The sequence below is a fragment of the Pseudomonas sp. MPB23 genome (assembly GCF_046605395.1).
Taxonomy (GTDB): Bacteria; Pseudomonadota; Gammaproteobacteria; order Pseudomonadales; family Pseudomonadaceae; genus Aquipseudomonas.
This window is the reverse complement of record NZ_CP176771.1, coordinates 5,506,702-5,616,461: the sequence shown is the minus strand read 5'-3', so window position 1 is coordinate 5,616,461 and position 109,760 is coordinate 5,506,702. Positions and strand designations below refer to the sequence as shown.

Annotated in this window: 115 protein-coding genes and 1 pseudogene (2 of these 116 only partly in view); 64 read left to right on the top strand and 52 right to left on the bottom strand. The window is 60.2% G+C overall.

Annotated elements, in window-relative coordinates:
• From ACLH0J_RS25425 to ACLH0J_RS25415, 3 genes are all read right to left on the bottom strand, one after another.
• On the bottom strand, positions 1-3,718 hold the 5' portion of the coding sequence (locus tag ACLH0J_RS25425) for an RHS repeat-associated core domain-containing protein (RefSeq protein ID WP_411389573.1). It extends 1,136 nt beyond the left edge of the window; 3,718 of the gene's 4,854 nt are visible here — the first part of the coding sequence; its start codon is at positions 3,716-3,718; the stop codon falls past the left edge of the window.
• A gap of 198 nt (positions 3,719-3,916) precedes the next feature.
• On the bottom strand, positions 3,917-5,398 hold the full coding sequence (locus ACLH0J_RS25420) for a methyl-accepting chemotaxis protein (RefSeq protein WP_277783878.1): 1,482 nt from the start codon (positions 5,396-5,398) through the stop codon (positions 3,917-3,919).
• Positions 5,399-5,495: 97 nt separating this feature from the next.
• On the bottom strand, positions 5,496-6,302 hold the full coding sequence (locus tag ACLH0J_RS25415; RefSeq protein WP_277783877.1) for a TatD family hydrolase: 807 nt from the start codon (positions 6,300-6,302) through the stop codon (positions 5,496-5,498).
• Between the two features lie 236 nt (positions 6,303-6,538).
• On the opposite strand from ACLH0J_RS25415, the gene ACLH0J_RS25410 reads away from it, so the two are divergent.
• From ACLH0J_RS25410 to ACLH0J_RS25400, 3 genes are all read left to right on the top strand, one after another.
• The gene (locus tag ACLH0J_RS25410) at positions 6,539-7,960 is read left to right on the top strand and encodes a transglycosylase SLT domain-containing protein (protein ID WP_277783876.1); all 1,422 of its coding nucleotides are present in this window, start codon (positions 6,539-6,541) and stop codon (positions 7,958-7,960) included.
• Between the two features lie 102 nt (positions 7,961-8,062).
• Positions 8,063-8,497 carry a DoxX family protein gene (locus ACLH0J_RS25405; protein ID WP_411389572.1) on the top strand — a complete coding sequence of 145 codons (435 nt, stop codon included), beginning with the start codon at positions 8,063-8,065 and terminating at the stop codon, positions 8,495-8,497.
• A 261-nt stretch (positions 8,498-8,758) separates the two neighbouring features.
• Positions 8,759-9,067: a class I SAM-dependent methyltransferase gene (locus ACLH0J_RS25400; protein WP_411389571.1), complete on the top strand. Its 309-nt coding sequence runs from the start codon at positions 8,759-8,761 to the stop codon at positions 9,065-9,067.
• A 4-nt stretch (positions 9,068-9,071) separates the two neighbouring features.
• On the opposite strand, the gene ACLH0J_RS25395 is transcribed toward ACLH0J_RS25400, so the two are convergent.
• From ACLH0J_RS25395 to ACLH0J_RS25385, 3 genes are read right to left on the bottom strand one after another with little or no spacing between them, the layout of a single operon-like run.
• Complete coding sequence (locus tag ACLH0J_RS25395; RefSeq protein WP_411389570.1) at positions 9,072-10,805, bottom strand: Gldg family protein; 1,734 nt, start codon at positions 10,803-10,805, stop codon at positions 9,072-9,074.
• 15 nt (positions 10,806-10,820) lie between these two features.
• Positions 10,821-11,546: an ABC transporter permease gene (locus tag ACLH0J_RS25390; protein WP_411389569.1), complete on the bottom strand. Its 726-nt coding sequence runs from the start codon at positions 11,544-11,546 to the stop codon at positions 10,821-10,823.
• On the bottom strand, positions 11,543-12,469 hold the full coding sequence (locus ACLH0J_RS25385; RefSeq protein ID WP_411389568.1) for an ABC transporter ATP-binding protein: 927 nt from the start codon (positions 12,467-12,469) through the stop codon (positions 11,543-11,545). Before ACLH0J_RS25385 ends, ACLH0J_RS25390 begins: the two co-directional genes overlap by 4 nt.
• A 223-nt stretch (positions 12,470-12,692) precedes the next feature.
• Here ACLH0J_RS25385 and ACLH0J_RS25380 point away from each other — a divergent pair, with 223 nt between their 5' ends.
• Together ACLH0J_RS25380 and greB are read left to right on the top strand one after the other, a co-directional pair.
• Complete coding sequence (locus ACLH0J_RS25380; protein ID WP_411389567.1) at positions 12,693-13,679, top strand: hypothetical protein; 987 nt, start codon at positions 12,693-12,695, stop codon at positions 13,677-13,679.
• 113 nt (positions 13,680-13,792) lie between these two features.
• Complete coding sequence (gene greB, locus ACLH0J_RS25375) at positions 13,793-14,266, top strand: transcription elongation factor GreB (protein ID WP_010565082.1); 474 nt, start codon at positions 13,793-13,795, stop codon at positions 14,264-14,266.
• Between the two features lie 45 nt (positions 14,267-14,311).
• Here greB and ACLH0J_RS25370 read toward each other — a convergent pair whose 3' ends face one another.
• Positions 14,312-16,822, bottom strand: coding sequence for an ABC transporter permease (locus ACLH0J_RS25370; protein WP_411389566.1), 2,511 nt, complete (start codon positions 16,820-16,822; stop codon positions 14,312-14,314).
• Positions 16,822-17,505, bottom strand: a complete 684-nt coding sequence (locus tag ACLH0J_RS25365; protein WP_411389565.1) for an ABC transporter ATP-binding protein — start codon at positions 17,503-17,505, stop codon at positions 16,822-16,824. Before ACLH0J_RS25365 ends, ACLH0J_RS25370 begins: the two co-directional genes overlap by 1 nt.
• 10 nt (positions 17,506-17,515) lie before the next feature.
• Between ACLH0J_RS25365 and ACLH0J_RS25360 the strand changes: the two genes are divergently transcribed.
• The 3 genes from ACLH0J_RS25360 to ACLH0J_RS25350 all read left to right on the top strand — a co-directional run bounded on the left by ACLH0J_RS25360 (position 17,516) and on the right by ACLH0J_RS25350 (position 19,528).
• Complete coding sequence (locus ACLH0J_RS25360; RefSeq protein ID WP_411389564.1) at positions 17,516-18,121, top strand: arylesterase; 606 nt, start codon at positions 17,516-17,518, stop codon at positions 18,119-18,121.
• 58 nt (positions 18,122-18,179) lie between these two features.
• Positions 18,180-18,473 (top strand): hypothetical protein, encoded by a 294-nt coding sequence (locus ACLH0J_RS25355; RefSeq protein WP_003172705.1) that lies wholly within the window; start codon positions 18,180-18,182, stop codon positions 18,471-18,473.
• 89 nt (positions 18,474-18,562) lie between these two features.
• Positions 18,563-19,528: a L,D-transpeptidase family protein gene (locus ACLH0J_RS25350; RefSeq protein WP_411389563.1), complete on the top strand. Its 966-nt coding sequence runs from the start codon at positions 18,563-18,565 to the stop codon at positions 19,526-19,528.
• 171 nt (positions 19,529-19,699) lie between these two features.
• Here the strand turns inward: ACLH0J_RS25350 and oprI are convergent, their stop codons facing one another.
• The gene (oprI, locus tag ACLH0J_RS25345) at positions 19,700-19,951 is read right to left on the bottom strand and encodes an outer membrane lipoprotei OprI (protein WP_003172710.1); all 252 of its coding nucleotides are present in this window, start codon (positions 19,949-19,951) and stop codon (positions 19,700-19,702) included.
• A 610-nt stretch (positions 19,952-20,561) separates the two neighbouring features.
• Here oprI and ACLH0J_RS25340 point away from each other — a divergent pair.
• A complete protein-coding gene (locus tag ACLH0J_RS25340; protein ID WP_003189869.1) occupies positions 20,562-20,843 on the top strand; it encodes a GNAT family N-acetyltransferase in 282 nt (93 codons plus the stop codon).
• Positions 20,844-20,907: 64 nt separating this feature from the next.
• Here the strand turns inward: ACLH0J_RS25340 and ACLH0J_RS25335 are convergent, their stop codons facing one another.
• Both ACLH0J_RS25335 and ACLH0J_RS25330 read right to left on the bottom strand, forming a co-directional pair.
• Positions 20,908-21,984, bottom strand: a complete 1,077-nt coding sequence (locus ACLH0J_RS25335) for a 3-deoxy-7-phosphoheptulonate synthase (protein ID WP_411389562.1) — start codon at positions 21,982-21,984, stop codon at positions 20,908-20,910.
• Between the two features lie 130 nt (positions 21,985-22,114).
• Positions 22,115-22,549 (bottom strand): PilZ domain-containing protein, encoded by a 435-nt coding sequence (locus tag ACLH0J_RS25330; protein ID WP_411389561.1) that lies wholly within the window; start codon positions 22,547-22,549, stop codon positions 22,115-22,117.
• On the opposite strand from ACLH0J_RS25330, the gene ACLH0J_RS25325 reads away from it, so the two are divergent.
• The 5 genes from ACLH0J_RS25325 (at position 22,548) to cysB (ending at position 26,468) form a co-directional block, all read left to right on the top strand.
• The gene (locus ACLH0J_RS25325) at positions 22,548-22,934 is read left to right on the top strand and encodes a thioredoxin family protein (RefSeq protein ID WP_411389560.1); all 387 of its coding nucleotides are present in this window, start codon (positions 22,548-22,550) and stop codon (positions 22,932-22,934) included. The two genes, ACLH0J_RS25330 and ACLH0J_RS25325, sit on opposite strands and share 2 nt — an antisense overlap.
• Positions 22,931-23,884 (top strand): putative 2-dehydropantoate 2-reductase, encoded by a 954-nt coding sequence (locus ACLH0J_RS25320; RefSeq protein WP_411389559.1) that lies wholly within the window; start codon positions 22,931-22,933, stop codon positions 23,882-23,884. Before ACLH0J_RS25325 ends, ACLH0J_RS25320 begins: the two co-directional genes overlap by 4 nt.
• Before the next feature lie 16 nt (positions 23,885-23,900).
• The gene (locus tag ACLH0J_RS25315; protein ID WP_411389558.1) at positions 23,901-24,818 is read left to right on the top strand and encodes a 5'-nucleotidase; all 918 of its coding nucleotides are present in this window, start codon (positions 23,901-23,903) and stop codon (positions 24,816-24,818) included.
• Positions 24,819-24,888: 70 nt separating this feature from the next.
• Positions 24,889-25,389: a universal stress protein gene (locus ACLH0J_RS25310; protein WP_411389557.1), complete on the top strand. Its 501-nt coding sequence runs from the start codon at positions 24,889-24,891 to the stop codon at positions 25,387-25,389.
• A gap of 104 nt (positions 25,390-25,493) precedes the next feature.
• Positions 25,494-26,468: an HTH-type transcriptional regulator CysB gene (gene cysB / locus ACLH0J_RS25305; RefSeq protein WP_411389556.1), complete on the top strand. Its 975-nt coding sequence runs from the start codon at positions 25,494-25,496 to the stop codon at positions 26,466-26,468.
• A gap of 123 nt (positions 26,469-26,591) precedes the next feature.
• Here the strand turns inward: cysB and ACLH0J_RS25300 are convergent, their stop codons facing one another.
• Positions 26,592-27,074 (bottom strand): transcription elongation factor GreAB, encoded by a 483-nt coding sequence (locus tag ACLH0J_RS25300; protein ID WP_411389555.1) that lies wholly within the window; start codon positions 27,072-27,074, stop codon positions 26,592-26,594.
• A 5-nt stretch (positions 27,075-27,079) separates the two neighbouring features.
• Positions 27,080-27,457, bottom strand: a complete 378-nt coding sequence (locus ACLH0J_RS25295) for a hypothetical protein (protein WP_411389554.1) — start codon at positions 27,455-27,457, stop codon at positions 27,080-27,082.
• 133 nt (positions 27,458-27,590) lie between these two features.
• On the opposite strand from ACLH0J_RS25295, the gene earP reads away from it, so the two are divergent.
• The gene (gene earP / locus ACLH0J_RS25290) at positions 27,591-28,724 is read left to right on the top strand and encodes an elongation factor P maturation arginine rhamnosyltransferase EarP (RefSeq protein ID WP_411389553.1); all 1,134 of its coding nucleotides are present in this window, start codon (positions 27,591-27,593) and stop codon (positions 28,722-28,724) included.
• A 49-nt stretch (positions 28,725-28,773) separates the two neighbouring features.
• Entirely contained in the window at positions 28,774-29,346 is a 573-nt protein-coding gene (locus ACLH0J_RS25285) for an elongation factor P (RefSeq protein WP_010565066.1), read from the top strand.
• A 52-nt stretch (positions 29,347-29,398) separates the two neighbouring features.
• Here the strand turns inward: ACLH0J_RS25285 and ACLH0J_RS25280 are convergent.
• A protein-coding gene (locus ACLH0J_RS25280) for an IS3 family transposase (protein WP_411389552.1) occupies positions 29,399-30,621 on the bottom strand; the annotation gives its coding sequence in 2 pieces (ribosomal slippage) (positions 29,399-30,270 and positions 30,270-30,621; 1,224 coding nt in all).
• Positions 30,622-30,728: 107 nt separating this feature from the next.
• Positions 30,729-31,259, bottom strand: a complete 531-nt coding sequence (locus tag ACLH0J_RS25275) for an alpha/beta hydrolase fold domain-containing protein (RefSeq protein WP_411389551.1) — start codon at positions 31,257-31,259, stop codon at positions 30,729-30,731.
• Here ACLH0J_RS25275 and ACLH0J_RS25270 point away from each other — a divergent pair.
• The 8 genes from ACLH0J_RS25270 (at position 31,247) to ACLH0J_RS25235 (ending at position 37,228) form a co-directional block, all read left to right on the top strand.
• The gene (locus tag ACLH0J_RS25270) at positions 31,247-32,590 is read left to right on the top strand and encodes a tyrosine-type recombinase/integrase (RefSeq protein WP_411389550.1); all 1,344 of its coding nucleotides are present in this window, start codon (positions 31,247-31,249) and stop codon (positions 32,588-32,590) included. The genes ACLH0J_RS25275 and ACLH0J_RS25270 overlap by 13 nt on opposite strands.
• Positions 32,591-32,819: 229 nt before the next feature.
• Entirely contained in the window at positions 32,820-33,362 is a 543-nt protein-coding gene (locus ACLH0J_RS25265; RefSeq protein ID WP_411389549.1) for a hypothetical protein, read from the top strand.
• Between the two features lie 524 nt (positions 33,363-33,886).
• A complete protein-coding gene (locus tag ACLH0J_RS25260; RefSeq protein WP_411389548.1) occupies positions 33,887-34,639 on the top strand; it encodes a hypothetical protein in 753 nt (250 codons plus the stop codon).
• Positions 34,636-34,902 (top strand): hypothetical protein, encoded by a 267-nt coding sequence (locus tag ACLH0J_RS25255; protein ID WP_411389547.1) that lies wholly within the window; start codon positions 34,636-34,638, stop codon positions 34,900-34,902. The genes ACLH0J_RS25260 and ACLH0J_RS25255 overlap by 4 nt, the downstream gene beginning before the upstream one ends.
• Positions 34,889-35,179, top strand: a complete 291-nt coding sequence (locus tag ACLH0J_RS25250; RefSeq protein WP_411389546.1) for a hypothetical protein — start codon at positions 34,889-34,891, stop codon at positions 35,177-35,179. Before ACLH0J_RS25255 ends, ACLH0J_RS25250 begins: the two co-directional genes overlap by 14 nt.
• Before the next feature lie 162 nt (positions 35,180-35,341).
• On the top strand, positions 35,342-35,761 hold the full coding sequence (locus tag ACLH0J_RS25245) for a hypothetical protein (protein WP_411389545.1): 420 nt from the start codon (positions 35,342-35,344) through the stop codon (positions 35,759-35,761).
• An 84-nt stretch (positions 35,762-35,845) separates the two neighbouring features.
• Positions 35,846-36,901 carry a hypothetical protein gene (locus tag ACLH0J_RS25240; RefSeq protein WP_411389544.1) on the top strand — a complete coding sequence of 352 codons (1,056 nt, stop codon included), beginning with the start codon at positions 35,846-35,848 and terminating at the stop codon, positions 36,899-36,901.
• Between the two features lie 162 nt (positions 36,902-37,063).
• Positions 37,064-37,228 carry a hypothetical protein gene (locus ACLH0J_RS25235; protein ID WP_163002004.1) on the top strand — a complete coding sequence of 55 codons (165 nt, stop codon included), beginning with the start codon at positions 37,064-37,066 and terminating at the stop codon, positions 37,226-37,228.
• Positions 37,229-37,518: 290 nt separating this feature from the next.
• Here ACLH0J_RS25235 and ACLH0J_RS25230 read toward each other — a convergent pair.
• From ACLH0J_RS25230 to ACLH0J_RS25215, 4 genes and pseudogenes are all read right to left on the bottom strand, one after another.
• Positions 37,519-38,241, bottom strand: a pseudogene (locus ACLH0J_RS25230) (alpha/beta hydrolase fold domain-containing protein); the annotation flags it as partial.
• Between the two features lie 30 nt (positions 38,242-38,271).
• Complete coding sequence (locus ACLH0J_RS25225) at positions 38,272-38,691, bottom strand: organic hydroperoxide resistance protein (protein ID WP_010176159.1); 420 nt, start codon at positions 38,689-38,691, stop codon at positions 38,272-38,274.
• A 176-nt stretch (positions 38,692-38,867) separates the two neighbouring features.
• Complete coding sequence (locus tag ACLH0J_RS25220; protein ID WP_411389543.1) at positions 38,868-39,320, bottom strand: MarR family winged helix-turn-helix transcriptional regulator; 453 nt, start codon at positions 39,318-39,320, stop codon at positions 38,868-38,870.
• Positions 39,321-39,399: 79 nt separating this feature from the next.
• Positions 39,400-40,350 (bottom strand): LysR family transcriptional regulator, encoded by a 951-nt coding sequence (locus tag ACLH0J_RS25215; RefSeq protein ID WP_411389542.1) that lies wholly within the window; start codon positions 40,348-40,350, stop codon positions 39,400-39,402.
• Positions 40,351-40,457: 107 nt separating this feature from the next.
• On the opposite strand from ACLH0J_RS25215, the gene ACLH0J_RS25210 reads away from it, so the two are divergent.
• On the top strand, positions 40,458-41,207 hold the full coding sequence (locus ACLH0J_RS25210; RefSeq protein WP_411389541.1) for a sulfite exporter TauE/SafE family protein: 750 nt from the start codon (positions 40,458-40,460) through the stop codon (positions 41,205-41,207).
• Here the strand turns inward: ACLH0J_RS25210 and ACLH0J_RS25205 are convergent.
• A complete protein-coding gene (locus tag ACLH0J_RS25205; RefSeq protein ID WP_411389540.1) occupies positions 41,197-42,078 on the bottom strand; it encodes a LysR family transcriptional regulator in 882 nt (293 codons plus the stop codon). The genes ACLH0J_RS25210 and ACLH0J_RS25205 overlap by 11 nt on opposite strands.
• A gap of 70 nt (positions 42,079-42,148) precedes the next feature.
• Between ACLH0J_RS25205 and ACLH0J_RS25200 the strand changes: the two genes are divergently transcribed.
• Positions 42,149-42,355, top strand: a complete 207-nt coding sequence (locus ACLH0J_RS25200; protein WP_411389539.1) for a DUF1127 domain-containing protein — start codon at positions 42,149-42,151, stop codon at positions 42,353-42,355.
• Positions 42,356-42,400: 45 nt separating this feature from the next.
• A complete protein-coding gene (locus ACLH0J_RS25195; RefSeq protein WP_411389538.1) occupies positions 42,401-43,618 on the top strand; it encodes a winged helix-turn-helix domain-containing protein in 1,218 nt (405 codons plus the stop codon).
• A 34-nt stretch (positions 43,619-43,652) separates the two neighbouring features.
• On the opposite strand, the gene ACLH0J_RS25190 is transcribed toward ACLH0J_RS25195, so the two are convergent.
• Positions 43,653-44,999: a class II 3-deoxy-7-phosphoheptulonate synthase gene (locus tag ACLH0J_RS25190; protein WP_411389537.1), complete on the bottom strand. Its 1,347-nt coding sequence runs from the start codon at positions 44,997-44,999 to the stop codon at positions 43,653-43,655.
• A 124-nt stretch (positions 45,000-45,123) separates the two neighbouring features.
• Between ACLH0J_RS25190 and ACLH0J_RS25185 the strand changes: the two genes are divergently transcribed.
• Positions 45,124-45,879, top strand: coding sequence for a spermidine synthase (locus ACLH0J_RS25185; protein WP_411389536.1), 756 nt, complete (start codon positions 45,124-45,126; stop codon positions 45,877-45,879).
• A gap of 10 nt (positions 45,880-45,889) precedes the next feature.
• Here the strand turns inward: ACLH0J_RS25185 and ACLH0J_RS25180 are convergent, their stop codons facing one another.
• Positions 45,890-46,681, bottom strand: coding sequence for a crotonase/enoyl-CoA hydratase family protein (locus tag ACLH0J_RS25180; protein WP_411389535.1), 792 nt, complete (start codon positions 46,679-46,681; stop codon positions 45,890-45,892).
• Between the two features lie 422 nt (positions 46,682-47,103).
• Here ACLH0J_RS25180 and ACLH0J_RS25175 point away from each other — a divergent pair, with 422 nt between their 5' ends.
• Positions 47,104-48,777 (top strand): DEAD/DEAH box helicase, encoded by a 1,674-nt coding sequence (locus ACLH0J_RS25175; RefSeq protein WP_411389534.1) that lies wholly within the window; start codon positions 47,104-47,106, stop codon positions 48,775-48,777.
• An 87-nt stretch (positions 48,778-48,864) separates the two neighbouring features.
• On the opposite strand, the gene ACLH0J_RS25170 is transcribed toward ACLH0J_RS25175, so the two are convergent.
• Positions 48,865-49,632 carry a DODA-type extradiol aromatic ring-opening family dioxygenase gene (locus tag ACLH0J_RS25170; RefSeq protein WP_411389533.1) on the bottom strand — a complete coding sequence of 256 codons (768 nt, stop codon included), beginning with the start codon at positions 49,630-49,632 and terminating at the stop codon, positions 48,865-48,867.
• A gap of 103 nt (positions 49,633-49,735) precedes the next feature.
• Here ACLH0J_RS25170 and ACLH0J_RS25165 point away from each other — a divergent pair, with 103 nt between their 5' ends.
• Positions 49,736-50,392, top strand: a complete 657-nt coding sequence (locus ACLH0J_RS25165; RefSeq protein ID WP_411389532.1) for a thiopurine S-methyltransferase — start codon at positions 49,736-49,738, stop codon at positions 50,390-50,392.
• 55 nt (positions 50,393-50,447) lie between these two features.
• Here ACLH0J_RS25165 and htpX read toward each other — a convergent pair whose 3' ends face one another.
• Both htpX and ACLH0J_RS25155 read right to left on the bottom strand, forming a co-directional pair.
• Complete coding sequence (htpX, locus tag ACLH0J_RS25160) at positions 50,448-51,335, bottom strand: protease HtpX (protein WP_024074236.1); 888 nt, start codon at positions 51,333-51,335, stop codon at positions 50,448-50,450.
• A gap of 302 nt (positions 51,336-51,637) precedes the next feature.
• Positions 51,638-52,852 carry a pyridoxal phosphate-dependent aminotransferase gene (locus ACLH0J_RS25155; RefSeq protein WP_411389531.1) on the bottom strand — a complete coding sequence of 405 codons (1,215 nt, stop codon included), beginning with the start codon at positions 52,850-52,852 and terminating at the stop codon, positions 51,638-51,640.
• A 202-nt stretch (positions 52,853-53,054) separates the two neighbouring features.
• On the opposite strand from ACLH0J_RS25155, the gene msrB reads away from it, so the two are divergent.
• From msrB to ACLH0J_RS25140, 3 genes are all read left to right on the top strand, one after another.
• On the top strand, positions 53,055-53,447 hold the full coding sequence (gene msrB, locus ACLH0J_RS25150) for a peptide-methionine (R)-S-oxide reductase MsrB (RefSeq protein ID WP_411389530.1): 393 nt from the start codon (positions 53,055-53,057) through the stop codon (positions 53,445-53,447).
• 194 nt (positions 53,448-53,641) lie between these two features.
• Complete coding sequence (locus ACLH0J_RS25145; protein ID WP_411389529.1) at positions 53,642-54,127, top strand: glutathione peroxidase; 486 nt, start codon at positions 53,642-53,644, stop codon at positions 54,125-54,127.
• The gene (locus ACLH0J_RS25140) at positions 54,124-54,615 is read left to right on the top strand and encodes a MarR family winged helix-turn-helix transcriptional regulator (RefSeq protein WP_411389528.1); all 492 of its coding nucleotides are present in this window, start codon (positions 54,124-54,126) and stop codon (positions 54,613-54,615) included. The genes ACLH0J_RS25145 and ACLH0J_RS25140 overlap by 4 nt, the downstream gene beginning before the upstream one ends.
• Here ACLH0J_RS25140 and ACLH0J_RS25135 read toward each other — a convergent pair.
• Entirely contained in the window at positions 54,569-56,878 is a 2,310-nt protein-coding gene (locus ACLH0J_RS25135; protein ID WP_411389527.1) for a response regulator, read from the bottom strand. The two genes, ACLH0J_RS25140 and ACLH0J_RS25135, sit on opposite strands and share 47 nt — an antisense overlap.
• A 163-nt stretch (positions 56,879-57,041) precedes the next feature.
• Here ACLH0J_RS25135 and ACLH0J_RS25130 point away from each other — a divergent pair, with 163 nt between their 5' ends.
• On the top strand, positions 57,042-57,932 hold the full coding sequence (locus ACLH0J_RS25130; RefSeq protein ID WP_411389526.1) for an ATP-binding protein: 891 nt from the start codon (positions 57,042-57,044) through the stop codon (positions 57,930-57,932).
• Positions 57,929-58,411 carry a GAF domain-containing protein gene (locus tag ACLH0J_RS25125; RefSeq protein ID WP_411389525.1) on the top strand — a complete coding sequence of 161 codons (483 nt, stop codon included), beginning with the start codon at positions 57,929-57,931 and terminating at the stop codon, positions 58,409-58,411. Before ACLH0J_RS25130 ends, ACLH0J_RS25125 begins: the two co-directional genes overlap by 4 nt.
• 25 nt (positions 58,412-58,436) lie before the next feature.
• Here the strand turns inward: ACLH0J_RS25125 and ACLH0J_RS25120 are convergent, their stop codons facing one another.
• The 8 genes from ACLH0J_RS25120 to ACLH0J_RS25085 all read right to left on the bottom strand — a co-directional run bounded on the left by ACLH0J_RS25120 (position 58,437) and on the right by ACLH0J_RS25085 (position 67,235).
• Positions 58,437-62,072: a transporter substrate-binding domain-containing protein gene (locus ACLH0J_RS25120; protein WP_411389524.1), complete on the bottom strand. Its 3,636-nt coding sequence runs from the start codon at positions 62,070-62,072 to the stop codon at positions 58,437-58,439.
• 8 nt (positions 62,073-62,080) lie between these two features.
• Positions 62,081-62,707, bottom strand: a complete 627-nt coding sequence (locus ACLH0J_RS25115) for a response regulator (RefSeq protein ID WP_411389523.1) — start codon at positions 62,705-62,707, stop codon at positions 62,081-62,083.
• Between the two features lie 256 nt (positions 62,708-62,963).
• Complete coding sequence (locus tag ACLH0J_RS25110; protein WP_411389522.1) at positions 62,964-63,359, bottom strand: response regulator; 396 nt, start codon at positions 63,357-63,359, stop codon at positions 62,964-62,966.
• Between the two features lie 171 nt (positions 63,360-63,530).
• Complete coding sequence (locus ACLH0J_RS25105) at positions 63,531-64,862, bottom strand: deoxyguanosinetriphosphate triphosphohydrolase (protein WP_411389521.1); 1,332 nt, start codon at positions 64,860-64,862, stop codon at positions 63,531-63,533.
• A gap of 71 nt (positions 64,863-64,933) precedes the next feature.
• Complete coding sequence (locus ACLH0J_RS25100) at positions 64,934-66,097, bottom strand: EAL domain-containing protein (protein WP_411389520.1); 1,164 nt, start codon at positions 66,095-66,097, stop codon at positions 64,934-64,936.
• Positions 66,098-66,189: 92 nt separating this feature from the next.
• Complete coding sequence (locus ACLH0J_RS25095) at positions 66,190-66,531, bottom strand: hypothetical protein (RefSeq protein ID WP_411389519.1); 342 nt, start codon at positions 66,529-66,531, stop codon at positions 66,190-66,192.
• Positions 66,528-66,917, bottom strand: coding sequence for a phage holin family protein (locus ACLH0J_RS25090; protein WP_411389518.1), 390 nt, complete (start codon positions 66,915-66,917; stop codon positions 66,528-66,530). The genes ACLH0J_RS25095 and ACLH0J_RS25090 overlap by 4 nt, the downstream gene beginning before the upstream one ends.
• 3 nt (positions 66,918-66,920) lie before the next feature.
• Positions 66,921-67,235 carry a YqjD family protein gene (locus tag ACLH0J_RS25085; RefSeq protein ID WP_411389517.1) on the bottom strand — a complete coding sequence of 105 codons (315 nt, stop codon included), beginning with the start codon at positions 67,233-67,235 and terminating at the stop codon, positions 66,921-66,923.
• 347 nt (positions 67,236-67,582) lie between these two features.
• Here ACLH0J_RS25085 and ACLH0J_RS25080 point away from each other — a divergent pair, with 347 nt between their 5' ends.
• Positions 67,583-68,791 carry an ammonium transporter gene (locus ACLH0J_RS25080; protein ID WP_411389516.1) on the top strand — a complete coding sequence of 403 codons (1,209 nt, stop codon included), beginning with the start codon at positions 67,583-67,585 and terminating at the stop codon, positions 68,789-68,791.
• Here ACLH0J_RS25080 and ACLH0J_RS25075 read toward each other — a convergent pair.
• Entirely contained in the window at positions 68,778-70,514 is a 1,737-nt protein-coding gene (locus ACLH0J_RS25075; RefSeq protein ID WP_411389515.1) for a cation:proton antiporter, read from the bottom strand. The genes ACLH0J_RS25080 and ACLH0J_RS25075 overlap by 14 nt on opposite strands.
• Before the next feature lie 199 nt (positions 70,515-70,713).
• Here ACLH0J_RS25075 and ACLH0J_RS25070 point away from each other — a divergent pair, with 199 nt between their 5' ends.
• From ACLH0J_RS25070 to ACLH0J_RS25060, 3 genes are all read left to right on the top strand, one after another.
• Complete coding sequence (locus ACLH0J_RS25070; protein ID WP_411389514.1) at positions 70,714-70,950, top strand: glutaredoxin family protein; 237 nt, start codon at positions 70,714-70,716, stop codon at positions 70,948-70,950.
• 74 nt (positions 70,951-71,024) lie between these two features.
• A complete protein-coding gene (locus ACLH0J_RS25065) occupies positions 71,025-71,360 on the top strand; it encodes a transcriptional regulator (RefSeq protein ID WP_411389513.1) in 336 nt (111 codons plus the stop codon).
• Positions 71,361-71,432: 72 nt separating this feature from the next.
• Positions 71,433-72,323, top strand: a complete 891-nt coding sequence (locus ACLH0J_RS25060) for a pseudouridine synthase (RefSeq protein ID WP_411389512.1) — start codon at positions 71,433-71,435, stop codon at positions 72,321-72,323.
• A 56-nt stretch (positions 72,324-72,379) separates the two neighbouring features.
• On the opposite strand, the gene ACLH0J_RS25055 is transcribed toward ACLH0J_RS25060, so the two are convergent.
• Together ACLH0J_RS25055 and mobA are read right to left on the bottom strand one after the other, a co-directional pair.
• Positions 72,380-72,601, bottom strand: a complete 222-nt coding sequence (locus ACLH0J_RS25055; RefSeq protein WP_010565032.1) for a YgdI/YgdR family lipoprotein — start codon at positions 72,599-72,601, stop codon at positions 72,380-72,382.
• Positions 72,602-72,681: 80 nt separating this feature from the next.
• Complete coding sequence (gene mobA / locus ACLH0J_RS25050) at positions 72,682-73,284, bottom strand: molybdenum cofactor guanylyltransferase MobA (protein ID WP_411389511.1); 603 nt, start codon at positions 73,282-73,284, stop codon at positions 72,682-72,684.
• A gap of 76 nt (positions 73,285-73,360) precedes the next feature.
• On the opposite strand from mobA, the gene moaB reads away from it, so the two are divergent.
• Entirely contained in the window at positions 73,361-73,900 is a 540-nt protein-coding gene (gene moaB / locus ACLH0J_RS25045) for a molybdenum cofactor biosynthesis protein B (RefSeq protein ID WP_010211803.1), read from the top strand.
• Entirely contained in the window at positions 73,884-75,110 is a 1,227-nt protein-coding gene (glp, locus tag ACLH0J_RS25040; RefSeq protein WP_411389510.1) for a gephyrin-like molybdotransferase Glp, read from the top strand. Before moaB ends, glp begins: the two co-directional genes overlap by 17 nt.
• A gap of 75 nt (positions 75,111-75,185) precedes the next feature.
• On the opposite strand, the gene ACLH0J_RS25035 is transcribed toward glp, so the two are convergent.
• Both ACLH0J_RS25035 and ACLH0J_RS25030 read right to left on the bottom strand, forming a co-directional pair.
• Positions 75,186-75,515, bottom strand: a complete 330-nt coding sequence (locus ACLH0J_RS25035) for an EscU/YscU/HrcU family type III secretion system export apparatus switch protein (protein WP_010565029.1) — start codon at positions 75,513-75,515, stop codon at positions 75,186-75,188.
• Positions 75,512-77,089 carry a flagellar hook-length control protein FliK gene (locus ACLH0J_RS25030; RefSeq protein ID WP_411389509.1) on the bottom strand — a complete coding sequence of 526 codons (1,578 nt, stop codon included), beginning with the start codon at positions 77,087-77,089 and terminating at the stop codon, positions 75,512-75,514. The genes ACLH0J_RS25035 and ACLH0J_RS25030 overlap by 4 nt, the downstream gene beginning before the upstream one ends.
• Before the next feature lie 200 nt (positions 77,090-77,289).
• Here ACLH0J_RS25030 and ccmA point away from each other — a divergent pair, with 200 nt between their 5' ends.
• The 11 genes from ccmA to phnN all read left to right on the top strand — a co-directional run bounded on the left by ccmA (position 77,290) and on the right by phnN (position 85,474).
• A complete protein-coding gene (ccmA, locus tag ACLH0J_RS25025; protein WP_411389508.1) occupies positions 77,290-77,925 on the top strand; it encodes a cytochrome c biogenesis heme-transporting ATPase CcmA in 636 nt (211 codons plus the stop codon).
• On the top strand, positions 77,922-78,590 hold the full coding sequence (gene ccmB / locus ACLH0J_RS25020; protein WP_411389507.1) for a heme exporter protein CcmB: 669 nt from the start codon (positions 77,922-77,924) through the stop codon (positions 78,588-78,590). The genes ccmA and ccmB overlap by 4 nt, the downstream gene beginning before the upstream one ends.
• An 85-nt stretch (positions 78,591-78,675) precedes the next feature.
• Entirely contained in the window at positions 78,676-79,431 is a 756-nt protein-coding gene (locus tag ACLH0J_RS25015) for a heme ABC transporter permease (RefSeq protein ID WP_411389506.1), read from the top strand.
• Positions 79,428-79,604 carry a heme exporter protein CcmD gene (gene ccmD, locus ACLH0J_RS25010; RefSeq protein WP_411389505.1) on the top strand — a complete coding sequence of 59 codons (177 nt, stop codon included), beginning with the start codon at positions 79,428-79,430 and terminating at the stop codon, positions 79,602-79,604. Before ACLH0J_RS25015 ends, ccmD begins: the two co-directional genes overlap by 4 nt.
• Positions 79,601-80,056, top strand: a complete 456-nt coding sequence (gene ccmE, locus ACLH0J_RS25005; RefSeq protein WP_262051166.1) for a cytochrome c maturation protein CcmE — start codon at positions 79,601-79,603, stop codon at positions 80,054-80,056. Before ccmD ends, ccmE begins: the two co-directional genes overlap by 4 nt.
• Positions 80,057-80,059: 3 nt before the next feature.
• On the top strand, positions 80,060-82,048 hold the full coding sequence (locus tag ACLH0J_RS25000) for a heme lyase CcmF/NrfE family subunit (protein WP_411392889.1): 1,989 nt from the start codon (positions 80,060-80,062) through the stop codon (positions 82,046-82,048).
• Positions 82,045-82,581: a DsbE family thiol:disulfide interchange protein gene (locus ACLH0J_RS24995; protein ID WP_411389504.1), complete on the top strand. Its 537-nt coding sequence runs from the start codon at positions 82,045-82,047 to the stop codon at positions 82,579-82,581. The genes ACLH0J_RS25000 and ACLH0J_RS24995 overlap by 4 nt, the downstream gene beginning before the upstream one ends.
• A complete protein-coding gene (locus ACLH0J_RS24990) occupies positions 82,578-83,051 on the top strand; it encodes a cytochrome c-type biogenesis protein (protein ID WP_411389503.1) in 474 nt (157 codons plus the stop codon). Before ACLH0J_RS24995 ends, ACLH0J_RS24990 begins: the two co-directional genes overlap by 4 nt.
• Positions 83,044-84,228, top strand: coding sequence for a c-type cytochrome biogenesis protein CcmI (gene ccmI, locus ACLH0J_RS24985; protein WP_411389502.1), 1,185 nt, complete (start codon positions 83,044-83,046; stop codon positions 84,226-84,228). The genes ACLH0J_RS24990 and ccmI overlap by 8 nt, the downstream gene beginning before the upstream one ends.
• Positions 84,229-84,244: 16 nt before the next feature.
• Entirely contained in the window at positions 84,245-84,640 is a 396-nt protein-coding gene (locus tag ACLH0J_RS24980; protein WP_411389501.1) for a hypothetical protein, read from the top strand.
• A 270-nt stretch (positions 84,641-84,910) separates the two neighbouring features.
• Positions 84,911-85,474 (top strand): phosphonate metabolism protein/1,5-bisphosphokinase (PRPP-forming) PhnN, encoded by a 564-nt coding sequence (gene phnN, locus ACLH0J_RS24975; protein WP_411389500.1) that lies wholly within the window; start codon positions 84,911-84,913, stop codon positions 85,472-85,474.
• Here phnN and ACLH0J_RS24970 read toward each other — a convergent pair.
• On the bottom strand, positions 85,463-86,344 hold the full coding sequence (locus tag ACLH0J_RS24970) for a LysR family transcriptional regulator (RefSeq protein WP_411389499.1): 882 nt from the start codon (positions 86,342-86,344) through the stop codon (positions 85,463-85,465). The two genes, phnN and ACLH0J_RS24970, sit on opposite strands and share 12 nt — an antisense overlap.
• 197 nt (positions 86,345-86,541) lie before the next feature.
• Between ACLH0J_RS24970 and ACLH0J_RS24965 the strand changes: the two genes are divergently transcribed.
• Together ACLH0J_RS24965 and ACLH0J_RS24960 are read left to right on the top strand one after the other, a co-directional pair.
• Positions 86,542-86,730 (top strand): type II toxin-antitoxin system HicA family toxin, encoded by a 189-nt coding sequence (locus tag ACLH0J_RS24965; RefSeq protein WP_411389498.1) that lies wholly within the window; start codon positions 86,542-86,544, stop codon positions 86,728-86,730.
• A gap of 11 nt (positions 86,731-86,741) precedes the next feature.
• A complete protein-coding gene (locus ACLH0J_RS24960; protein ID WP_010565015.1) occupies positions 86,742-87,146 on the top strand; it encodes a type II toxin-antitoxin system HicB family antitoxin in 405 nt (134 codons plus the stop codon).
• Here ACLH0J_RS24960 and ACLH0J_RS24955 read toward each other — a convergent pair.
• Positions 87,143-88,339, bottom strand: a complete 1,197-nt coding sequence (locus ACLH0J_RS24955; RefSeq protein ID WP_411389497.1) for an MFS transporter — start codon at positions 88,337-88,339, stop codon at positions 87,143-87,145. The two genes, ACLH0J_RS24960 and ACLH0J_RS24955, sit on opposite strands and share 4 nt — an antisense overlap.
• A gap of 178 nt (positions 88,340-88,517) precedes the next feature.
• On the opposite strand from ACLH0J_RS24955, the gene ACLH0J_RS24950 reads away from it, so the two are divergent.
• Positions 88,518-89,132: a DUF5666 domain-containing protein gene (locus tag ACLH0J_RS24950; RefSeq protein ID WP_411389496.1), complete on the top strand. Its 615-nt coding sequence runs from the start codon at positions 88,518-88,520 to the stop codon at positions 89,130-89,132.
• A 96-nt stretch (positions 89,133-89,228) separates the two neighbouring features.
• Here the strand turns inward: ACLH0J_RS24950 and ACLH0J_RS24945 are convergent, their stop codons facing one another.
• From ACLH0J_RS24945 to gcl, 5 genes are all read right to left on the bottom strand, one after another.
• Complete coding sequence (locus tag ACLH0J_RS24945; RefSeq protein WP_411389495.1) at positions 89,229-90,233, bottom strand: sulfate ABC transporter substrate-binding protein; 1,005 nt, start codon at positions 90,231-90,233, stop codon at positions 89,229-89,231.
• A 98-nt stretch (positions 90,234-90,331) separates the two neighbouring features.
• A complete protein-coding gene (locus tag ACLH0J_RS24940; RefSeq protein ID WP_411389494.1) occupies positions 90,332-91,156 on the bottom strand; it encodes an ion transporter in 825 nt (274 codons plus the stop codon).
• Positions 91,157-91,322: 166 nt separating this feature from the next.
• Positions 91,323-92,213, bottom strand: coding sequence for a 2-hydroxy-3-oxopropionate reductase (locus ACLH0J_RS24935; protein ID WP_411389493.1), 891 nt, complete (start codon positions 92,211-92,213; stop codon positions 91,323-91,325).
• A gap of 60 nt (positions 92,214-92,273) precedes the next feature.
• Positions 92,274-93,056, bottom strand: a complete 783-nt coding sequence (hyi, locus tag ACLH0J_RS24930) for a hydroxypyruvate isomerase (RefSeq protein ID WP_411389492.1) — start codon at positions 93,054-93,056, stop codon at positions 92,274-92,276.
• 10 nt (positions 93,057-93,066) lie between these two features.
• The gene (gcl, locus tag ACLH0J_RS24925; RefSeq protein WP_411389491.1) at positions 93,067-94,842 is read right to left on the bottom strand and encodes a glyoxylate carboligase; all 1,776 of its coding nucleotides are present in this window, start codon (positions 94,840-94,842) and stop codon (positions 93,067-93,069) included.
• Positions 94,843-95,098: 256 nt separating this feature from the next.
• On the opposite strand from gcl, the gene ACLH0J_RS24920 reads away from it, so the two are divergent.
• Positions 95,099-95,539 carry a GlcG/HbpS family heme-binding protein gene (locus tag ACLH0J_RS24920; protein WP_411389490.1) on the top strand — a complete coding sequence of 147 codons (441 nt, stop codon included), beginning with the start codon at positions 95,099-95,101 and terminating at the stop codon, positions 95,537-95,539.
• Positions 95,540-95,669: 130 nt separating this feature from the next.
• Here the strand turns inward: ACLH0J_RS24920 and ACLH0J_RS24915 are convergent, their stop codons facing one another.
• From ACLH0J_RS24915 to ACLH0J_RS24900, 4 genes are all read right to left on the bottom strand, one after another.
• Entirely contained in the window at positions 95,670-96,275 is a 606-nt protein-coding gene (locus ACLH0J_RS24915) for a TetR/AcrR family transcriptional regulator (RefSeq protein WP_411389489.1), read from the bottom strand.
• Positions 96,276-96,515: 240 nt separating this feature from the next.
• Positions 96,516-96,980, bottom strand: a complete 465-nt coding sequence (locus ACLH0J_RS24910; RefSeq protein WP_411389488.1) for a hypothetical protein — start codon at positions 96,978-96,980, stop codon at positions 96,516-96,518.
• A gap of 186 nt (positions 96,981-97,166) precedes the next feature.
• The gene (locus tag ACLH0J_RS24905; RefSeq protein WP_411389487.1) at positions 97,167-97,955 is read right to left on the bottom strand and encodes a VacJ family lipoprotein; all 789 of its coding nucleotides are present in this window, start codon (positions 97,953-97,955) and stop codon (positions 97,167-97,169) included.
• Positions 97,948-99,246: a serine/threonine protein kinase gene (locus tag ACLH0J_RS24900; RefSeq protein ID WP_411389486.1), complete on the bottom strand. Its 1,299-nt coding sequence runs from the start codon at positions 99,244-99,246 to the stop codon at positions 97,948-97,950. Before ACLH0J_RS24900 ends, ACLH0J_RS24905 begins: the two co-directional genes overlap by 8 nt.
• A gap of 236 nt (positions 99,247-99,482) precedes the next feature.
• Between ACLH0J_RS24900 and ACLH0J_RS24895 the strand changes: the two genes are divergently transcribed.
• A complete protein-coding gene (locus ACLH0J_RS24895; RefSeq protein WP_411389485.1) occupies positions 99,483-99,851 on the top strand; it encodes a hypothetical protein in 369 nt (122 codons plus the stop codon).
• A 67-nt stretch (positions 99,852-99,918) separates the two neighbouring features.
• Here ACLH0J_RS24895 and ACLH0J_RS24890 read toward each other — a convergent pair whose 3' ends face one another.
• Complete coding sequence (locus ACLH0J_RS24890) at positions 99,919-101,472, bottom strand: glycosyl hydrolase family 17 protein (protein WP_411389484.1); 1,554 nt, start codon at positions 101,470-101,472, stop codon at positions 99,919-99,921.
• Between the two features lie 331 nt (positions 101,473-101,803).
• Between ACLH0J_RS24890 and ACLH0J_RS24885 the strand changes: the two genes are divergently transcribed.
• From ACLH0J_RS24885 to ACLH0J_RS24875, 3 genes are all read left to right on the top strand, one after another.
• The gene (locus tag ACLH0J_RS24885) at positions 101,804-102,655 is read left to right on the top strand and encodes a glycine betaine ABC transporter substrate-binding protein (protein ID WP_411389483.1); all 852 of its coding nucleotides are present in this window, start codon (positions 101,804-101,806) and stop codon (positions 102,653-102,655) included.
• A gap of 244 nt (positions 102,656-102,899) precedes the next feature.
• Positions 102,900-103,211, top strand: coding sequence for a DUF485 domain-containing protein (locus ACLH0J_RS24880; RefSeq protein WP_010565001.1), 312 nt, complete (start codon positions 102,900-102,902; stop codon positions 103,209-103,211).
• Positions 103,208-104,866 carry a cation acetate symporter gene (locus ACLH0J_RS24875; protein WP_411389482.1) on the top strand — a complete coding sequence of 553 codons (1,659 nt, stop codon included), beginning with the start codon at positions 103,208-103,210 and terminating at the stop codon, positions 104,864-104,866. The genes ACLH0J_RS24880 and ACLH0J_RS24875 overlap by 4 nt, the downstream gene beginning before the upstream one ends.
• Before the next feature lie 292 nt (positions 104,867-105,158).
• Here ACLH0J_RS24875 and gltA read toward each other — a convergent pair whose 3' ends face one another.
• A complete protein-coding gene (gene gltA, locus ACLH0J_RS24870) occupies positions 105,159-106,448 on the bottom strand; it encodes a citrate synthase (protein WP_411389481.1) in 1,290 nt (429 codons plus the stop codon).
• Positions 106,449-106,812: 364 nt separating this feature from the next.
• On the opposite strand from gltA, the gene sdhC reads away from it, so the two are divergent.
• The 4 genes in view from sdhC to ACLH0J_RS24850 are tightly spaced (at most 11 nt apart) and all read left to right on the top strand, a layout consistent with a single transcriptional unit that may run on beyond the window.
• The gene (gene sdhC / locus ACLH0J_RS24865; protein ID WP_411389480.1) at positions 106,813-107,187 is read left to right on the top strand and encodes a succinate dehydrogenase, cytochrome b556 subunit; all 375 of its coding nucleotides are present in this window, start codon (positions 106,813-106,815) and stop codon (positions 107,185-107,187) included.
• Positions 107,181-107,549 carry a succinate dehydrogenase, hydrophobic membrane anchor protein gene (gene sdhD, locus ACLH0J_RS24860; RefSeq protein WP_010564996.1) on the top strand — a complete coding sequence of 123 codons (369 nt, stop codon included), beginning with the start codon at positions 107,181-107,183 and terminating at the stop codon, positions 107,547-107,549. The genes sdhC and sdhD overlap by 7 nt, the downstream gene beginning before the upstream one ends.
• A 3-nt stretch (positions 107,550-107,552) precedes the next feature.
• Positions 107,553-109,325: a succinate dehydrogenase flavoprotein subunit gene (gene sdhA / locus ACLH0J_RS24855; protein ID WP_411389479.1), complete on the top strand. Its 1,773-nt coding sequence runs from the start codon at positions 107,553-107,555 to the stop codon at positions 109,323-109,325.
• A gap of 11 nt (positions 109,326-109,336) precedes the next feature.
• On the top strand, positions 109,337-109,760 hold the 5' portion of the coding sequence (locus ACLH0J_RS24850; RefSeq protein WP_010564994.1) for a succinate dehydrogenase iron-sulfur subunit. It continues 281 nt past the right edge of the window; the window shows 424 of its 705 coding nt (coding positions 1-424); its start codon is at positions 109,337-109,339; its stop codon lies off the right edge, out of view.

Sequence of the window (109,760 nt, the reverse complement as noted above, 5' to 3'; positions counted from 1 at the left end):
GGTACTCGGTGACTAACGCGTGCCCACGTCCTCGCCGTTCGCGAATCAGATTGCCGAAGGCGTCGTAGTCGTAGGAGCGATCGCCCTGGATCGTCAGGCGGTTGCCGGCCACGATGTCGGGACCTGGGCGGTTTTGCATCAGCAGGTTGCCGGCCGGGTCGTGGGCGAAGCGTTCCTGGACGTCTTGGGAGTGGTCGGCGCGGGTCAGGCGGTTGAGTGGGTCGTAGTGGTAGCGGTGTTCGCCCTTGCGGGTGTCGAGCAGGCGGGTGAGGTTGCCGGATGGGTCGTAGTCGTACTGGCGTTGGTAGCGGTGCTGCGCCTGTTGGGTGACGGTGTGGGCATGCAGGCGTTGCTGGTCGTCGTAGTGGTAGTGGCTGAGCAGTTGGCCTTGCTGGCGTTGATGCTCCTGGCCGGCTTTGAATAGATGAGAGGTCAGCAGAGCGCCGTTCAACTCGACGGTGGCGAGGTGGCCGCCTTTGCCGTGGTTGAACACCACGCGGTTGTTGTCCGGCAGGCGCAGGTGTTGAAGTTGGCCGCAGGCGTCGTAGCCATAGCGCAAGGTGCCCCAGCCTTGGTGTTCGGCGGTGAGGCGGTCTTGGTGGTCGTATTCGTAGGCCAGCGCCCAGTGGCCGTCGTTGACGCTGAGGAGGTTGCCCTGGCGGTCGTAGGCATAGTCGACGGTGCTGCCATCGGGCAGGGTTTTTCTTACGAGGCGGCCGGCGTGATCGCGCTTGTAGCAGGTAATTAGCTGACTGCCGTCGTCGCCGTGTTCGGTCTTTTCCTGCAGGTTGCCGTTGAGGTCATAGGCGTAAGCGGTGCGCTGGCCGTCAAAGCCGGTTTCCTGCCGGATCAGGCCATTGGGGTGGTAGTCGAGCGTGTAGGACTCGCCGACCTCGTTTTCGACCTCGGTCAGCAATAACCTAACGTTGTCATAGCGGTATTTGACCTGGGTGCCATCGGCATTGATGCGGCGGCTGATCAGGTGCAGGCCGTCGGCGTATTCGTAGCGGGTGACGTGGCCGCGTTCATCGCGCTCGGCGGTGATTTTTCCGTAGGGGTTGTAGCTGTATTCCCTGATCGCGCCGCCAGGCTGAGTGAGTTTCAGCAGGCGCCCGGCAGCGTCCCATTGGTATTGGGTCAGCGCACCATGCTCGTCCTCCCGCGCAATCTGCCGGCCCAGATCGTCATAGCGATAACGCTTGATCCCGCCATTGGGCAGTTGCTCCTCAAGCAACTGCCCACGCTCATTCCACACCAGCCGATGACAGCTATGATCCGGGTACCACACCCCAACCAGTTGCCCGTATTTGTTGTAGCTGTAGTCGGTCACGTGACCAGCGGGATCGGTCTTACGCGTGACGTCGCCCTGGTCATTGCGCTCGTACTTCCAGACCGCCTCGCCGCGCCGCACAACCCGTACGAATCCGTGGTCATGCTCGTAGGTCGTCGGCTCATCGTCCCCCGGAAACAGCGCCACCAAGCGTCCGGCGTCGTCGTATTGATAGGCCGTCACCGCGCCGAGCGGATCCTGCTCAACCGTCAGCCGGCCTTTGTCGTCGTAGGAATTGAAGTGCGTGGCGCCATCCGGGTCGACGCGCTGCACCAGCCGCGCACGTTGATCGTGGATATACACTTCCTGGCTGCCATCGGCGTTGTGCACGGTGACGCGGCCGTCATCACCCCAGGCATAACGCGTGTCCATCTGGGTAAAACTGGCCCAATGCCGGACACATCTGGCCGCCTTGCCAGCGCCTTCCCACGCCCAAAAGAAACTCGCCCCACCGGCCAGTTGGCGTTCGAGAATCACGTGCTGCTCGTCGTACCGATAAACCTCGCGTCCACCGACGGCATTGGTCGCCGAGGTGAGTCGTCCCGCCTCGTCATAGGCGTAGGAAACGACGTTTTGTTCGGTCACCCACTCGAACGGTTCAGGCCCCTTGGCACGCTGAATCTGGTAGTCCACGGCCACGATACGGCCCGCCGCGTAGCGCAGACACAGCGAGCGACCCACGCCGTTATCCAGTCGTTCGATGCGCCCCAGGGCATCCCGGAAAATCCGCAGTCGGTTGTCATACGCGTCGCTGATCGCCGTCAGCGCCCCGTCGCGAAAGTGGTAGAACTGTGAGGCCTGCGCCAGCACCAGCTCATCCGGTGAAGCGCCCAGATAGATCGCCGCTTCGGCCAGGCTATTGGTGATCGCCGGTCGAGAGTCGGAAGGCAGCGGAAACGTCGTAGTCCGATTCTCATGGTCCGTCCACACCACCGAATCGCCCGACACCGACAGCCGCTGCGCCAGCGCGTGACTCCAGCCAAAGCCCAAGCCGCAATCCACGTCCACCGCACTGGTGCGGTACACACGCGTCCACTCGAATGGCAGGATCCCGTCCAACACCCCATCGGTCAGGGTCAGCAGTTCCTCGCCGGTGACCATCGACACCGGGCAACCGTGGGTGACGGTTTTGTCCGACGCCGCCACCGCATCGCCATTCGGATTTTTCGCCGAGGTCGGCACGTCATCCACGGGCTCCTGCCTGACCAGCGCCGTGTGCTGGCGTTTATCCCGCACCGCCGGCACCGGGTTGGAAACCAACTGATCGCCCGCTTTCAACGGCGCAACCGGCACGCTCCTGATCGGTGTCGCCGCGCTGCCCAACAGCAATGGCCTGGCCGCCTCGGCATGCGCCTCCAGCTTGGGCCCGACGACCTGATCGGCCAGCCGTTCCAGCCATTGGCGCGCACGGCCTGACTTGACATGACTCAACACCTGCGCGCCCAGGCGAATCTTCACGCCCATGCCCCGCGTGGCCCAGACCAGGAACAGATTGATCAACACCTCGCCGGTGATCTCGCCCAGCAGTTCGTACATCTGCGGCGGTGGCAGCAGCCGTATCCAGCCGACCATGGCGGCTAAATAGATAAACAGCAGCGGCTCGTCGCTGAGTATCAGCAGGCCGTGGGCAATTGCGTCTTTGCTGAGCTTGAGCAGCTCATCGAGTTCGGCCTGGGAGAGGTACTGCAGCAGCTTTTCGCTGTTGGCCTTGAGGTCCGCCAACAGGTCGTATAGCTGGGTGACGTTGTCCCAGAGGTTGTAGAGCGCCTTGGCAATCCCACTGGAAAACGCCACGCTCTGCAAGGCGCTGCGCTCGAACGGCGCGGCGTTGGCGAAGTCGCTCCATTGCGCGCTGAACGTCTGCGTCCACTCATCACGCAGGTGATTTTCTAGCTGCGCAATCAGCGCCTGATAGGACGCATACAGCGCCTTGACGTGAGCTTCGCAAACGTTGGGATAAAAGGTGATCTGGTAGCGCTGATCGCGGGCGCAGTCCTTGACTTCAAGTATGCCGCTGGGGCCAATCGTGTGATGGATCGGCGCGCCCATCGGGCTGCCATCCGCGGCAATGGCTTGCAGCATCACCGGCGTATTGCCGATGGGCACAAACTGCGCGCTTTCAAACAGATGCACCAGGGTCAACGACCCCTGGGCCTTGCACGTGGCCACGGTGTTGCTGGGGGCCGTGGAGGAAGCCGGCGCGACCAGCGCCACCTCATCCCCGACCTTGAATACCTGCTCAACCTCCAGCGCCGAAAAGCTCCAGAAGCTCGACGCCCATTGGTCAAAGGTGTTCAGGCACGTCCTGAAATCACGAAAGACGCTTTCGACGTCCGGCGCCTGGGCATTCATGGGGGCCAGGACGAAGCTGGCGATGACCGGAATCAAGAGGCAGCCCCGTTGAACGGGGCTGGGGTGGAGAAGTGCATCGGCGGTCCCTCGCGCTGGTTGGTCAGGCGAGAGACTTTGGAGAGGTTGGCGGGGGAAAGAAGTCGGCGTTATTCGCCGTGATGACTCGGAAGTTTCGCCAAAGCCTCAGGTAAACCGAGGCTTTGTTGTAGGCGGGGGATTACGGGTTGAAGAGTCCTACAGCTTCAACTGCCCAATCGCTTTGCTCAATTCCCCAGCCAAGGTTGCCAGTTCATTGCTGGTGGTCGCCGAACTCACGGTCTGCTGCACGGTGTTCTCGGTGACATCGCGAATACTCACCACCGCGCGGTTCATTTCTTCGGCCACATGGCTTTGCTGTTCGGCAGCGACGGCGATCTGAGTGTTGCTTTCGCGCATCTGCGCCACGGCGCCGGTGATTTCGGCGAGGGCGGCGCTGGCTTCCTGGGCTTGCTGTACGCAATCGTCAGCCTTGAACGAGCTTTCCTGCATAAAGTCCACCGCGTCACGGGTGCCGGCCTGCAGCGCCGAGATCATGAGGGTGATTTCGTCGGTGGAGCTTTGTACGCGTTTGGCGAGGTTGCGCACTTCATCGGCGACCACAGCAAACCCGCGGCCCATTTCCCCGGCGCGGGCGGCTTCGATCGCGGCGTTCAGCGCGAGCAGGTTGGTCTGTTCGGCGATGCTGTGGATCACACTGACCACGCTGTTGATTTTCTGACTGTCCTCGGCCAGCTTCTGGATCATTTCGGCGGTCTGTTGCACGCCGCTGGACAGGCCCGCGATCGACTGGCGAACACGGGTCACGACAGCCTGGCCGCTGCCGGCGAGTGTATCGGCGGTCTGGGACAGGTCGCGGGTGGCGCCGGCGTGTTGGGCGATATGGTGAACGGTGGCCGTCATTTCGTTGATGGCGGTGGCGGCCTGGTCGGTTTCGCTTTGCTGGCCAAGCATGCCGTGCTGCACCTCGTTCATGCTGCTCGCCAGTCGTGCGGCCCCTTCATCCAGTTGCTGGGCGGTGCGCGCCACGGTACCGACCACGCGCTGGTAGCCAGCCTGCATGGCGTTGAAGGCGGTGGCCATCTGGCCGACTTCATCCTTGCAGGCCAATGGCACACGGGCCGAGAGGTCGCCGGTTTTTTCGACGTGCAGCATTACGTCCTTGAGGGTGTTGAGTTGGCTGAGCAGGAAGCGGATCAACAGCTGCGAAGCCCCCAACATTGCCAGCATCAAGATCAATACCGCTACTGCATAGTTGGCGAAGCGTTCGCTGAACACTTGGCTCAGGCTGGGGGCATAGGCGAGCACGGCAACCTGTTGGCCGCCAGGACGCGTGATCACTTCAGCGCCCTTCAGCGGATTCTCGCCGAACAGGGGCATGTGATTGAGTTCGACCCAGCCGTTGGCGCTGCTCAGGGCTGACAGATCCATGTCAGCCAGTTGTGGGGTTTGGCCATGGGCGAATGTCAGCCAGTGCTCATCTTTGGGCAGAGCTTTGTCAACCGGCCAGGCGCTGAGCAATCGCCCTTGTGCCTGTGCCGAGGCTTGGGATGCGTCGCTGCGTGCCTGTTGTTCGAGCTGCACGGCATAGAGCACCAGCAGCAGGGTGGTAATGAAAGCGACCGCGTTGACGGCCCAGAATTTGTACTTCAGCGAGATATTGCTAAGCCAGGCACCCATAGAAGGTTTTTCTCTGATAGCGGAAACAGCATTGGCAAGGTGCCATTATTGTGCCGCTACTCAGGAAAACGGTTTTGACATGGGTCAATGCGTCGCTTCAGTGCACGGCGGACAATCCAAAAAAAGCGCGTGCGCTGGCGGTGCTGTGTTCGGCCAGGTCTTCCGTGCTTTCGTTGCGGTGCAGGGCCACTTCGCGCAGCACTTCCGGTAGGTAGGCGGGTTCATTGCGGCCGTTTTTCGGTTTGGGCCGCAGGGTGCGCGGCAACAGGTAGGGGGCATCGCTTTCCAGCATCAGACGGCCCCGGGGAATTTCCCTGACCAGCGGGTGCAGGTGCGTCCCACGGCGTTCGTCGCAGATCCAGCCAGTGATACCGATGTGCAGGTCAAGGTCGAGGTAGCTGAACAGCGCCTGCTGCTCGCCGGTGAAGCAATGCACCACGGCCGCAGTGAGGTGGTCGCGGTAGTCCTTGAGGATCCCCAGCAGGCGCTGGTTGGCGTCGCGTTCGTGCAGGAACACCGGCAGTTTGAGCTCGACGGCCAGGGCCAGGTGTTCTTCCAGGACTTTTTCCTGCTGCAGTCGCGGGGAAAAATCCCGGTTGAAATCCAACCCGCATTCGCCCACGGCACGTACGCGAGACTCGCTGAGCAAACCACGCAAACGTTGGGCGCTGTCGCCGTTCCAGTCACTGGCGCAGTGGGGATGGATTCCTGCGGTGCTGAACAGACGTTGGCCGCTTTCATCCAGTTTCAGGCAGAGTTCCAGGGCCTGTTCGCTACCGTCGACGCTGGTGCCGGTGAGCACCAATTGTTGCACGCCGGCGGCATAGGCACGTTCGAGAACGGCCTGGTGCTTCTCGTCGAAACTGGAGTTTGTGAGGTTGACGCCGATATCAATGAGTTGCATGGTGCTATCTCCGCCTGCGGCCGGAAAGCATATCAGAGCTGTAGATTTATAAGAAAACCGAAGAACTACAACGAGTTATAGCTGTCTTTGAACGTCGCAAGCGACATTGCAATGGGCTACTGGCCTTTTCCAATGCCGTCATTGCGTCACTTGCCAGCGCATAAAGCGCTCTGTTTCTGACCCCCATCGCCTCGTTTTTCGCGAGGACGTTGGCCAGTATTCTTTCCGGAGAGCGGATGATCCGACCCTCGGCGTTGCTTATGTTGTGCCTGACGTTACTGCTGCCCATGGCGGCGGTCGCGCGTCTGGACGGGCCGCTGGAAGTGGCCAAGCCCGGCAAGGTGCGCGATCTGGCGGACATTCGCTCCAGTCGTACCTTGCGCGTCTTGGTCAACCAGAGCCGCAACAGTTCCGGCGAGATCCAGGGCCAGGCCATTGGTGTCGAATACCATCGTTTGCGCGCCTTCGAGCAATACCTTAACGGTCACGCCCAGGATGGCCAGGAAATCAGCCTCAAGATCATTCCCAAGGCCAAGGATCAACTGCTCGGTGCGCTGGCCCGTGGGGAAGGCGACCTGGTGGCTCCCGGCGAATTGCTCGATGTGAAGGACGCGCACAAGATCAGCCGCAGTGATCCGATTGCCAGCGGTGTGCCGTTATGGCTGGTGGGCGTGAAGGGTGAGCGGCGGTTTACCCGGTTGGAGCAACTCTCCGGGCGAACCTTGACGTTGACCACTGGCAGCGCCGCAGCGGATGCCATCAACCAGGTCAACCAGAAGCTGGCCTTGCACAAGCAGCCGCCGATCAAGGTGGAGTGGGTCGATCCGTCCCTGGCTGTTGAAGATGTGCTGGAGATGGTCCAGGCCGGGATTTTTCACCTGACTATTGTTGAGAAGCCGATTGCCGAGCGCTGGTCGAAGATCCTGCCCAAGTTGCGCTTCGACAAGCAGGTGGCCATCAACGAACCTGGCGACGAGTTCTGGTTCGTGCGCCAGGATGCTTCGATGCTGCGTGCCAGTATCGATCGATTTATCAAAACCTATCGAACCCCCTCCGACCAGGATGTGGCATTCCAGCGTATTTACCGTCGCCTTTATCAAGTCCGCAACCCGCTGGCGCTGCTCGATCGCCAGCGTTTGGAGAAACTGCGTCCGGTCCTGCAAAAACATGCGCGCGAGCAGGGCATGGACTGGCTGAACCTGGCTGCACTGGCCTTCAAGGAGTCGGCGTTCGACCCCGGGGCGCGTAACGGCGGCGGACCCACAGGTCTGATGCAGATCACGCCCTCGGCGGCGCAGCGAGTGGGGGTCAGCAATATCGAGAACCTTGACAGTAATGTGCAGGCGGGCGCGCGTTACCTGGCGATGATCCGTCGCAAGTTCTTCGCCAGCCCCAAGCTCAACGAGCGCGAGCGCATGGCTTTTGTACTGGCGGCTTACAACATGGGGCCGGAGCGTGTGCAGGGCATGCGCACGGAGGCGAAACGCCGCGGGCTCAACCCCAACCAATGGTTTTTCCAGGTTGAACGCATTGCCATGGAGCAGGTGGGCATGGCAGCGGTGAGCTATGTTAATAGCGTCAACAAATACTATTTGGCGTTTGATCGGGACCGGGAGTCCTTGGAGCCACTGGCACCGAAGGTTGCCTCACGTAAATAATCGAATTATTCGATGTTAATAGTGCGTTTTTTCGGCTTTTATCATTGTTTAAACTGATTGATATGGCGGCCAACCCACCCTGTCTTGAAAAGGATTGACACCATGAGCCCATTGATCAAAAGCATTCTGTCCACCCGTGCAGGTTTTGGCGTGACCATTTTGCGTATCGTTGTCGGCATCATCTTCGCCGCCCACGGTTCGCAAAAACTCTTTGGTTGGTTCGGTGGCTACGGCCTGGCGGGCACTGCCCAGTGGATGGAAAGCATCGGTCTGGCCCCTGGTACGCTGATGGCGCTGTTGTCGGGGGGGACCGAATTCTTCGCCGGCCTGGCACTGATCATTGGTTTGTTGGCTCGCCCGGCGGCGTTGGGCCTGACCATTCTGTCGTTGGTGGCGATCTTCTCGGTGCATATCCATAACGGTCTGTTCATGGCCAACAATGGTTACGAGTTCGCACTGGCCCTGCTGGGCGGTTCGCTGGCGGTGCTGCTGGAAGGCGCGGGCAAGCTGTCTGCCGACCGTGCCATTGCCGACTGATCCCCTTGTAAAACCCAGAGCAGGCCCGCCTATGTGCGGGCCTTTTCGTTGCCTGGGATTCTTGACACCGCCCCATCGGCTTCTCTAGGATGCCGCTCATGCGCCGATTTAAACAGCTAATTGCGGGGCGCCACTGGGACTTCCTATAGCCCGACAGAAGCCTGGTCTCCCTTGCCGAGACCGCTTTGAAATACCGCTAAAGCGCTGGTTCGGTGTTGCCTCTCACCTGCCCGCAGACTTTTGAGGCAGAGACACGACACGATGAATGCATCACGCCCCCTGATACGCCTGGCTCCGATCACCGTAGCCCTCACTCAACGCAACCCGAAAATCCTCCTGGGCGGTAAGCACCAGCCGACGCTATTGCGTTACCTGGATGGCTGGCCGCGCCGTGCCGGGCGGGCATCGGCGTTCCTGATCCAGTTTGTCGAAGACGGCGAATCCCTTGCCCGGTTCGCCACTGGCAGCTTCGACCTGGCGGTTATCCAAGCCCCCAGTGCCGCTGATGCGGAAGAAGTGATCCGCCAATTGACGCGGATTGCTCGGCAGGGGCTGATCGCCAGGCGTTGAAGGCTCAGTGAAACGCGGTGCGACGCCGGCGTTGGCCAAGGAAAACCACCCACGCTGCCAGGCATAGCGCCAGCGGTATTGTGTAGGTCACGATCAGTTTGATCGCCAGTTCCAGGCGATGCACCCGTGCGTACGCTTCGACCCGCAACGCATGCAGCTCCATGGGCAAGCGCAGGCGTTCCTTGTTGAGCGCTTGCAACTGTGTCGTGGCATCCACCGCTTGGGTGCCGAGGACGGTTGCCTGTGGGCTCAACAGTTGCCATTCCTGTTCCGTACGTTGCAGACGTTGCTCCAACTCGCTCGCCTTCACGCGATAAGCCTGTTCGGCGGCGCTGCGCATGGTTTCAAGCGCCGTCGGCGACGTTTCCATCTGCGCGCGAGGGTGAATGCTGGCGAGTGCATCAAGGGCGGACAGGCTATCCAATGTGTTCAAGACAAACAGCGCGTTGTTGTCAGGCGTCAAGCTGCTCACCTGATCCATAAGCAAGTCCGTATCGGCGACGACGACGACGTGGATCTGCGCGGCCTTTTGCAGACCGGGCGGTTGCCCCTTGATGCCATCAGGAAATGCCGAATAGCCCGGCCCTTCGATACGGGCGGCAATCACGTGGCGTTTTCCTTTGATGGGCGTGTTATCAATCAACGAATCTGGCGCGGTACCGCCCGCGAAGCCTTCAACGTTGAGCAATTCGGATTGCTCGGAACTCTGCAGTAGAGGTGTGAAGGTTGTACGACTTTTACTGCGTCGGGAGAGGGCGCCGCTACTCGATACCGTCATCCCATTCAATTTCCATGTGCTGATATCCTGTGTGTTCATCGCCTGCTGTGGCAGCCTCAACCGGCCGGGATGATGCGCCCCTTTCTTTTCGGTGCCGGGCGTCTCCGACGGCGCGTAGAGGTTATCGACCAGCCATTTGTTCGCCGGCATCTGGATCCCCCAGGCGGCAAGCAGTTCATCCAGGTGGGAATTGGCCGGCTTGGCGTTCGGGCTACGTTCGCTGATGGGGTCGATGAACATCATCAACTTGCCGCCTTTCAATACAAATTGCTCAATCGCGTACAGGGTTCGCTCAGGTAACACGCGCGGGTGCACGACCATCAGTGTCTTGACGTGTTCCGGGATACGCTCGGTGGTTGATTCCAGCGGGGCCAGGTTGAAATGCCGCTGCAATTCCTTCAGCAATCGCCGGGCGGACTCCTCCATTGGCAATCCTGACAGCAGCCCGATGGTCGGGCGCTCCGGGTGCTGCAACTTATAGATCAGGTGGCTGATTTCATAGTTGAGCAAGGGCTCCCGGTCGAGGCTGAATGATTCGATGCGTTGTGCACCGTGACCGGCGCGGGTACCGATAAGGCCGATAAACCCTAACTTGTCATCGAGGCCAAATAACCGAGCTCTGTAGGCGTCTTCGGAAAAGGGGGCAGGGTCGATAAGATGCAGGTTGATCATGCCCTTGGCTGCTTTTTCGTATTCCTTGAGCACATCCTCAATGCGTTTGCCATAGCGTTTTAGTGCGTAACTTCTCTGCGAGTCGCTGTTTGCACTGAAATAATACAAGTCCAGCGGGGTTTGCAACGAACCGAGAAATTGACGTAGGGGCACCGATAATGTGTGGGTTTTTTGTTGGGTAAAGTCCCATCGGATATTGGGGATTTTGTTTACCCAAACCAAGTTGAAGGCCAGAAAAAGTAACGCGATGACCGTGAGTGTCATGCCGGTGCGCAGCGCTGATCGCATTAAGGACTTTCCTTCTCAGCTGTGCTTATAGTTGAGGATCACTGTTGTCGCAGTGAGAAAAGCCAGGATCAAACTAATGAAGTAAAGCGTATCGCGGAGCGTGAACTTTCCATTGTCGATCATGCTGAATCGAGAAAGCGGGCTGAGGGAGGCATAGCTGTCGATCACCCAGACAGGCGCCTGGTGTTCCAGTGCATCTACCACAGCAGAAAGTCCGCTGGCTGAGAGCAATAAGCCCACCGTCAATACGAAGATAACGATGCGCTGGCGTACCAGTGTAAAAATAAAACAGGCAACAGAAAGGTAACTGCCTGCCAGCAACCAACTCGCCAGGAATTGCGAGGCAATGATGCTGTTGTCCGCCGTGCCCAGATAGTTGGCAATGATGACCAGGGGGAACATCAGCAGCAGTGCCATGCCGGCGACGGCCCAGGCGGCAAGAAATTTACCGATGACCCATTCAACCGTCGTGACAGGCAATGTTTTCATCAGGTCGAGAAAGCCGGTATTGGATTCATCCGACCAGAGTTGCAATGCCAGAGCAGGGATCAAGAGTAAATAAAGCCAGGGATGCAACTGGAAGAAAACCTGTAAGTGGCGGGTGTCGCGTTCCAGCCATGGGCTCATGTACAACCCCAATGTCACCGACAGTACCAGGAAAATGGCAATACTCAGGTAGGTGCCAGGCGTGCTTGCATACGTGACGATTTGACGCTTGAAAATGACAGGCAGCAGTTTCAAAGAGGGGCCTCGCGGCTCAGATGGTGAACTACATCGTGCAGGCGACCTGGTTCCAGGTTCAGTGAGTTGATTTTCCAGCGGCGATTGGCGATGAGGGTATTGATGTGGGGGTAGATCGCATGCCCCGGCATGGCCAGGACGGTCACGGTGCCGGGTGCATGCCGATGTTCTTCGATACCGGCGACTCCGGGCAGTACGGCGAGGGCCAGCAGGTCCAAGGGGGTGTCGGCGGCAAGGGTGACCGCCTGGAAATGGCGAGAGTCGCGTTGCAGCTCGGACAGTGGTGTATCGGCGACCAGGCGACCGCCTGCGATAACCAGCGCGCGGGTACAGACCTGTGACAATTGCTCGCAATCGCGGGAGGCGATGATCACCGTCATTTCTTGCGTCAATGACTGGATCAGGGCCCTGAACTGGTGTTTTTGATCCGGCGCCATCCCCTCGGTTGGTTCATCCAGCAGTAACAAGGCCGGCGAATGCAGGATGGCCTGGGCAATCGCGACTTTGCGCTTCAACCCGGTGGAGAGGGCGTCGAGCGGTGCGTTGAGTACCGACAACACGTCCAGCCGCGTGGCGACCTCTTCTACTCGTGCTCGTTTTTCGCTGCCGCGCAACCCACGCATGGCGGCGATGAAGCCAAGAAATGCGTTAACCGACAGGGTGGGGTGATCGAGGTTCTGGTCGAGCTGGTAGCCGACAAGTTCTCTTGTTTTAAAGGGATGGGTTTGAGTATTGAAACCCTGAATGTTTATATAGCCGCTGGAAGGTTGCATCAAACCCGATATCAGATTGAGCAGTGTAGTTTTAGCGGTATGGTCTTCTCCAAATAATCCTAGGCATTCTGGGTGGTCGGCACTGAAAGAGAAGTCGCTGATTATTTTTTTCTTGTCCAGATGTTTTGTCAGATTGCTTATTTCGATCATATTTTTACCGAATAAGTTTGGTATGACGTCAGTGGCTAGATCGAAAAAGGTTACGGGCAATAGACGTTTTTGGGAACGCCGAGCGGCATTAATAAGACAAGTCCTACGTGCGCGACAAGCGGGTCGCTGAAACAATTGTTTGGTGTTTTATAACTTCTAATTGTCGAATGTTTATTTGTTGTTTATTTAAACTTTCCGCCGCTTGTGATGAGGCCTGATTATCATGATGCTTCTACGTACGCTTGTTCTTGAACGTAACGGTCAGGGTGCGCCAGTCAACGGTGCATTGCTTTGTGGCTTTGCCATAGGACAGATTGCCTCCAACTTTCTTGTTTACAGCCTTGATGAGGAAGTGGAACCGGGGAGTTCCAGAGTCTACATTGCGGCCTTACGCAAAAAACTCGAGCGGTATTTTTTAGGCGGTGTTGAGTCCAAAGAAGATTTGCAAGTGGCTATGCATGTTTTCAAGCAAATCCTGACCCTGGCCGCGTCGGGCGCCAAGCCAGGCGGTGTGACCGAAGCCCAGGTTCCTTATCATTTTGTCGACTTGAAAGGCTGCAAGCTGCCGCCAGCCAGGCCCGAGGATCATCATTCGGTGATCATCAAGAAGGCGCTGGTGATGAAAGTGATCACGCTTGGAGTGTCTGCTCCAACGCTTCCTGCCATTGAAAGTGCTTCCTTGATCGTGCCGTCCATTCGCTTCTCATCGCAAATGAGCTCGGCTCCAAAGGTGGCGAATCTGCCGGAACCTGAGCGTCTGCCTGCACCTGAGCATTCCGTTCAGGAGGTGCATGAGGCATCTGTTGAGACGTCCTCAAACGGTGTTCAGGCTGCGCCTGTTGTACCTCGCGAGCCAGACGCTACGGCACAGTCGAGGCTTCCCGCGTCAGTGGGGGACAGCGCTTTGTTTGAAGTGGACAGTACGTTGACCAACCTGGCGCGCGTCGCTCAGGAACTGACTCAACAAAAACTCGCTGCAATCGAACGTGAAACGGCGCTTGAGCAATGGCAAGCCCGATTGCAGCAAGAGCAGAGCCAACTGGATGAAAAGGCCCGTGAACTGGAGCGGCGCACCGCGCAGTTGCAGGAGCAGTCGCAGGCGGTCAGCCAAAGGACCGAAACGTTGACGGTGATGACATCCCAGGTCTCAGGCCTGCGGCAGAGCTTGCGAGGCATGTTGCTTGAATTGGATCAGGCGTTGGATCGTTAGACTGGCCTGGCTACTTTGCCGCGTTCATTTATCATCGACCCCAGTCAGCCGACGCCAGGCTACGAATGCCTGGCCTATCGGCACCTATGGACATTGCCTGGGGATGCGAGCGTTTGAGTACCAAGCTGATTACCAAAGAAGGTCATGAAGCGCTGAAGAAAGAGCTGGATTACCTGTGGCGTGAAAAACGCCCGGACACTACGCGCAAAGTGACATGGGCCGCTTCGCTGGGGGACCGCAGCGAAAACGCCGACTACCAGTACAACAAGAAACTGCTGCGTGAGATCGACCGTCGTGTGCGCTACCTGCGTAAGCGTCTGGAAGACATGCGGGTGGTGGAGTACATGCCCGAGCAGGAAGGCAAGGTGTTTTTCGGCGCCTGGGTCGAAATCGAAAACGAGCAGGGCGAGACCAAGCGTTTTCGCATCGTCGGTTATGACGAGATTTATGATCGGATGGACTACATCTCCATCGACTCTCCGATGGCCAGGGCGTTGTTGCGCAAGGAAGTGGACGATGAGGCCATCGTGCAGACGCCGGGGGGTGAAGTGTGCTGGTGGATCACCCGTATCGAGTATGTGAAGTGACCGCCGCTGGCGCGTTGCCTGGACAGGAGGCGCGCCAGCGAGGTCTCAGCCCTCGCGCAGTACGGTCAGCGGGCTGGCATTCAATGCACGGCGCGTACCGAATACTCCGGCTCCACCGATCAGCACTGCACCGATCACCGGCAGCAGCAGCAACCACGGGTGCGGATGCCAGGCCAGGTCAAATGCATAGCGGTACAGCACCCAGGTCACCAGTTCTGTCCCCAGCGCCGCCAGCACGCCGCTGACAGCCCCCAGCAGACCGAACTCGATGCGCCTGGCCTTGACCAGTAACTTGCGTTCGGCACCCAGTGCGCGCAACAACGCGCCTTGACGGATACGCTCATCGAGGGTGGCCTGCAGGCCGGAGAACAGCACCGCCATCCCGGCCGCCAGCACGAACAGCAGCACGTATTCCACCGCCAGGGTCACTTGGGCGAGGATGCTGCGCAACTGCTCCAGCAGCGCCTCGACCTGCAGGATCGTGACCGCCGGGAATGCCCGCGACAGGTCGACGATCTGCTGGTCGTGGCCGGGGGCCAGGTAAAAGCTGGTCAGGTAGGTCGTGGGCAGATCCTTCAAGGTGCCTGGCTGGAAAATCATGAAGAAGTTGGGCTGGAAGTTATCCCAGTTGATGGTGCGCAGGCTGGTGACCCGTGCTTCACGATTTTCCCCACCGACCGTGAAGACCAAGTGGTCGTTGAGTTTGAGTTTGAGGCTTTGTGCCACCTTGGCTTCCACCGAGACCCCGGGAATGTCATCGGTGGGTTGTTGCGACCACCACGACCCCGCGGTCAGGGCGTTGCCCGGCGGCAGGTCGGCGGCCCAGGTCAGGCTCAAGTCACGTTGTACCGCGCGGTCACCGCTGGAGTCCTTGCTGACAAGCTCCTGCACCGGTTCGCCGTTGATACTTATCAGTCGGCCTGGCACTACCGGATACAACGGCGCCGATTGTGCCTGCACGTCCAGCAGGCGTGCGCCAAAGGCGTCTTTGTCGGCGGGCAGGATATTCAGGGCGAAATAGTTGGGCGCGTCCTTGGGCAACTGGTTTTGCCAGGTGTCGAGCAACTCGCCGCGCAACAGGGCAATCAAGCCCATGGACAGCAGGATCAGGCCAAACGCCAGGGACTGGCCTGCCGCTGCCAATGGGTGGCGCAGCAACTGCCCCAAGCCCAGGCGCCAAGGCAGGGACGCACGGGCCAGCAGTCGACGCAGGCTTTGCAGCAAGAGCAAGAGCAAGCCGCCGAGGATCAACGCGGCCACCACGCCACCGCCCAGCAGGGCGAAGGTCAGTACCAGATCCAGGCTCAAGCGCCACATGATCAGGCCCAGGGCGAACAGTGCCGCGCCATAGACCATCCAGGTGCTGGACGGGATGGGCAGCATGTCGCGACGCAACACCCGCAGCGGCGGTACGCGGCCCAGTGCGGCCAGCGGTGGCAGGGCGAAGCCGGCCAGGGCGATCAGCCCGGTGCCGATCCCGGCGATGGCTGGCAGCAAGCCGCCAGGGGGAACGTCCGCCGGCAGCAGGTCGTGCAAAAAGTAGAACAGGCCGAATTGCGCCAGCCAGCCCAACAGGGCGCCAGTCAAACTCGCGAACAGGCCCAGGACGCTCAACTGCAGGCTGAAGAGCAACATGGTTTCGCGTCGTGACAAGCCCAGGCAGCGCAACAATGCACTGGCATCGAAACGTCGGGTGGCAAAGCGGTTGGCCGACAAAGCCACGGCCACGCCAGCCAGCAGCACCGCAACCAGGCTGGCCATGTTCAGGTAACGCTCGGCCTTGCCCAAGGCGCCGCCGATCTGCTGGTTGCCGTCCCGTGAGTCCTGCAAGCGCTGGTTGGCGGCAAGGCCCGGCTTGACCAGGTCACGGTAGGTTTGCAGTGCCGTAGTGTCCGAGGGGCCGCGCCACAGTTCGCGGTAACTGACGCGGCTGCCGGGCTGGACCACGCCGGTGGCATCCAGGTCCGCGAGGTTGATCATCACCCTGGGCGTGAGGCTGTAGAAATTACCGGCGCGGTCCGGCTCATAGGTGAGCACGCGGGCCAGGCGCAGGGTCTTCATGCCCACGTCGATGCTGTCGCCGACCTTGAGGTCCAGGGCCGTCAACAGCCGTGCTTCCACCCAGGCTTCACCGGGTTTCGGGCCGCCGCCAGGGGTTTCATCGCCAAAGGGCGCGGCGGCGCTCTTCAGTTCGCCCCGCAGCGGGTACTGTTCGTTGACCGCCTTGATGCTGGAGAGCTGGATGCCGTTGTCGGTGGCAATGACGCTGGAAAACTCCACGACGCGGGCGTGATCCAGGCCGAGTTCAGTCCCGGACCTGATCTGTTCGTGCCGCGCTGGCGAGCTGCCTTCGAGCACCAGGTCGGCCCCCAGGAACTCGGTGGCGCGCAACAGCATGGCGCCGTTAAGGCGGGCACCGAAGTAACCGATGGCGGTACTGGCGGCGACGGCCACCAGCAGGGCGAAAAACAACACGCGCAGTTCGCCGGCGCGGGCATCGCGCAGTAATTGGCGCATGGCCAGGCTGAACAGACGCAATAGCGGCAAACGTGCCATCAAGGCTCCAGGGGCGCGACCATCAGGCCGGCTTCAAGGCGGATCAGGCGTCGGCAACGGTGGGCCAGGCGCTCGTCGTGAGTGACCAGTACCAGGGTCGTGCCGTTCTCTTTGTTGAGTTCGAACAGCAGGTCGCTGATGCGCTCGCCGGTATGGCTGTCGAGGTTGCCGGTGGGTTCGTCGGCAAACAGCACGTCCGGCTCGGCGGCAAAGGCGCGGGCAATCGCCACCCGTTGCTGCTCACCACCGGAGAGTTGGCGTGGCGAGTGGGTCAGGCGTTGGCCCAGGCCGACACGTTCGAGCAGGTGCCTGGCGCGCTCGCGGGCATCTTTGCGGCCGTCCAGCTCCAGCGGCAGCATGACGTTTTCCAGGGCGTTGAGGCTGTCGAGCAATTGGAAGGACTGGAACACGAAGCCTACGTGCTCGGCGCGGATGCGCGCCCGCTGGTCTTCGTCAAGGGTGCTCAGGGCTAGCCCGGCAAGCGTGACTTCGCCGCTGCTGGGAAGGTCGAGGCCGGCCAGCAGGCCCAGGAGGGTGGATTTGCCGGAACCGGAGCTGCCGACGATCGCCAGGCTATCGCCCTTGTTCAGTTCCAGGTTCAGTTCGTGCAGGATAGTCAGTTCACCTTCCGCGCTGGGAACCACTTTGCTAAGGTTCCGCGCGATGAGAATGCTTGCGCCCATGGAGAATCCGATGCGAATGTGGTTTTTGAGTGCTGGCCTGGCCCTGATGTGCATGGCCCAGAACGCAGCGGCGGGTACAGTCCTGATCGTTGGCGATAGTATCAGTGCCGGTTTCGGCCTGGATACCAGCAAAGGGTGGGTGGCCTTGCTGGCGCAACGGCTCAAGAAGGAAGGTTTCGACGATAAAGTGGTTAACGCCTCTATCAGTGGCGACACCAGTGCCGGAGGCCTGGCACGGCTGCCGGCGGCGCTTGCAGCGCATAAGCCGGACGTGGTGGTGATCGAATTGGGCGGTAACGACGGCTTGCGCGGGCAGCCCCCCGCGCAATTGCAACAAAATCTTGCGTCGATGATCGACCAGTCCAGGGCCGGCGGTGCCAAGGTGCTGTTGCTGGGCATGCAGTTGCCACCCAATTACGGCCCGCGATACACCCAGGCGTTCACTGAAGTGTATGGCGTGTTGGCCAAGGAAAAAAACGTCCCGCTGGTGCCGTTTTTCCTTGAAGGCGTGGGCGGGCATCCGGAGCTGATGCAGGCCGATCAACTGCATCCGGCGGTCGGTGCCCAGGGCAAGTTGCTGGAAAATGTCTGGCCGACGCTAAAACCGCTGCTATGACGCTTTTCTACCGGCAGGCTTTCGGCTAAGGTGGCGCCCCCCCGATTTGGAGCCCTCGATGTCGCGTCCTGCCTGGTCCCTGTTTAATTATCAACTGATCGAGCCGGACGAGCAGTTGGATCTGTTCGCCTGCCAGGAAGTGCGGGTGCATCTGGTGACGCGTCAATTGGAACTGGGCGGCTCCATCGATCGCACGCTGTGCGGCACTTTATTGCCGGCGCAACCGCGCTGGTCGCTGGTCGACCGTTCGATCTTCCAGGACCAGCGTTTGTGCCCCTTGTGCCGGGCGATCCTCGAGTCGCAGAAGCGCGGCACGCCACCGATCTGGCCGGAGCTGCGTTTTGAGCTGTAGGCGGCTGCGACAACCTTGCAGCTAGATGCCTACTTCACGTATACAATCGATTTTTTAACTACCCGTCGTTCTGCGAAGGATTTTTTCGGATGTTGTCGCGCCTTTCCGTCGTCACCTGCTGCCTGTCGCTTGTTGCCATGTGTGCGGCCGGTTCTGCAGCCGCCTTGCAGTTGCCCTTGCCACCCCCTGGTGAAGATATCGTCGGTCAGGTCCAAGTGATCAAGGCCAAGTACGAAGACACCTTTGCCGACCTGGGTACCACCTATGACCTGGGGTATTCGGAGATGGTCGCGGCCAACCCGGGCATCGATGCCTGGTTGCCGGGCGCGGGTACCGAGATCGTGCTGCCGACGCGTTTCATCCTGCCGCCGGGCCCTCGGGAAGGCATCGTGATCAACCTGGCGGAATACCGGCTCTACTATTTCCCCAAGGGCCAGAACGTGGTCTATACCTTCCCGCTGGGGATCGGTCGTGAAGGTTGGGGCTCGCCCATAGCCCACACCAGTATTATCGCCAAGACGCCGAACCCTACCTGGACCCCGCCGGCCTCGATCAAGGCCGAGCATGCCGCCAATGGCGATCCGTTGCCCAACGTGGTGCCGGCTGGCCCGGACAACCCCTTGGGCCCGTTCAAGTTCACCCTGGGGACGCCGGGTTACCTGATCCACGGTTCCAACATGAAGTTCGGTATCGGCACGCGTACCAGTCACGGTTGCTTCCGCATGTTCAACAACAACGTGTTGGAAATGGCCAGCATGGTGCCGGTGGGTACGCCGGTGCGCATTATCAACGATGCCTACAAATTCGGCAGCAGCGGCGGTAAGGTCTACCTCGAAGCGCATACGCCCTTGAACGATGATGGCACGCCGTCCGTGGTCGACAAGCACACGGCGGTGATCAACGCTTTGCTCAAGCGCCAAGACCTGGCTAACAACCTGCGGGTGAACTGGGATCAGGTGCGTGACGTGGTTGCCGCCGAAGATGGCCTGCCGACCGAAATCGGTGTGCCGGGTGCCGCATCTGTGGTGTCGAGCACGCCACTCGATCTTCAGTAGGTGCGAGCTTGCTCGCGAAAAAGCTCAGGGCACCGTGCTAATTCAGGAATCCCGCGTCATCGTTGAAGATCTTCGCGGGCCAGTCCGCTCCCACAGGTGGGAGTCATGAATTTCGGGCAATAAAAAGCCGATCCAAGAATGGATCGGCTTGGTAACAACCCCGAAGGACTATTACTTGCGGCTAGCTTTTTCAAGCATGCGCAGAGCACGCTCGTTAGCTTCGTCAGCAGTCTGTTGTGCTTTTTGAGCAGCAGCCAGAGCTTCATCAGCTTTACGGTAGGCTTCGTCTGCACGAGCCTGGGAGCGAGCTGCTGCGTCTTCAGTTGCAGTCAGACGAGCTTCGGTTTCTTTGGAGACGCTGCTGCAACCGGTAGCCAGAACTGCGGCCAGAGCCAGAGCAGAGAATTTCAGAACGTTGTTCATCGTGTTCCCCTTCAAGGACTTTCTATTAAATGGCTACTTTCTCAGAGTGAGCTAATAGCCGGCGTACATACTACTCATTACTTGTAGTAAGTAAACTGACGTAGCGCAAGAAGCAAAAAAAAATTCTGTGGCGAATCTATTTTTGCTAATCCTTTGCCGGATTGTATAAAAAGTGTTCAATTTTTTGCCGTTAGCTGAACATGGGGGCCCGCCTGAGAGGGCCGGCCCGCATGTGTCAAGCCTTGAAGATAAATGAAAATTTATATATCGAAGCTAGCACTTTCGTACAGGTTGACTTTGCCAAACCCTGTATCTTTTACACATGTAGAGGTGACTTTAACAGCACCTGTTCGTCTCAAGCTTCAACTGCCGGCAATGTTCAGGCTTTCGGTCGCGATTGATCGAGGCCCTTTCTATATCCGCCAGCCACAGGGATGACGAGTGCGTCTTGAGCAATTTCAGGATTGCTGCCTACTATTCTCTGCGTGCTGGTTGTGAGCGCTCAGGGTTTTCTCGTTGTCGAAACCGGCACGGGGTGGCGTAGATGTTCCTTCGCCGGAAAAACATCGGTAAGGTAGGGGTCAAAATTCAAGACCCGCGAGGAGTAGTGATGAGCGAGGCGTTGTCCATCCACCATGACCAGGCTGGTCATCAGTTCGAGACCAATGTGGACGGTCATCGTGCCTACCTGACCTATATGGACCTCGGGAAACAGACCTTGGACATCTATCGGACCTTCGTGCCCAACGCACTGCGAGGCCGCGGTATCGCGGCTGCATTGACCGAGGAAGCCTTGAAGTTCGCCGAAGAGGCCGGTTACACGGTGATCCCGTCGTGCTCTTACGTCGAGCGCTACATGGAGCGCCACCAGCGCCATGCCGCAAAGCTGTAAGGCATGAACAGCAACATGAAAAACGCCGGGCTTAGCCCGGCGTTTTTGTGTGCGCAGATAGGGGTCAGGAGCGTTTGCGGTTGGGCAATACGTCCTTGAGCTTGGCGTGCATGCTGCGCAGGGTGTTTTCGGTGGTGGACCAGTCGATGCAGGCGTCGGTGATCGACACGCCGTACTTCAAGTCGGCCAGGTCCTTTGGAATCGCCTGGCAGCCCCAGTTGAGATGACTTTCGACCATCAGGCCGATAATCGACTGATTGCCTTCGAGGATCTGATTGGCGACGTTTTCCATCACCAGTGGCTGCAGGGCCGGGTCCTTGTTGGAGTTGGCGTGGCTGCAGTCGACCATGATGTTCGGCTTGATCTTGGCCTTGGTCAGCGCCTGCTCGCACAGCGCAACGCTGACCGAGTCATAGTTGGGCTTGCCGTTGCCGCCACGCAATACCACGTGACCATAGGCGTTGCCTTTGGTGGTGACGATGGAGACGCCGCCTTCCTGGTTGATGCCGAGGAAACGGTGAGGGCTGGAGACCGATTGCAGCGCGTTGATCGCCACGGTCAGGCCGCCGTCGGTGCCGTTCTTGAAGCCCACGGCCGAAGACAGGCCGGATGCCATCTCGCGGTGGGTCTGGGATTCGGTGGTTCGTGCGCCGATGGCCGACCAACTGATCAGGTCCTGCAGGTACTGCGGAGAGATCGGATCGAGGGCTTCGGTGGCGGTGGGCAGGCCCATTTCGGCCAGGTCCAGCAGCAATTTGCGACCGATGTGCAAGCCATCCTGGATCTTGAACGAGTCGTCCAGGTACGGGTCGTTGATCAAACCTTTCCAGCCGACGGTGGTACGCGGTTTCTCGAAATAGACGCGCATCACCAGGTACAGCGTGTCAGACACTTCTGCGGCCAGCGCCTTGAGGCGCTCGGCGTATTCGTGGGCGGCCTTGAGGTCATGGATCGAGCACGGCCCGATGACGACGAAGAGGCGGTGGTCGGTGCCGTCGAGAATGTTGCGGATGACTTCGCGACCCTTGGTGACGGTCTGCAGGGCAGCGTCGCTCAGGGGAATTTCGCGCTTGAGCTGATCGGGTGTGATCAGGGTCTCGTTGGATTCGACGTTAAGGTCATTGATCGGTAAATCAGCCATCGTGTTACTCGCCAGGGTCACGGGTGCCGGCCGCCTGCCATCCCCGTGCGGCGGGCACAGCATGATTTGAATGCAGGGGGGAGGAACCTTAGCGCGTAACACGGGCCCGCGACAATGGGCAAAGCCCGCTTTAATCCCGTGCTGACCGCACAAACGCCTCATGGGAGAACTCGCCGGCATGGCGCGCCACCCACTCACGGGCCAGGGCTTCGAGTTGCTCGGGGGTCGGGTCGGCGTCTTCGTGCTGGCGGCAATAGCGCTCCATCCGGCATGCTTGCTCACCCATGCGTGCACCGAACAGGGCATGCTCATCGGTAAACGAAATGCCGATGCGATAGCCGTTTTCCACCTTGCGGCACCATGCCACATACCCTGGGTAGCGGGCACTGGCGCCCAGGGAGGGGATGCGCAGATCCACGGCCGTACCCTGGCGCCAGGCGCGCGGCCAATTGCAGGCGATGCCGCCCAGGCCGATAGTGTGCAGGCGTTGGCGGGGTATGGCAGGAGAGGGACGTTGGATTAACTCGACAGCGACATCATCAGGGTGAGGTAAAAAACGACCCATGTACACGGACTCCGAGCACCGTCCAGTTGACGGCGGTGGCAGCAGTATAGTGAAGGAACTGGAATTGACCGATCTGGATATTGACCAGCAACTGCTGGCTTTACCAGGCATTTCGCTGGTCGTATTCACCAGCGCCGGTTGTTCCGGTTGTCGTTGGGCTCGCCAGCAGTTGCCGGGCTGGCGCTTGCCGGTGGACCGTTTGTGTTGGGTGGATGCCGGGCACAACGGCGGCGCAGTCGAACGCTACCAGATCTTTCATTTGCCGGCGCTGTTTGTGGTGTGCGAGGGTCAATTCCTTGGGCAAATACAGACACGTCTTACGCTTTCTGACCTTACCGACGCGATCAATCAAGCGCTCGCCCGCACGCCAGAGGACTTGCCATGACAGTACAGTCGCCACGCATTGGCATCATCGGCACCGGTGCCATCGGCGGTTTCTACGGCCTGATGCTGGCACGCGCCGGATTCGATGTGCACTTCCTGTTGCGCAGTGAATACGCGGCCGTCCGCGAGCAGGGTCTGCGCGTCAACAGCAGTGTGCATGGCTGTTTGCACCTGCACCCGGTGCAGGCCTACGCCCGCGCCGCCGATATGCCGCCGTGCGACTGGCTGCTGGTGGGTACCAAGTCGACGGGCAATGTCGAGTTGGCCCCGACCCTCGCCCAGGTCGCGGCGCCGGATGCCAAAATCGTCCTGTTGCAAAACGGCCTGGATGTTGAGGACAGTTTGCGCGAACACTTGCCGGCATCGCTGCATCTGCTCGGCGGCCTGTGCTACATCGGCGTGCACCGTGCCGCACCTGGCGTCGTCGAGCATCAGGCGTTGGGCCGGGTCAATCTGGGTTACCACAGCGGCATGGCAGCCAACGATCCTGCCCGCCAGCAGGCCATCGTCGAAGCCGGTGCCGCGTTGTTTCATCAGGCCGGCATCGAGTCCCAGGCCATGGCCAACGTGCATCAGGCCCGCTGGCACAAGCTGGTGTGGAACGTGCCCTACAACGGCCTGTCCGTGCTATTGGGAACGGGTACCACGGCGATGATGGCGGACGAATCCAGCCGCGAACTGATCCAGGCGCTGATGGCCGAAGTGGTGCAGGGCGCGCGTGCATGCGGCCATGAAATTCCCGCCAGCTACGCGGAACAAATGTTCACCATCACCGAAACCATGGATGACTATTTGCCGAGCATGTACCACGACCATGTGCACAAGCGCCCACTGGAACTGGAGGCGATCTACGCGCGCCCACTGGCCGTCGCCAAGGCCGCTGGATGCGAGTTGCCGCGGATTCAGGCGCTGTACCAGGCCTTGAGTTTTATTGATCGGCATAACCGCTGAGTCGAGGGGGAGCATCATGGTTAAGGGATTGGGCGACAAACTGGTGCTGGCGATTTCATCGCGAGCACTGTTCGATTTGAGTGACAGCCACAAGGTCTACCTGGCGCAAGGGGTCGAGGCCTACCGTAAATATCAGATCGAGCATGAGGAAGAAATCCTTGAGCCCGGCGATGCCTTCCCGCTGGTCAAGAAGCTGCTGAGCCTCAATGCCAGCCTGGGCCGTGCCCGGGTCGAAGTGGTACTGGTATCGCGCAACAGTGCTGACACTGGCCTGCGCGTGTTCAACTCGATCCAGCATTACGGCCTGGATATTTCCCGCGCTGCTTTTGTCGGCGGGCGTAGTCCTTACCCATATTTGGCCGCGTTCGGTTGCCATCTGTTTCTTTCCACCCATGCCGAAGATGTGCGCAGCGCCCTCGATGCCGGCTTTGCCGCAGCGACGATTCTGTCGGGTGGTCCGCGTCGCGCGTCCAGCGAGGAACTGCGGATTGCCTTTGACGGCGACGCGGTGCTGTTTTCCGATGAATCGGAGCGCGTGTATCAAACCAGCGGCCTGGAGGCGTTCCAGGCCAGTGAACGCGAGTCGGCGCGTCAGCCTCTGCACGGTGGGCCTTTCAAGGGGTTTCTGGCGGCCCTCAACTTGTTGCAGCGCGAGTTTCCGGACGAGGCCTGCCCGATTCGCACCGCATTGGTCACTGCCCGTTCGGCGCCGTCCCATGAACGGGTGATTCGTACTCTGCGTGAGTGGGATATCCGCCTGGACGAGTCATTGTTCCTCGGTGGCCTGGAAAAATCCGCGTTCCTGGAGGCGTTCGCTGCCGATGTGTTTTTCGATGACCAGGCCGGTCACTGCGAGAAAGCCAGGGATGTGGTGGCCACCGGGCATGTTCCCCATGGCATCAGTAATGAGGTGGGGGTGAAGTCCGAGAGCTAAGTCAGTCGAATTCTCCGAGGCGCTGCTAAGCTGATTTGATCTCCGCCATCCTGGCAATCCAGGAGGTTCTATGATTCGTTCGATGCTGTACGCCACGGATCTCGGTCTGTATGCGCCTTATGTGATGCAACATGCACTGGCGCTGGCGCGAACGTTCAAGGCTGATCTGTATGTGATTCATGTGGTCGAGCCCATCGGGCTGTTCGCCGAATCGGTGTTGCAGAGCTACCTTGATGAAAAGGCCCTGAATGAATGGCAGAGCCAGGGGCTGACCACTGTGATGGCGACGATTGAGCAGCGGGTGCTGGACAGTTTTCGCGAGGAATTGGGGGAGGGCGAGCAGGATCTGAAGTTGATTCGCTCGGTACGGGTGATCCAGGGGGACCCGTGCGAGGTGATACTCGACCAGTTGCGCAGATTGTCCGTCGACCTGCTGATCGTAGGCAGTCATAGCCATGCAACCTGCGCCGCGACACCACTTGGGCGCACCGCTGCGCGAGTGCTGCAGTTGTCCACCGTGCCGGTTTACCTGGTGCCTTCGTTACAGCGCCGACGCAGTGATGACGTGTGACGGATAGGAGTCGATAAAAAGTTCTAGATTTATCCGTCAAACCTTTAATATAGTTATATACCGTCGCTGATACCCGTGGCGTCTATCTGCTTTGAGGGACACATATGAAGCTTCAACAACTGCGCTACATCTGGGAAGTGGCGCACCACGACCTCAACGTTTCCGCTACCGCTCAAAGCCTCTACACCTCGCAACCCGGTATCAGTAAGCAGATCCGCCTGCTCGAAGACGAGCTGGGTGTCGAAGTGTTCGCACGCAGCGGCAAGCACCTCACCCGAGTTACCCCGGCCGGGGAACGTATCATCACCACCGCCGGCGAAATCCTGCGCAAAGTCGAAAGCATCAAGCAGATTGCCCAGGAATTCTCCAACGAGAAGAAAGGCACCCTGTCGATCGCCACCACCCATACCCAGGCGCGTTATGCATTGCCGCCGGTGATCCGCGATTTCATCAAGCAATACCCGGACGTTGCCCTGCATATGCACCAAGGCTCGCCGATGCAGATCGCCGAAATGGCCGCTGACGGCACCGTCGATTTCGCGATTGCCACAGAAGCCCTGGAGCTGTTCGGGGACCTGGTGATGATGCCGTGCTATCGCTGGAACCGTTGTGTGGTCGTGCCCCAGGGTCACCCGTTGGCCAAGCTGCCGAAGCTGACCCTGGAGGCCCTGGCGGAATACCCGATCGTGACCTATGTATTCGGTTTCACCGGCCGCTCCAAACTCGACGAAGCCTTCAGCCATCGCGGCCTCACGCCGAAAGTGGTATTCACCGCCGCCGACGCCGACGTGATCAAGACCTATGTACGCCTGGGCCTGGGCGTCGGTATCGTCGCCAAGATGGCAGTAGACACGGTTCTGGACAAAGACCTGGTGGTGCTCGATGCCAGCGAACTGTTCGAGTCCAGCGTGACCAAGATCGGCTTCCGTCGCGGCACGTTCCTGCGTGGCTTCATGTGCGACTTCATCGAGAAATTCGCACCACACCTGACCCGCGAAGTGATGGCCAAGGCGATCCAGTGCCACAACAAGCAGGAACTGGAAGAGCTGTTCGACGGTGTCGAATTGCCCATTCACTGAGTGAATGAACCCGATCCATTGCAGGCGCGAGCTTGCTCGCGAAGAACGTCAACGATAACGCTGTGCTTGCGGTTCAGCACGCGCGCTCAAGTTTTTCGCGAGCAAGCACGCTCCTACAGCGACTTATTTGGCCTCGGTCACCGTAAACAGTTGCCGAGCGCCGGCCGCCAGAATCTCCACCTCGTCACCTTCGAACTTGCCCAACAGGCTTTTGCCAATCGGCGAGCGCGGGGTGATGACGGTGACCGGTTGGCCGACCACGTCCACTTTCAATCCCGCCGCATCCGGTGCCAGGAACAGCCACTGCTGGCGACCGTTCTCGTCTTCCAGGCCCAGTAGCGCGCCGACTTCTATTCCCCGCTGATCATCGTAGGCACGCAGTTGCAGGTTCTGGCACAGCGCCAGCGCCTGCTTGATTTCCTCGACCCGCTTGGCTTGCCCCGCCGCCAGGTAAGAGGCCTCGAGCCCTAGGGTGTCGTATTTGTTCTCGGCGATATTTTCTTCGTGGGTTGCAGTTTCGTAGGCGGTCTGCGCGGCGCGTTGGGCAATATCGAGGTCGGCGGCGAGTTTTTCCAGGATCAACTGGAGGACGGCGTGTTTATTCATGGTCATCAATCGCAGAATTGCAGGACATTGGCCCGAGTCTTTTCGGTGGGCGCGTTCTGGTCCTGTTGCAGCCAGAACTGACATTTGGGGTTGGACAGGTTGCGTGCGTTGTTGCGGGCGTGGTCCAGGGCTTGCTGTTGTTCCTGTTTGCGAAGGTTTTCCTGGTACTGCTCGAACATGCGGTTCGGCGGTTCGGGCGCAACGGGCACAACGGGCGCCGGCTTGCCCAACTGCTCAACCGCCTGGGCCACGGGGGCCAGGCTTTGCGGGAACAGGTAGCGCGACGCCAGCCAGGTACTCACGGCAATGGCGATGAACCCCAGCCACAGGCCCAAGGCGATGGCGAGTGTGAGCTTTGGCAGCGACAGCGGACGATCAGACATGGTGGCCTCCTGGCAGGCGTTTTGTGGCGGGGCCGCGATTGTCGCACAGCCGCCGTGAAGAATAATCGCGATCAAGCCTTCTGCATCGGCGCGTTTATGCGGACAATCGAGCCTTTGAGCGTTGGAGCCCGGAATGAAAGCCCGCTGGGATATTTTTTGCAGCGTCGTCGACAACTACGGCGACATCGGTGTGACCTGGCGCCTGGCCCGGCAATTGGTGGTGGAGCACGCCTGTGAAGTGCGCTTGTGGGTCGATGACTTGCGGGCCTTCGAGCGCATGTGTCCCGATATCGATGTGCGCCTGGACCAGCAATGGCAAGAGGGTGTCGACGTGCGCCATTGGCCGGCCGAATGGCTGGCGGTGCCAGCGGCGGATGTGGTGATTGCCGCATTCGCCTGCCAGTTGCCGCCTGATTACATGGACGCCATGGCCGAACGCGAGCGCACGCCTTTGTGGATGAATCTGGATTACCTGAGTGCCGAAGACTGGGTGGTGGGCTGTCACCGCCTGCCCTCGGTGAAGTTCAAGGGCGTCCAGAAGTACTTCTTTTTCCCGGGCTTCCGGCCCGGCACCGGCGGGCTGTTACGCGAGGCGGGGTTACTGGAGCAGCGTCACGCGTTTCAGCAGGATGTCGCCGCGCAGCAACATTTCCTGCATGGCCTGGGCGTATTTCCGCTAGCCGGTGCGCGGCTGATCTCGCTGTTCGCCTATGAAAATGCCGGTCTGGCCCGTTGGCTGGACGTTTTGTCGACGGACGGGCGTGCCACTCATCTATTGGTGCCGGAAGGGCGCATTCTCGGCGATGTGCAGCGCTGGCTCGGTGTCGTAGGCCTGGCGGCGGGGGCTGTGCACCAGCGTCAAGCCCTGACGGTACAGGTGCTGCCGTTCGTGCGTCAGGAGCAATACGACCGTCTGTTGTGGTGCTGCGACTTCAACGCCGTGCGCGGCGAAGACTCGTTCGTGCGTGCCCAGTGGGCCGGGCGGCCGCTGTTGTGGCACATCTATCGCCAGGACGAAGACATCCATCTCGACAAACTCGATGCGTTCCTGGAACTGTACACGGCGGCCTTGTCGCCCGCCGCAAGGGTGGCACTGGTCGCGCTCTGGCAAGCCTGGAACACCGAGGGCGATATGGCACAAGCGTGGAAAATGTTCATGGAACACTGGCCAGAGATGCTTGTGCACGCCGAGAGGTGGTGTCTGGAACAAGGCTTGCAGGCCGATCTTGCGACGGCGCTGGTACAGTTTTATGAAAGTTGGATATGATACGCGACCTTGATTTTTGTAAACCCCATCCAAATTTCGGATATCTGCAATGAAAACTGGTAAAGAACTGAAACCCGGTATGGTGATCCGTATCGACAACGATCCTTGGTTGGTTCAGAAAGCTGAGTTCACCAAGTCGGGCCGTAACAGCGCGATCATGAAGACCAAGCTGAAAAACCTGCTGACCGGTTACAAGACCGAAACCGTTTACAGCGCCGATGACAAGCTGGACGACGTGATCCTCGACCGCAAAGAAGCGACCCTGTCCTTCATCAGCGGCGACGCTTACACGTTCATGGACACCACCGACTACACCATGTACGAGCTGAACGCTGAAGATATCGAAGCCGTTCTGCCGTTCGTTGAAGAAGGTATGGAAGACGTCTGCGAAGCTATCTTCTTCGAAGACCGCCTGGTTTCCGTAGAGCTGCCGACCACCATCGTGCGTAAGGTTGCCTACACCGAAGGGTCCGCTCGCGGCGACACTTCGGGCAAGGTCATGAAGCCTGCCAAGCTGGCTAACGGTACCGAGCTGCAAGTGGCCGATTTCATCGAAATCGACGACATGATCGAGATCGACACCCGTGAAGGTGGTTCGTACAAAGGTCGCGCCAAGAAATAATTCTGGCCTCGCCGATGTCTAGTCCTGAAATAGGTTTACACCTATTTCAGTCTCAAAACGCCCGGTGCACTGCATCGGGCGTTTTGTATTTCAGGGATAAGTGCGGCCGCTCCCGATTGTAGATTTGCACCGACTCATCCACCATTTTCACTGCATCCGCCAGGTCTTTGGGACGATGCAGCAAAAACTCAGTCTTCAAAATCCCATTTATCCTCTCCGCCATCGCGTTCTGATAGCAATCATAGCCGTCAGTCATTGAGCACCTGATTCCATGCCGGGTATGCATCCGTTGGTATAAATCGGAGCAATACTGGGCTCCGCGATCTGAATGATGGATGAGCGGTTGATTGGATTTTCGCTGACTAACAGCCTTCTGCAGTGCCCTGACCACCGACTCCGTATGCAGGCTGCCGTGCACATGATGACCCACGATTTTGCGTGAGTACGCGTCTGTTATCAGGCTGACGTAAGCGACACTTTCCCTCGTTGGGAGATAGGTAATGTCTGCGACCCAAACCTGCTCAGGTCTGCTGGCTACAACTTGTTCCGGGCCAGCTTTGAGTAGGTTGGGGTGACGGCGGAAGCGATGATGGCTATGCGTGGTTTTATGATAAGCACGTTTGCGAGGGACTAGCTCTCGCGCCTCTCGCAAGATGGAAAACAGGCGGTCTCGACCGACACGTAGCGTCGCTGCGGCTTCAGTTACCATCAGGTGGTGCAGTTTGCGCGTCCCAAGCCTCGGCTGGCGGCGACGCTTTTCCAGAACGAATTCCACTGCCTGCTGGTCTTGGCAAACTCTCGCGTCAAAGGCTCGGTTGCGCTTGTAATACGCTTGGCGCGAAATGCCCATAAACAGGCAAGCCCTGGTAATGCTCAGGTCTTGGATTTGCCCTTGCGAGAGGACTTGCCGGGTCGCTTTTTTACGATGGACACACCGTAATCATTTTTCAAGACGTTCACGACAGCTTCAAAGAACTGGGCCTTCTGATTGCTCAGCGCCAACTGTTCTTCAAGCTCTTTGATCCGCTGTTCGGGTGTCAGCGGGAGGTTGGGGTCGGTCATCGGCCTGCTCCGCAGCGCTCGGATTGAGGCGCCTTGGCTCCAGTCCTGTCGGCCATGCTTGCGTAACCAAACCAGTACCGTGGACCGGCCTTGAATGCCAAAGCGCCGTTGAGCCTCTTTATAACTCAACTCGCCTTTTTCGACTTGATCTACGACTGACAATTTAAAAGCTAGCGTGTAATCGCGCTGGCTCCGCCTTTTTCCCGTATCCATTGAATCCTCCTGAAGATCGGTCAGAAGGTGTAAACCTTATTCAGGACGGGACACGATACGAAAAAAAGCCCGACCTTGAGTCGGGCTTTTTCATGAGCGTCTACAGGTCACTTGAGGTGCTGCTTCAGCTCATCCGAGGCTTGCAGCAAGGCCGAACGTACCGCCGGCACTTGGCTGACCACGTTGAGCAAACCGTAGTCGTGGATCATGCCGTTGTAGCGCACTGCCGTTACCGGTACACCGGCCTGATCCAGCTTGCGGGCATAGGCTTCGCCTTCATCGCGCAACACATCGGCACCGGCAGTCTGAATCAGTGCGGGCGGCAAGCCCTTGAGCTGATCCGTGGTAGCGCGCAGTGGCGAGGCATAGATCTCGGCGCGCTGTTTGGCATCGGTGGTGTAGTTGTCCCAGGACTCTATCAGTTCCCTATCGGGCCCAATGAATACAGGGGCTTGAGCTGATGAACACTGAAAACCATGATCACCGTGTAACCAATGCTGTAACAACCCGCATAGCTGCTCCCTATTACTACCGACGCCAAGGGGTCTACTACATGCGTCTACGGCCTGTAGGGCTCGCCGTGGGCCATGCGGTATCCTTACGTACCACTGACAGGAATCAAGCAATGGCCACCTCACAGGACCTCAGAGCAGCCCTTCAGGGCTTCCACCTCGACAATCCACAGGCGACTTGGGATGACATCAAGGGCGCTATACGTGCGTTTGCCTGCGAGGCCCTGGCGATGGATCACAGCGATGACCCGATGCAAGAATATGGCAGGGTTTACAGTGACCTCAAGGGGCACTTGATAGGCCACGCAATGACAGCCCCTCTGACCGCCTTGCAGGCCAAGGGTCTCGACAAGGCTCTCTCTGCCCTTACTGGTGCCGAGCGGCGTCTCTCAGGGGATCTGAAGGGTCTTACAGGGATTATTGAGGAACTTGATGATAACTCAAGGCCTAATAGCTCAAGTCAATTAATAGATCAAAGCTATCAGCATTCAATCTCTAATAGAGAATCATCGTCTCTTCCTGTCCTAATCTGTAAGCACAATTCTCCCAAAGGGCCCACTGAGTCCACCTCTACGCCTCACACCTTCAGGAACCTATCTGACGCCTACTTGGCCGAACATGCCGACAACGTGAAGGCTTCTACATTGAAAGCGCTCAGAGCTTCGTTAGGGACCGTTGCGGACTGCCTTGGCGATACCGATATGGCTACACACGATAGAGCTGTGATGACTGACTTGAAGGCGATCCTCGGGGTTGATCGTGCTAACTCAACGGTCAATAAGTTGCTGACCACAATGACGACAGTCCTCGATTGGGCGGTGAATAATGGATTGATCCCGCGCCACTTCGCCAAGGGTCTCAAAATCAAGCGTGATGTCGGCAGTGATCGCAAAGCTTTCACCGAGGCACAGGTCAAGGCGATCATGGGTAAAGCCGTACAGGACCCTACAGACGCCTCTACGCTGATCCAACTGGCGACTATCACCGGGGCTCGACTCAACGAGCTGGCTACGCTGGTCAAGGAAGATATTAGGACCGTAGCGGGTGTGGTGGTGCTATCTATTAACGAAGATCACGACCACAAGTCGCTCAAGAATAAACAGAGCGCCAGACTGATCCCGCTTGTGCCAGCCCACGGCTTTGACCTTGGAATCTTCCTTGCGATGGTCGAGGAGCTGCCAGAAGGTGGCCGTCTGTTCTCCTATGGAATCAACGTGGGCCGTATGGTCAACGCAAAGCTGAGGACCTTCCACGGCCAAGCTGATGACAAGGCTCTGGTATTTCACTCCCTGCGTCATTCGTTGGCTACGGCCATGAAGATCCACGGGGTTTCCCTCGACCACGCACAGGCGATCATGGGGCATGCTACCGGATCTATTACATTCGACCTGTATGGCAAGGGCGGCGGGGTTGACCTGATGGGCCTTCGCGAATCCTTGGTGAAAGCCTTGGGGTAGGCGGGAGGTGCTCGTTAGGGCGCTCCTGTGTGAAATCTGAGGGAACACCTGGGCCATAGGCCTGCACAATTTACATAGCGTCACCTTGAGCCTGCAAGTGCCCGTAATCATTGGGCCTTGTGGGCTTTTTGTTGCCTTGGGTCTGACCTTGTGACGGCTGGTGTCGCTAAAAACCCCCACAAGAACCGATGTAGCCACAACGGCTGACATGATTTCAAGTGAGGACCATATGACCAGCTACGATCCAGCTCTACACGAGGCCGATTACACTGCATCTATCTCCAGCGTCAAGCGAGGTCGAGGCCGTCCTACCAAGGAAATAACCAACCTGTTCTGCGGCTTCATAGGCCCGACTGAGCCCGACTACGGCCAGTACCCTTTCTTTGCTATGGACATTATTGAAGGGATCGCTCGACTTGACTGGCATGACCGGGCTATCGGGGTTGGTGGCTCGTCTAAACCTCTGTCAGTGAAGCGCCTTGTAGCGATCCTCGCGGACCTCGAAGTCGTCTCAACGGCCACTGTAATGGCTCACAGCCGGTTGGGCCTACGTCAGGCGCAGCGGTACGTGAAGGCCATCGAGTTAGCCATGCCACGCCTGCTTAAGAGTAGACCTGATGCGCTTAGCCATCTGATGCGCTATGGCTTCCTGAAGGATGCGCCGCAACGTTCGAGCCAATGGGAGGACCAGCTTGAGCCGCCAAGCCCAGAAGCGATTGCACAGTTGCACTACGACCTGCGAACACTGGGCGTTGGAAGCGTCTCTGATTAAATGCCGCATACTATTAATAACCAAATGACCCTTGGGTTGAGGCGAAAAGATCTTTACGTGTCTTGGGGTAAAAACTCACTGGATGCTCATTGCGGATCCCAAGGGCGTTAGGTGGACCCAAGGTGAAGGGATTTGCTATTGCAAAATAATCCCCTCCCTCTAAGTCAACGTTAGGGATCTTAAGGGTCTTAGCGAGGACCCAGATCTGAGGGAAACCGATGTGGAAATTTCAACATCGTCCATGGTGATAACGGCGGCGCATCAACGGGTCTCGCCATCCTGTACGGACTTCATGATTCCCTAAAGGATTCTGAGTCGCCCGTCAAGAAGATTTAAAAACCCCCACAATAACCAGGACGACCAGCACATGGTCTGCCCGCGCTTCACTACGCCCGTCGCTGGGCATCTCAATATCCAGTTCTTCTGATAGTGCCTTCCATGCCACAGCCGGTTCCCTTGTTCGGGGTCTGGATGCTCGGCGGTGGGTGCGAACTTGGAAGGCACTACCAAAAGGAAAACGAACAATGAACAGCACCAACAATACCGACCTGCTGCCAATCGTGATTGAGGGGCAAACCTTCAAGCCGAACGCCGAGGGCCTGTGGAGTTTGAATGAGATCCATCAAACCTTGGGTCTGCCTGAGGCAAAACGTCCGGGGCAATGGAACAACGAGATTCGCACTGCGCTCGACCAAGGTGGGAATTTCCATCTTGCTTATGGTGGCGCCAATCCGGGTACGTGGGCTACAGAAGCCGGCACCATCGCCTACGCAATGTGGGTCTCGCCAGCCTTTTATCTGATGGTAGTCAGCGCTTTCATCGCCATGCGTAACGATTCTATCCTCAGTGCCCGCATGGCTCTTCTTGCAGCCGCTGATGCAGAGTCACGGCTTGCTACAGCCGTTCCCAAAGTTGACCTTGTTGACCGCCGCTTGCTTGGCATTGGGGTCCCGTGGAACGAAGCGTGCCGTATGGCCGGGGTGACCAAGCCTCAACTGGCTAAGCATTACATGGTCGCAACGCGCCGTTTCGTCTCCACTGAGCACCCGACCGAGTACCGCAAGATTATCAAGCCATCTTCTCGTGGATTCGACGAGGGCTACTTCAAGCGCTGCTCCAACCTTCACGGTAACGATGACGGCTTCAGGGTCACCGCCAAGGGTCTGGCCTGGATCCAGGGCAAAGCTATGGAAATCAACACCGACATTGCTGAGCGAGCCCGTAAAAAGGCTGCTGATGACCGTGCCACGAAGCTGAAGAAGCAGGTGATCCAATGAATCACGTCCAGCGGATGACCTTCGCCCAACGGCACCGTCTCACCCTTGTCCTTACCATGATGCTGCAAGGCCATACCCACGAATATCGGGTCGCCAAGCTTGAGCGCTTGCGCAAGGCCCGTCAGGCCAGAAAGAACAGAGCGCCTCACCGTCACGCATGGTGGGAAGCCAAGAAGGCCTCCGACGCCAACAAAGTAGCTGCGCAGGTCCATGGCGTGGATCTTGAGACTATCGAGCTGATGAAACGCTATGAACTTCTCTGAACAGCTCAGCGCATTTTTTACGTCACCAGCAAGTCGAACCAAGCTGATCACGCTGCGCACCATCTGGCGAGACCGGCATGTTCGCGAACAGGTCGTCACCAGCGATGAACACGGTGTGGACTACCAGAAACTTATAGGGCACCTGAAGGCTACCAATCCGGCCTTGGTCGCACTCGTCGAGGCGATCACCACCACAACCAATATGAGCATTGACGCCGTTATGCGCGCCCCTATGCGCATTCCGCTGACCCGCCAACCGATCACCATCCCGCTTTAACTCACACCGCCGTCCGCCATCGGCAAAACAACCCACCTTTTAAATCCAGAAAACATCGACAAGCCTTGAAGGCCACCGGGTGACGTACTCCTTCGTCTCTGGTCCCTGTGCGCCTATAGCGGCAAGGCTTGATCAATGTTTCCGAATAGGAGACACACAACCATGAAGCTGAATATTCAAAACGTTACCCCTGAGACTGTGGAAATCCAAGGTCAATCCGTAACCCGTACTTACGCCGAGGGCGTCATGCTGACCATGTTGGTCGCTACCGCTGGTAAGAACGAACCAAACATTGCGTCCATTGGTCGCCAATACGCTGAAGCTGGTCTGAGACTCGAAGGTAGCCCTGCTGCCTATGCCGCGTACATTCGTGCGGATAAAGCCGCTGCTGTGGAACGAACCAAGCAAGAAGCAGCCGCTAAGACCCACGCAGAGCGCTTCGCTTCGTACAACCCAACGGCCCTCGAAGTCGCCCGTAAGGCAGGCGCGCGCCGAGCCCGTGAAGACAAGTATCGGGCCATGGGTGCCGCTATCCGTTCGGCCAATGGTCGTTCGTCGTGGTCCTCTGGCGACTTCGAATAAACCAACCTTGTGATTCCCTTGGTGACGCTGGCCCTTGTTGGCGTCTCCCTGAACCCTTTAAGCAACTACTCAGGAGACTTCCAGATGACTACCCGTACCCCCAATTCCTTCAAGAACACCGATCACCGTGAACACACCGACCGCCCTCAAGCAGTGACCGCCTACGAGCAGGCTGTGTGGGGCAATGGCGGTGACCTGCGCTTTAATACCCAAGCTTCCACTTCTGCAAGTGCCCCTGATGCGAGCGCGGTGGCCCAGGCGGTGGTCCAGGGTATTGACGAATTCTTCAATGGCGGCGAATGGCACCAACGCGCTATCGACGCTATCCCTTGTGAGTTCCGTCCGCGTGGCACCGAGCCGACCCCTGTGCAACTGGTCAATATGGTCAACCGCAACATCGAATTCGACCCACGCCAGTCGATTTATGATCACTCGCTGGTGACTGAAGGCGAGGCCGTAGCTGGTGACTTCATCTTCACCGAGCCGACCAATACCGCTGCATTCTTCTCGCACCGCTTCACCCTGTTGGATGCTCATGTGGTCGCTGGTTTCACCGGCAACGGCATGGAACAGATGATGGATAAGATGCTGGCCGACTTCGAGAAGGCTTGCGGTTCGACCATTGTAGACATCCTGATCAAGTCCCCAAGCACTGAGGAAAAAGAGGTCACCATTGCAGGCACCTCGCCACGCGACCGTGCTGAGGACTGGATCGACGCTTTGACCCTGACCATCAACCAATCGGTGGGTAACTCCTTGAGCGACTTCGTGTTGCTGATGCACATGACCGAACAAGCTGTTCTTGAACGCGCCGCCCAACGTGCTGGTGTGGATGACGTTGAGGACCTGTTGGGTTGCCGTACGCAGTTCTACTCGGGCACCAACCGTGGCGTATTCATGCTGCCTAAAGGCTTCGCCTCGCTGTCGTTCCGTGAAGGCAATAACGGTGACGTGTGGTCGATCCATGCTACCCGTAACGCTGGCATCCAAGGTTGGGATATCGAGATCACCGGCATTGCTGACGTGATGGCCCAGGCCAAGGTCAAACTCAAGCTGGCAAACCCAGCGGACCCTACTGAGAAACTTCAGACTGAGGTCGTGAGCTTCCCACTGATCACCCGTGTGGTCGCAAAGCCGTAACACCTGCAGTATCCATGAGGTCCTTCACGGGCCTTGTGGGCTGACCTGAGCGTCTATCCACGCGGTGGACCTTCAGTTGAGCCCATTCCGTATCACGTTCCTACGCGCAAAGCGCAAGGCAATGACCCACATTCAAACTCACATTCCACGCAGGAGCCCGCTATGGACGCCAAGAAACCATGGTTGGCCGTCCTTAAGGCCCTGTTGACCTCGAAGGCCACGTGGAAACTGATAGGCACCGTAGCGGTTCTTTACGGTGCAGCCCATGGCGAGCTGATCGCTGAGCTGGTCGGTGAGGTCGTAGCGGATACGTTAGGGGCCCTTTGAGAATCTGGCACAAATTTCCCTGAGACCACCTGTCATAGCTGACCTGCGCGCTTACCCCCGTAGGCCCTCGCACACGCCTGAGCTTTATGGCGCCCGTGCGTGATCCTTATCGCGTGCCTGTCGCGTCACGTAAAGGTTTTCAGATGCCTTGGGAGCTGGGTCAGAGGATGACCACTTGATGGGTATGCAGTGTGCTGCGTGTGTAACCAACGCTGTAACAACCGTGTCACCAATAGACTTGACTATGGCTACAGGCCCCGTGCTTAATGGTTCTACCCGACAGGCGCTGAGTTGTCCCAGAACCACGTCATCATGTTCTTGGTGAGGAAGTGTCCTTCGGCGTACTGGTTGTAGGAATTGGTGTTGAAGTTGGCGTCGGTCACCGGCCACAGCAGCAACTGGAACTTGATCGCCGGCGTGCCCTTGTCCTTAGCCATCAGGCTGACCACTGCCGCCATATTGCCGCCGACACTGTTGCCGGCGACCGCCAGGCGCTTGCCGTCGACGTTGATCTCTTTGCCGTGCTCGGCCACCCACTTCGTTGCGCCGTAGGCCTGATTGATGGCCACCGGATAATGCGCTTCCGGTGACGGCGTGTAGTTGACGAACACCGCCACTGCACCCGAACCCACCACCAGGTCTCGCACCAACCGTTCATGGGTCGGGTAATCCCCCAGCACCCAACCCCCGCCGTGGAAGAACATGAACACCGGCAATGTGCCTTTGACCCCGGCTGGCCGCACGATGGTCAGGTCCAGCGGCTGGCCATCGACCTGGATGGTCTTCTGGCTGACATCCGCCCTGGGCAAGGTCAACTTCACCCCCGCCTGGGCGCCGCTCAGTACCGCGCGGGCGTCCTTGGGCGCCAGTTGCTCTATCGGTTTGCCGGTCCCGGCGTTCAACACATCCAGGAAGGCCTGGGTGGTGTGCTCGACATCGCCGGTCGCGGCAAAGGCGTGGGTGACGGACAAGGCGAGCAGGCTACCGGTCAGTGCTTTGGCCAATGTGTTCATGTTCTTCTCCTCCAGTGACAGCGACGCTGATTAGACGGTTACGTGCAGACGCACATCGACATTGCCACGCGTGGCGTTGGAATACGGGCAGACTTGGTGCGCTGCGTCGACCAGGCTTTGCGCATCGTCCTGGGCCAAGCCCGGCAGGCTGATATGCAGGTCGATGTCCAGGCCGAAGCCGCCGGGGATCTGGCCGATGCCGACGTGAGCGGTGATCGAGGCGTCATCCGGGATTTTGCGTTTGGTCTGGCTGGCGACAAATTTCAGTGCACCGATAAAGCAGGCCGAGTAGCCGGCGGCGAACAGTTGTTCAGGGTTGGTGGCCTGGCCGCCGGCACCACCGAGTTCTTTAGGGGTGGAGAGTTTGACGTCGAGGATGTTGTCGCTGGAGACAGCGCGACCATCACGGCCGCCGGTGGCGGTGGCTACTGCGGTGTAGAGAGTTTGCATGGTGTCGTCCTCTTGAATGTTTAGCGCTAAATGTTTGTGCGCTAAGTAGTTGGTGAGGTGAATGTATAGCGCTAATGTTTAGCGCGCAAGATAAATGTGCAAATATTTTTTGAGTCGCTAGAAACCGATGTGGGAGGAGGCAAGCCCCCTCCCACATATTGAGTGTGTTGTTGTGTTTAGATTGCGTTCTGCAGATTGCCCCGCAACGCAAGCAAATCGGCCTGCAGCTTGCGCAACTGCTCCAATTGCAGACCGCTGGCGCCGAGGATGCACTGTGGAATCCCCATGGCCTTGTCCTGCAAGGCGCGACCGGCGGCAGTCAGCTCTACCACCACCACGCGCTCGTCTTCGCGACTGCGGGTGCGGCTGAGCAGGCCTTCAGCTTCCAGGCGCTTGAGCAGTGGCGTGAGGGAGCCCGGATCAGTCAGCAGGCGGCTGCTGATTTCGCCGACGGTCAAACCGTCGTCTTCCCACAACACCATCATGGCCAGGTATTGCGGGTAGGTCAGGCCAAGGGCTTGCAGCAGTGGCTTGTAGACCTTGGTCATCAGCAGCGACGTGGAGTGCAGGGCGAAACATAGCTGGTTGTCCAGCATCAGGGATTCGCAAGGATCAGGATTTTTGCGCATGGCGTGCCTCGAAAAAGCGTGTCTGGGCTGGAATCTAGCGGGCAAATCTTTAATGCGCCAGATAATTCTGTGCGGGCGGTCAGACCAGCCCGCTTTGCAGTGCCAGATCCCAAGGCGGCATGGGGCTGAAACGGGATTTGAGGTATTCCAGCAGCAACCGGCTGCGGGCGTTGGGTTGTTGTTCCAGGCGCAAGGCATAGATGCCAGCGGTCTCCGGACTGGGCAGACCATCTTCGCAAAACAGCGGCAACAGTTCGCCACGCACCAGGTATTCACTGGCCAGCCAAGTGGGCAGATGGGCGATACCCAGCCCGGCAAGGGCGCCGGACAACAGCGCTTCGGCGTTGTTGGCGCTCATACGGATGCGCTGCGGACGATAGGTGGCACGGCGCCCGTCCAGCTCAAAGCGCCAGGCGAACATGGGCGCCAGGCCATCCCAGTCCAGACCGTCATGTTCGCTGAGTTCGCGCGGATGCGTCGGCGTGCCACGGCTTTTCAGGTAGGCCGGGCTGGCGCAGGCAATGCGCACGATACTGGCCAACGGCGTGGCAATCAGCCGGGTGTCGACGATATGCCCGGCGCGCAACACCAGGTCGACCTTACCCAGGTGCGCGCCCTGCATGTCGACAAAGCTGTCGATCAAATGCAGGTGCACATCCAGCCCCGGATACACATTCAGGAAGTCGGCAATCACCGGCGCCAGATGGCGCCGGCCAAACGCCGCCGGTGCATCCACGCGAATCAGCCCCTCCGGCGCATGGCTCAGGGACACCGCTTCGGCCCGCGCCAATTGCAACTCGCTGACAATCCGCCGCGCCCGCTCGGCGAACGCCAGGCCCGCCGGGGTCGGTACCACCGCATGGGTACTGCGCTGGAACAAGCGGCTGCCCACCGAGCTTTCCAGGCTGTCGATGCGCCGAGCCACCGCCGAGGGCGTCAGCGGATGGCGCCGGGCGGCGGCGGAAAAACTGCCGGTTTCCAGCACATCGAGAAACAGGCTCAGTTGATCGGTCAGGGTATTGGGGTTCATTGATGAATGCTTATGCGAGATTGGCACAGCCATTGTGCGTTGCTGTGCGTTTCCGCGCCAGACTCGACTGCGTAGCATGCAACCCCTGGATTGTGGAGTAGCGCGCAGTGTTGGATTTAGTGATGTACCTGGTATTGGGCGCGGCCCTCGGCACGGTGGGTGGGCTGTTTGGCATTGGTGGCGGGTTGATTGCGATCCCGGTACTCGGCGTAGTGTTCGGGCTGGATCAGCAGCTGGCCCAAGGCACGGCGCTGGTGATGGTGGTGCCGAATGTGATGCTGGCCTTGTGGCGTTACCACCAGCGCAACCGCATCGAACTGCGCCACGCACTGCCGCTGGGGGCGATGGGCTTCACGTTCGCCTGGCTGGGCTCGATCTGGGCGGTGGGCCTGGATGCCGGCGCGATGCGTATCGGTTTTATCGCCTTCCTGGTGGCGCTGTCGGCCTACAACCTGTTGCGCATGTTCACGCGCAATGCGCCACCGACGGCGCAGATGCGTTATGGCTGGCCGTGGCTGGGTGTATTGGGCGCGGCTTCCGGTTCCATGGGCGGCTTGTTTGGCGTCGGTGGGGCGGTCGTCGCCACGCCGGTGCTGACCAGCGTGTTCGGCACCTCTCAGGTGGTCGCCCAAGGTCTGTCCCTGGCCCTGGCACTGCCCAGCACCGGTGTGACCCTGGTCACCTACGCCTGGCACCACGAAGTCGACTGGATGATCGGCGTGCCGCTGGCCGTCGGTGGCCTGCTCAGTATCAGTTGGGGCGTGAAAGTCGCTCATGCGCTGCCGGAGCGCGTATTGCGCGGCCTGTTCTGCGGCTTCCTGGTGGTGTGCGCGGTGATGCTGACGTTTAAAGTCTGAAGCCTTCGAGGATGTATTCCGCCAGGCATTCGGTGATCGGCGAGGTCATGGTCGGATTGCGCAATAACCGCAGATCTACAGACGGCAGCGATGGAAACCCGTCCTCGCTGCCCAGTATCCGCAGGTCCTCGGTCACCAGGCTTTCCATGCTGACAGTAACCGCCAGGCCGGCACCCACCACCGCTTGGATCGCGGCACCGTTGGAGCTGTGATACGCCAGGCGGTAGTCACGGCCGATGGCGTCCAGCGCGGAGCGCGTCCATTGGGTACAGAAGCTGTCCATGCCGGAAATGGCCAGCGGCAGGGACTCGTGCTCGTCGACACAGAACGACGGCGCCGCCACCCAAACCATCCGCTCATTGCGCAACAGTTCGCCGATCTCGCTCCCCGGTGCACGGCTGATGACCGTCAGCGCCAAGTCGCGCCGCTGCACCAGTACCAGCGACGATTCGCAGTGCATCTCGAGCTGAATCAGCGGGTATGCCTTGGAAAACCGTTTCAGAATCCCCGGCATGAAGCGCATGACGTAGTCATCCGGCGTGCCGATGCGCACCAACCCCACCATATGCGGCTCGCGCAAGGTGTTGAACACTTCGCTGTGCAGTTTCAGGATGCGCCGCGCGTACCCCAATAACACCTGGCCTTCGGGCGTGAGCCGCACCTGGCGGCCATCGCGCTCGAACAACTTGCGTTGCAGCACGTCTTCTTCCAGGCGTTTCATCTGCATGCTCACCGCCGACTGGGTGCGGTTGACCCGTTCGGCGGCGCGGGTAAAACCACCCTGGTCGGCGATGGCGACGAAGGTGCGCAACACGTCGGTGTCGATGCTCGGGTAGACGGACAATTGATCAATCTCTGAGATGTATTGCATAAGAAACATTCGTTGGATTGATCATAAGGCCCGGCACACACTCGCGTCATCCCCACGGGAGGGCGAGAAGATGAAAGGTCAAAAAGGCTTTGTGTCGCTGGGCAAACGTCCGTTTTCCGGGCTGTTTCAAAGGATTGCCCGTTGGCGCGCGTTGCATGAGGAGCGTCAGATGCTGGCGAGTCTGAGCGATGATGCCCTCAAGGATATCGGGCTCAATCGCGGCGACGTCGAACAGGATCGCCGCCTGCATTTCTGGCAAGACCCGCTGCAGAAATGATCCTGAATGCAGTAGGGTAGTCGGCGAGTCCACAAGGAGCGTCTCATGCCCGTCGACCTGTCGTTTTCCGTCAAGCAAGCTCGACGCATGGCCCTGGCGGCCCAAGGGTTTTCTGGACGCCTGGGGCCTGCAACGATCAAACCCGCGCACCTCAACCGCATGATCGAGCGCCTGGGTGTGCTGCAGATCGACTCGGTCAACGCGGTGGTGCGCTCCCATTACTTGCCGCTGTTTTCCCGCTTGGGCCACTACACTCCGATGCTTCTTGAGCAGGCGGCCTGGAGCCAGGGGCGGCGGCGTTCGTTGTTCGAATACTGGGGGCATGAAGCGTCGCTGCTGCCGATGGCGTTATACCCGTTGATGCGCTGGCGCATGGCGCGGGCCCGGCAGGGGCAGGGCATCTATGCGCAGATGGCGCGCTTTGGTCGCGAGCAGCAGGCGATCATCCAGCGGGTACTGAGGACGGTCGAGCAGCAAGGCGCAGTGGGCGCGGGCAGTTTGTCGACCCGCGAGGAACGCGCCGGCCCCTGGTGGGACTGGAGTGATGAAAAACATGCGCTGGAATGGCTGTTTGCCGCGGGCCTGGTCACGGTTGCCGGTCGGCGTGGGTTTGAGCGTCTCTACGATTTACCGGAACGGGTAATCCCCGGCGACATCCTTCAAATAACCGTGGACGAAGCCGAGGCTCAGCGCGGTTTGTTGCTGCACAGCGCCACTGCACTCGGTGTCGGCACCGAAAAAGACCTGCGCGATTACTTCCGTCTCGACCCGGTCGACAGCCGCAATCGCCTGGCCGAACTGGTGGAGGACGGGCAATTGCTGACCTGTCGGGTACAAGGCTGGAAGTCTCCGGCGTACTGCCTGCCCACGCCGAAAGTACCGCGCAAGGTGCCGGCCAGCGCACTTTTGTCGCCCTTCGATTCATTGATCTGGGAACGCAGCCGTACCGAGCGCCTGTTCGATTTTCGCTACCGGTTGGAGATCTATACCCCTCAAGACAAGCGGGTGTATGGCTATTACGTGCTGCCGTTTTTGCACAACGAGCGTATTGCCGCGCGCATCGATTTGCGCGCCGAACGCGCGAACGGGCGCCTGGCGGTGCATGCGGTGCATGAAGAAGAGCCGGGACTGGACGACGAGGGCATGCTGGCGCTGGCGTCGAACCTGCGGCAAATGGCCGACTGGCTGGGATTGGAGCAGGTTCAGCTCAATTGCCAGCGGCCCAGTGCCGCCCGATTGCGGGCGGCGATGCTAAAGGCATGAGGCCGTGTGGCAAGCGCGCTTGCCACAATAGGCGCTAGCGCTTGACCTGTTTCAAGGTCTCGGCAATCAGGAACGCCAGCTCCAGCGACTGATCGGCATTCATCCGTGGGTCGCAATGGGTGTGGTAGCGGTCCGACAAGCCGTCTTCGGTAATCGGCCGCGCGCCGCCGATGCATTCGGTGACGTTCTGCCCGGTCATCTCGATATGAATCCCGCCAGCATAAGTGCCCTCGGCCTGGTGCACCTGGAAGAACTCCTTCACTTCGCCGAGGATCTGCGCGAAGTCGCGGGTCTTGTAGCCGCTGCTGGCCTTGATGGTGTTGCCATGCATCGGGTCGGAACTCCACAGCACCTGTTTGCCTTCACGCTGCACGGCGCGAATCAGGTCTGGCAGGTGGTTGCCGACTTTGCCCGCGCCCATGCGTGCGATCAGGTTCAGGCGACCGGGGTCGTTGTCCGGATTGAGGATGTCGATCAGGCGGATCAGGTCGTCGGGGTTCATGCTCGGGCCGACCTTGACCCCGATAGGGTTGTTCACCCCGCGCAGGAATTCGACGTGGGCACCGTCCAGTTGACGGGTGCGGTCGCCGATCCACAGCATGTGGGCCGAGCAGTCGTAGTAGTCGTTGGTCAGGCTGTCGCGGCGCACGAAGGCTTGTTCGTAGTTGAGCAGCAGCGCTTCGTGGGCGGTGAAGAAGCTGGTTTCGCGCAGTTGCGGCGAACTGTCCATGCCGCAGGCGCGCATGAAGGCCAGGGTTTCGTCGATGCGGTTGGCCAGTTGGCTGTACTTTTCGGCCAGGGCGGAGTTGGCGATAAAGTCCAGGTTCCACTTGTGCACTTGGTGCAGGTCGGCAAAGCCACCCTGGGCAAAGGCGCGCAACAGGTTGAGGGTGGCGGTGGACTGATGGTAGGACTGCAGCAGGCGGTCCGGGTCCGGCACACGGTTTTTTTCGTCGAAGCCAATGCCATTGACGATATCGCCACGGTAGGCGGGCAGGGTGATGCCGTCGATGGTTTCATCGTTGGCCGAGCGCGGCTTGGCGAACTGGCCGGCCATGCGTCCGACTTTGACCACCGGGCAGCCGGCGGCGAAGGTCATCACGATCGCCATCTGCAGCAGCACCTTGAAGGTGTCGCGGATTTTGGCGGCGGAGAACTCGGCAAAGCTCTCGGCGCAGTCGCCGCCTTGCAGCAGGAAGGCCCGTCCTTGAGTCACCTCGGCAAACTGACGGCGCAACTCGCGGGCTTCCCCGGCAAACACCAGCGGCGGATAGCTGGCCAGGCTCTGCTCCACCTGCAACAGGTGCGCAGCGTCCGGGTACTGGGGTTGTTGCTGGATCGGCAGGGCGCGCCAGCTGTCGGGGCTCCAGGGTTGGCTCATCGTGAACTCGATAGGGTGATTGACGGTCGGGCGCCAATGTTATCAGCAATTAGTGCGTGACCTGTTGCCGTCGGTTGGCCGACAATCGCGCCTTTGCCGTGCGGTAAACCGTTTAGGAGTAGTAATGAGCGAGGAGCGTGTCGAGCACCTGCTGGCCGAAGTCCATGATGAATTCGGCATGATCCGTGTGCTCGAAGTGGCCGATTACCGGTTTCTCGAATTCGGCGACGCCATCGAACAAAGCTGCGTATTCACCGCCGACCCGAGCTGGCTGGAGTACGACTACACCCGCGCCATGTTGATCGGCGCCTTGTGCCATGAACAGCCGGAGAGCGCGCTGTTCCTCGGCCTGGGGGCGGGCACGCTGACCCAGGCATGTCTCAAGTTCCTGCCGCTGGAAGACGTGGAGGCCATCGAGTTGCGCCCTGACGTGCCGCGCCTGGCCATCGAGTACTTGGGGTTGGACGACGATCCGCGCCTGTATATCCGCATTGGCGATGCCCTGGAACTGCTCGAAACCGCCGAAACCGCCGACCTGATTTTCGTCGACCTGTACACCGACGTCGGCCCCGGCGTCGGGCACCTGGCCTGGACGTTCCTGGAAAACTGCCAGAAGAAACTCAACCCCGGCGGCTGGCTGGTGATCAACCAGTGGGCCACCGACGACGGCAAGCCGTTGGGCGCGGCCTTGCTGCGTGGGTTGTATCACCGGCATTACTGGGAACTGCCGGTGAAGGAGGGCAATGTGATCCTCTTGGTGCCTTCGGAGTTGGATCAGACGCTGGATCATGCGGCGCTCTCTGCTCGCGCCGAAGCCTTGGCGCCGCGTTTGGGGTATTCGTTGCAACCCTTGATCAAGGCCATTCGTCCTGCGACTTGATGCCAGACGCCTACAGGCCCCTGAATATCCCGGGGCGCTTTTCGATCATGGCGCGCACGCCTTCCTTGGCGTCTTCGCTGTTGAGCAGTTTATCGACCAGCGGCGGTAACGCGGCGGCGGCAACGGCTTCGCCTTCCAGGCGCGCCAGGCGGGCGGACATCAAGGTGGCTTGAACCCCAAGCGGTGCCTGACGCGCGATGCGGGTGGCCAATTCGATGGCGCGCGGTAGCAGGTCTTCGCTGGCCATTACCTCCTGTACCAAGCCCAGGCGCAGGGCATCGTGGGCATCGAATTCGTCGCCGGTGAGCAACCAGCGCATCGCGTTGCCCCAACCGGCTATCTGATGAAAGCGTAGGGTCGCGCCGCCGAATGGAAAGATCCCACGCTGCACTTCCATTTGCGCAAAGCGCGTGTTGCTCGCACAGAGATTGATATCCGCCGCCAGCATCAACTCGATGCCGATGGTCAGGCAGTAGCCCTGGGCCGCGACGATCACCGGTTTGCTGACGCGCGGACCTGCGAACACGCCCCACGGATCGCATCCCCCCGGTGGCGGTTGCCAGCCTCCCGCCATCACACCCCTGACATTGGCCAGGTCCAGTCCAGCGGTGAAGTGGTCGCCGTGGGCGAATACCACCGCTACCCGCGCTTCGTCGTTTCGATCAAATTCGCCATACGCCAGGCTCAGCTCATTGAGCAAATCCAGGTCGAAGGCATTGCGCTTGGCTACCCGATTCAGGCCCAACAACAGGACGTGGCCCTGAAGTTCACGGCTGACGCGGCTACTGCTGGCTTGATTCATCGGGTGTGCCCTCGGGCGCGGGGAAGGGTTTCAGACCAAAGGTCTCAGTCGCTGGGTGAACCGTTTAAGTGTTTTGACCAGCAGGGCCGGGCCTTTGAAAAATAGACCCTGGTGCGCCGATCTGCAAAGGCGGTGATGCAGCACGGTATATCGGCGCTTTGCGATAAAAAAAGCTCCCTTTTTCAGCTATTTCCGGTATAGTGCGCGCCGGCCTTTAACCGGGCCGCGTTTAGGTAGCGCAATTCCCCGAAGTCAGCTTCGGCTGCACGTCCGCACAGCGGACTCTTCCTTGACGAATCTTTTTCATTCATTCGTTTTCGCAAATCCCCGCCGACAAAGCAGCCAGGGCGACTCTTGAGTCTCAACACGGCATGCGCAGCTTTGGAGCATGGGTCTTTGCGGATGCACTTAGAGGCAGACCCATGACCCAGGAAACCGGCGGCTTCGCCGCTTTTAATCTTAACCCGAACATTCTTGCTGCCGTCATTGCGACCGGCTACGAAGAACCTTCGGCGATTCAGCAGCAATCGATCCCGATCATCATGGCCGGCCATGACATGATTGGCCAGGCGCAAACCGGTACAGGTAAAACCGCCGCGTTCGCCCTGCCTATCCTGCACTGCATCGATCCTGCCAAGCGCGAACCGCAAGCCCTGATCCTGGCGCCAACCCGTGAGTTGGCGCTGCAAGTAGCAACCGCTTTTGAAACCTACGCCAAGCAAATGCCAGGCGTAACCGTTGTAGCCGTCTACGGCGGCGCACCGATGGGCCCGCAACTCAAGGCTATCCGTAATGGCGCACAGATCGTTGTGGCCACCCCGGGTCGTCTGTGCGACCACCTGCGTCGTGACGAGAAAGTCCTGTCGACCGTGAACCACCTGGTTCTGGACGAAGCTGACGAAATGTTGAAGCTGGGCTTCATGGATGACCTGGAAGTCATCTTCAAGGCGCTGCCACCGACCCGTCAGACCGTCCTGTTCTCGGCCACCCTGCCACAGTCGATCCGTGCCATTGCCGAACGCCACCTGCGCGATCCGCAACACGTGAAGATCCAGACCAAGACTCAGACCGTTACCGCGATCGAACAGGCTCACCTGTTGGTTCACGCTGACCAGAAGACCTCGGCTGTATTGAGCCTGCTGGAAGTCGAAGACTTCGACGCGCTGATCATGTTCGTGCGTACCAAGCAAGCGACCCTGGACCTGGCCAGTGCCCTGGAAGCCAAAGGCTACAAAGCCGCTGCGCTGAACGGTGACATCGCCCAGAACCAGCGTGAGCGTGTGATCGACTCCCTCAAGGATGGCCGCCTGGACATCGTTGTGGCGACCGACGTAGCCGCCCGTGGTCTCGACGTTCCGCGTATCACCCACGTGTTCAACGTTGACATGCCTTACGATCCAGAGTCCTACGTTCACCGTATCGGTCGTACCGGCCGTGCCGGTCGCGAAGGTCGCGCATTGCTGCTGGTGACTCCGCGTGAGCGTCGCATGCTGCAAGTGATCGAGCGTGTAACCGGTCAGAAAGTCGCGGAAGTCCGCCTGCCGGATGCCCAGGCCGTTCTCGATGCGCGCATCAAGAAACTGACCAACAGCCTGTCGCCGCTGGTGGCTGACGCTGAATCGACCCACGGCGACCTGCTGGACCGCCTGACCGCCGATATCGGCTGCACCCCGCGCGCTCTGGCTGCCGCCCTGTTGCGCAAGGCCACCAATGGTCAGGCCCTGACCCTGGCAGCCATCGAAAAAGAACGTCCACTGGTACCGAACAGCGCGCCACGCGGTGATCGTCCAGAGCGTTCCGGCGACCGTCCAGAGCGTAGTGATCGTGAGCGTCGCGCTCCGGTGCCGTTGGCTGAAGGCCGTGCTCGTTGCCGTACCGCGCTGGGTGCGCGTGATGGTATCGCTGCCAAGAACCTGCTGGGCGCTATCCTCAACGAGGGTGGTTTGGCACGCGAAGCCATTGGTCGCATCCAGGTCCGTGACAGCTTCTCCCTGGTGGAGCTGCCGGAAGACGGTCTGGAAAAACTGCTGACCAAGCTGAAAGACACTCGCGTTGCCGGTAAGCAGTTGAAGCTGCGTCGCTACCGCGAAGATTGATCCGCCCCTGGGCTGATTGATCGCACATAAAAAATCCCCGACTGGTTCGGGGATTTTTTTTGCCTGCTGCCAGGGGAAAAACCGGCGTTAGCCGAACCGGTAGATGTCCATGCCCAGCGCGCCCATGGTAAAGCCCTGGTGCGCCACGCTGAATTCGCCACCGGCGCCGCGTGCAAAGTACAGCGGCAGCAAATGCTCATCGCTGGGATGGCTGCGCACGGCATTCGGCGCTTGGCGGCGATAGTCATGCAAGGCGATTTCATCATTGGCCGCCAGCTTGGCCACCATCCAGTCGCGGAAGTCCCTGGCCCAAGGTTCGATGCTCTCGGGGCCGGCATGCCAGTCAAGTTCACCCAGGTTGTGGGTGATGCTGCCAGAACCGATCAACAGCACGCCTTGCTCGCGCAGACTGGCCAGGGCGTGCCCGACTCGTGTCTGCAGGGCAGGGCCCATGCGGGTAGGCAAGGAAACCTGCACCACCGGGATGTCCGCCGCCGGGTACATCAGTGACAGCGGCACCCAGGCACCGTGGTCAAACGGGCGCTTTTCGTCGATGCGCGCATTCAAGCCATCGGCGCGCAGCAGATCGACGATTTCACCTGCCAGTTGCGGGTCGCCCGGCGCAGGGTACTGCACGGCAAACAATTCACGGGGGAAGCCGCCGAAGTCGTGCCAGGTTTCGGGGGCGGCGCTGCCGGTGACGAGTAGTTCCTGGCTTTCCCAGTGCGCCGATATCACCACGATCGCCTTCGGCCTTGGCAGTTCCGCGGCAAGGCGCGCAAGTGCCGGGCCACTGGCGCCGGGTTGCAGGGCGAGCATGGGCGAACCATGGGAGATAAACAGGCTGGGGAGCATAAATAGGGTCCTTGGCGTTAACATGAGCCCATCTTCAATCGGATCATTGATCTAAATCTAATATAAGTTTTAGCACCTTATGATCGAATTTTCAGGGTGATTCATGGAACCTAAGTTTTGGCAGGCGCGCTGGGCGCGTAATCAGATCGGCTTTCACTTGCCAGAGGTCAATCCCTACTTGCTCCGGCACTGGCCGCAACTGGCACTGGTCGACGGTGCCAAGGTGCTGGTGCCTTTGTGTGGCAAGAGCCTGGACCTGATGTGGCTGGCCAGCCGTGGCTTTCAGGTAATGGGCGTAGAGCTGTCGGAGCAGGCGGTCGAGGCCTTCTTCAGTGAACAGAACCTGACGCCGCGTATCAGCAGCCAAGGCGCGTTCAAGGTGTATCGGAGCGACGGGATCGAGATATGGTGCGGCGACTTCTTCGCGCTCGATGCTGACGCCGTGGCCGATTGCCGTGCGTTTTACGACCGCGCTGCACTGATTGCCTTGCCACCTTTGATGCGCGAGCAGTACGCGGCACATTTGCACACGCTCCTGCGTCCGGGCTGCCAAGGGTTGCTGATCACCCTTGACTATGACCAGACACAAAAAGCCGGTCCGCCGTTTGCCGTGACGGACGATGAAGTGAAGGTGTTGTTCGGATCGCATTGGGCCTTGGCGGCGCTGGAAGAGCAAGACATCCTGGGAGACAGTTGGAAGTTTGTGCAGGACGGCGTCACGCGGCTTGTCGAGCGCGCTTATCGGCTTACCAGGGTGTAAAACGCGCCCACAAAAAAGGGGCGATTGGATCGCCCCTTCGTTGCAGTGCCGGCTGTCAGCCCCGACGACGCAGTGCGTCGATGCGTTCTTCCAGCGGCGGGTGGCTCATGAACATACGCGCCAGGCCCTGCTTGATACCGCCGTTGATGCCGAAGGCGGTCAGGCTGTCCGGCATATGCACCGGCAGGCCCTGTTCGGAGCGCAGGTGTTGCAGCGCTGCGATCATCGCTCCGGTACCGGCCAGGCGGGCGCCGGCTTCGTCCGCGCGAAATTCGCGTTTGCGCGAGAACCACATCACGATCGCGCTGGCCAGGAAGCCCAGTACCACTTCAGCGAAGATGGTTGCCACGAAGTAGGCAATGCCGCGGCCTTCTTCGTTCTTGAAGATCACTTTGTCGACGAAGTTACCGATGATCCGCGCGAAGAACATCACGAAGGTGTTCACCACACCCTGGACCAGTGCCAGGGTGACCATGTCACCGTTGGCCACGTGGCCGATCTCGTGAGCCAGCACCGCTTTCACTTCATCGTACGAGAAGCGTTCCAGCATGCCCTGGCTCACCGCAACGAGTGCGTCATTCTTGTTCCAGCCGGTGGCAAAGGCGTTGGCTTCATAAGCGGGGAAAATCCCGACCTCAGGCATCTTGATACCGGCCTCGCGGGACAACTGCTCGACGGTCTGCAGCAACCATTGCTCATGTCGGGTGCGTGGCTGAGTGATGACCTGGGTACTGGTGCTCATCTTCGCCATCCACTTGGAGATGAACAGCGAAAACAGTGAGCCGGCAAAACCAAAGACCGCACAGAAGATCAGCAGCTGATTGAGGTTCAGGTCAACCCCGTTGGCCGCCATGAACCCGTTGAAGCCGAAAAGGCTCAGGGTAATGCTGGCAATCAGCACGACCGCCAGGTTAGTGGCCAAGAACAGCAGGATGCGCATCATGGTTGTAGGGTTCTCCTCATGCTTAATATGTCGCGTACTGCGGGGTATATAAGGTGCGGCATGGGGTGATTCAACCGAGCGACTATTTCAAACTGTGTCCTACAGCCAGAATGAAGTGCCTTGAAGGGATTTTCCGACTCGCAAGAAGCGGTTTGATCACCCTGCCCATTGCCGTGAAACCCTCTGATTATAGGGGCCAGATGGCCGGCTGGGGAGCCGGCATGTGCCGCTAAGGCCCAGGGGCAGAGAAGTGTTGCCAGATAATCGCTGTACGATCGAATGTCGGTCGTACAGCACAATATTTATGACTGGCGATAGGATTTGAGGAAGTTGCCGATGCGACCAATGGCCATGTCCAGGTCATCCACACGCGGCAAGGTCACCACGCGGAAGTGATCCGGCCACGGCCAGTTGAACGCAGTGCCCTGGACCACCAGCAGTTTTTCCGACAGCAGCAGGTCGAGCACGAACTTCTCGTCGTTGAGGATCGGGCAGACTTTCGGGTCGATGCGTGGGAAAGCGTACAACGCGCCCATCGGCTTCACGCAGCTAACGCCAGGAATATCGTTGAGCAGTTCCCAGGTGCGGTTGCGTTGCTCCAGCAGGCGGCCTTGAGGCAACACCAGGTCGTTGATGCTCTGGTAGCCACCCAGGGCGGTCTGGATCGCGTGCTGGCTCGGTACGTTGGCACACAGGCGCATATTGGCCAGGATGTCGAGGCCTTCGATGTAGCTCTGGGCGTTGTGCTTGGGCCCGGAGATGGCGATCCAGCCAGAACGGAAACCCGCCACGCGGTAGGATTTTGACAAGCCGTTGAAGGTCAGGCACAGCAGGTCTGGCGCCAGGGAGCCGGTGCAGATGTGGACGGCGTCGTCGTAGAGAATCTTGTCGTAGATCTCGTCGGAGAACACCACCAGGTTGTGCTGGCGTGCCAGTTCGAGCATGCCCAGCAGCACTTCCTTGGAATACACGGCGCCGGTCGGGTTGTTCGGGTTGATGATCACCAGGGCCTTGGTGTTGGGGGTGATCTTGGCCTTGATGTCGGCCAGGTCCGGGAACCAGTCGGCGCCTTCGTCACAGAGGTAGTGCACCGGGTGGCCGCCGGCCAGGGTCACGGCAGCGGTCCACAATGGATAGTCAGGTGCCGGCACCAGCACTTCGTCGCCATTGTTCAGCAAGGCCTGCATGGACATCACGATCAGCTCGGACACGCCGTTGCCCAGGTAGATGTCTTCGATACCGACACCTTCGACCTGCTTCTGCTGGTAGTACTGCATCACCGCCTTGCGCGCGCTGAACAAACCCTTGGAGTCGCTGTAGCCCTGGGCAGTGGGCAGGTTGCGGATCACGTCCTGGAGGATTTCGTCCGGTGCTTCGAAACCAAAGGGCGCCGGGTTGCCAATGTTCAGCTTGAGGATGCGATGACCTTCCTCTTCCAGGCGTTTGGCGTGCTTGAGCACTGGGCCGCGAATGTCGTAGCAGACGTTGGCGAGCTTATTCGATTTGCTGACCTGCATGGCGATGTGATCCTGAAAATGAACGATCCAGACGGTGCGGAGCCTACCGTGCTGAGAAGCCTGCGTCGGTCGCACCCATAAATACGTTTGAATGCCGCTAACGCGGGTGCCAGACTGGCGGATTGAAGAGGCGCAATCATACGTGCCGCCTGATCCCTGGAAAAGACACAGATCAGGGTTTTTCAGTTACCGAGGTGTACTGATGGAAAAGCTGCAAAAAACCATTGATGAATGGAAAGCGATGCTCGATCCGGAGCAATACAACGTTTGCCGTCTGAAGGGCACCGAACGGCCGTTTTCCGGCAAGTACAATGCCACCAATACCGACGGCGTGTATCACTGCATCTGCTGCAATGAACCGCTGTTCGACTCCACCACCAAATTCGATTCCGGCTGCGGCTGGCCCAGCTTCTACGCACCGATCGCCGAAAACGCGATGATCGAGATCCGCGACATCAGCCACGGCATGATCCGCACCGAAGTCACCTGTGCCAAATGCGATGCGCACCTGGGGCATGTGTTCCCGGACGGCCCGCCGCCGACCGGCCTGCGTTACTGCATCAATTCGGTGTGCCTGGATCTGGTACCGCGCTAGAAAGACGTGCCGTGGTGATGAGGGGGATCGTTCACCGGCGCCAACGACTGCTGCGCAGTCGAGCGGGAGCAAGCACCCTCGTCACAGCAGCAGTCATCGGCTGATGGCGCGTTATCAATGCGATCAATTCAATTGTGTGCAATTGAATTGATCGCTATTTTTCATTTCGTCCCCACTTTCCGAGAGGCACCGCCATGAGCGATACCCTGCTGAGCATCCCTTGCACCACCATCAAGGGTGAGCAAAAGACCTTGGCCGATTTCGCCGGCAAGGCCGTCCTGGTGGTCAATACCGCCAGCAAGTGTGGCTTCACCCCGCAGTACAAGGGCTTGGAGCAGCTCTGGCAGCAATACAAGGACCGCGGCCTGGTGGTGCTGGGCTTTCCCTGCAACCAGTTCGGCAAGCAGGAGCCGGGTAACGAAGGAGCGATTTTCGAATTCTGCGAGCTGAACTACGGCGTCAGCTTCCCACTGTTCAAGAAGATCGACGTTAACGGCGCCGATGCCCACCCGCTGTTCGTGCAACTGAAAAAACAGGCGCCGGGCCTGCTGGGCTCCAAGGGCATCAAGTGGAACTTCACCAAGTTCCTCATCGGTCGCGACGGCCAGGTGGTCAAGCGCTTTGCCCCCACCACCAAGCCCCAGGACCTGACTCAAGAGATTGAAGCCCTGCTCAAATGACCGACCTGTCCAGCGTGTCCCTGGCCCTCGACGACCAGCTGTGTTTCAAGCTCTATGCAGCGTCGCGGGCTGTGACCCGTGCCTATAAGCCGATGCTGGATCGGTTGGGCCTGACTTACCCGCAATACGTGGTGATGCTGGTGCTGTGGGAATGGCATGCCGTTGCTCCGGCCCAGCCCACGGTCAAGGCCTTGGGCGAGCGCCTGATGCTCGACTCGGGCACGCTGACGCCATTGCTCAAGCGTCTTGAACAACTCGCGCTGGTGAGGCGCCAGCGCGGTGTCAGGGACGAGCGCGAGGTGCATTTGAGTCTGAGCGAAGCCGGCGTGCACCTGCGCGAGCAGGCCCATGGCCTCAAGACCCGGCTGTTGTGCGACAGCGGTATCGACTTGAACCAGGCCGACGCCTTGCGTGACGGCCTGGACCAGTTGCTGCGGCAGATCAAAGACTCGTCGTCGTTGGCACCCACAGATCCAGCAGGCTGCTGAGTTCTTCGCGGCGAAACGGTTTGGCCAGGTAGTCGTTCATGCCCGCGGCCCGGCATCGTTCGCGTTCTTCGGACAAGGCATTGGCGGTCAATGCGACGATCGGCAGGTCCGGCCAACGCCCGCTGCGACGAATTTGCCGGCTGGCTTCGTAGCCGTCCATCACCGGCATGTTGCAGTCCATCAACACCATATCGAAGCGTTGTTCTTCCAGGAATTTGAGCGCCTCGCCACCATGGGCCGCCACGATCACTTCACAGCCCAGTTTGCTCAGCATGCCCTTGGCCACCAGTTGGTTGACCGGGTTGTCTTCCACCAGCAGGATGCGCGCGCGGTGAACCAGAGGCGCAGCGTCTAGCTGGATGGGGTCGAGGATCAGTGGGGCATCGCTGCGCAAGTTGCGTTGCAGGATCTGGTACAGCGCATTACGGCTCAACGGGCGCGCCTGTTGCTGCAATGGCGCGAGCGCCGCGACCTCTTCGCCGGGCATGAAATTGCCATAAGCGGTCACCAGCAGGATCGGTGCGGTCATGGTGGGGCGCAAGCGGAACAGGCATTCCGGGCAATCGCTGATTACCAGGTCTGGGGTTTGGCCGCTCAAATCCTCGTCTTGTCCGTAGCAGCGTGGTATCAGCCCCCAATGGGGCAGCAGGGTGGTGAGCAGCTCGGTCAGGCCGCTGCCGGCGCTGGTGATGGCGATCACCTCACCTTTGAGCGGCGGCTGTTGCGTGGCGGGTAAATGCACAGGCAGCGGCAGGTCGGCGCAGAACTGGCTGCCAAAGCCGACTTCCGAGCTGATGCTCAGACGGCCGTTCATCGCTTCGCACAGATTGCGCGTCAGCGCCAAGCCCAGTCCAGTACCGCCGAATTGACGGGTGATACCCGCGCCAGCCTGGGTGAAGGGCTGGAAGATTTTCACCTGGGCTTCCTGCGCAATACCGATACCGGTATCGCACACTTCGATACGCACTCTGCCGTTCAAGGCGCTCAGGCGCACGTCCACTCTGCCGAAGCGGGTGAACTTCAAGGCGTTGGACAGCAAGTTACTGACGATCTGCCGCACGCGGGTGGGGTCGCCGAGTACCTGGGCGGGAAACAGCGGGTCGATCAGGCATGTCAGTTCGACGCTGGGCGCGGCGTTCTGCGACAGCAGGTTGGCGGTGTCCTCCACCAGCGAACCGAGGTCGAACGGGATCGACTCAAGCTCGAGCTGGCCGGCGTCGAACTTGGACAGGTCGAGGATATCGTTGAGCAACTCCACCAGCACCTTGCCCGAGTCATGGGCGATGGACAGTTGCTGGCGCTGTTCGGCGGTCAACGGGCTGTCCAGCGACAGCGCGATCATCCCCAGCAGGCCGTTGAGCGGGGTGCGGATCTCATGGCTCATGTTCGCCAGGAACGCTGCCCGGGCCTGGGCCATGCCCAGTGCGGTCATCTTCGCCGCTTCGAGTTCTTCGTTGGACTGGCTCAGCCGTTGGTTACTGGCCTTGAGCTCAAGGGTGCGGGCCGAGACGATGTCTTCCAGTTGGCCCAGGTATTCGGTCAGCCGGTCCTCGGCATGACGACGTTGCTGGATTTCGGTCTCCATGTTTTCAAATTGCTGGTTGGCGACGTTTACCAGCACGCCGATTTCGTCATGTTCGTGCCCGGGCGGGCAGTCCAGGCGTGCCTGCTTGCGGTTGCTCAATTCACGAATAATGCGCACCAGCGGTTGGGTCAGCATCGTGTAGAACAGGCCCAGCAGGATGCCGGTCAGCAGCAGACTGCGAACAAACCCATTGAGCAGGGTAATCTCGGCGCGGCGCAGGAAGCGGCTGCCAAAGGCGTAGGTGTCCACATCCAGGCGCAGCACGCCAAGGGATTCGGTGGGCATGTGCCCCAGAAACAACCGGTCTTCAAATTGGCGGTTGGCGCCAAACAGGAAGTCGCTGATGGGCCGGTAGGGGCTTTCCTTGCGCGGCCGTTCTACATCAGCCAGCACCAGGCCGTTGTTGTCGATCAACTGGGCGTGAATGATCGCGGGAGAGTGCAGCAGGCCCTGGGCCAGTTCCTGGGCGAGTTCGGCGTCGATGTTGTAGGCGATGCGCGACGCGGGGTTATGGCTGATTTCGATCAGCGAGCGAATTTCACGGTTGATGGATGCGTCTTCGCTGGCATAATCAATGCCGATTTGGATCAGGCTGAGCAAGGTTCCCAAGACGAAACCGACCAGCACAGTCAATCTGGCTTGTTTATAAGACAAGCGGTGGGCGAACTTGATATCCATCGAGCATTGAACCACTTCACGTTTCCCTTCGCCCGGCAAGCATAGCTGAACATCCACAGGCTCTGGCTTGCCCGACATGTATCGTTGTTTACGCGGCCTCGTGCGATCTGCCGCAGGGTTGCCAATACGCCATCTTTTGCAAAAACTTGCCAGAGGAATAATCGTGGATTCTCGATTGAATGCCTTTCTTGAGCGGGCCGACGCCGTACTCGCACGTCTTGAGCCCTTGTTGCCTAGGCCACGCCACGCCATCGACTGGAGCCAATGCCTGGCCGCCCGCTGGCAGCGCGAAGGCCGCAGTGGTTTCCTGTTGCCGCTGGAGGTCAGCCTGGACATGCGCCTGTCCGACCTGATCGGCGTGGACAAGCAGCGTGAAACACTGGCGCGCAACACCCAACAGTTCCTCGACGGCCTGCCCGCCAACCATGCGTTGCTCTGGGGTTCGCGTGGCACCGGCAAATCATCCATGGTGCGCGCCTTGCTCGCCCAACATGCCAAGGCCGGCTTGCGCCTGATCGAAATCGAGCGCGATCACCTCGCCGACCTGCCGCGCGTGGTCGAACAGCTGCTCAAGCTGCCGCAGCGTTTTATCCTGTTTTGCGACGACCTGTCATTCGAGGCTGGCGAAGGCGATTACCGTGTGCTCAAGAGCGTGCTGGACGGCTCCCTGGAACAGGCCCCGGAAAACGTGCTGCTGTATGCCACGTCGAACCGCCGCCATCTGGTACCGGAAAACCAGAGCGACAACGACAACTGGAAGCGCGTGGACGGTGAACTGCACCCGAGTGAAGCCGTGGAAGACAAAATTGCCTTATCCGACCGTTTCGGCTTATGGCTGTCGTTCTACCCATTCACTCAGGAGCATTTCCTGGATGTGGTGGAGCACTGGATCGGCGAGCTGGCGAACAAGGCCGGTTTGCAGTGGCAGCGCGATGAAGCGCTCGACATCCTTGCCGTACGCTGGGCCACCGGGCGCGGCAACCGCAACGGTCGTTGCGCGTATCAATTCGCCCGTTACTGGGTGGGCCTCAAATTGCTGAAGCGTCAACCATGATTGATCTACAACACGCCGGCACCGGCCTCGATGGCTATGCCATGCTTTGCGCGCAGCTGGAGTCGCTGCTGGCCGACGAGCGCGATTTCATCGCTAACAGTGCCCAGTTTTCTGCCTTTCTGTTCAACCAGATGGATGACCTGAACTGGGCCGGCTTTTACCTCAATCGCAATGAAGAGCTGGTGCTGGGCCCGTTCCAGGGGCAGATCGCGTGTGTGCGTATTCCGTTTGGCCGTGGGGTGTGCGGTGCCGCTGCGGCGACACGCCAGACCCAGCGAGTGGAAGATGTGCACGCGTTCCCTGGGCATATCGCCTGTGACAGCGCGTCCAACAGTGAGCTGGTGGTGCCGTTGGTCAAGAACGGCCAGTTGATTGGCGTCCTTGACCTCGACAGCCCGTCGCTGGCCCGCTTTACCCTGCAGGACCAGGCGGGCATTGAACAGCTTGCGGCGATTTTCCTGCGGTTGACCGACTGCTGACGCAACAGGGGCGGGTCACGCCCTCTTACTGGCCATCCAGCCCGTGAAGCTGCACTTGCAGCATCCTTTCCAGTTCCAGCATCAGCTTTTCCAGGGACTTCGCCCCGGCTTCGATCAGAGGCCGGTCGTCACCCCGCGCACAGGCCTGTTCGAGGGCTTCGCACTGAGAGGCCAGGGCGCAGGCTTGAACGATGCGGGCAGCGCCCTTGATCTTGTGCGCCTGTTCGATGATGTCCTGGCGCGAGGCTTGCGCATCCATCAGTGCGAGCAATTCCTGGCGATCCCGACGACTGCTGCTCAATAGCTCTTCCAGCAGGCGCCGACTCATCTGCGGGTCTCCACCGGTCAGGGCCTCGAAGTTGCCGAGGTCCAGAATCCGGCTGGCGGGTCGAGGGCTGATCCGTGCCAGTTGTCGTTCCAGTGCAGTGAGGCTGATGGGTTTGAACAGGCAGTCGTTCATGCCGGCCTGTGCGCAGCGCAGTTTCTCTTCGGGTTGGGCATTGGCGGTAAACCCCAGCACGACACAGGGCGTCAATTGTTCGCGCTGTTCGTATTCGCGGATCGAACGACTCAACTCATAGCCATTCATAATGGGCATGTTGCAGTCAGCGATGACCAGGTCGAAGTGCTCCTGGCGCCAGGCCTGGAAGCCGGCGGAGCCGTTGTGGGCGGCTGTGAACTGATGGCCCAGGTAGCCAAGCTGCTGGCACATCAACAGCCGGTTGGCCGGGTGATCGTCCACCACCAGCACGTTGAGCACGGGCGCCGTCACCGAGGCCTCGGGCTTGAGCTCGTCCACGGCCAGCACTTGCTGCAGGCGCGTCATGTTCAGGTTGACATGCACTTGGGTGCCCACCATGGGCACGCTGCTCAGGCTCAGTTCGCCCCCCATCATGGCGCACAGGCTGCGGCAGATCACCAATCCCAGGCCTGCACCGCTGCGGGCCAGTTGACCGGAGTTGTCGGCCTGGGCAAAGGGTTCGAACAGACGCAACTGATCGTCACGGCTGATACCGATGCCGGTATCTTCCACCACCAGTTTCATCTCGACCTGTTGCGGCAGTGGAGTGGGGAGCACCTCGACCTTTATTTTGACCTGTCCCTGCTCGGTGAACTTGATTGCGTTGCTGACCAGGTTGGACAGCACCTGCTTGAAGCGCAGCGGGTCGATCAGGACTTCGGTGTCGTCGAGGTCGGGCTTGAATTCCAGCAACAGGCTCAGGGTCTTCTGGCGTGCCAGGCCGTCGAACACGCGCACCACCGACTCGATCACTTCCCGCAGGTTGACGCGCTCCGGCGCCAGGCTCAGGCGCCCGGATTCGATACGAGCGATGTCGAGGATATCGCCGATCAACTCCAGCAGGTCCTTGGCCGAGTTGTAGGCCACTTCGATGGCGGGGCGATCGAGGTGGCCCTGGTCCGCCCGTTTGAGGGTCAGCTCCAGCATGCCGATCACGGCGTTCATCGGCGTGCGGATTTCGTGGCTCATGGTGGCCAGGAATGTACTCTTGGCGCGATTGGCTTCGTCGGCGCGTTCCTTGGCGGCACGGAGTTCGTCGAATAACTGGCGTCGCTCGCTGATGTCGATCCAGCCGCCAATGATGCCCTGGACCTCACCGACAGAGTCGCGGTACGGCAGGATCCAGTGGTAGATGGTCAATTTTTTTCCGCGAATATGCAGGGTGCGATCCAGGATCAGTGGGTTGCCTTCGGCCACCACGCGTTGATAGTCGGCGTGGTATTGCGCCGCTTCGGCGGCGAGGGCGGTACTGATCTGAATCGCGCTTTTGCCGATCACGTCTTCGCGCTTGACGTCGAAGACCTGCAGATAGCTATCGTTGCAGGTCTGCAGCAGGCCCCTGCGGTCACGGACGTAGATCGGGTGCGGGGTTTCATTGACCAGCGCGCGCATGAATTCGAACTGATCATTGAGGGCGCGCTCGGCCATTTTGCGATGCTTGATCTGGCGACGCATGTAGGCGTTCCAGCTCAAGGAGATCAGGAGCAGCAACCCGGTGCCGATGACGATACGGGCAATCAGTTGGTGATAGTCACGCCAGTAGCTGTCGGAGGCGGCGGTATAGCCGCGCCAACGACTGTTGATCACGCCCAGTTCATCCGGTGCGATGCTGAGCAAGGCCTTGTCGAGAATGGCGCTGAGTTCGGTGGCGCTGCGCGATGTCGCCAGTCCGAAGGTGGCAGGCATCGTTCCAATGCTGAAGCTGATCTGGAGCTTGTCCTGGAACATCTGCGACGACAGCAGATAGTTGGCGACCACCAAGGTATTCACCGCGCCTTCCACATGACCTTGTACCAGCAGTTCGGCTGACTTGAAGGTGTCACCCGTTTCAACCAGTTGGATCTTCGGAAAGTTCTCGCGCAGGAATTTTTGCAGCGGGCTGCCCTGGGTCACCGCCAGGCGCTTGCCCTCCATTTCCTCAAGGCCGGTTGGGGCGTGGCTCTCCTTGCGCGTCAACATCACGTAGGAGTTTTCCAGGTACGGCCGGCTGAAGTCCAGCTGGGTCTCCCGCTCGACGCTGGGGATGATGGCGCCGACGATGTCCGCCTTGCCGGCTTCGACCTGGTCGATCATTGCGTTCACATCCCGCCCTCTCAGGATCTCGAAGCGCAGTCCGGTGCGCAGGCGAATCAGTTCCAGCAGGTCGGCCGTGATCCCACGAAAGTTGCCATCGGCGTCGAAGAATGTAAGCGGTGCAAAGGTGGGGTTCACGATCACCCTGACCACTGGATTGTCTTTCAGCCAGCGCTCTTCGCGAAGGGTCAGTTGCAGTTTCTGGTCGGTCAGCAGGATGTCGCTGCCGGCACTCCAGCGCTTGGCGATCGCTTCCCGTTCGTTGGTGGGCACGGCCCTCAGAACGGTGTCGACGATACTTAACAACATGTGCTCGTGCTGGCGCATCGCAAAGCTGAAGCCATAGGCTTCGTGTTTGCCGAAGTTGGCCATGCGGATGTTTTTCAGGTAGCCCTTGTTGATCATGTAATGGGTGGAAATGGTATCGCCGAGAAACACGTCGGCCTGGTCGAATGCCACGGCATTCAAGGCATTTTGATAAGAGGGATACGCGCGGATGATCGCCTTGGGGTATAGCTTCTCGACCTCGCCCAGCGGCAAGTAGTGATAAACCAGTGCCAGGCGCATACCGGCGAGGCCCTCGCTCAGGCTGCGGGTTTCGCCTTCGCGGGTGACCAGCACCGGCCGGTCCACGGCATAGGGCTCCGACAGAATGAGATTGAGGTTTGCCGCTTCGAAGCCATTGGAGGATCCGAGTAAATCGATATCCCCCGCTTCAAGGGCACGGATCGCAGCCTCCCGCGAGGGGTAGCGCAATACCTTGACCGGCAAGGCCAGCGCCTTGGACAGCAGGCCAGCGTAGTCGGCGGTGAGCCCTTCATAGTCGCGGCCACTGGACGTGAGGTCGAAGGGGGGATAGTCCGGGAATGCCGTGCCCAGCACCAGTTCGCGTTTGTTCTGCAGCCACTGGCGCTGGACCCTGCTCAGTTGGCTTTCCAGTTGTACGGAGCTTGCGCGACTCAATAAGTTGAAATGTCCCGGGCCCGACGGAGGTACGGCAGGCACTGCGGTGCTGAAGCACAAACCGGCACTCAATATAATCAGATAGTCCTTTATACATCTGGGCATCCGCTTTCTCACACTAGCGCGTTTCGTTTTGCCATCTCGATAAGTTCTACCAAGGACTTGGCTTGAAGTTTTTGCATCAGCCTCTTTTTATATGTGCTTACGGTTTTATTACTCAGGAACATGCCTTTGGCGATTTCCTTGTTAGTGCGGCCTTGTGCAAAAAGTTGCAACACCATCAACTCGCGATCGTTGACGGCCTTGAACAGTTCAAGCTCCTTGGACTCCATGCCGTCCACACCGCTGGCGCTCAAGGCCTGGCTGGGGAAATAGTTGTAGCCCGACAGCACGGCGCGGATGGCGCTCAGCAGTTCGCTCAGATCACCTTCCTTGCACACGTAGCCATCGGCACCCGATCGCATGCAGCGGGTGGCGAACAGGGTGGGGGACTGGGCGGTCAGCACCAGGGTTTTCATCGAGGTATTCATGGCGTTGAATCGGCAAAGCACTTCGAGTCCGTCGAGTTTCGGAATGCTGATATCCAGGATGATGAGGTCTGGCAGGCATTCGCGGACCATTTGTATGGCGTCGCAGCCGTTATCCGTTTCGCCCACCACTTCATAACCTTCGTGCTCCAGCAACATTCGGATAGCCAGTCTTATAACCGGATGGTCATCAATAATAAAAACGGTGTTCATGATCACATTCCATGCAAGTGCAAATAAAGCGGGCACATTAGCTCAGAAGCTGAGGGGTGAGCATGAACCCAAGGGGGAGTAGATATAAAACAGGAAAGTTCCTACATTAAAAAAGGTAAGGGCCTACCAGTTGCTTAGGCTTTGTGACGCGAGCGATCAGCGTTTCGCTGCCGGGCACGCTGAATCGTGAAGTCAGGGATTCAATGGGCGTTATGCAGGAACTTTTCGACGGGTTTATATGTTTTAAGTCCTACATTCATGGCGTATGGAACAAGTGGGTCAAACAGGCAAGCTCATCCTTGTTCAATGGTTTCGACAAGTAACCGAGCAGGGGCAGGCCGCGCTCCAGCGCTTGGGTTTGCAGTGTGTACAGTTCTGCTTCGGGGAGGCCGCTGAGCAGGATGGCACCGGTGATAAAGCGTCGGCGGCTGGCGATTTCAATCAATTCAATCCCTGGCAGGTCTGGCAAGCACTGGTCGCACAGGATGATGTCGAAAGGCGCCTCGGCCAGGGTCATCAAGCGGATTGCCTGCTCGGCGTTTTCGGCCGGGGTCAGTCGCTCGAAACCGAAGCTTCTGAGCAGGCACTGGGTGGCGAGCAGTTGAAAGGGATGGTCCTCCACCAACAGGATGCGAAGGGAGTAACTGGGCATAGAAGGCACACGGTGAGTCAAGCGTCGATGGGGGGCATGTAGGAACTGTTCGCCAGATCTGCCCGGAGCGTGCGCGATTATTCTTCGTGTGTTTGTGCGAATTCGATCAGGCCGCTCTGTTCCCGTCGTAGGCAGATTCTGTTCAGTGAACAGGCGGCATGATCAGGCAGGTCATTGAGGGCCGGAGCGCCCGGTCATTTCACGCGCCATCTCGGTGGCATAGCTGTCGGTCATGCCGGCAATGAAGTCGATCATGCGCAGGAATGACGCGTGCAACGGCCATGCGGGGTCTGGTGCGTTGTTGCCCAGCAGGTCGAGAATGCGCCGGTTCTTGAAGGAGGGCGTACGCCCGCCATGCTGCTCCAGTGCCGCGCCGCAAAAGGCGTTCAAGAGAATCTCCAGGGTGGTGTAGGCGCCGATCTCATGCAGAGTCTTGCGCTTGTCCTGAAAGATTTTCTTGCGTGCCATGTCCTTGGCGTCCAGCACGCAGCGCTTGGCGGGGCCGTGCATGTGCTCCACCAGGTCGCCGGGCAGGGTGCCGGCGAGCAAGGCATCCTGCTGTTCGACGAAGGCCCGTGCCGCCGCGTTGGTCAGATGCTCGATGGCCTTGCCGCGCAGGATCGCCAGCTTGCGCCGGCGTGAGTCCTGGGCGCCTAGTTGGCGATAGGTCTGCGGCAGGTCGTCGCCGACCAGGTCGAGCAGCAGCGACTCGACTTCGGCGTATTGAAGCAAGTCCATTTCCAGACCGTCTTCCAGGTCGATCAGGGCATAGCAGATGTCGTCTGCCGCCTCCATCAGATAAACCAGTGGGTGCCGGGCCCAGCGCTGTTCTTCGAGTTGCGGCAGGCCGAGTTTGTGGGCGATCTGTTCGAGGAGCGGCAGTTCACTCTGGTAGCAGCCGAACTTGTGTTTCTTGTAGCCCAAGGAGTCGGCGTGGCGGGCGGTCCAGGGGTATTTCAGGTAGGTGCCCAGGGTCGCATAGGTCAGGCGTGTGCCGCCGTCGAACTGGTGGTATTCCAGTTGGGTCAGCACCCGGAAGCCCTGGGCGTTGCCTTCGAAATTGAGGAAGTCATTGCGCTCGGCGCTGCTCATATCATCCAGCCAGCCGCGTCCGGCCGCCTGCTGGAACCAGTGGCGGATGGCATCTTCGCCGGAATGCCCGAACGGTGGGTTGCCGATGTCGTGGGCCAGGCAGGCCGATTGCACCACCATGCCCAGATCGCTCGGGTCGCACCAGTCGGGCAGGGCGCTGCGCAGGGTTTCTCCGACCCGCATGCCCAAGGAGCGGCCAACACAGCTGACTTCCAGGGAGTGAGTCAGGCGGGTATGGATGTGGTCGTTGCTCGACACCGGGTGCACTTGGGTCTTGCGGCCCAGGCGGCGGAACGCGCCGGAGAAAATAATGCGGTCATGGTCTTTGTGGAACGGGCTGCGCCCCAGTTCTTCCGGGCTGTGCAGGGGCTTTCCAAGACGTTCGCGAGTCAGCAGGGTGGGCCAATCCAAGGCGGGTACTCTCCGTGCGGTAAATGACCCGCCCAGCTTCCCGGTTCCGGGTGGGCGGGGCAAGCGAAAATCTACAGCCCGGCGGCGTCGATATCGATTAACAGCAAGCGCTGACCGTTATCGAAGAATTGTCCGGCGGTGAGGCAATACTGGTTGGTGGTGGCGTCGCGGTAGGTCGAGGACAAGGTCAGTCGCCGCTCCTCCCAGCCTTCGGCGAGCAGATGGTAGAAGTACGGCCGCCACGACCAGTTGTGGCCCAGGTAGCGGCTGTCGGCTTGCCAGGCGTCCTGGCGCCACTCGAAGTTGGGCGTCAGTTGGGTGCCGTGCCGGTCGCACTGGTAAAAGCGCAGTAGCCAGGGAAAGGCCGGTAGTTGCGGCAAGTGATTCAGTGGCGCCTGGGTCTGGGCCCAGGTTTGCAGGATGTTCATCAGTTCGGCCAGTTGCTGGCGCAGTTGCCTGATGCGTCCACGTTCTGCCAGTTTCTGTTGGACATACGCTGCGCGCAGTTGGTCAAAGCGCGGCACGAAGGCGTCGGCGGCGAACCAGTCCAACTGCGCCTGGGCGAACAGATAGCCCTGGACATACCGCGAACCGCATTCCAGGGCGAAGCTCAATTGCGCTTCGGTTTCCACGCCTTCGGCAATGATCCAGCACCCGGTCTTTTCTGCCATCTGCGCCAAAGCCCGCACCACTTCGCTGCTCGGTCCACCCCGGGCGGCTTCCTGGAACAGGCGCATGTCCAGCTTGAGAATATCCGGTTGCAACGCCAGCACCCGATCGAGTTGCGAGTAGCCAGCGCCAAAGTCATCGATGGCGATGCGCGCACCGGCCTCGCGATAGCGCACGACCACATCGGTCAGGCGCTGGATGTCGCCGCCCAGTTCGGTGATCTCAAACACGATGCGCGCCGGGTCGACGCCATGCGCGTGAATCTGTTTCAGACTCGGCAAGGCTTGGCCCGGGCGCAGTTGGTTGATCCAGCGCGGTGAGATGTTCAGGCTCAGAAACCAGTCTTCAGGGGCTTCATGCAAGCGGCGCAACGCATCGTCGCGGATCTGCCGGTCGAGGCGGCGCAAGGTGACGCCCGGCGTGCGCGGGTCGGCGAACAGCGGGCCCACGGACTCCAAACGGCCGTCAGCCTGGCGCAAGCGGCCCAAGGCTTCGACGCCGGCGATACGACCGGTGGCGGTGTCGATGAACGGTTGGAAGCAGGCAAGCGGTTGCCCGTCGATCACGGGGCCTCCTTAAGAGAGGTGGAGAAAAAAGGCCCGACCCTTGAAAACGAGGGCCGGGCCGATTCTGTTAGCAAGAATGCAGCCAGTAAGCCTTACTGTTTGCGCGAACTGCCCTGCATCGCCAATTTGATCAGCGGGATCAAGCCGGCGCCTAGTCGCACCAGGCGCGTCAGATTGGCGATGCTACCGCCCTTGGCGCCTTTGCCGGTAAAGAAACCTATCAGCGTAACGGCGGCCACGCCCCACAGCGGCGCGTGCTTGATGCCCAGGCCGTCTTGCCAGCTATGCCCCAGGTTGCGCACTTTGTTCAGGGGCGCCATCAGTTGCTGGGACTCGTGACGGATCTCCTGACGGTGCATTTCCATGCGCAGGCGAATCAACGCCTTGCGCATTTCGCGGCGGGAGGTGGTTTGCGGGATCTCAGTCAGGCTCATGGCAGCAGGCGCTCCCGGTCATTGGCCAGCTCTTCGAGGGTGGCGTGGAACGGCGTGGACTCATCGAACACCGCCGCTTTCAAGCGCACCGCGCAAAACGCGGCGGCCAGGGTATAGAACACGCAGAGGCAGATGATCCCGGTCAGGCGGTAGCCGGTGTCCCACACCAGAATCATCACCAATGTCGACAACCCCACCAGCAACAGCAGGGCAAACACCAGCGCCAGGCCGGCAAACAGCAACAGGCTGACGGTGCGCGCCTTTTGTTCCTGCAGCTCGATCCCGAACAGCTCGACGTGGCTGTGCAGCAAGCCCAGCACAGCCGCGCCCAGGCGTCTGGACGTTGAACTTGGGCCCATGGACGAGCCGGATTCGCCGATAGACATGATTTAGCGCCTTGTAGCCAGCAGACCGATCAGGAAGCCCACGCCAGCGGCGATACCCACCGACTGCCACGGGTTGGCCTGCACATAATCTTCGGTGGCCGTGACCGCCGCCTGGCCGCGTTCGCGCAGCGAGTCTTCGGTCAGTTGCAGGGTTTCGCGGGCTTTGAGCAGGCTGTCGTGGATCTTGCTGCGCAGCTCGTCGGCCTGGTCACCGGCGAGGATCGAGGTGTCGTCCAGCAACTTTTCAGTGTCGTTGACCAGGGTTTGAAAATCCGCCATCAGTATTTCTTGAGCAGTCTTTGCAGTTCTTCTGGCCATGGATATCTCCGTGATTGGCTGATGTGTACGTGTGGTTTCGAGTCACCGGTATCGGTGAAGGTTCAGTGCAATTGTGTGGTACAGCTTTTGCTTTGCCTTGGTGCGCATGCCTCTGGCTCTGCGCCGAATCCGGGCGACCTGAGGCCAATGCCTTGAAAAACCTTACTCTAAATCACTCAATCTCGCGGAAAAACCCTGTCGGGAACAGCCTGTTGTGTTGATCGCTGCGCTAAAGCGGTTCACGCCCTCTGAAGAAGGGTGACGCCGATGGAGCTAATTTAGTGCACGAAACGCTGGCGTGAACCGCTTTGGTGCTTTTTGCCTTTAATGTAGGCCTGCCAACCTCCATGGAAAATTTGCAAAGTGCGGTGGATACCCTTGTCCACAGTTCCAATACCCTGTTCATCCTGATTGGTGCGGTCATGGTCCTGGCCATGCACGCCGGCTTTGCGTTCCTTGAAGTCGGTACGGTGCGTCAGAAAAATCAGGTCAATGCCCTGTCGAAGATCCTCAGCGACTTCGCCATCTCCACCCTGGCCTACTTCTTTATAGGCTATTGGGTCTCCTACGGTGTGACCTTCATGCAACCGGCGGCGGTGATCAGCGCCGATCATGGCTACGGCCTGGTGAAATTCTTCTTCCTGCTGACCTTTGCGGCGGCGATTCCGGCGATCATTTCCGGGGGTATTGCCGAGCGTGCACGATTTGTTCCGCAACTGTGTGCCACGGCGCTGATCGTCGCGTTTGTCTACCCGTTTTTCGAGGGCATGGTCTGGAACGGCAATTTCGGTCTGCAGGCCTGGCTGCTCGCCACCTTTGGCGCCAGCTTCCATGATTTTGCCGGTTCCGTGGTGGTGCACGCCATGGGCGGCTGGCTGGCGCTGGCCGCCGTGCTGCTGTTGGGGCCGCGCAATGGGCGCTATCGCGAAGGGCGTTTGGTGGCGTTTGCGCCGTCGAGCATTCCGTTCCTGGCGCTGGGTTCGTGGATTTTGATCGTGGGCTGGTTCGGTTTTAACGTGATGAGTGCGCAAACTCTGGACGGTGTCAGCGGCCTGGTGGCGGTCAACTCGTTGATGGCCATGGTCGGTGGCACCGTCGCGGCCCTGGTGATCGGTCGAAACGACCCCGGCTTCCTGCATAACGGCCCGCTGGCCGGGTTGGTAGCGATCTGCGCCGGCTCGGACCTGATGCACCCGGTCGGTGCACTGGTGACGGGCGTGGTGGCCGGCGGTTTGTTTGTCTGGTTCTTCATTGCGGCCCAGGACCGCTGGAAGATCGACGACGTGTTGGGTGTGTGGCCACTGCATGGCCTGTGCGGCGTGTGGGGCGGCATCGCCTGCGGCATCTTCGGCCAGACGGCGCTGGGTGGACTGGGGGGCGTCAGCCTGGTCAGTCAACTGATCGGTACCGCCCTCGGTATTACCGTGGCGCTGGTGGGCGGTCTGCTGGTGTATGGCGTGATCAAGCGCGTGCACGGGCTGCGCTTGAGCCAGGAAGAGGAGTATTACGGCGCGGACCTGTCGATCCACAAGATCGGCGCGGTCAGTCAGGATTGATCGGCGCCTCTTCTTCGCTGCTCGGGTGCGAGTAAAAACCGTGGAGCAGGCGGTAGCGGTTATGCCGCACTTCATCGACCCGCGCCTGTACCTGGTGGTCCGGTAGGCCCAGCATGATCAAGGCGTGGGAGGCGAGCATCAGGCTCGACTCCAACAACTCGGGCACCACTTCGCTGGCGCCCGCGGCTTTGAGCTCAGCCAGTTGGCTGTCATCGCGAGTGCGCACCAGGATCGGCACCGTCGGGTTGAGCCGACGGGCCTCCTTGAGCACCACCAGCGCCACGTCGCTGTTGTCCACGGCAATCACCACCAACCGGGCGCGCTCCAGGCCGACCGCGGTGAGCAGGGCGCCGCGCCGGCAATCGCCGTAATGCACGCTGCTGTCGTCGGTGGCCGCTTCCTGCACCCGTTCCGGGTCGTCATCCAGAGCAATGAAGGCTTGCTGCTCGCGGCGCAGGAAGCGTCCGATGGATTGCCCGACCCGCCCGTAGCCGCAGATCACCGCATGGCCCTGCAACTGCGCATTGAGCGCGGTGATTTCTTCCAGTTGCACTTGCTGGTTGGGCTTGCGGTGCAGGCGCAGGGCAATGGCTGGCGCGGCGCGCAGCAGCAGCGGGGTGAGCAGCATCGAGCAAAAGGTGGCGGCGAGCAGCAGACCGTTGAATTCATCCGGTATCAGGCGGCTCTGCTGCATTTGCGCCATCAACGCAAAACAGAACTCGCCGCCCTGGGCCAGGGCCAGACCGCTGCGCCAGGCGGTTTCACTGTCGCTGCCGCGCAGTTTGACCAGCGCGGCGACCACACAGCCTTTGACCAGCATCAGCGCGAGTGTCATGCCGAGGATCAGCAGGCTGTGGCTGAGGAACAATTGCAGGTCGATCAGCATGCCGATGCTGACAAAAAACAGCCCCAGCAGGATGTCGCGGAACGGTCGTATATCCGCTTCGATCTGATGGCGGTAATGGCTCTCTCCCAACAGCATACCGGCCAGGAACGCACCAAGGGCAGGGGACAGGCCCAGCAGGTGCGTCAGCCAAGCGGTGAGCAACACAATCACCAGTGCCAGCAGCACAAACAACTCGGCCGAATGGGACGCGGCCACCTCACGAAACAGGCGCGGCAACAGCCAGCGGCTGGCCAGCAACAGGCCGACGAACAGGATCACGGTCTTGCCCAGGGTCAGCGGCAAGGCCAGATACCAGGTGTGCTCGCTGTCGCCGGCGAACACGGGGACCAGCGTCAGCAGCAACACCGCCACCACGTCCTGGAACAGCAAGACACCAATCGCGTTCTGGCCATGGCTGCTGAAAATTTCCCCAAGGCTGGTCAGTTCCTTGCTGACGATGGCGGTGGACGACAGCGCCAGTCCTGCTCCGAGCAACAAGGCGATGCCCGGCGCTACGCCCAAGGCCATCAGCAAGGCCCCCAGCAGCACCCCGCAACCCAATACCTGCAGACTGCCCAGGCCAAACACCACGCGGCGCAGGGCGAGCATCTTGCTCAAGGAGAACTCCAGGCCCAGGGAAAACAGCAGGAACACCACGCCCAGTTCGGCGAGGTCGGGCAACTCTTCGCTGTCATTCACCCAATCCAGCGCAGTGGGCCCCACGGCCAGGCCTACGCACAGATAGCCCAGCACGGGCGGCAGTTGCAGCCGGCGAAACAGCGCAATCACCACCAGGGATGAGGCCAGAATGATCAACAGGTTGGCGAACACACGCATCTTCCTTGCAGGGCGGCGGCAAAAAGCCGCGAGAGTCGTTGAATCAGTTATAGGTCATGGTGATTTGGATCAGGGTTTGGTGTGGCGGGTGGACTTGTTGTGGTGAGCCGGGTTGTTGTGGTGAGCGGGACAAGCCCACTCGCCACAGGTATTCAGCGGGCTTAGAATGATGGCCCACTTCTGATCAGGTCTTTTCGTCATGCCTCCTGAATGCCAGTTGTTTACCACGTTGGGGTGCCATCTGTGCGAACTCGCCGAAGAGGAAATCATGCCGTTGGTCGAACATGGGTTGATGGTCGAGTTGATCGACATCGCCGATTCAGAAGCCCTGTTTGAAGCCTATGGCCTAAGGATTCCGGTACTGCGCCGGGTGGATACGGGTACCGAACTGAGCTGGCCGTTCGACGTTGAGCAGGTGGTTGCCTTCCTGCGTTAGCATTTGGGCGATGGCGGGTTTCCAAATATTAAGTTACTGTACGTTTGTACAGCTATTGAGTAGAGGGAACGCCCGTGGTGAATGTTGAGCAACTGAAAAGCAGCGTCAATCGCATGTCCGCCGACGTCGTGCGCGATGCGGTGAACGAGCTGCGCCTCGACGGCCTGGTCACGGAAGGCAAGACGCCGTTTAACAAAGTGCATTTCAATACCTGCTTTGCGGAGATCGAGGCGTTGTTCCAGCGCGCCGGCTACCACAAGCAGTTGGATGTGGTGGGGTATCAGGGTTTGTTATACGCGCTTTATGATCCTGGCCGCTGGGAAGCGGTGGACGTGCTGCGCTGGCTCAAGGAATTCACCGATGCCGCCAGCGCGTCGCCGATCCTGCGCGCGGAGTTGGTCAAGGCCTGAGATCCGCCCTAGGCTCAATCCCGCTCCATGCGGGATAATGCCCGCCTGTTTTTCCAGGCGTCGAGCATGTTCATGTCCACTTCCGCTTTCTCCGCGTCCCAGCACCAAGCCAGCACCCTGTACCTGCCACCCGGCCCTTGGGCGACGGTGCTGGAGTGCCTGTGCGAGCACTTCCCGGCCATCGACCGTGAACAGTGGCTGGACCGCATCGCCCGCGGCCGGGTGCTGGATATCAACGGCAGCCCGATCCATCTGGACCTGGCCTACAGGGAAGGCTTGTGCATCTATTACTTTCGCGAGGTGCCGAACGAGAAGGTGATTGCGGTGCAGGAAACCATCCTGTACGCCGACGAGCATCTGGTGGTCGCCGACAAACCGCACTTCCTGCCCGTGACCCCGGCCGGTGAGTACGTCGAGCAAACCCTGTTGCGCCGCCTGATCCGTCGCCTGGACAACCCGTCCCTGGTGCCCCTGCATCGCATCGACCGGCATACGGCGGGGCTGGTGCTGTTTTCAGCCAACCCGGCCAGTCGTACGGCTTATCAACAGTTGTTTCCCACACGCCGGATCGACAAATTCTACGAAGCCATCGCCCCGGCCTTGCCGAACCTGACTTTTCCGAGGGTGCACAAAAGCCGCCTGGTGGATGGCGAACCTTTCTTTCGCATGCAGGAAGGCCCCGGTGCCAGCAACACCGAAACCACCGTGGAAGTGCGCGAGAAACATGGCGATTTATGGCGCTATGGCCTGTTCCCCGTGACCGGCAAAAAGCACCAGCTACGGGTACATATGACGGCGCTCGGTGCGAGTATCTGCAACGACCCGTTCTACCCCGATGTGATCAAGGACGCCGTGGACGACTACGCCAATCCCTTGAAACTGCTGGCCCAAGGCGTACGTTTCATCGACCCGGTCAGCGGTGAGGAGCGCAGTTTCCACAGCCGGATCACCCTCGATTGGTGAACCCCGCAAACGACAAAGCCCGCGCGAGGCGGGCCTTGGGTGCAAGCGCGTAAGGCTTACAGGTCTTTAACGGTGCGAACCTGATCTTTATTGATGCGGGTGCGTTTGCCGTCAAGCTGTTCGAATTCGTAGAAACCCGAGGCTTCGTTGTATTTCGGGGTGTCGACGGCCTGGATTTCGCGACCGTCATTCAGGGTGATCACTGTCGGCGAAGCGCAACCGGCGAGGGTGGCCAGGCCCAGTGCAAGCATGAGAGCGGCGATGGTCCGTTGAGTCATGGGTGTGTCTCCAAGAAAATTCTTTTTAATTGCTGACTGTGTGACGTGTGAGACGTCGCCAAAGTTCCTTGTATGAAAGTTCATTCTGACACGTCAGACCTTGGCTGTAACAGCGTTGGCGTATTCAGGTTGGCCAGGCGAGGGTCATCTGCCGCGCATTCCATCCCCACAGCGCCCAGTTGCAGCAAAATCTTGCGCGGGCTGCGCTCGCCTGCGTGCCAAGCCTGTTCTACCTCGGTTCGCAGGTAGGCAGGGATGATGCAGATCAAGGGTTCCCAAAATTCGCCGTGACGCACCATTACCGGCAAGCGTGGATTGCGCTGCGCCGTCTTGCGCAGGTCGGTCAGTAATCGCACGTCGATGTTCGGCACATCGCACGGCAGTATCAGCAGGTGTTCATTGTGTGCGGCGGCTAACCCGGCGCGGATACCGGCCAGCGGCCCGGGGAAGTCCGGGCTGTCGTCGCTCACCAGTTGGTCGGCGTAGGGCGCGTAGCGATCGTGGTTGCGATTGCACGAGATGAGCAAGTCGTCAGTCAACGGGCGCACCAGGCGCTGCAAGTGTTCGATCAAGGGCCGACCACGCCACTCCAGCAAGCCTTTATCCTGGCCCCCCATACGCTGGCCACGGCCACCGGCCAACAGCAGGATCGAACAGGACAGGGGCAGCGAATCGAGTGGCATGTGGGTTCCGCGCGGGCAGGTAAACAGGGCCCTGTGATATAACACTGGGCTGTTCCTTCGACAACCGGACCGTGCCATGAAAGCCAAGGCTGATGCGCCCTTCGTACCCCTGAACATCGCTGTATTGACCGTCAGCGACACCCGCACCCTGGACACCGACACCTCGGGCCAGGTCTTCGTCGATCGCCTCACCGCCGCCGGCCACCACCTCGCCGAGCGCGTGTTGCTCAAGGACGACCTCTACAAGATCCGCGCCCAGGTCGCTCACTGGATCGCCGAAGACGTGGTGCAAGTGGTGTTGATCACCGGCGGCACCGGCTTTACCGGCCGCGACAGCACACCGGAAGCGGTGAGCTGCCTGCTGGATAAACAGGTCGACGGCTTTGGCGAACTGTTCCGCCAGATCTCCGTGGCCGACATCGGCACCTCCACCGTGCAGTCCCGTGCCCTGGCCGGCTTGGCCAACGGCACCCTGGTGTGCTGCCTGCCAGGTTCCACCAATGCGGTGCGCACCGGCTGGGACGGCATCCTCGCCGAACAGCTGGATAACCGTCACCGCCCGTGCAACTTCGTACCGCATCTGAAACAGGCCGAACCCTGTGAATCCCGTGGGTAAGCCGGGCAAGGGCGGCGGGTTGATGCCGGTGGAGGACGCGCTGGAGCAACTGCTGGACATGGCCGCCGCCGCGCCGATCCGTGAACAGGAACAATTGCCCCTGGCTGCGTGCGATGGCCGTGTATTGGCACAGGACCTGATCTCCACCCTCGACCTGCCGCCCTGGCCCAACAGCGCCATGGATGGTTACGCCCTGCGTCTTGCGGATTGGACAGGCGAGCCCTTGGTGGTCAGCCAGCGCATCTTCGCGGGCCAGGCACCACAGCCGTTGGCCGCCGGTACTTGCGCGCGGATCTTCACCGGTGCGCCGGTGCCCGAAGGTGCGGACTGCGTGGAGATGCAGGAAAACGCCGTGGTCCACGCCGATGAGCGCGTGAGCTTTACCGAGCCTTTGCGGGCCGACCAGAACATCCGCCCCCAAGGCCAGGAAACCACGGTCGGCGAGTTGGTGCTGCCCGCCGGCACCCGCCTGGGCCCGATCGAACTGGGCCTGGCCGCGTCCCTCGGCCATGACCGCCTCGACGTGATCCGTCGCGTGTGTGTGGCCGTGCTGTCCACCGGCGATGAGTTGATCGAACCCGGTTTGCCGCTGGGGCCGGGGCAGATCTACAACAGCAACCGCCGCGTCCTGTGTAGCTGGTTGACGCGCCTGGGCTGCGAAGTGATCGATGCGGGCATCCTGCCGGATGACTTGGAACAAACCCGTGACCGCCTGGCGGGCCTGGGTGCGGTCGACCTGATCCTGTCCACCGGCGGTGTATCGGTGGGCGAGGCGGACTTCCTCGGCATTGCCTTGCGCGAAGAGGGCGAACTGGCCTTGTGGAAGCTGGCAATCAAACCCGGTAAACCGCTGACGTTTGGCCATTTTCGTGGCGTGCCGGTAATCGGCTTGCCCGGCAACCCGGCCTCGACCCTGGTGACTTTCGCGTTGTTGGCGCGGCCGTACCTGCTGCGCCGCCAGGGTGTTACAGACGTGGCGCCGCTGCGTTTTGACGTGCCGGTGGGGTTCACCTGGCCCAAACCGGGTAACCGCCGCGAATACCTGCGCGGGCGCATCGAGCAGGGCAAGGCGATCATCTACCGCAACCAGAGCTCCGGCGTACTGCGCAGCGCGGCGTGGGCGGAAGGGTTTGTGGAGGTGTTGGAGGGGACGACGTTGGAGGTGGGGGATCGCGTCAACTTCATTCCGTTGAGTGAAGTTCTGAACTGACCTCCCCTGTGGTAGCGGGCTCGTCGTGGCAAGCCCGCTACCACAGGACTTGCCTGCTTTTCATGGTGGGGGCCCTCAGTAGTCCTCGCCGCGTTCAGTCACATCCCGCTCCACCGGCCCCGCATCCGGGTCGTACCCCACCGGGAACTTGCCCTTCAATGTCCACGCGAACGCAATGATCTCGGCGATGGTGCGGTACAACTCCTCGGGAATGCTGTCGCCCAATTCCATGCGCGCCAGCAGCTTCACCAGTTCGGCGTTTTCATAGATGGGGACTTCGTTTTCCCGTGCCAGTTTCAGGATCGCTTCGGCCAGGGCATCGTCGCCCTTGGCGGTCAGGGTCGGCGCTTGCTGGCCGTCGTATTTGAGGGCAATCGCCTGGCGCGGTGGGGTAGCGTTCTTCATGCGGTTTCATCCACCCAGCGATGTTCCAGTCCGGTTTTCGGCCCGCGCGGTGGCGTGCCAAGGTGACAATCCAGGTCGCCGACGTTGAGGCCTGAGGTCACCAGGCGCTCGCGCAAGGTGCCCAAATGGCTTTCGATCAAACTGGCGGTGTATGGCCGCGTCGCCCACAACTGGCTGGACAGTTTGCCCTGGGTCAGTTGCGCCTGGACCTGCAAGGGGCCCAGCGGTTCCATGTCGAAGGCCAGTTCGACGCGCCACAGCATGTGCTTGGGGTCCTTTTTGTCTTTGCGTTCGGGTTCGTCCTTGTCCGGCGCCGGTTCTTCGCGCTGGAACTTGAGCTGCAACGGCACGATGTCCTGCAAGGTGCGCATGGGAATTTCCAGTTGCCAGGTGGTTTGCAGGCGACCATCGGCGGTGGTGCCGGTCTGTTCCAGGCTCGACAACTGGTGGCTCTGCAAGCGCGAAATCGCCCCGGCGGCCAGGCGCAGCAGGTTTTCCAGGTCGCCTTCGCCTTCCAGTTTCGCCATCAGTCGCTCCGGCAGCGGGAAGCCAGCGGGGGCCTGCCGAGCCCCGACTTGCCCCAGGGTTCCCAATGGGCTGCGCACAAAGTTCGGCAACACTTGGGCCAGGGTATTGGCGGCGAGGATGGCATTCATATTGGTGCTGGCGGGCAAGGCGGGTAATAAGTCCGCAACCAGGCGCAGCAGGGCACCCTTCATGTCCAGCGGCGGGACCTGCGGGTTTTGCCCGGCGAGCAGTTTGGCTTCCAGAAAGGCGCCGCTGTTCTGGATCACCTGCGCCAGCACCTTGGGATTGCTGACTTGAGCCAGGTCGGGCAGGGCGGCCAGCAAACGGTCGGCAGCCGCGCGCAGGTCGGCCGAGGTGCTATCGCCACGCGGCAGGTTTTGCAACGCGCTGAAGACGGCATCCAGCGAGCCTTGGCGACTTTGCTGGGTGGACAGTTGTTGGGTGACGGCCAGTTGATCCTTGAGCCCGCTCAGCGGCACGAAATTAAGGGTCTGCGCGTTCTGCACCACGGCGCTGAGCAAGCTGCCGACCCGTAACGGTTGCGGGCTCTCCACGGTCAGGGTGGCACCGGCCAGGGCGTTGTTGAGCACGGTCACCAGTGAACGGTAGATCGCCGGCTGCGTGGTGCCTTGTGGCAGCATCTGCGTGGTCAGCACCTTGGCCTGCAACAGCGTGCCCTCGGGCATTTGCGTGGTATCGATGCGGGTCAGGGCGGCGACGTTGGCGCTCAAGGCCTGTTGCAGGCTGAGGGTCAGGTTGCCCGTTGGCGTCTGGCTCACCGCCACCGTGCTGCCCAATGGCAAGGGCTGCGCGCTGCTGGCTTGCACCAGGGTCTGGCGGCCACTGTCGAGGGTCAACTTGAGCAGCAACTGAAAGGCTTCACCGCCCTGTTTGAGGGCAATCACTTCGGCGTTTGCGGTTTTTCCCGGGTCGATCAGCCCGATCTGCGGCTCCAGCAGTTTGAGCAAGGCCCCCGTCGCAGGCGCAGGGCTTTGCCCGGCAGCCGGAGTGGAAGGAAGCGTAGGAAGGTTGATCTCACCGGTCATCGCGCGCGCCGTCTCTGGGGAAATTGCCCTCTTTAGAGTAGGGCATCGCATGTATAATGCCGCCCGTCTGTAAAGAGAGCGGTAAAAACCTCACAACTATTTGATCCAGCTCTCTAAAATCGGTCGCCAAAGCCGTTATTGTGCATCTCTCTTTAACGGCCACTGCACCGCCGACTTGAACCGTAAAGGCCCGCGATCTCTTGACCAGCCCCCTTCTTGAAGCCGTAGCGCTCTCCTGTGAACGCGACTTGCGCCTGCTGTTCGAGCATCTCGAACTGCGTCTGGCCAGTGGCGACATGGTGCAGATCAGCGGCCCCAACGGCAGCGGTAAGACCAGTTTGCTGCGCCTGCTGGCCGGGTTGATGCAGCCGACGGCCGGTGAAGTGCGCCTCAACGGCAAGCCCCTCAACGAACAGCGCACCACGCTTGCCCGCAACCTGGTCTGGATCGGCCACGCTGCCGGGATCAAGGACGTGCTGACCGCCGAAGAAAACCTCAGTTGGCTCAGCGCCCTGCATCATCCTGCTTCCCGCGATGCCATCTGGCAGGCCCTGGCCGCTGTTGGCCTCAAGGGTTTTGAAGATGTGCCCTGTCACACCTTGTCCGCCGGCCAGCAGCGTCGTGTGGCCCTGGCGCGTCTATACCTGCCGGGCCCGCCGCTGTGGATTCTCGACGAACCCTTCACCGCTCTCGATAAACAAGGCGTCGCCCAATTGGAAGAACACTTGGCGCAGCACTGCGAGCAGGGCGGCCTGGTGATCCTCACCACTCACCACAGCCTGACGCGCCTGCCCGCCGGTTACCGTGACCTGGACCTGAGACGGTGGTCGGCATGAGTGTGTTTGCCCTGCTGGTTGCCCGTGAAGCGCGTCTGCTGTGCCGCCGACCGGCTGAGTTGGCCAATCCCTTGGTATTCTTCGCCATCGTGATCGCGCTGTTCCCGTTGGCGGTCGGTCCGGAAACTAAACTGTTGCAAACCTTGTCTCCGGGACTGGTCTGGGTCGCGGCACTTTTGTCCGTCCTGCTCTCGCTGGACGGGCTGTTTCGCAGTGATTTCGAGGACGGTTCCTTGGAGCAGTGGGTCCTTTCGTCGCACCCCCTGCCACTTCTGGTGTTGGCCAAGGTACTGGCACACTGGGCGTTTTCCGGTCTGGCGCTGGTCTTGCTTTCGCCGCTGTTGGCGATGATGCTGGGGCTGCCCCTCGAATGCCTGCCGATTCTGCTCCTGAGCCTGTTGCTCGGCACGCCGGCCCTCAGCCTGTTGGGCGCGGTGGGCGCGGCGCTGACCGTGGGCTTGAAGCGCGGCGGCCTGTTGCTGGCGCTGTTGATTCTGCCTTTGTATATCCCGGTGTTGATCCTGGGCAGCGGCGCTCTGCAAGCCGCGCTCATGGGCATGCCAGCGACCGGTTACCTCCTGTGGCTGGGTAGCCTGACCGCCCTGGCGGTAACCCTGACACCCTTTGCTATAGCGGCCGGCCTGAAGATCAGCGTCGGCGAATAATGAGGTCTGACCGGGCGTTATGCCTTAGTCAGTAAAGACCCTAAGCTTCTTGCCAAGACGAGAAGCAACCGTGACGGAAACAGCAATGAACTGGACCTGGTTTCACAAGCTCGGCTCGCCCAAATGGTTTTACGGTATCAGTGGCAAGCTGCTGCCGTGGTTGAGCCTCTTCGCCGTGCTGCTGATCGGCATCGGCGTGGTCTGGGGCCTGGCCTTCGCGCCACCGGACTACCAGCAAGGCAACAGCTTTCGCATCATCTACATCCACGTTCCTGCCGCGATGCTGGCCCAGTCCTGCTACGTGATGCTGGCCGTGTGCGGCGTCGTCGGCCTGGTGTGGAAGATGAAGCTGGCGGACGTGGCCCTGCAATGCGCCGCGCCCATCGGTGCGTGGATGACCGCCGTGGCGCTGGTCACCGGTGCGATCTGGGGCAAACCCACCTGGGGCTCGTGGTGGGTGTGGGATGCGCGACTAACGTCCATGTTGATCCTGCTGTTTCTGTACTTCGGTCTGATTGCCCTGGGCAACGCGATCAGCAATCGTGACAGCGCCGCCAAGGCCTGCGCAGTGCTGGCGATTGTCGGCGTGATCAACATCCCGATCATCAAATACTCGGTGGAGTGGTGGAACACCCTGCACCAGGGCGCCACGTTTACCCTCACCGAAAAACCGGCAATGCCGGTGGAGATGTGGGCGCCGTTACTGCTGATGGTGCTGGGGTTCTACTGTTTCTTCGGCGCCGTGCTGCTGATGCGCATGCGCCTCGAAGTGCTCAAGCGTGAAGCCCGCGCCAGTTGGGTCAAGGCCGAAGTGCAAACCAGCCTGGGAGCGCGTGGATGAGTTTTGCTTCTTTCAGTGATTTTCTCGCCATGGGCCACCACGGCCTGTATGTCTGGACCGCCTATGGCATCTGCCTGGTCGTGCTGGCCCTCAACGTCGCGGCGCCGATCCTGGCCCGCAAGCGTTACCTGCAACAAGAGGCGCGTCGTCTGCGCCGGGAGACCGAAAAGTGAATCCGCTGCGTAGAAAGCGTCTGTTGATCATCCTTGCCATCCTGGCCGGCGTCGGCATTGCCGTGGCCCTGGCCTTGAGCGCCCTGCAGCAGAACATCAACCTGTTCTATACCCCGACCCAGATCGCCAACGGCGAAGCCCCGCTGGACACGCGCATCCGCGCCGGCGGCATGGTGGAGAAGGGCTCGCTGAAGCGTTCCGGCGATTCCCTGGACGTCACCTTCGTGGTCACCGACTTCAACAAGGCTGTGACCATCACCTACCGCGGCATCCTCCCGGACCTGTTCCGCGAAGGCCAGGGCATCGTCGCCCTGGGCAAGCTCAACGCCGACGGTGTGGTGGTGGCCGATGAAGTGCTGGCCAAGCACGATGAGAAATACATGCCGCCGGAAGTCACCAAGGCGCTCAAAGACAGCGGCCAATCCGCGCCAACCCCCGCAAAGGAGGGCTAAGTGATGACGTCCGCACTGTTTATTCCGGAATTGGGCCAGTTGGCGATGATCCTCGCCCTGTGCCTGGCCATCGTTCAGGCCGTGTTTCCCTTGCTCGGCGCCTGGCGCGGCGACCGCCTGTGGATGAGCCTGGCGCAGCCGGCCGCCTGGGGCCAGTTTGCCTTTCTGTTGTTCGCGTTTGGCTGCCTGGCCTACGCCTTCATGACCGACGACTTTTCCGTCGCCTACGTCGCGAATAACTCCAACAGCGCCTTGCCCTGGTACTACAAATTCAGCGCCGTATGGGGCGCCCACGAAGGCTCGCTGCTGCTGTGGGCATTGATCCTCGGCGGCTGGACCTTCGCCGTGTCGATCTTCTCCCGCCAACTGCCGCAAGTCATGCTGGCGCGGGTACTGGCGGTGATGGGCATGATCAGCATCGGCTTCCTGCTGTTCCTGATCATGACCTCCAACCCGTTCAGTCGCATCTTGCCGCAGGTGCCGGCGGACGGGCACGACCTCAACCCGCTGCTGCAGGACATCGGCCTGATCGTGCACCCGCCGATGCTCTACATGGGCTACGTGGGTTTCTCCGTGGCCTTCGCCTTCGCCATCGCCGCCTTGCTCGGCGGGCGCCTGGATGCCGCGTGGGCACGCTGGTCGCGGCCTTGGACCATCGTCGCCTGGGCGTTCCTCGGTATCGGCATCACCTTGGGCTCGTGGTGGGCCTACTACGAACTCGGCTGGGGCGGCTGGTGGTTCTGGGACCCGGTGGAAAACGCCTCGTTCATGCCCTGGCTGGTGGGCACCGCGCTGATTCACTCGCTGGCAGTCACTGAAAAACGTGGCGTGTTCAAGAGCTGGACGGTATTGCTGGCCATCGCGGCGTTTTCCCTCAGCCTGCTTGGCACCTTCCTTGTGCGTTCGGGCGTGCTGACGTCGGTGCACGCGTTTGCGTCCGACCCTGCGCGCGGCGTATTCATCCTGATCTTCCTGCTGTTCGTGGTCGGCGGTTCCCTGACCCTGTTCGCCCTGCGCGCGCCGGTGGTCAAGAGCCAGGTCGGCTTCAACCTGTGGTCGCGGGAAACCCTGCTGCTGGGCAACAACCTGGTGCTGGTGGTGGCCGCGTCGATGATCCTGCTCGGCACCCTCTACCCCCTGGTGCTGGATGCCCTGAGCGGCGCCAAGCTGTCCGTCGGCCCGCCGTACTTCAACGCGTTGTTTATCCCGCTGATGGGCCTGTTGATGGGGGTGATGGCGGTCGGCGTGCTGGTGCGCTGGAAAGATACGCCGGTGAAATGGCTGGTCGGCATGCTGATGCCGGTGCTGCTGGGCAGTGTGGCCCTGGCGGTGATCGCCGGGATTGCCTATGGCGACTTCAACTGGGCAGTGCTCGCCACCTTCCTGCTCGCCGCCTGGGTATTGCTGGCCGGCGTGCGTGACATCTTCGACAAGACCCGTCACAAAGGCCTGATCAAAGGCCTGCCGGGCCTGACCCGTAGCTACTGGGGCATGCAGATCGCCCACATCGGCATCGCCGTGTGTGCCCTGGGCGTGGTGTTGTCCAGCCAGAACAGTGCCGAGCGCGACCTGCGCCTGGCCCCGGGCGAGACCATGGACCTGGCCGGTTATCACTTTATTTTCGAAGGCGCCAAACACTTCGAAGGTCCGAACTTCACGTCGGACAAGGGCACCGTGCGTGTCGTGCGCAATGGCAAGGAAGTGGCGGTGCTGCACCCGGAAAAACGTCTGTACACCGTGCAAAGCTCGATGATGACCGAAGCCGGGATCGACGCCGGTTTCACCCGCGACCTCTATGTGGCGCTGGGTGAACCCTTGGGCGATGGCGCCTGGGCCGTGCGGGTGCATGTCAAACCGTTCGTGCGTTGGATCTGGTTCGGTGGGTTGCTCACCGGGTTCGGTGGTTTGCTCGCGGCGCTGGACCGGCGTTATCGGGTCAAGGTCAAGAGCCGGGTGCGTGAAGCGCTCGGTTTGCAAGGAGCGGCGGTATGAAGCGTTGGTTGATGGTGCTGCCGCTGGCGGCATTTCTGGTGGTGGCGGTGTTCCTGTATCGCGGCTTGTACCTGGACCCGGCCGAGTTGCCCTCGGCGATGATCGGCAAACCGTTCCCGGCGTTTTCGCTGCCGACGGTGCAGGGCGACAAGACCTTGACCCAGGCCGATCTGCTGGGCAAGCCGGCGCTGGTCAACGTGTGGGGCACCTGGTGCATCTCCTGCCGCGTCGAACACCCGGTGCTGAACAAACTGGCCGAGAAGGGCGTGCTGATCTACGGCATCAACTACAAGGACGACAACGCGGCGGCCTTGAAGTGGCTGGCGGAATTCCACAACCCGTATCAGTTGGACATCCGCGATGAAGACGGCAACCTCGGCTTGAACCTCGGCGTCTACGGCGCGCCGGAAACCTTCTTTATCGATGCCAAGGGTGTGATCCGCGACAAGTACGTCGGCGTGATCGACGAAGTGGTCTGGCGCGAACAACTGGCCGCCAAATACCAGGCCCTGGTCGATGAGGCCAAGCCATGAAGCGTCTGATAGCCGCCGCGGTCCTGGCGCTCGGATTGGCCGGCGTCGCCCACGCCGCCATCGACACCTACGAATTCGCCAACGACGCCGAGCGTGAGCGCTTTCGCGATCTGACCAAGGAACTGCGCTGCCCCAAGTGTCAGAACCAGGACATCGCCGACTCCAACGCCCCCATCGCCGCCGACCTGCGCAAAGAGATCTTCCGCATGTTGGGGGAGGGCAAGGACAACCAGCAGATCATCGACTTCATGGTCGACCGCTACGGTGATTTCGTGCGTTACAAGCCGGCCCTCACCGGCAAGACCGCACTGCTCTGGTTCGGCCCTGCCGGGCTGCTGCTGGCCGGTGTGGTCGTCATGGTTGTGATCGTCCGCCGTCGCCGCGCCGCGCCTACCGATGGCTCGGACACACTATCCCTCGAAGAGCGCAAACGCCTCGACCAATTGCTGGACACCAAGACTGATGATTGATTTCTGGCTCGCAGCCGGCTTGCTGCTTCTGATTGCCCTGAGTTTCCTGTTGATCCCTGTGTTGCGCGGCCGCCGCGCCCAGCGTGAAGAGGATCGCACCGCGCTGAACGTGGCGCTCTACCAGGAACGCGTGGCCGAACTGCAAGTGCAGCAGGACGAAGGCGTGCTCGACGCCGCGCAACTCGATACTGGTCGCGCCGAAGCCGCCCGCGAATTGCTGGCCGACACCGAAGGCGTGGAAAAGCCCCGCGAATCGCGCCTGGGCAAGCCGTTGCCATTGCTCGCTGCGATTCTCGTGCCTGTGTTGGGCCTGGGCCTGTACCTGCACTTTGGTGCCAGCGACAAGGTCGAGCTGACGCGCGAATTCTCCCAGCCGCCGGTGTCCCTGGAAGACATGACCCACCGCCTGGAACGCGCCGCCGCTGCGCAACCGGATTCGGCGGAAGGCTTGTACTTCCTCGGTCGTGCCTACATGGCCCAGGACCGTTCCGCCGACGCCGCCAGAATCTTCGAGCGCACCGTGGCCCTGGCCGGGCGCCAACCTGAACTGCTCGGCCAGTGGGCTCAGGCGCAGTACTTCGCCGACAATAAACAGTGGTCGCCCAAGGTCCAGGCGTTGACCGACGAGGCGTTGAAGCTCGATCCGAAGGAAGTCACCAGCCTGGGCCTGCTCGGGATCGCTGCCTTCGAGGGCCAGCGTTATCAGGACGCGATTGATTACTGGAGCCGCTTGTTGGCCCAACTGCCACCGCAAGACAACTCCCGTGCGGCGCTGCAAGGTGGTATCGATCGCGCGGCCGAGAAGATTAAAGAAAGCGGGGGCACCGTGGCCCAGAAGGCGCTGATGAAAGTGCGTGTGGACCTGTCCGCCGAGGTCAAGGCCCAAGCGCTGCCCACCGACAGCGTATTCATCTTCGCCCGCGCCGTGAACGGCCCGCCGGCGCCGCTGGCCGCCAAACGCGTCACCGTGGCCGAACTGCCCGTCACCGTCGAATTGGGCGATGCCGACGCAATGATGCCGCAGTTGAAACTGTCCAACTTCCCTGAAGTCCAACTGGTTGCGCGCATATCCCGGGCCGGTCAACCGACCGCTGGCGAGTGGATCGGCCGCAGCCAACCCTTGGCCAGCACCACGACTGCGCTGCAGCAGCTGACCATCGACCGTCCGGACAAGTGACTTCGAGGAAATACCTATGACCGCCCTTGCACGCATCACCCTGCTCAGCCTGGTACTGGGGCTGAGCGCTTGTGCGGTCCACCGGCCACCTGCCGCGCCGAGCGGCCCGACCATTCCGCCGTCGGGCCCGTCGACCCAACCGGGCACCCGACCTTCGGGCCCGGTCACCGCGCCACCCAAAGCACCACCAAGCTCGTCACCCACCTTCGCACCGCCACCGGGCGCGGCCAGCCACTGGGACGGCAAGATGCAGGTGTACGTGCTGGACGACCAGCCCGACACCTTCTACCGCCAGCGCACCTACTACCGCTGGAGCAACGGCTGGAGCCGCTCCATCAGCCCCAACGGGCCATGGGAAGACACCGACGTACACGGCGTACCGCCGGGGTTGAGCAAGCACTACGCACAATGACAAAAGGCGACTTGCGAGTCGCCTTTTCAATGCCTGTACGCCACACCTCTGCCATAACCCCTGTAGGAGCTGGCTTGCCAGCGAAAAACGCCCAGCCACCACGGCCATCCTGAATGCCCACGTCATTGTTGATGACCATCGCTTGCAGGCCGGCTCCACGAATTGCTACCCCGAACGTGATGCACCGCAGTGCACAGTCGGGTAATGTGGCCGCCGCGAAAGGCTTTCAGTCGTGCAATACGTCTGGCGACAGGCGAAGAGGGTGTTTTGATGGCGGGCAGGTTGATCTATCTCATCGGGCCATCCGGTTCGGGCAAGGACAGCTTGTTGGATGCCGCGCGCCCATGCTTGGCCGAGCGCGGTTGCCGCATTGTGCGCCGGGTGATCACGCGTTCGGCGGAGGCGGTGGGCGAGGCGGCCCATGGTGTGAGTCCGGAACAGTTTGCCGCGATGGACGCCAATGGGGCGTTTGCCTTGAGCTGGCACGCCAATGGGTTGTCCTATGGCATTCCCCAGGAGATCGACGACTGGCTGGCGGCCGGAGATAACGTGTTGGTCAACGGCTCGCGGGCGCATCTGGCGCAAACCCGTGAGCGCTATCCCACCTTGCTGGTGTTGCTGCTGACGGTCGATCAAGCGGTGCTGCGCCAACGCCTGGTCGCGCGAGGGCGTGAGTCGCTGACGGACATCGAGGCGCGCCTGGCGCGCAATGCGCGGTTTACGGCGGAGCTGATCGCCGCCCATGGCGCGGGGTTGTTCGTGCTGGATAACTCCGGCCCGTTGGCGCACACGGTCGAGCGGTTGCTGTGCTGCCTGGATTCGTCAGCGGTTTAACAACTGCTCCACATACGCCACAAAGGCCCGGGCCTTGGCGCTTGCCATGCGGCCGGTGGGGAACACTGCCCATAAGTCCCTTGCAGGCAAATGCCAGTCGTCCAGTACGGTCTTGACCTCGCCGCTGGCCAGTTCCGGCGCGAACATCCAAGTGGACGACAGGGTCAGCCCCAAATGACTCAGCACCGCGGCGCGCACTCCTTCCGCCGCCGTGACGCGCACGCGACCGTGGGCGACCAGCGGGTATTGCGTGTCCCCTCGGGTGAAGTTCCAGTGCGAGCCTTCGACCCTTGTGTAGATGATGGCCTGGTGGTGCAGCAAATCCTGCGGGGTCGCGGGTTCGCCGGCGCGTGCGAAGTAGGCCGGGGTGCCCAGGATGACGCAGGGCGATTCGCCGATCTTGCGCGCCGTGTGGCCGGAGTCATTGAGGTCACCCATGCGCAGGGCGACGTCGATGCCTTCTTCCACCAGGTTGAGGTTGCGGTCGTCGAGCACCACGTCCACCGTCATGTCGGGGTACTGCTCCAGGAAGGGCGCCAGGTGCGGAATGATGTGCATGCGGGCGAAGGTCACCGCTGCGCTGATCCGCAGGTTGCCTGATAGCCCGGCGCCGGCACCGCGTGCGGCATCGTCGGCGTCGTTGGCCTGTTCGATGGCACGCTTGGCCTTCTCGAAAAACGCCAGGCCCGCTTCGGTGGGCGTCAGGCCCCGTGTGGAACGCATCACCAAGCGTACCGCCAGGCGCGCCTCCAGTTGCGCGACGCTTTTGGAGACCGCCGGCTGGCCGATGCCCAGGCGCTTGGCGGCGGCGGAGAACGAGCCGGTTTCGACGACGTGGACGAAGGTTTCCATGGCAGTGAGGCGATCCATCGACGGTTCCTTGCTGGATTGGGCGCAACGTGAGGTGTTGCGGCCTACAAGCCTAAGGGGAATGGCCGTGGGGTGTCATCCGCTCGAGGGATTTCAACATGAAGCAAAACAACCACCAATCAGGCTGACCGATTCTGTGTTTGAGTTAAAGATAACTCTAGGGTTATTTTAATTCAGGCCGGGCCAAGGAGGCTGAGGTGCAAAGCAGGCTATTGATCAAGGAGTTGCAAGAAGCGGGTTGGGTGCTGGATCGGGTTACGGGCAGCCACCCCATTTTTATCCACCGCTATAGCCCCTACACGATTCCGGTGCCGCATCCCAAGAAGGACCTGCCCCTGGGCACTGTCACAAGCATCAGGACACGCGCCGGACTGTTTCAGTTTTAAGGAGAGCATGCATGCAATACCCAATCTGTATCGAGTGGGGCGACGACTTTACCGCCACCGGCATTCAGATCCCCGACATCCCGGGTGCGGTCACCGCCGGGGACAGTTTTGAAGAGGCCTATAACGCTGCCGTGGAAGTCGCGCACATCCTGCTGCAGGAGATGGCGGCAGAGGGCACGGCGATACCGATGCCGACGTCGGTCGCCAATCACCATGGCAATGAGGCGTACGCGGCAATGGGCTGGGGAATGCTGGAGTTGGACATCTCGCCCTATCTGGGCAAGACCGAGAAGGTCAATGTGACCTTGCCCGGCTATGTCATTCAGCGTATCGACCGTTATGTGCGTGAACACAAGGTCAAAAGCCGCTCGTCATTTCTGGCGGACGCGGCGTTGGAGAAATTGGTGCGCTCCTAGGCGGTTGCGACCGTTGCCTGCCGCGATGCACTCAGGAACCGCAGCAATGCCACCAGCGGGAACGCGCTGCCCACCAGCATCACTCCGAGCCAGCCGCCGTGCTCGTACACGCTGCTGGCAATGGCCGAGCCGAACGCGCCGCCGATGAAGATGCTGGTCATGTACAGCGCATTGAGACGGCTGCGGCTGTTGGCGTCGAGGGCGTAGATGGCGCGTTGGCCGAGCACCATGTTCATCTGTACACAGAAGTCCAGGACCACGCCGGTCACCGCCAGGCCGATCACGCTGTACAGCGGGTGGACAAAGGCCGGCAGGAAGCTCAGCACGGCAAAGAGCATGGCCAGCAGCGAAGCGCGGTGAGTGTGGCCGGCATCCGCCAGGCGTCCGGCGATGGGCGCTGCGATGGCGCCGATGGCACCGACCAGGGCGAAGATCGCGATCTGGGTCTGGCTCAGGCCATGGTTGCGTACCAGCTCCAGTGGGGCGGCGGTCCAGAACAGGCTGAAGGTGGCGAACATGCAACCTTGGTAAAAGGCACGTTGGCGCAGCAGCGGTTGTTCACGCAGCAGGGTGCCCAGGGAGCGCAGCAGTTGGCCGTAGCTGGCGCTGTGGTCAGGCTGGCGCTTGGGGATGGTGAGCATCAGCACGATACTGATGAAAGCCATCAGCGCAGCCGCCGCCATGAACATCGCACGCCAGCCGAAGTGGTCCGCTACCACGCTGGACACCGGCCGTGCCAGCAGAATGCCCAGCAGCAGCCCGCCCATGATGCTGCCCACCACACGGCCTCGCGATTCAGCCGGTGCCAGGTGGGCAGCCAGCGGGATCAGGATCTGCACCGACACCGAACTGAAACCGATCAACAGCGACACCAGCAGAAACAGGTTCGGCTGTTCGGTGACCGCTGCACCCAGCAGGCTGGCGATGGCGACCACGGTGGTGGCGATCATCAGTTTGCGGTTTTCCAGCAGATCGCCCAGAGGCACCAGGAAAAACAGGCCCAGGGCATAACCGATTTGTGTCAGGGACACGATCAGGCTGGCCATGGCGGGAGTGAGGCCGATGTCCGGCGCGATCAGTTCGATGATCGGCTGTGCATAGTAGATGTTGGCGACGATGGCGCCGCAGCAAAACGCAAACAGCATCACCATCCCGCGGGTCATGGTGCTCGTAGCGTGTGAGGTAGCGTTCATGGTGTTCTCATAAAAGCGAAGGAAGATAGCGAGCGAGAATAAAGGCAAGGCCCGGAGGGCAGTAGGCCGCTGGCGGTGATAACACTCATGCCGGGCATTAATGACTGAAACGTTAATTTGCGGGTCGAACGGCAATGATACATTCAGACATAACTGCCGAAACAGGAAATCCCTTGCGATGAAAATCACACTGAACAAGATGCTCCTGGCATCGACCCTGGCCGCCGCGATGGCCGTCGGGCTGGCGAATGCCGCCGAGGCGCCCCGTGTGGGCGTACGGGGCGCGATCACCGCGATGGACGGCGACGCGATGCACGTCAAGGTCAACAGCGGCGAAGACGTGACCGTGCGCCTGACCCCGGCCACCCAGGTGCGCGCCGTGACCCTGGCCAAAATCGACGAGATCAAACCCGGCAGCTACATCGGCTCGGCCGCCATGCCCAACGCCGACGGCACCTTGACCGCCCTGGAAGTGCACGTGTTCCCGCCGGCCATGGCAGGCACGGGCGACGGGCACCGGGCGTTCGACTTGAAAGAAGGCAGCAGCATGACCAATGGCACCGTCGGCGACCTGGTGGTCAGCCACGGGCGCACGTTGACCGTCAAATACAAAGGCGGCGAGCAGAAGATCGTGGTGCCGGAGGATGTGCCGATCGTCAACCTGGAACCGGGTGACCGCAGCTTGCTCAAACCGGGGGTGAAGGTGGTGTTGTTTGCGTCGCAGGGGGCGGATGGGACTGTTACGGCCCAGGCCATTTCCGCCGGCAAGGATGGCGTGACCCCGCCGATGTAACCCGAAAACTGTAGGCGCCGGCTATGAGGCCAGTGGCAACGCCGCCAGCCTCAAGAGTGCATCGCCGTTCAAGCCGGCTACAGGGGGACGATTTACTTATTGGCCGGAGTAGATCTGGTCAAACACCCCACCATCATTGAAATGGGTTTTCTGCACGGTGCGCCAGTCACCGAAGGTCTTCTCCACCGACAGGAAGTCGACTTTCGGGAAGCGGTCGGTGTACTTGGCCAGCACCTTCGGATCACGCGGGCGCAGGTAGTTGTTGGCGGCGATCTCCTGGCCTTCCGGCGACCACAGGTACTTCAGGTAGTCTTCGGCAGCCACGCGGGTGCCTTTTTTATCGACCACTTTGTCGACCACCGACACCGGCGGCTCGGCTTCGGCGGAGACGCTTGGGTAGATCACTTCGAACTGATCACGGCCGAATTCACGGGCGATCATTTCCGCTTCGTTTTCAAAGGTCACCAGCACGTCGCCGATCTGGTTGGTCATGAACGTGGTGGTCGCCGCGCGGCCGCCGGTGTCCAGCACCGGTGCCTGTTTGAACAGCTTGCCGACAAAGGCCTTGGCCTTCTCTTCATCGCCACCGTTTTTCAGCACATAGCCCCAGGCCGACAGGTAGGTGTAGCGGCCGTTGCCCGAGGTTTTCGGGTTGGGGACGATCACCTGCACGCCATCCTTGAGCAAATCCGGCCAGTCTTTCAGGGCTTTCGGGTTGCCTTTGCGCACGATGAAGACGGTGGCCGAGGTGAACGGCGCGCTGTTGTCCGGCAGGCGGGTGACCCAGTTGTCCGGCACCAGTTTGCCGTTGTCGGCCAGGGCGTTGATGTCGGTGGCCATGTTCATGGTGATCACGTCAGCCGGCAGGCCGTCGATCACCGAGCGCGCTTGTTTGCTGGAGCCGCCGAAGGACATCTGCAAGGTCAGCTTGTCGTTCGGGTGCTCGGCTTCCCAGTGCTTCTGGAAAGCGGCGTTGTAGTCCTTGTAGAAATCGCGCATTACGTCGTAGGAGACGTTGAGCAGAGTGACCGGAGCCGCCTGGACGGCGCTCGCCAGGGCAAGGCCGGCGGCCAGAAGAGAGGCGCTTACGAGTTTTTTCACTGCTCATTCCTTATTGTTCGGGAGAAGAGGGGGGAGGCATTTTGCCAGCGACTATAGCCGGCCCTGCATAGACGTTTAAAGATTAAAACGTACTTTGCTTATTCCAGTTTCTTAAACAACGCATTGCCACAGCGCGAGCAGAACGCCGCATCGGGTTCATGGGTGCTCTTCTTGCACACCGGGCAGTCGGTTTGCAGTTGCTCACCGCGCATGGCACTGGCCAGTTCGGCGGTAAAAATCCCGGTGGGCACGGCGATGATCGAATAACCGGTGATCATCACCAGCGACGAAATCACCTGGCCCAACGGCGTCTTGGGCACGATATCGCCGAAACCCACGGTGGTCAGGGTCACGATCGCCCAGTAGATGCCCGTTGGGATGCTGGTAAACCCGTGTTCCGGACCTTCGATCACGTACATCAAGGTGCCGAATACCGTCACCAGGGTGCACACGCTGACCAGGAACACCACGATCTTCTGCTTGCTGCCGCGCAACGCCGCCATCAGGTAGTTGGCTTGCTTGAGGTACGGGCTGAGCTTGAGTACGCGGAAAATCCGCAGCATCCGAATGATACGAATGATCAGCAGGTACTGCGCGTCGCTGTAATACAGCGCGAGGATGCCGGGCACGATGGCCAGCAAATCCACCAGCCCGTAAAAGCTGAAGGCATAGCGCAGCGGCTTGGGCGAACAGTACAGGCGCAGGCCGTACTCGATCAGGAAAATCAGCGTGAAGCCCCACTCGATGTAGGCCAGCACATCGGCATAGCCCTGGTGCACCTGATCGATGCTGTCGAGCATCACGACCACCAGGCTGGCGAGGATGATCAGCAGCAGAATGCCGTCAAAGCGCCGCCCGGCGGCAGTGTCGCTTTGAAAAACCATGACGTAGAGGCGCTGGCGCCAGTCGTTGTTGCTGTCCATAAAACCTGCCTGCATCGAATATCGAGCAAGCCTAGGGGGATTCGAAGGGGCTGTCCATGCGGTGTTTCCTGAGTGTTCGACGGCCGGCACGCACCAACCAACAGGCACGAATGAACGGGTCGCCCCCTTCGCGAGCAAGCCCGTTCCTACAGGGAGCGTGGTGGGGTTATTTGTCGCGGATCGAGCAGTTCGCCATATGTTCCAGCCCCTTGATCAGCGCCGAATGGTCCCAGTTGCCGCCCCCGAGCGCGGTGCAGGTGCTGAACACTTGCTGGGTGGCGGCGGTGTTCGGCAGGTTGATCCCCAGCTCCTTGGCGCCGGTAAGGGCCAGGTTCAGGTCTTTCTGGTGCAGGTTGATACGGAAGCCCGGATCGAAGGTGCCCTTGATCATGCGTTCGCCATGCACTTCCAGGATCTTCGACGAGGCAAAGCCGCCCATCAGCGCTTCACGCACCTTGGCCGGGTCGGCGCCGTTTTTCGCGGCGAACAGCAGCGCTTCGGCCACCGCCTGGATGTTCAGGGCGACGATGATCTGGTTGGCGACCTTGGCGGTCTGGCCGTCGCCATTGCCACCGACGAGGGTGATGTTCTTGCCCATGCTCCGCAGCAGCGGCAACGCGCGTTCAAACGTCTGCGGTTCGCCACCGACCATGATGCTCAAGGTGCCGGCCTTGGCACCGACTTCGCCGCCGGACACCGGTGCGTCCAGGTACTGCGCGCCAGTCTGGTTGATCCTGGCGGCAAAGGCCTTGGTGGCGGAGGGGGAGATCGAACTCATGTCGATTACCACGTTGTTCGGCGACAGGCCGGCGGCCACGCCGTCGGCACGGAACAGCACATCCTCGACCTGGGGTGTGTCGGGCACCATGACGATGATGAATTCGGCTTCCTGGGCCACTTGCTGCGGGCTGGCCAGGGCGACTGCGCCGGCATCGATCAGCGCTTGTGGGGCTTTGCCGTGGTGTTCGGACAGGAACAGTTGGTGGCCGGCTTTCTGCAGGTTGGCGGCCATGGGTTGGCCCATGATGCCGGTGCCGATAAATCCGATGTTAGCCATGCTTCAATCCTCTTTTTATTCGGTAGGCAGCGACCTGCCATATGGATCAGGTGTTGTCAGTCAGATGGCGTTATGGGTTTTGAGCCAGCCCAAACCTGCTTCGGTGGTGGTCAGCGGCTTGTACTCACAGCCGACCCAGCCCTGATAACCGATGCGATCCAAATGCTCGAACAGGAAGCGGTAGTTGATCTCACCGGTGCCCGGCTCGTTACGGCCTGGGTTGTCGGCCAACTGGATGTGGTTGATCTCACCCAGGTGCGCGGCCAGCGTACGGGCCAGGTCGCCTTCCATGATTTGCATGTGATAGATGTCGTATTGCAGGAACAGGTTGGCGCTGCCCACCTGCTCGCGAATCGCCAGGGCCTGGGCGGTGTTGTTCAGGTAGAAGCCCGGGATGTCGCGGGTGTTGATCGCTTCCATCACCAGCTTGATGCCCGCCGCTTGCAGCTTGTCGGCGGCGTATTTGAGGTTGGCGACAAAGGTCTTTTCTACGATGGCATCGTCCACGCCCTGTGGCCGGATGCCCGCCAGGCAGTTGACCTGGGTATTGCCCAGCACCTGGGCATAGGCGATGGCCAGGTCGACCCCGGCACGGAACTCCTCGACCCGATCCGGGTGGCACGCCAGCCCGCGTTCGCCCTTGGCCCAGTCGCCGGCCGGCAGGTTGAACAGCGCTTGGGTCAGACCGTGGGCGTCGAGTTGCGCCTTGATCTCGGCGCAGTTGAATTCATACGGGAACAGGTACTCCACACCGGTGAAGCCGGCATCGGCAGCGGCCTTGAAGCGAGCGAGGAAATTCTGCTCGGTAAACAGCATGGACAGGTTGGCGGCAAAGCGCGGCATAGGGTTCTCCTTAATCGAGCAGGGAAATGGCGGTCGGCGCATCGTTGCCGACCAGGGCCAGGTCTTCGAATTCGTTGACGGCGTTGATCTCGGTGCCCATGGAAATATTGGTCACGCGCTCCAGAATAATCTCAACGATCACCGGCACCTTGAACTCTTCGAGCATTTCCCGGGCGCGGCGCAGCGCCGGCTGGATCTGGCCCGGCTCGAACACGCGCAGGGCCTTGCATCCCAGGCCTTCGGCGACGGCGACGTGATCCACACCATAACTGTTGAGTTCCGGAGCATTGAGGTTGTCGAACGACAACTGCACGCAGTAGTCCATTTCAAATCCGCGCTGGGCCTGGCGGATCAGTCCCAGGTAGGCGTTGTTCACCACCACGTGGATATACGCCAGCTTGAACTGCGCACCCACGGCCAGCTCTTCGATCATGAACTGGAAGTCATAGTCGCCCGACAGCGCCACCACTTTGCGGCTCGGGTCGGCCTTGACCACGCCGAGCGCCGCGGGAATGGTCCAGCCCAGCGGGCCGGCCTGGCCGCAGTTGATCCAGTGCCGTGGCTTGTACACATGCAGGAACTGCGCGCCGGCAATCTGCGACAGGCCGATGGTGCTGACGTAGCAAGTGTCTTTGCCGAACACCTGGTTCATCTCTTCGTACACCCGTTGCGGCTTGATCGGCACGTTGTCGAAGTGGGTCTTGCGCTGCAGGGTGGCCTTGCGTTGCTGGCAGTCTTGGAGCCAGGCACTGCGGTCCTTGAGCTTGCCGGCGGCTTTCCATTCGCGGGCCACTTCAATGAACATCGTCAGCGCGGAACCGGCGTCGGAAACGATCCCGAGGTCCGGGGTGAACACGCGGCCAATCTGTGTCGGTTCGATGTCGACGTGAATGAATTTACGCCATTCGGTGTACACCTCCACTGACCCGGTATGACGGTTGGCCCAGCGGTTACCGATGCCCAGTACCACGTCCGACTTCAGCAGCGTGGCGTTGCCATAACGGTGGGACGTTTGCAGGCCGACCATGCCCACCATCAGCGGATGGTCGTCGGGGAGGGTGCCCCAGCCCATCAGAGTCGGAATTACCGGGATGCCGGTCAGCTCGGCGAACTCCACCAGCAGGTCGCTGGCGTCGGCGTTGATGACGCCGCCCCCGCTGACCAACAGCGGGCGCTCGGCCTGGTCCAGCAGGGCCAGGGCTTTCTCGACCTGGATGCGCGTGGCCAGTGGCTTGGCCAACGGCAGCGGCTGATAGGCGTCAATGTCGAACTCGATCTCGGCCATCTGCACGTCGAACGGCAGGTCGATCAGCACCGGGCCTGGGCGGCCGGAGCGCATTTCGTAGAAGGCTTTCTGGAACGCGTAGGGCACCTGGCCCGGTTCGAGCACGGTGGTCGCCCACTTGGTCACCGGCTTGACGATGCTGGTGATGTCCACGGCCTGGAAGTCTTCCTTGTGCATGCGGGCACGTGGGGCCTGGCCGGTGATGCATAAGATCGGGATCGAGTCGGCCGAGGCGCTGTACAAGCCTGTGACCATGTCAGTGCCCGCCGGGCCCGAGGTGCCGATACACACGCCGATATTGCCGGCCTTGGTGCGGGTGTAACCCTCGGCCATGTGCGAGGCACCTTCAACGTGGCGAGCAAGGACGTGATCGATGCCGCCCACCTTCTGCAAGGCCGAATACAGCGGGTTGATCGCGGCGCCTGGGATACCGAAGGCGGTGTCCACGCCTTCACGGCGCATCACCAGGACGGCGGCTTCGATTGCTCTCATTTTGCTCATAATATTGGTGCCTCTTGCGTTTTGTAATTGTATACAAGTGGTGTTTTGTCGAAGTGTATTCACGGCGGGCGGCGCAGGTCAATCCATTTTATTTATGGGGCTTTACGTTTGTCGGAAGGCATTTTTTCGACATATGGAGAGCTTTGGTGGGAATACTGTATACAAAATTAATATTAATTGTGTTCTATTTGTTCGATAGGGTATCCGGTCGAACAGGCCTCCACTGCTATCCCAATAACAAAAGAAGGACGGCACCATGAACGCTTTAACCTTGAATATCGCCACCCAACTGGCTAGTCAGGCCATCACCGCAGGGCGCAGCCTTTCTGCGGCGCCGCTGACCATCGCGGTGCTCGACAGCGGGGGGCACTTGATCACTTTGCAACGAGAAGACGGCGCCAGCCTGCTGCGCCCGCAAATCGCTATCGGCAAAGCCTGGGGCGCAATCGCCCTGGGCAAAGGCTCGCGCTTGCTGGCACTGGACGCGCAGCAGCGTCCGGCGTTTATCGCGGCGTTGAACAGTTTGGGGCAGGGCAGCGTGGTGCCGGCGCCAGGTGGGGTGTTGATTCGGGATCAACAGGGCGTGGTGCTGGGGGCGGTCGGGATCAGCGGAGATATGTCAGATGTCGATGAGCAGTGTGCGATCACAGCGATCGAGGGGGTAGGGTTGTGGGCGGACGCAGGGGTGAGTGCTTGATGTTGCAGTGACTGCCAGGGCCTCATCGGGAGCAAGCCCCCTCCACAGGTGATTGGGTTTACACATTTCTATCTGTGAATACAGTCAAGTGTGGGGGCTTGCTCCCGATGGACACAGGCACTGGGGGCGCTCAGTCGGGTTCGCAGCCTTTGAGCACCAACCGAATGATCGTCTGCGCCGCCGCTTCATAGTCGGCTTCATCCAGCTTGGCCTTGCCGGTCACCGCTGAGATCTGCCAATCGAAATCCGCATAGGTCTGGGTCGCTGCCCAGATGCTGAACATCAGGTGATGGGGATCAATGGCGGCGATCAAGCCGCGATCCACCCAGCTCTGGATGCAGTCGATGTTGTGCTTGGCCTGGGCATTGAGCTGATCGACCTGATCGACGCTCAGGTGCGGGGCGCCGTGCATGATTTCGCTGGCGAACACCTTGGAGGCGAAGGGCAGGTCGCGGGAGATACGGATTTTCGAGCGGATGTAGTTGCTCAGCACCACCGACGGTTCGCCCTCGGGGTTGAACGGCGTAGAGGCGGCCAGAATCGGCTCGATAATGCTCTCGAGCACCTCGCGGTAGAGGTTGTCCTTGGACTTGAAGTAGTAGTAGACGTTGGGCTTGGGCAGCCCGGCCTTGGCGGCGATGTCGCTGGTTTTGGTCGCGGCGAAGCCCTTGTCGGCAAACTCCTCGCTCGCCGCCCGCAGGATCTTTTCTTTATTGCGCTCGCGAATGGTGCTCATAAACCAGGAGATTCCTTGCCATGACAGGCGGTTGCGCATGGTAGCACCGGCCATCCGCGAGCCTCAACAATGTGCCCGAGAAGCCCAGGCGCCATCTCGCGCTCACGGATGTCTGATTCATGGCAGGAAGCAACGGGTTGGTGTTGATCGATGCATCCTCTCGGCGCAAATCATCGCCATCACCCTCGGCACCGGCGCCACGCGCAAGGGCTGCTGCGCTGAAGGGGGGCCGAGCGTGAACTACAGCGCGCTGTAGCCTTGTTCGCTGAATGCCTTGAGCAACTGCGCTTCCGATCCGGCTGAAACGCTACCGAATGAGCCGAAGCCCTGTACATGCTGATCGTTTTGCTGGGTCGGGGCCTGGCGCGTCAGGGCTTCGCGCCCGTCAATGTACTTTGCGACTTCTGCCAGGTTGTACGCTGCATTTGCGCGTGATTCGGGGTTTCGGTTGGCCGCACTCCAATCGCCGGTCTGATCCTTGAGCTTATTGAGGAAGTTGCTCGCGAAAGGCCCGTCCTGCTTGAGGATATCCTTCAGGATCGGCATGTCTTTGAAGATCTGTTCTGCGCTGCGGTTATCGCCGGCCGGTCGACCGTGTGCGCCCCTGGGGGCTGCAGCGTCGGGTGTGGTGGGCGTTTGCGGTTGAGCTGTCGCAGTTGTGCTAGCGACGGGGATGATCGGCGGGTGGGATACGGTGAGTGCCATGTTGAAAGTCCATGCCAAAGTTGCAGTTAAGTTACGGGCGTCATCCTGTTGGAATCAGGCTTGTTCACCCGTATGCCTGGACTTTACGTGGCATGTTTGTATGAATAGGTTCCGCATGCCGGTGTTGAATTCGCCGGAGCCGGAATGAAAAAGGGCCATTCAATCGAATGGCCTTTTTGTCAGCGTTTACTCGGCGATCTGTAACTTGCGCGATTCCGTATAGATGTAGCGCACCTTTTCATACTCGAACGGCGAGTTCAACTGGCCATAGCGGAAGCTGGTCTGGTAGCGCTTGTCGACGACGCGCAGGGCCCAAATCTCCGGGTGGTTGGAGCTGACTTCGGCGACGTTGAGGAAGTTGATCTCGTTTTCAGCGCTGTAATCGACGATCAAGCCGCCGGTGTCACGCAGGTTCGACGGGCCGAGAATCGGCAGCACCAGGTAGGCGCCGGCGGGCACACCGTAGAAGCCCAGGGTCTGGCCGAAGTCTTCGGTCTGGCGCGGCAGGCCCATGGCGGTCGCCGGGTCCCACAGGCCGGCGACGCCGATCGTGGTGTTGAGCAGCAAGCGTCCGGTGGTTTCCAGGGAGCGGTGACCCTTGAGCTGCAGCAGGCTGTTCAACAGGTTGGGCACGTCGCCCAGGTTGTTGAAGAAGTTGCTCACGCCGGTGCGCAGGAAGCTTGGCGTGACGTAGCGGTAACCGTCGACCACCGGCAGGAACACCCATTGGTCGAAGCGGTAGTTGAAGTGGTACACGCGACGGTTCCACGACTCCAGCGGGTCATAGACGTTGAGCGCGGTCAGCGACGAACGCTCGAACTCCCGCTGGTCCAGGCCGGGGTTGAACTTGAGCTTGGTCAGCGGTTCCTTGAAACCGTCGGCGCCGACCACGGTAGGCGCGTGGGCCTTGCTGTTGTCGGCATTGGCCATGCCTGCGCACATCAGGGCGGCAAGCAGCAGAAGATATTTAGCCACGGAAGAACTCCAGCATGGCGTCGGCGTTGACGCGGTAATTGAGGTTGCCGCAGTGGCCGCCCAGGGGATAGACGGTCAAGCGATCGCCGAAGGTTTTACGCAGGAAACCGAGGTCGCCAGGGCCGAGGATCACGTCGTCGGCGTTGTGCATGACCGCGATTTTCGGGCTGGCATGCAGGTAGTCCTTGAGGGCGTACAGGCTGACCTGGTCGACCAGTTGCAGCAGGCTGCCGCCGTCGGAACGGGCGCGCCACATCGGGATCACTTGTTCGGTGAGGTAGCAATCGAAATCGCATTGCAGCGCACGCTTGAGGAATGGCGTGAGGCTGGTGCCTTCGGTGATCGGGTATTTGGGCGGGATGATCAGGCCGCGACGGTTGATCAGGTCCGAAGTGAACGCGATGTCGGCCGACGAGAAACGGAACGAGGTGCCGATCAGCATGGCCATCTGTTCGTTGGTCAGGTGCTGCTTGGAGTTCTGGAAGTCGTAGAGCAGGGCGTCATTGAGGTCGATGTAGCCCTTTTGCTGGAAGTAGCGGGTCAGCTTGTTCAACACCAGTTCATAAAAGGTGGTGGTGTTGTTGATGCCCTTGACCTCGGTCTGCACCAGTTTGTCGAGGTTGGTGATCGAGGTGTAGAGGTTGACCGGTGGATTGAGCAGCAACACTTTCTTGAAGTTGAAGCTGCGGCGGGTCTCGTCCAGCTTGCTGACGAACGCCGCATCCAGGGCGCCGAGGCTGTAGCCGGTGAGGTAGAAGTCAGTCACCGGCAGCGAGGCATTCTGGGCGCGCACGGCCTGCATCACGCGGTACATGTCTTCAGCGTCTTCCTGGCTGATGCCTGGGGTGGCGAAGCGCGAAGCCGAGGCGATGAAGTCGAAGCTGGTGGGCGACGACAGTTGCACCACGTGGTAGCCGGCCTGGTAGTACAGTTTTTTCAGGTATTCGTTGATGCTGCTGTCAAATCGCGCACCAGTGCCGGCGATCAGGAAAATCAGCGGCGCGGCGCGATCCTGCTTGGCGATGCGGTACGTGAGTTTCTTCACTGCCCAGAAGTTGTCCGGCAGACTGAATTCGCGCTCGGGGCGCATGTTCAAGGTGTAGTCGGACTGGTTGATCTGGTCGTCGGTCGGCAGTGTGGGCCGAAGGTCGGGCGGGGTGGTGGCGATGGTCGCTTCGAACGGGTTCGTCAAAGGGAAGCCATAGCTGGCTTGGTCGATATCGACGGCCAGTGCTGACGCACTCAAAAAAACGCTGCCCAGCAAGGCAGCACAGCGCAAGGAACGGAGCATGACTTAATCCCTAAGAGGAAACGTGCTTGATGAAGTTCGCAGGCTATGACCACCGCGTTGCCACCGAAGTGCCAGCTCTCGGCACGAAAAGTCGGAAAATAACGTCGGAATCGGGGCAATAGTAGCCAGACGATACACTTTGCCACGTATTGGTGAACACTAATTGTGTGTATGCACCTTGCTTCCGGCCACCGGCGCATTAAGCTGAGCGCCGTTTTTGCCTATCGGAGTGCCCCATGTCCCGCCCCTTGCCGTTAATCCTGCTGCTTATTGCCCTGCCGTTATGGCTGGCTGCCAGCTATGGCGCGCGTTATGGCTTTATGGAAGATGGCCAATGGGTCGGCATCTGTGCTGATGAGGCCAGCCGCTGGGAATGCCAGGTACGTTCGAACCTGGGCTTGATGATTCACTTCAAGGTGTTGGGCTGGGCGGCCTTGATCACCGCCGTGTTGGGGTTCGTTGTGCCGGGGCGCGCGGGATGGGGTCTGGCGGTGTTGGGGCTGGTGTTCGGGTTGCCGGCGTTAGCGTTGTACAACACCACGTTTGCGGTATTTGCGGTGGTGATTGCGGCGTTGCGGTTGGTCAGGAAGCCAAGGGCGTCTTAAATGACCCTTTTCCCCTGTAGGTGCGAGCTTGCCATGGCGAGCAAGCCTGCTCCGACAAGAAGAAGCGTCAGGCCTTGCGCACCCGCAGGCAACGCCACAAAGCCACTACCATTAATCCGCTGACCATCGCCCAACCCCACGCTTGCTGGTTCAACAGACCTTCGCGGAACAGTTGCGGCGCAATGCCGGCACCGATGATAAAGGTCAGCAAGGCAATCTCCCGGCGTGGTCCGGTCACCGGACGAACCAGGTAGACGAGGGCCGGCAGCAACAGGGCCGCACTGGGGAAGCTGCGGTAACGTGGGTCGAACACCAGTGCCAGCATCATCACCGCACCGGCAAACCCGGCGAATGCCACCAGCCAGCCTGCACGTTGTTCCAGCCAGTTGAACGCCCGCTCGCGCCATCCTTCACGGGTGCTCAGGGCCAGGGCGGCATGGGTCAGCACCAGCAGGTTCAGCGCCACCAGCAAGCCGGCCCACACCCACTCGTCATTAAAGCGCGCGGTTACGCGGGTCAGTTCGGCCCAGGTGCCGATGGAACAGGCGGCCACTGCGCCCAGCAAAGGCAAGGCCAGCGCGGCGCGACGGTTGTGAACACGGCCGCCGAGCACCAGCGTCCCCAGCAGGATGAGCCCACCGACACCCAGCCACATCGGCCAATACGGCACATTGGTCACGGGCCCGACGAGGATGCCTTTGTCCTGGCGATCCGCATCGAACAGACCCCAGTAACCACCGACCGCGCCTTCGCTGGCACGCTTCCATGGCTGGTCGAACGCTTCGATCAGGTTGTAGTGCCAGCCATTGGCTTCGGCCATGGCTACAAAACCGCGCATGAACTTGGCCTCGTTGACCCGGCTCGGCACGGCAGTTTCGCGCTGGCGACCTTCGCTGGGCCAGCCGGTTTCGCCGATCAACACGTCCTTGGGGGCGAACTTGTTGCCGAAGGTCTGGCGCACATCGCCCACATGCTTGAGGGCCTGGTCGATGCCGGAGGGGTCGTCTTCCCAGTACGGCAGCAGGTGGATGGTCAGGAAATCCACCGCCGGGGCAATTTCCGGGTGTTGCAGCCAGAACTCCCAGACGTCGGCGTAGGTGACTGGCTGCCGGATCTGGCTTTTGACTTTATGAATCAGCGCCACCAGTTGTTTGGCGGTGACTTCCTTGCGCAACAAGGCTTCGTTGCCGACGATCACTGACGTCACGACGTCCGGGTTGGCGTTGGCGGAGGCGATAAGCAGGTCGACTTCCTTTTCGGTCGCCAGCGGATCGCTGCTGACCCAGGCGCCTGCCATCAGCTTCAACCCATGCTTGCGCGCCAGGTCCGGCAAGCCTTCCAGGCCGGTCATGGAGTAAGTCCTGATGCACTCGAAGCGGGTAGCCAGCAAGGCCAGGTCGGCGTCCATGCGCTCAGGGCGCAGGGTGAACGGCTGGTCGAAGGGCGACTGGTCCTTGTCGAACGGGGTGTACGACGCACATTGCAGCTTATGACTGGCGCTGGCGACATCTGGCAGCACCACTGGCCGACCGAGGCCATACCAATAGCCGATAAGGGCCAGCAGGCCGAGAATCAAGGCGAAGCAATAGGGCAGGGCAGGGAAGCGGGCAGTTGCGGGCATGGTCGGCTTATCTGGGGGGCAAAGGCGCGCATCTTACCCGGATTTAGCCCGTCCCAGTGGGGCTGCATAATTTTGACATGCAAAGTTCGGGCGGGATTCTGGCGCCAAGTCCTACAAAACGACTTGCTGGCGATGTGATGTCGTTTCTTGCTTGCGTGAGGTCGCTGACAGAGCAGGTCGAAGGCCCCGGCAGGTTGATGATCAAAGCGTCAGCACTCCACTGATGTCGCAGCAGCGGGATCGATGCGCGTGAAGGGGGCGCGGTGCACCACATAACAACAGGTTGACGTCGCTCGGCATCCGTCGGGCGCAGCACTTTCGGGGAAGTACGATGAAGATGCGACGACTCTTGGGCGCAGCTGCCACGCTGGTAGTTGCGATGAGCTCCACACTGGCCAGTGCCGACAGCAAGACCCTGAGCATCGGCTACGTGGACGGTTGGTCCGACAGCGTTGCCACCACCCATGTGGCGGCGGAGGTGATCAAGGCAAAGCTCGGTTATGACGTGAAACTGCAAGCGGTCGCCACCGGGATCATGTGGCAGGGTGTAGCCACCGGCAAGCTCGACGCCATGCTCTCCGCCTGGCTGCCGGTGACCCACGGCGAGTACTGGGCCAAGAACAAGGACAAGGTGGTCGACTACGGCCCCAACTTCAAGGATGCGAAGATCGGCTTGATCGTGCCGGAGTACGTCAAAGCCAAGTCCATCGAAGACCTCAAGACCGACACCACGTTCAAGAACAAGATCGTCGGCATCGACGCCGGTTCAGGCGTGATGCTCAAGACCGACGAAGCCATCAAGGCCTACGGCTTGGACTACAAGCTACAAGCCAGTTCAGGCGCGGCAATGATCGCCGAACTGACGCGTGCCGAAGACAAGCAGGAATCCATTGCAGTCACCGGTTGGGTGCCACACTGGATGTTCGCCAAGTGGAAACTGCGGTTCCTGGACGATCCAAAAGGGATTTATGGTGCTGCTGAAACCGTCAACAGCATCGGCAGCAAGGGCCTGGAGAAGAAAGCGCCGGAAGTCGCTGCCTTCCTGAAAAAATTCCAGTGGGCCTCCAAGGATGAAATCGGCGAAGTCATGTTGGCGATCCAAGACGGCACCAAGCCTGACGTGGCGGCCAAGGACTGGGTTGCCAAGCACCCTGAGCGTGTGGCCGAGTGGGTCGGTAAATAACCCCCGATAAAACTGTGGGAGCGAGCTTGCTCGCGAAGAACCCAAAGGTAACGCGCTCATCCTGAATGAGCGCGTTATCGTTGACGACCTTCGCGAGCGAGCTCGCTCCTACAATTGTTTCTGCGCCCCTCTGAACCCTCGCTACACTCCCTCTAATACTAAGGTCGTCTGGAACCTGTCCCGTAGCCGCATACAGTGGCTATTGTTTCAATAATAACAAAGCTGTGCTGCGAGGATAAAAACAATGAACGACAGCATTTACCTCTCGATTCAAAACAGCCCGCGTTTCAAGGAGCTGGTTAGAAAAAGGGAAAGGTTCGCCTGGATTCTCTCGGCGATCATGCTCGGGCTTTACTCCGGATTCATCCTGTTGATCGCCTACGGTCCACAATTGCTGGGCGCTAAGATCAACCCCACCTCGTCCATCACCTGGGGAATCCCTATCGGTGTCGGGCTGATTCTATCGGCCTTTGTCCTCACTGCGATCTACGTGCGACGCGCCAACGGCGAATTCGACGATCTGAACAATGCGATTCTCAAGGAGGCTGCGCAATGATCCGTCGTCTATTGGCTGTACTGGCTGCTTCGGTCTTCGCGCCTGCTGTATGGGCGGGGGAAGCATTGACCGGTGAAGTGCAAAAACAACCGCTGAATATTCCAGCGATCCTGATGTTCGTGGTCTTTGTCGGCGCGACGTTGTGCATCACTTACTGGGCGTCCAAGCGCAACAACTCGGCGGCCGACTACTATGCGGCCGGCGGCAAAATCACCGGTTTCCAGAACGGCCTGGCGATTGCTGGCGACTATATGTCCGCTGCGTCCTTCCTGGGTATTTCCGCGTTGGTATACACCTCTGGCTACGACGGCCTGATCTACTCGATCGGCTTCCTGGTGGGCTGGCCGATCATTCTGTTCCTGATCGCCGAGCGCCTGCGTAACCTGGGCAAATACACCTTTGCCGACGTGGCGTCCTACCGCCTCGGGCAAACCCAGATCCGCAGCCTGTCGGCTTGTGGTTCGCTGGTGGTGGTAGCGTTCTACCTGATCGCGCAGATGGTAGGCGCGGGCAAGTTGATCCAGCTGCTGTTCGGCCTTGATTACCACGTAGCGGTGATCATGGTGGGTGTCCTGATGTGCATGTACGTGCTGTTTGGCGGCATGCTGGCGACCACCTGGGTGCAGATCATCAAGGCAGTGTTGCTGCTGTCCGGTGCTACGTTCATGGCCGTCATGGTGATGAAGCACGTCAACTTCGACTTCAGCACGCTGTTCTCCGAGGCGATCAAGGTTCACCCTAAAGGTGAATCGATCATGAGCCCCGGCGGCCTGGTGAAAGATCCGGTCTCCGCGTTCTCCCTGGCCCTGGCACTGATGTTCGGTACTGCCGGCCTGCCGCACATCCTGATGCGCTTCTTCACTGTAAGCGACGCCAAGGAAGCGCGTAAGAGCGTGTTGTACGCCACTGGCTTCATCGGCTACTTCTACATCCTGACCTTCATCATCGGCTTCGGCGCGATCCTGCTGGTCAGCACCAACCCGGCGTTCAAGGATGCAGCAGGCGCTTTGTTGGGTGGTAACAACATGGCGGCGGTGCACCTGGCCAACGCAGTAGGCGGCAGTATCTTCCTGGGCTTCATCTCGGCCGTGGCGTTCGCTACCATCCTTGCGGTGGTTGCCGGTTTGACCCTGGCCGGTGCTTCGGCGGTGTCCCATGACCTGTATGCCAGTGTGATCAGGAAAGGCAGGGCCAACGATAAGGACGAGATTCGCGTCTCGAAGATCACTACCATCGCTTTGGCGGTGCTGGCGATCTGCCTGGGTATCCTGTTCGAAAGCCAGAACATTGCGTTCATGGTCGGCCTGGCGTTTTCTATCGCTGCCAGCTGTAACTTCCCGGTGTTGCTGCTTTCCATGTACTGGAAAAACCTCACCACCCGTGGCGCGATGATTGGCGGCTGGTTGGGTCTGGTCAGTGCCGTGGGCCTGATGGTCCTGGGCCCGACCATCTGGGTCTCGATCCTGCATCATGAAAAAGCTATCTTCCCGTACGAATACCCGGCGCTGTTCTCGATGATCATTGCGTTCGTCAGTATTTGGTTCTTCTCCATCACCGACAAGTCGGCGGCGGCAGTGAAAGAACGTGCGCTGTTCTTCCCGCAGTTTGTGCGTTCGCAGACGGGTCTGGGGGCGAGCGGGGCGGTTGCTCACTAAGGGTGTAGCTCAATAGGAAATGCCCCGGTCGATAGGCCGGGGCATTTTTTTTGGCTGGGCTATTGCTATCGGGAGCAAGCCCCCACAGTTGATTGCATTCCAAGGTGGGTAGTCGGTCAGGTGGTAGTCGGTCAGGTTTTTTTGGGGGGGCTCAATGGGAAGTGTCCCGGTCGATAGGCTGGGGCTTGCTCCCGATAGCTGAATTTCAGACACAACAGTTTCTTAGTTCCTGCACAAATAAAAACGGCCTCCATGAAGGAGGCCGTTTTTTTATTGCGCGTCAGTCAGATGCTTACTTGCGATCTTCCAACTTGGTAATGTCACGCGACTCGTAGCCGGTGTACAGCTGGCGCGGGCGGCCAATCTTGTACGGGCTGGAGAGCATTTCTTTCCAGTGGGAGATCCAGCCCACGGTCCGCGCCAAGGCGAAGATCACGGTGAACATGCTGGTTGGAATGCCGATCGCCTTGAGGATGATCCCCGAGTAGAAGTCGACGTTCGGGTACAGCGAGCGTTCGATGAAGTACGGGTCGGTCAGGGCGATCTCTTCCAGGCGCATGGCCAGTTCGAGTTGCGGATCGTTCTTGATCCCCAGTTCCCTCAACACTTCGTCGCAGGTCTTCTTCATGACGGTCGCGCGTGGGTCGCGGTTCTTGTAGACCCGGTGACCGAAGCCCATCAACTTGAACGGATCGTTCTTGTCCTTGGCCTTGGCGATGTATTTGTCGATGTTCGAGACATCGCCGATTTCATCGAGCATGGTCAATACGGCTTCGTTCGCACCGCCGTGGGCAGGGCCCCACAGTGCGGCGATACCGGCAGCGATACAGGCGAACGGGTTGGCGCCCGAAGAGCCAGCCAGGCGTACGGTGGACGTCGAGGCATTCTGTTCGTGGTCGGCGTGGAGGATGAAGATCCGGTCCATTGCCTTGGCCAGTACCGGGCTGATCGGTTTGATCTCGCACGGGGTGTTGAACATCATGTGCAGGAAGTTTTCCGCGTACGTCAGGTCGTTGCGCGGGTACATCATGGGTTGGCCCATGGAGTACTTGTAAACCATTGCGGCCAGTGTCGGCATCTTGGCAACCAGGCGGATCGCGGAAATTTCGCGATGCTGCGGGTTATTGATGTCGAGAGAGTCGTGATAGAAGGCCGACAGGGCGCCGACCACGCCGCACATGACGGCCATCGGGTGGGCGTCGCGACGGAAGCCGTTGAAGAACGTCTTCAACTGCTCGTGAACCATGGTGTGGTTCTTCACGGTGCTGACGAACTCAGCTTTTTGCTCGGCTGTTGGTAACTCGCCATTGAGCAGCAGGTAGCAGGTTTCCAGGTAGTCCGATTTTTCAGCCAGTTGCTCGATCGGGTAGCCCCGGTGCAACAGAATGCCATTGTCGCCATCGATATAGGTGATCTTCGACTCGCAAGATGCAGTCGACATGAAGCCTGGGTCGAAAGTGAAACGGCCCGTGGCCGTCAGGCCCCGTACGTCGATAACATCAGGACCAACGGTGCCGGTTAAAATGGGCAGCTCGACGGGGGCTGCGCCCTCGATGATCAACTGCGCTTTTTTGTCAGCCATGTGGCCTCCTATTTATGCTTCAAATCATCAGACAGACCCCCCACGCAGGGCCCGCACCACTATAGTGAGATAAATTCAGATGTCAATTTGCCTAAAGTCTTGCTCCAGCAGGCTTTAACCGGACTTTTTTCGCGAAATTTGCCGCCATTTACGCCTTTTATTGCGTCAGCGCAATCCGCTATTAGCGTGAGGTGCGCGCGTTGTCATTAGTAACCTAACTGTCTATACTCGGCCACCGACCGCCAAGGGCTTTTGGGCTTGCTTTCATTGGGGGTCGCACTCCCTGGGTGGTGCTTACCTGACCAGTTCACTCCCCAACAACTTTGCCCTGATTGTTAGGGGCTCTTCAGTGTGAAAAAAAGCCGTGAATAGCCAACGACCTGTAAACCTAGACCTAAGGACCATCAAACTCCCCATCACCGGCGTTACGTCGTTCCTGCACCGTGTTTCCGGCATCATCCTCTTCCTGGGCTTGGGCATCATGCTTTATGCATTGAGCAAATCCCTGGGTTCCGAGGAAGGTTATGCCGAGGTGAAGGCATGCTTGACCAGTCCGCTGGCCAAGTTCGTAGCATGGGGTCTCTTGTCCGCTCTGCTGTATCACTTGGTAGCCGGCGTGCGCCACTTGATCATGGATATGGGCATCGGTGAGACGCTGGAAGGCGGCCGCCTGGGCTCGAAAATCGTCATCGCCATTTCCGTGGCGCTGATCGTTCTGGCAGGAGTTTGGATATGGTAACCAGCGTAACGAATCTGTCGCGTTCTGGCCTCTATGACTGGATGGCACAACGTGTGTCTGCGGTCGTTCTCGCGGCTTATTTCATTTTCCTGATCGGATACCTCGTCGCAAACCCGGGCATCGGCTATGAGCAATGGCATGGCCTGTTCTCCCACAATGCGATGCGAATCTTCAGTCTGCTGGCCCTTGTAGCCCTGGGCGCTCACGCCTGGGTCGGCATGTGGACCATCTCGACCGACTACCTGACGCCGATGGCGCTGGGCAAGTCCGCGACAGCAGTCCGTTTTCTCTTCCAGGCAGTATGCGGCGTCGTGATGTTCGCTTATTTCGTCTGGGGTGTGCAGATTCTTTGGGGTATCTGATTCATGGCTAACATTCCAACTATTTCATTCGACGCCATCATTATTGGTGGCGGCGGTGCAGGCATGCGCGCTGCGCTGCAGCTGGCTCAGGGTGGTCACAAGACTGCCGTGATCACCAAGGTGTTCCCGACACGCTCCCACACCGTATCGGCCCAGGGTGGTATCACCTGCGCCATCGCGTCCGCCGACCCGAACGATGACTGGCGCTGGCACATGTACGATACCGTCAAGGGTTCCGACTACATCGGTGACCAGGACGCTATCGAATACATGTGTCAGGAAGGCCCGGCTGCGGTATTCGAGCTGGACCACATGGGTCTGCCGTTCTCCCGTACCGAACAAGGCCGTATCTACCAGCGTCCATTCGGCGGTCAGTCGAAGGATTACGGTAAAGGTGGCCAGGCTGCCCGTACCTGCGCTGCGTCCGACCGTACCGGTCACGCGCTGCTGCACACCCTGTATCAGGGCAACCTGAAAGCCGGCACCACGTTCCTCAACGAGTACTACGCGGTTGACCTGGTGAAAAACCAGGACGGCGCTTTCGTTGGCGTGATCGCCATCTGCATCGAAACCGGTGAAACCTCCTACATCCGCGCCAAGGCTACCGTGCTGGCGACTGGCGGTGCAGGCCGTATCTACGCGTCGACCACCAACGCCCTGATCAACACCGGTGACGGCGTTGGCATGGCACTGCGTGCTGGCGTGCCGGTGCAAGACATCGAAATGTGGCAGTTCCACCCGACCGGCATCGCCGGCGCCGGTGTACTGGTTACCGAAGGTTGCCGTGGTGAAGGTGGTTACCTGATCAACAAGAACGGCGAGCGTTTCATGGAGCGCTACGCTCCGAACGCGAAAGACCTGGCTGGCCGTGACGTAGTGGCCCGTTCGATGGTGAAAGAAATCATCGCCGGCAACGGCTGTGGCCCGAACGGCGACCACGTGTTGCTCAAGCTCGATCACCTGGGCGAGGAAGTGCTGCACAGCCGTCTGCCAGGTATCTGCGAACTGTCCAAGACCTTTGCTCACGTTGATCCGGTGGTTGCTCCGGTTCCGGTTGTTCCGACTTGCCACTACATGATGGGCGGCGTGCCGACCAACATTCATGGCCAGGCGATCACTCAGAACGCCGAAGGCGTGGACGAGATCATTCATGGTCTGTTCGCGGTAGGTGAAGTGGCGTGCGTATCGGTACACGGTGCCAACCGTCTGGGCGGCAACTCGCTGCTCGACCTGGTGGTATTCGGTCGTGCGGCCGGCCTGCACCTGGAAAAAGCATTGACTGACGGCATCGAATACGATGACGCCACTGACGCCAATATCGAGGCCGCCCTGGCGCGCCTGAACGCTCTGAACGGGCGTACCGATGGCGAAGACGTGGCTACCCTGCGTCGCGAGCTGCAAAGCTGCATGCAGAACTACTTCGGTGTATTCCGTACCGGCGAATACATGCAGAAGGGTATCGCCCAACTGGCCGATCTGCGCAAGCGCATCGCCAACGTCAAGATCAACGATAAGAGCCAGGCATTCAACACCGCTCGTATCGAAGCCCTTGAGCTTCAAAACCTGCTGGAAGTGGCTGAAGCGACTGCGATTGCCGCCGAGGTTCGTAAAGAGTCCCGTGGTGCTCACGCTCGTGAAGACTACGAAGACCGTGACGATGAAAACTGGCTGTGCCACACCCTCTACTTCCCGGGTGAAAAACGCGTCTCCAAGCGTGCCGTTAACTTCTCGCCGAAGACGGTTCCGATGTTTGAACCGAAAATTCGGACTTACTAAGGGTGGCTGCCATGTTGAAAGTCAGTGTGTATCGCTACAACCCTGATCGGGACGCTGCGCCGTTCATGCAGGATTTCCAGGTCGATACCGGTGGTAAAGACTTGATGGTGCTGGATGTGCTCGCCCTGATCAAAGAGCAGGACGAAGGGTTCTCCTATCGTCGCTCTTGCCGTGAAGGTGTATGCGGCTCCGACGGCATGAACATCAACGGCAAAAACGGCCTGGCGTGCATCACGCCGCTGTCCGCCGTGGTGAAAGGCAACAAGCTGATCATTCGTCCTCTGCCAGGGTTGCCGGTTATCCGTGACCTGGTCGTCGATATGAGCATCTTCTACAAGCAATACGAGAAGGTTAAGCCGTTCCTGCAGAACGATACGCCGGCTCCGGCCATCGAGCGTCTGCAGTCCCCGGAAGAACGTGAAAAGCTCGACGGTC

What these genes read in the sequence shown, in the direction of transcription:
- ACLH0J_RS25420 (WP_277783878.1), bottom strand. Translation starts at nt 5,398, where the DNA reads ATGGGTGCCTGGCTTAGCAATATCTCGCTGAAGTACAAATTCTGGGCC.
- ACLH0J_RS25415 (WP_277783877.1), bottom strand. Translation starts at nt 6,302, where the DNA reads ATGCAACTCATTGATATCGGCGTCAACCTCACAAACTCCAGTTTCGAC.
- ACLH0J_RS25410 (WP_277783876.1), top strand. Translation starts at nt 6,539, where the DNA reads ATGATCCGACCCTCGGCGTTGCTTATGTTGTGCCTGACGTTACTGCTG.
- ACLH0J_RS25405 (WP_411389572.1), top strand. Translation starts at nt 8,063, where the DNA reads ATGAGCCCATTGATCAAAAGCATTCTGTCCACCCGTGCAGGTTTTGGC.
- ACLH0J_RS25400 (WP_411389571.1), top strand. Translation starts at nt 8,759, where the DNA reads ATGAATGCATCACGCCCCCTGATACGCCTGGCTCCGATCACCGTAGCC.
- ACLH0J_RS25395 (WP_411389570.1), bottom strand. Translation starts at nt 10,805, where the DNA reads ATGCGATCAGCGCTGCGCACCGGCATGACACTCACGGTCATCGCGTTA.
- ACLH0J_RS25385 (WP_411389568.1), bottom strand. Translation starts at nt 12,469, where the DNA reads ATGATCGAAATAAGCAATCTGACAAAACATCTGGACAAGAAAAAAATA.
- ACLH0J_RS25380 (WP_411389567.1), top strand. Translation starts at nt 12,693, where the DNA reads ATGATGCTTCTACGTACGCTTGTTCTTGAACGTAACGGTCAGGGTGCG.
- ACLH0J_RS25370 (WP_411389566.1), bottom strand. Translation starts at nt 16,822, where the DNA reads ATGGCACGTTTGCCGCTATTGCGTCTGTTCAGCCTGGCCATGCGCCAA.
- ACLH0J_RS25365 (WP_411389565.1), bottom strand. Translation starts at nt 17,505, where the DNA reads ATGGGCGCAAGCATTCTCATCGCGCGGAACCTTAGCAAAGTGGTTCCC.
- ACLH0J_RS25360 (WP_411389564.1), top strand. Translation starts at nt 17,516, where the DNA reads ATGCGAATGTGGTTTTTGAGTGCTGGCCTGGCCCTGATGTGCATGGCC.
- ACLH0J_RS25355 (WP_003172705.1), top strand. Translation starts at nt 18,180, where the DNA reads ATGTCGCGTCCTGCCTGGTCCCTGTTTAATTATCAACTGATCGAGCCG.
- ACLH0J_RS25350 (WP_411389563.1), top strand. Translation starts at nt 18,563, where the DNA reads ATGTTGTCGCGCCTTTCCGTCGTCACCTGCTGCCTGTCGCTTGTTGCC.
- oprI (WP_003172710.1), bottom strand. Translation starts at nt 19,951, where the DNA reads ATGAACAACGTTCTGAAATTCTCTGCTCTGGCTCTGGCCGCAGTTCTG.
- ACLH0J_RS25340 (WP_003189869.1), top strand. Translation starts at nt 20,562, where the DNA reads ATGAGCGAGGCGTTGTCCATCCACCATGACCAGGCTGGTCATCAGTTC.
- ACLH0J_RS25335 (WP_411389562.1), bottom strand. Translation starts at nt 21,984, where the DNA reads ATGGCTGATTTACCGATCAATGACCTTAACGTCGAATCCAACGAGACC.
- ACLH0J_RS25325 (WP_411389560.1), top strand. Translation starts at nt 22,548, where the DNA reads ATGTACACGGACTCCGAGCACCGTCCAGTTGACGGCGGTGGCAGCAGT.
- ACLH0J_RS25330 (WP_411389561.1), bottom strand. Translation starts at nt 22,549, where the DNA reads ATGGGTCGTTTTTTACCTCACCCTGATGATGTCGCTGTCGAGTTAATC.
- ACLH0J_RS25320 (WP_411389559.1), top strand. Translation starts at nt 22,931, where the DNA reads ATGACAGTACAGTCGCCACGCATTGGCATCATCGGCACCGGTGCCATC.
- ACLH0J_RS25315 (WP_411389558.1), top strand. Translation starts at nt 23,901, where the DNA reads ATGGTTAAGGGATTGGGCGACAAACTGGTGCTGGCGATTTCATCGCGA.
- ACLH0J_RS25310 (WP_411389557.1), top strand. Translation starts at nt 24,889, where the DNA reads ATGATTCGTTCGATGCTGTACGCCACGGATCTCGGTCTGTATGCGCCT.
- cysB (WP_411389556.1), top strand. Translation starts at nt 25,494, where the DNA reads ATGAAGCTTCAACAACTGCGCTACATCTGGGAAGTGGCGCACCACGAC.
- ACLH0J_RS25300 (WP_411389555.1), bottom strand. Translation starts at nt 27,074, where the DNA reads ATGAATAAACACGCCGTCCTCCAGTTGATCCTGGAAAAACTCGCCGCC.
- ACLH0J_RS25295 (WP_411389554.1), bottom strand. Translation starts at nt 27,457, where the DNA reads ATGTCTGATCGTCCGCTGTCGCTGCCAAAGCTCACACTCGCCATCGCC.
- earP (WP_411389553.1), top strand. Translation starts at nt 27,591, where the DNA reads ATGAAAGCCCGCTGGGATATTTTTTGCAGCGTCGTCGACAACTACGGC.
- ACLH0J_RS25285 (WP_010565066.1), top strand. Translation starts at nt 28,774, where the DNA reads ATGAAAACTGGTAAAGAACTGAAACCCGGTATGGTGATCCGTATCGAC.
- ACLH0J_RS25270 (WP_411389550.1), top strand. Translation starts at nt 31,247, where the DNA reads ATGGCCACCTCACAGGACCTCAGAGCAGCCCTTCAGGGCTTCCACCTC.
- ACLH0J_RS25265 (WP_411389549.1), top strand. Translation starts at nt 32,820, where the DNA reads ATGACCAGCTACGATCCAGCTCTACACGAGGCCGATTACACTGCATCT.
- ACLH0J_RS25260 (WP_411389548.1), top strand. Translation starts at nt 33,887, where the DNA reads ATGAACAGCACCAACAATACCGACCTGCTGCCAATCGTGATTGAGGGG.
- ACLH0J_RS25255 (WP_411389547.1), top strand. Translation starts at nt 34,636, where the DNA reads ATGAATCACGTCCAGCGGATGACCTTCGCCCAACGGCACCGTCTCACC.
- ACLH0J_RS25250 (WP_411389546.1), top strand. Translation starts at nt 34,889, where the DNA reads ATGAACTTCTCTGAACAGCTCAGCGCATTTTTTACGTCACCAGCAAGT.
- ACLH0J_RS25245 (WP_411389545.1), top strand. Translation starts at nt 35,342, where the DNA reads ATGAAGCTGAATATTCAAAACGTTACCCCTGAGACTGTGGAAATCCAA.
- ACLH0J_RS25240 (WP_411389544.1), top strand. Translation starts at nt 35,846, where the DNA reads ATGACTACCCGTACCCCCAATTCCTTCAAGAACACCGATCACCGTGAA.
- ACLH0J_RS25235 (WP_163002004.1), top strand. Translation starts at nt 37,064, where the DNA reads ATGGACGCCAAGAAACCATGGTTGGCCGTCCTTAAGGCCCTGTTGACC.
- ACLH0J_RS25225 (WP_010176159.1), bottom strand. Translation starts at nt 38,691, where the DNA reads ATGCAAACTCTCTACACCGCAGTAGCCACCGCCACCGGCGGCCGTGAT.
- ACLH0J_RS25220 (WP_411389543.1), bottom strand. Translation starts at nt 39,320, where the DNA reads ATGCGCAAAAATCCTGATCCTTGCGAATCCCTGATGCTGGACAACCAG.
- ACLH0J_RS25215 (WP_411389542.1), bottom strand. Translation starts at nt 40,350, where the DNA reads ATGAACCCCAATACCCTGACCGATCAACTGAGCCTGTTTCTCGATGTG.
- ACLH0J_RS25205 (WP_411389540.1), bottom strand. Translation starts at nt 42,078, where the DNA reads ATGCAATACATCTCAGAGATTGATCAATTGTCCGTCTACCCGAGCATC.
- ACLH0J_RS25200 (WP_411389539.1), top strand. Translation starts at nt 42,149, where the DNA reads ATGAAAGGTCAAAAAGGCTTTGTGTCGCTGGGCAAACGTCCGTTTTCC.
- ACLH0J_RS25195 (WP_411389538.1), top strand. Translation starts at nt 42,401, where the DNA reads ATGCCCGTCGACCTGTCGTTTTCCGTCAAGCAAGCTCGACGCATGGCC.
- ACLH0J_RS25190 (WP_411389537.1), bottom strand. Translation starts at nt 44,999, where the DNA reads ATGAGCCAACCCTGGAGCCCCGACAGCTGGCGCGCCCTGCCGATCCAG.
- ACLH0J_RS25185 (WP_411389536.1), top strand. Translation starts at nt 45,124, where the DNA reads ATGAGCGAGGAGCGTGTCGAGCACCTGCTGGCCGAAGTCCATGATGAA.
- ACLH0J_RS25180 (WP_411389535.1), bottom strand. Translation starts at nt 46,681, where the DNA reads ATGAATCAAGCCAGCAGTAGCCGCGTCAGCCGTGAACTTCAGGGCCAC.
- ACLH0J_RS25175 (WP_411389534.1), top strand. Translation starts at nt 47,104, where the DNA reads ATGACCCAGGAAACCGGCGGCTTCGCCGCTTTTAATCTTAACCCGAAC.
- ACLH0J_RS25170 (WP_411389533.1), bottom strand. Translation starts at nt 49,632, where the DNA reads ATGCTCCCCAGCCTGTTTATCTCCCATGGTTCGCCCATGCTCGCCCTG.
- ACLH0J_RS25165 (WP_411389532.1), top strand. Translation starts at nt 49,736, where the DNA reads ATGGAACCTAAGTTTTGGCAGGCGCGCTGGGCGCGTAATCAGATCGGC.
- htpX (WP_024074236.1), bottom strand. Translation starts at nt 51,335, where the DNA reads ATGATGCGCATCCTGCTGTTCTTGGCCACTAACCTGGCGGTCGTGCTG.
- ACLH0J_RS25155 (WP_411389531.1), bottom strand. Translation starts at nt 52,852, where the DNA reads ATGCAGGTCAGCAAATCGAATAAGCTCGCCAACGTCTGCTACGACATT.
- msrB (WP_411389530.1), top strand. Translation starts at nt 53,055, where the DNA reads ATGGAAAAGCTGCAAAAAACCATTGATGAATGGAAAGCGATGCTCGAT.
- ACLH0J_RS25145 (WP_411389529.1), top strand. Translation starts at nt 53,642, where the DNA reads ATGAGCGATACCCTGCTGAGCATCCCTTGCACCACCATCAAGGGTGAG.
- ACLH0J_RS25140 (WP_411389528.1), top strand. Translation starts at nt 54,124, where the DNA reads ATGACCGACCTGTCCAGCGTGTCCCTGGCCCTCGACGACCAGCTGTGT.
- ACLH0J_RS25135 (WP_411389527.1), bottom strand. Translation starts at nt 56,878, where the DNA reads ATGGATATCAAGTTCGCCCACCGCTTGTCTTATAAACAAGCCAGATTG.
- ACLH0J_RS25125 (WP_411389525.1), top strand. Translation starts at nt 57,929, where the DNA reads ATGATTGATCTACAACACGCCGGCACCGGCCTCGATGGCTATGCCATG.
- ACLH0J_RS25120 (WP_411389524.1), bottom strand. Translation starts at nt 62,072, where the DNA reads ATGCCCAGATGTATAAAGGACTATCTGATTATATTGAGTGCCGGTTTG.
- ACLH0J_RS25115 (WP_411389523.1), bottom strand. Translation starts at nt 62,707, where the DNA reads ATGAACACCGTTTTTATTATTGATGACCATCCGGTTATAAGACTGGCT.
- ACLH0J_RS25110 (WP_411389522.1), bottom strand. Translation starts at nt 63,359, where the DNA reads ATGCCCAGTTACTCCCTTCGCATCCTGTTGGTGGAGGACCATCCCTTT.
- ACLH0J_RS25095 (WP_411389519.1), bottom strand. Translation starts at nt 66,531, where the DNA reads ATGAGCCTGACTGAGATCCCGCAAACCACCTCCCGCCGCGAAATGCGC.
- ACLH0J_RS25090 (WP_411389518.1), bottom strand. Translation starts at nt 66,917, where the DNA reads ATGTCTATCGGCGAATCCGGCTCGTCCATGGGCCCAAGTTCAACGTCC.
- ACLH0J_RS25085 (WP_411389517.1), bottom strand. Translation starts at nt 67,235, where the DNA reads ATGGCCAGAAGAACTGCAAAGACTGCTCAAGAAATACTGATGGCGGAT.
- ACLH0J_RS25080 (WP_411389516.1), top strand. Translation starts at nt 67,583, where the DNA reads ATGGAAAATTTGCAAAGTGCGGTGGATACCCTTGTCCACAGTTCCAAT.
- ACLH0J_RS25075 (WP_411389515.1), bottom strand. Translation starts at nt 70,514, where the DNA reads ATGCGTGTGTTCGCCAACCTGTTGATCATTCTGGCCTCATCCCTGGTG.
- ACLH0J_RS25070 (WP_411389514.1), top strand. Translation starts at nt 70,714, where the DNA reads ATGCCTCCTGAATGCCAGTTGTTTACCACGTTGGGGTGCCATCTGTGC.
- ACLH0J_RS25060 (WP_411389512.1), top strand. Translation starts at nt 71,433, where the DNA reads ATGTCCACTTCCGCTTTCTCCGCGTCCCAGCACCAAGCCAGCACCCTG.
- ACLH0J_RS25055 (WP_010565032.1), bottom strand. Translation starts at nt 72,601, where the DNA reads ATGACTCAACGGACCATCGCCGCTCTCATGCTTGCACTGGGCCTGGCC.
- mobA (WP_411389511.1), bottom strand. Translation starts at nt 73,284, where the DNA reads ATGCCACTCGATTCGCTGCCCCTGTCCTGTTCGATCCTGCTGTTGGCC.
- moaB (WP_010211803.1), top strand. Translation starts at nt 73,361, where the DNA reads ATGAAAGCCAAGGCTGATGCGCCCTTCGTACCCCTGAACATCGCTGTA.
- ACLH0J_RS25035 (WP_010565029.1), bottom strand. Translation starts at nt 75,515, where the DNA reads ATGAAGAACGCTACCCCACCGCGCCAGGCGATTGCCCTCAAATACGAC.
- ACLH0J_RS25030 (WP_411389509.1), bottom strand. Translation starts at nt 77,089, where the DNA reads ATGACCGGTGAGATCAACCTTCCTACGCTTCCTTCCACTCCGGCTGCC.
- ccmB (WP_411389507.1), top strand. Translation starts at nt 77,922, where the DNA reads ATGAGTGTGTTTGCCCTGCTGGTTGCCCGTGAAGCGCGTCTGCTGTGC.
- ACLH0J_RS25015 (WP_411389506.1), top strand. Translation starts at nt 78,676, where the DNA reads ATGAACTGGACCTGGTTTCACAAGCTCGGCTCGCCCAAATGGTTTTAC.
- ccmD (WP_411389505.1), top strand. Translation starts at nt 79,428, where the DNA reads ATGAGTTTTGCTTCTTTCAGTGATTTTCTCGCCATGGGCCACCACGGC.
- ACLH0J_RS25000 (WP_411392889.1), top strand. Translation starts at nt 80,060, where the DNA reads ATGACGTCCGCACTGTTTATTCCGGAATTGGGCCAGTTGGCGATGATC.
- ACLH0J_RS24995 (WP_411389504.1), top strand. Translation starts at nt 82,045, where the DNA reads ATGAAGCGTTGGTTGATGGTGCTGCCGCTGGCGGCATTTCTGGTGGTG.
- ACLH0J_RS24990 (WP_411389503.1), top strand. Translation starts at nt 82,578, where the DNA reads ATGAAGCGTCTGATAGCCGCCGCGGTCCTGGCGCTCGGATTGGCCGGC.
- ccmI (WP_411389502.1), top strand. Translation starts at nt 83,044, where the DNA reads ATGATTGATTTCTGGCTCGCAGCCGGCTTGCTGCTTCTGATTGCCCTG.
- ACLH0J_RS24980 (WP_411389501.1), top strand. Translation starts at nt 84,245, where the DNA reads ATGACCGCCCTTGCACGCATCACCCTGCTCAGCCTGGTACTGGGGCTG.
- phnN (WP_411389500.1), top strand. Translation starts at nt 84,911, where the DNA reads ATGGCGGGCAGGTTGATCTATCTCATCGGGCCATCCGGTTCGGGCAAG.
- ACLH0J_RS24970 (WP_411389499.1), bottom strand. Translation starts at nt 86,344, where the DNA reads ATGGATCGCCTCACTGCCATGGAAACCTTCGTCCACGTCGTCGAAACC.
- ACLH0J_RS24960 (WP_010565015.1), top strand. Translation starts at nt 86,742, where the DNA reads ATGCAATACCCAATCTGTATCGAGTGGGGCGACGACTTTACCGCCACC.
- ACLH0J_RS24955 (WP_411389497.1), bottom strand. Translation starts at nt 88,339, where the DNA reads ATGAACGCTACCTCACACGCTACGAGCACCATGACCCGCGGGATGGTG.
- ACLH0J_RS24950 (WP_411389496.1), top strand. Translation starts at nt 88,518, where the DNA reads ATGAAAATCACACTGAACAAGATGCTCCTGGCATCGACCCTGGCCGCC.
- ACLH0J_RS24940 (WP_411389494.1), bottom strand. Translation starts at nt 91,156, where the DNA reads ATGGACAGCAACAACGACTGGCGCCAGCGCCTCTACGTCATGGTTTTT.
- ACLH0J_RS24935 (WP_411389493.1), bottom strand. Translation starts at nt 92,213, where the DNA reads ATGGCTAACATCGGATTTATCGGCACCGGCATCATGGGCCAACCCATG.
- hyi (WP_411389492.1), bottom strand. Translation starts at nt 93,056, where the DNA reads ATGCCGCGCTTTGCCGCCAACCTGTCCATGCTGTTTACCGAGCAGAAT.
- gcl (WP_411389491.1), bottom strand. Translation starts at nt 94,842, where the DNA reads ATGAGCAAAATGAGAGCAATCGAAGCCGCCGTCCTGGTGATGCGCCGT.
- ACLH0J_RS24920 (WP_411389490.1), top strand. Translation starts at nt 95,099, where the DNA reads ATGAACGCTTTAACCTTGAATATCGCCACCCAACTGGCTAGTCAGGCC.
- ACLH0J_RS24915 (WP_411389489.1), bottom strand. Translation starts at nt 96,275, where the DNA reads ATGAGCACCATTCGCGAGCGCAATAAAGAAAAGATCCTGCGGGCGGCG.
- ACLH0J_RS24910 (WP_411389488.1), bottom strand. Translation starts at nt 96,980, where the DNA reads ATGGCACTCACCGTATCCCACCCGCCGATCATCCCCGTCGCTAGCACA.
- ACLH0J_RS24900 (WP_411389486.1), bottom strand. Translation starts at nt 99,246, where the DNA reads ATGCTCCGTTCCTTGCGCTGTGCTGCCTTGCTGGGCAGCGTTTTTTTG.
- ACLH0J_RS24895 (WP_411389485.1), top strand. Translation starts at nt 99,483, where the DNA reads ATGTCCCGCCCCTTGCCGTTAATCCTGCTGCTTATTGCCCTGCCGTTA.
- ACLH0J_RS24890 (WP_411389484.1), bottom strand. Translation starts at nt 101,472, where the DNA reads ATGCCCGCAACTGCCCGCTTCCCTGCCCTGCCCTATTGCTTCGCCTTG.
- ACLH0J_RS24885 (WP_411389483.1), top strand. Translation starts at nt 101,804, where the DNA reads ATGAAGATGCGACGACTCTTGGGCGCAGCTGCCACGCTGGTAGTTGCG.
- ACLH0J_RS24880 (WP_010565001.1), top strand. Translation starts at nt 102,900, where the DNA reads ATGAACGACAGCATTTACCTCTCGATTCAAAACAGCCCGCGTTTCAAG.
- ACLH0J_RS24875 (WP_411389482.1), top strand. Translation starts at nt 103,208, where the DNA reads ATGATCCGTCGTCTATTGGCTGTACTGGCTGCTTCGGTCTTCGCGCCT.
- gltA (WP_411389481.1), bottom strand. Translation starts at nt 106,448, where the DNA reads ATGGCTGACAAAAAAGCGCAGTTGATCATCGAGGGCGCAGCCCCCGTC.
- sdhD (WP_010564996.1), top strand. Translation starts at nt 107,181, where the DNA reads ATGGTAACCAGCGTAACGAATCTGTCGCGTTCTGGCCTCTATGACTGG.
- sdhA (WP_411389479.1), top strand. Translation starts at nt 107,553, where the DNA reads ATGGCTAACATTCCAACTATTTCATTCGACGCCATCATTATTGGTGGC.